Raw genomic sequence first — 114,909 nt, 5'->3', positions numbered from 1 at the left:
CGCCGGCGCGCGCCATCCGCATATGCTTGCAATATTAATCGTTTGAATGTGTCATAGCATAAGTTTGATGCAATAGCTATCGTGTTAATATCTGTGCTGTGCACGTACAATAAAATGTATTGTCTTTCGTGTAATATATTTGTTTTAAGTTCGAATAAAGCCTGCGGATTTGTGTATCTAAATCTATATACAAATTATGTTTCCAAAATAGAGTTTAATGTATTATTGGAAAATTGAACACCTCCATCTAGATTTACTAACTGAGAAGTAAAAATCTACGATTATCAATATCTACGTCTCCTTTATAACGCTGCCGAAAGATATCGAGCTTGGCAAAAAATTGAACGGCACAAGACGGTCATAACATTCTGAGTACATTGGCACTCGAAATAAAGTAGAAAGTCCCCTCACAATTGGGAGCACCACATTCTGAATGCGAGACCCAGTCATGTCGATTCGGAAGTGGAATAGGGAACATGTGCCGAGATGAACCGGTAGCCAGGGGAGATAGAAAAAACGCAGTCGAACCCTGCCCCGAAAAATACCTCGAACATCGTTGAAGACATTAATTATCAGATGGGAAAAACTGTGAGGCAATCAAAATCAAGTGGCCCCATTTTCCTTATTATCTGATGGCACCAATCAAGGAATCATGATTTACATTATAATATATCCTGCCGCCCTCGCCGCTAAACGTTTAGTCCCGCGGTTTGATGGATCGGATTGATCGTGAACCTTTGCGGCTCGGTTGTCCAGATTTTGCAGATGAATTCGTATGGCGTGAGGCCTCGAAGGGTCTTCAGTCGCCGGCCGAAGTTGTAGGCAGCGATAAAGTCCTTGAGATGATGACGTAGCTGATCGTGGTTGTCGTAGTGGAAGCGTTTCACTGTCGCATCCTTGATAGTTCGGTTCATCCGCTCGACTTGGCCGTTGGTCCATGGATGTCGAGGTTTGGTCAGCCGATGTTCTATATCGAGATCAGCACAGGCCAATTCAAACGAATGGCAGCGAAATGGCAGATTGTCCCGGCGCATGGCATTGATATCTTCAGGCGTCCAGCCATCACCAGTTAGGTCGGTGAAATGGGTGCCATTGTCGGTTAGAACGATGTGGATTTTGTATGGCGCTGCCTTCGCCAGAGCCCGCAGGAAGTTCCCTGCGACACGGCGGGTTGTCTTCTCAACCAATTGTACAAACGCGAATTTGGACGTCCGATCAATGGCGACAAAGAGATAGAGGCGACGTTCTGCCGTGTGGACCTCGGCAATATCGATATGAAAATAGCCGATCCCCGGTAGGCACGATGGGCGTCCACCACGACATGCAAGACGCAAGCACGGACAACGGTTTAGTCCAAATGTCGACATATTGCCGCGGCCGGATGCAGTTGCCGAGCGCAAACAATTTGGCCATTGGGAATGCGATCTGATCCAGTGCCGGAAGAAGTTTTGGGAAGGCAACCGTGACATCGCTCGTAGAAAGGGTCAGCCGCTTCTCAATCTTTTTACGCAACAACGACCGGCAATCCCGGCCAGTCATGGATGGCCTCGTTCGTGCACTCCAAGCCCTGCCCCTTCTCGCCCGCCGATCAATCACATTCAACCGGGGAACAGACTTTACTGGCTGGCTTTTTCTTCAGGCGAGCGTCGGTACGCAAACTTGATTCTGTGGTGATCCACAATCACCATGGCAAAAGGGCAACGTCGAGAACACCAACCGACGGGTCCGAAGTGGCTTTCGAAAGATGTCGATCCCCTGCCGGTCACCTACGCGAACTTGATAGAAATTTGCAGCCAGCTCAACGCAACACCGCGCAAGTGCCCCGGCTATCGAACGCCTGCAGAAGTTTTTCGCAAGAAAGTTCTCGCGCAGATGCGGCATGCAAATTGGTTTTGGATGCTCATAAGTCGCGATTCAGCAGGAACTCACATCCGGAATGCGAAGACCGAACCCGCACGCAAGCTTCTGGCGAAGTGAAGATCGCGCCAGCGCTGTCAGGCCATCGATCCCGTTGCGGATGTCCGTCACACCGCAAGCAAGATAAACGGTATCCCTCCGGCGTGGACCGCCTTGCGAGTTTTTGGCGATAACGTGATTTTGCGCTCTTGAGAGTGGACTTAAGAGCGCAATGAGGAACTATGGCACAGGCCATTTTGCTGACGGGTCAAGAACGGCGTCGTCGTTGGTCACCGGACCAACGGCTGGAAATTCTGGAGGCAGCATTTGCTCCTGGGGCAAATGTCTCGGAGGTAGCGCGTCGCTTTGATGTTTCGACGGGGCTGCTCTACACGTGGCGGCGCCAAGCGCTGACTGTGAAAGATGGGCCTGCTTTTGTGCCGGCAACAGTTCTGGATGTTTCTAGCGGCGGCGATGGTGGTGCGGCAACCATCGTTGTGGACTTTGCGAACTGTATCAAGGTGAGGATTGCCTCCGGCGTGCCTTGTGATCTTGCCGCTGCAGTGATGCGAGCGCTCAAATGATCCCGATCAGTTCGAGCGTGCGGGTTTGGATTGCGAGCGGCCATTGCGATATGCGCAAGGGAATGCAGGGTCTTGCTCTGATCGTGCAGGAAGGTCTTGGTCGTGATCCGTTCAAGGGGGACGTTTTTGTTTTCCGCGGTAAAAGCGGCCGGCTGATCAAGGCTCTTTGGCATGACGGAATTGGGCTTTCGCTGTACGCAAAGCGGCTCGAGCGTGGCCGTTTTATTTGGCCGGTGACTGAGGGCGGAGCGATTGCGCTGACGGCTGGCCAGATGTCCTACTTGCTTGAGGGAATTGACTGGCGAAACCCGCAGCAGACATGGCGTCCGACGAGCGCTGGATAGCGAATTTTGGCGAGGATTTGCCGCCATTGCCATCAAGAAAAGCTGTGCAAATCAGGGGTTTTGTGATTCACTTCGAGCATGGAACCGGGCTTCGAAAATCACCGCGATCATGCTGCTGCTCTTGAAGCAGAATTGGCGACAGCGCGGGCGGAGCGTGCTGCTGCTTTGGCCGAATTGGCTGTTGCCAAGGCCAAGGAGGCCGACGATCAGGCCATCATTCTTCGCCAGAAAGTCTATATCGAAAAGCTGCAACGGGAGCTTCGCGGTCAGAAGTCGGAACGGACGGCGCGGCTGATTGCGCAGATGGAGCTGATGCTGGAGGACGCCGAAGCGACGGCGACCGAAGATGAGCTTGCCGCCGAAATGGCCGTTGCTGCAGCATCTGCGATTGCGGTCACCGGCTTTACGCGCAAGCGGCCGGTCAAGAAGCCATTCCCGGAACATCTGCCGCGTGAGCGTGTTGTGGTGCCAGGGCCGGTTGCCTGCAGTTGCTGTGGCGGTGAACGGCTTCGCAAGCTCGGCGAAGACATCACCGAAACGATGGAGAGCGTACCGCGGAGCTGGAAGGTCATTCAGACGGTGCGGGAAAAGTTCACCTGCCGTGACTGCGAGAAGATCAGCCAGGCACCTGCACCCTTCCATGTCATCCCGAGAGGATGGGCGGGGCCAAGCCTTTTGGCGATGATGCTCTGCGACAAGTTCGGCCAGCATATTCCCCTCAATCGCCAGGTCGAACGTTTTGCCTTGGAGGGTGTGCCGATCAGCCTGTCGACTGCAGCAGACGCGATTGGTGCGTGCTGCCAGGTCCTTGACCCGCTGGTGCGACGGATTGAAAGCCATACGTTCGCGTCTGAACGGATCCACGGTGATGACACGACCGTGCCGGTTCTAGCTCTCGGCAAGACCGCAACCGGCCGGATATGGAGCTATGTCAGGGACGATGCTCCGTTCGGCGGAACGGCTCCACCGTCGGTGATGTTCTATTATTCCCGGGACCGGGCCGGCGAACATCCACAGGCACATCTGGCCAATTATAGCGGTATCCTTCAGGCGGACGCCTATACCGGCTATGGCCAGCTCTATCTTCCTGATCGAAGTCCGGGCCCGATTTATGAAGCGGCGTGTTGGGCGCATGCCAGGCGGCCATTCTTTGCGCAAGCCGATCTGGAGGCCAATGCGCGCCGAAAAGGGCAGGGTAAAAGTGCCGCTGTTGTCTCACCAATCGCCTTGAACATGGTGCAGCGGATCGACGCGCTGTTCGAGATCGAACGCCAGATCAATGGCCGCACTGCCGATGAGAGAAAAGCGATCCGCCAGCAATTATCAAAGCCGTTGATCGACGAGATGGAAATATGGATACGCGACCACCGCGCCAGGTTGCCGCGTGACAACGACCTGGCAAAGGCATTTGACTATATGCTGAACCGCTGGGAATCCTTCACCCGCTTCCTCGACGACGGCCGGATTTGCCTGTCGAACAATTGCGCGGAGCGATCTCTGCGTGGTGTGGCCCTTGGACGAAAAGCCTGGCTATTTGCCGGTTCCGACCGCGGAGGGAAAAGGGCGGCAGCCATGTACAGCCTGATCGTCACCGCGAAAATGAACCGCATTGATCCACAGACCTGGCTTGCAGATGTTCTCGCCCGCATCGCCGATCATCCTGCCAGCCTGATCGATGAACTTCTTCCCTGGAATTGGCGGAACCCCGCAACAAAATCTCTGCAGCAGGCGGCCTGATGGCAGGTCCTCTCGTTCGCTTGAAGATCACGCTCGATGACGTTGATCCCTTGGTGATGCGGCGCGTTGTCGTGCCGTTCCGCATTCGGCTCGACCGGCTTCATGATGTTCTCCAGCAGGCTTTCGGCTGGACCAACAGTCATCTCTATGAGTTCAGGATCCGTGACATCGGATTCGGCGTGCCTGATGGCGGCTTTGATGACCCCATTGATGCTCGCAAGGAAACGCTTCTTGCCGCCATCGAAGATATCGGCGCGAAGTCATTCAAGTATCTCTATGACTTCGGTGACGGCTGGACGCACACAGTGAAAATCGAAAAGACCTTTCCGGCTACCCCCGGCTTTGATGATCCTTTCCTTCTCGAGGCTGTCGGAAGGTGCCCGCCAGAGGATGTTGGCGGCCCTTGGGGCTATGAAGAGTTCCGTGAGGCTATTGCCGACGTCAACCATGAGCGACATCAAGAACTGCTCGAATGGTGGGGAAGTTCAGACTACGACCCCAGCCAGGTCGATGCAAGAAATCTCGGCAAAAACGTCGAGGCTCTGGCTGCGAAATGGAAGCGCAGATCGCGCAAAAAAACCTGACACTGCGGTCCTCGGCGAATGCTTACGATAAACGCGCACATTTGCGCATGGTGCAATCATGCGTCTTCAATCGAGCGGATCAGTGCTTTTAGAATGTCAGGCGCGATATTGGCCTCGACCTTCAAGACGCGGCCGCCCTTGCTACCGATCTCGATCCGCATGGGATGTGCCGACCGCTTTGCCGCAAGTTTGTCGACTGGGACTGGTCGCTCGCCTCAGTGGCAATCAATTCGACCGGCACAAAGGAATTAGTGACGTAACTTGAGGTGTTCGCAGGAAATATCGAAGACGGCCTCACCGGACGCTTACTCCGCGTCACGCTTTGAAAAGCCATGAAGGGCTTCGATGTTCACTCCAAGTCTCACCTCACCGCGCTGGCGATACCGCGAAAACCGTTCGAGTTAGGGAGATATATCGTCGCGTCAAATAATTTACGAGATGCATTGTAGATGAGTTTAATCACGTTGTAGATCCAGACGAGCCAAAAGAGCTCTTTAGAGTGGCACTTTTCACAACTTTCATCATGTTGTTGTCGCGACGACAGAGCTTTCATAGACGGTACCCAAGAGATTCCTTGCAGAACAAAAACAGTCAGTTGAAAAATGATTCCTTAAGCGGAATCAACGCCGCCCCTATAACGGCCGGATCGCCCTGGATCTCACTTAAGAGGATTTGCGGGTATTCAGCTGGTGTGTTCATTCGAACTATCCGCGGGCTTGGTGGCACCTTCATCAGCAGTTCACCAAGCCGCCTTGGAAGCTCCCCTCCAAGTACTACCGCGGCCGGATCTATAACTGCCCACATCGCATCGATAGCTTGATTTAAATAAGGCGAAACTTCGTCCACCCACTCTCGTACGCCAGGCCACTCAGGATCGAAATTATTGCGAAGATCTCTTATACCCTCAACAGTGATACCCCTTTCCTTCAACCGGGATAATAATTCTCCGAGCGCCGGACGGTGCGCAACTTCCTCGGTCGTGTAGATACGGCTGATTTCGCCAGCGTTTCGGAATGAGCCAAATACAGGCTTCCCATCAATGACTACTCCTCCACCAAAGCCAAAGTTGAAGGAGAGATAACCAAAGGTGGGATATTTCAGGCCAGCGCCGAGACTGGCTTCACCTATCGCACCGGTTGTACAGTTGTTTTCTGTCCATACGGGAACCTCGAAGAGCGCTGTCAACTCGCTGTTGAGATCGACCAAGCACCAGTCTGCGAGCGGCTCCGGCGCATTGAAGTAATTATGTGCGCCCACAAAAAAACCAGCCATGGCAAAGCCAGCCCCGACAATCTTGGCGCGCGGTATCTGATTTGCCCTCATCGTCTGCCAGACACGTTCTTTTAGAAGGACCAGCGTCCGCGAACGGTCAGTCGGAGCGATGTCTAGTACCTCCTCGTGAAGGACATCGCAACGCAGATTGCACAGACAAAACGATGCGCTGTCAGTATTCACAGAAATGCCAATTGAGTACGCCGCATTCGGGTTGAGCTGGAGTTCTTTGCTCGGCTTGCCGCGTCCTTCAATCACAGCGTCCCCAAAAATCAGGACATTACTCTCGAGCAGGCCATCGACGATCCTGTGGACTGAAGGCTGGGTGAGATTTGTCATCGCGGTAATCGCTGACCGCTTTATCCCGCCATTTCGGCGGACAATTTCAAGAACCATTCTCTCATTTTGCGAAAGCGGCTTCGCAGACGCTGATGGAGAAATGCCTGACACAGATAAGGTTGAATCATCTGCCACCGCGCCTGCCTCCCTACGTAACGCCAATTTAATAAACAGAGTATGAGAAACGAGGAATGGTTTCAACTCCTGAGATACCACGACACCCTTAAAATGATTTTATCAACAGAATTAGTGGCTTGTGTATCACCTCCTTCTGTCATCGAAAATTCATTTACTTTCGCGAATTTGACAATTATTATACGTTACGCATTAAAAAGAATTCGCATTTGGGGAGGTCCGATGAGCGTACTTGATGTGGCCAATGCAAAGATCCGATTTGGATCTTTTGAGGCATTGAAGGGAGTATCGTTTTCCGCGCAGCAAGGTCAGCTTGTAACGCTGCTCGGCCCCTCCGGTTGTGGCAAAACCACACTTCTGCGTGCCATCGCTGGTTTCATTGAACTGGACGGCGGACAGATCGCTATCGATGGACAGGACATGAGCGGGGTTATGCCTGAGCGGAGAAACACGGCCATGTGTTTCCAGTCTTATGCTTTGTTCCCGCATCTGACTGTGTTTGAAAATATCGCTTTCGGGCTGAGACAAAAGCGGACGCCGCAGGCCGAACTAGAAAAGCGCGTAGCCGAGTCCGCATCGCAGGTTTCACTGGAAACACAACTCAGCAAGTTGCCCGGCCAGCTTTCAGGAGGACAACAGCAACGTGTCGCTCTTGCACGTGCTCTGGCGGTACGCCCGGGGGTTATTCTGTTTGATGAACCACTGTCAAATCTCGATGCCCGACTTCGCGACCAGGTTCGCTTCGAAATCAGGCAACTTCAAAAAGCCCATGCTTTTACGGCGGTCTACGTAACGCACGACCAATCGGAGGCTCTCGCCATGTCCGATCTGGTGGTGGTGATGAACGCGGGAAGGATCGAGCAAAGCGGGACGCCGAACGAGGTCTACTACAACCCGGTCAACCGCTTTGTCGCCGACTTCGTTGGCACAGCGAATATAATGCCCGTCCAGATCAATGGACGAGATGAATCGACTGGGCATTATCGCGTGACCTCCCCGTTGGGTGAGACCCTGATCGCATCAGAAGCATCACCCGTGGCAAATAACGTTTACGCCTGTTGGCGACCGGAAGACGTCATCAGCCGTGCTGACGACCACGCTGGTCTGAACGTCTATTCCTTCGAGGTTCAGGCGAAGAGCTTCCTGGGCAACCTCACGGACCTCGCGGTCATCGTTTCGGGGAAGAGCAAAAGCTCTTTCCGGATCCAGGTGCTCGGCAAATCCGCAATCGAAGAGGCTTCAACTTGCCGCTTCGAAATCGCGCCGGAGAAAATCCGCTTCCTGAAGGAGCCGGTAGAATGACTCTCAGAAACAATCTGCAGGCCTATCTTCTCCTTCTTCCCGGCCTTGGCGTCATCCTGATCTTTACCAGTATCCTTATCGGCATGGCGGTTTCGCAATCGTTTGGTTTTCTGAACTTCGCCGGCTCAAGCGAATTTTCGCTTCGGTTCTGGAATACCATGCTTGCCGATGAACAGGTCTGGAGAGCGTTGTGGTATTCAGCGCGAATTGCGATCATCAGCTCGTTGCTTGCGGTGATGGTCGCCTACCCGCTCGCATTGTGGCTCCGCAAGCCCTTTGCCGGATCGGGGTTGATAAGTGCGGTATTGAAGGCACCTTTGCTTGTTCACGGACTGGTAGCCGCATTCCTGTTTATCAACTTTATATCGTTTCAAGGCTTTTTTAACCTCGCGCTGGTGAAGCTCGGCTTCATCGCTCGCCCGATGCGCCTGCAAAACGACAGCTACGGAATTGGGGTGATATTTCTTCAGGTCTGGAAGCAGATGCCCTTTGCCCTGCTTCTCCTGACCGGTGCTGTGCAGTCGATAGGCGACGATATTCTCAACGCTGCCCGAGACCTCGGTGCAGGTGCGGTAGACCGGTTCCGCAAAGTCATCGTTCCGTTGACAATCCGGTCTCTGCAGGCAGCCCTGGTCCTGATCTTTATCGGAGCGGCCGGCGATTTCTCGTTTCAGGTCGTAGCAGGTCCCACCAGTATCAATTCCTTGGCGCAACTGATGCTCCGGACCCAAGAAGCAAGTGCGGACGGGTGGAACTTGGCTGCCGTCGTTGCCATGCTTCTGATGGCGCTATCTCTTTTCGGTGCAGTCCTCGTGGCCGGCATCGCTCAACTTCTCTCCCGTTTGGGGAGGGTATGACGATGGCGAGCATGTACCTCAAGAACTTCCGCTGGCTAAACCGTCTTCTCGTCGCATTGGTCGTTACGGTCGGCGCCATATGGCTTCTGCTCCCCTTTATGCTGGCGGCACTCTGGTCGCTCGTCGATATCAACCACCCCTGGGCATACCCTGACATACTGCCCCCGGTACTTTCCTTTTCTCGCTGGATAGAGGTTTGGAACACGACGGGTCTGCCGCAAGCCTTGAGAAACAGCTACACGCTTGCGCCCTGTGTTGCGGCCATCACAATCATCCTTGCTTTGCCGACGTCCTATGCATTCGGCAGGTTGGAATTCGCGGGAAAGCCTGTGCTGCAGGTGCTGACCTTGTTGCCTCTCGCCCTGCCCGGTTTTGTGGTTGCCATATTCTTCTCCTCGCTCCTTCTGAATATGGGAATCTACTCAAGATTTCTGGGCATCCTCGTCGGTCACACCGTTGTACTGCTGCCTTATGCTATTCGCATCCTGACGGTGTCTTTTTCACTCATCAGGCAAGACCTGATCGACGCGGCACGCGATATGGGCGCATCGCCCATTTCTGTATTCCGAACTGCTTACTTCCCGATCCTGAAGCCTGGCGTCATTGCCGCCTTCATTATCGTTTTCATTCTGTCCATCGAAGAGTTTGGTATCGCCTATATCGTCGGTGCGCCGGATTTCACGACAGTTCCAACGATCCTCTATTCGTATCTCGGATACAACTTCATTCGACCCAATGCCGCGGTCGTTTCCCTGATCCTCGTTGTTCCCAACGTCTTTCTGATGCTGCTCGTTGAACGCTTCCTCGCAAGCAACAACCCCGCGGCCATCACCGGAAAGGGATGACGGCGATGTTCTCCACGCAAGTCCAATCCAAACGGGAGGTAAAGTGCAATGTTTAAGAAACTCGCCGCGATCAGCATAGCGGTTTTAACTATCGGTATGCCCGCGCATGCCGACGACCTGAAGTCGATGTCATGGGATCAAATCGTCGCCCAGGCAAAGAAGGAAGGCGAAGTCAGATGGTTCAACTGGTTTAACCAGGCCCGCTTCCGTGAGGAGGTCAAAGCGTTCGAAACCGAGTACGGGATCAGGGTGACAATACCTGACGGCGATTCAAAAGCGAACATAAACAAATTCCTCGCCGAAAAGGATCGGCCACAAGGCGACATCGATGTATTTTCGACATCCGGCTCCGAGTTGAAGAAGCTTTCACCGGAGACAACTTATTATGGGCCTCTCGATAAGTTGCTGCCCGAGGGAAAGAAACTCCGTTACGACCTTGAAGGCTTTAAAAACGGCGGGTTTGCGGCAGCTTTCTGGGGAAACCAGTCGGGTATCGCTTATGATTCCTCCAGGATCACAGATGCCGATCTGCCCCGGACCGTCGAGCAATTCTCGACTTTCATAGAAAATCATCCGGGGGAACTAGGTTTCAATGTCGAAAATGGCGGCGCAGGTCCGGCTTTCATTCAGGGCATTGCCCGTCAGTTCGCTCCTGATGTCGATTATGCTTCCGGAACGACTGATGCAGCGGTAGAGAAAAAATTTGGCCCCGCCTGGGACTGGTTCTCCAAACGAAAGGATCAGTTTGTAATCACCGCATCCAACAACGACAGCGTTACCCGCCTGACTTCTGGTGAATTCACGATCGTCGCGGCATGGGAAGACGTTATCGCAGCTCTCAAGAAGAGGGGCGAAATTCCAGCAACCGTCAAGATCTATGTTCCAGACTTCGGCATGCCGGGTGGCGGAAATGTCGTGGGTATCCCTGCAAACGCCAAAAATAAGGCCGCCGCGCTGGTCTTCATCCATTGGCTGACGAGCGCCAAGACCCAGACGCGTTTCGCTTCGGAATTTGGCTCCGTCCCTCAGAATCCAGACGCAGATGCGACAGTTGCTCTCGTCAAGGTTCAGGAGCGGAGGTCCAGTTTCAACTGGGCCGCCCAGCCGCTGAACGACGATATCAAAAACCAGTTCATCAAGAACGTTACTCTCCGGTGATCCCGGTGGGCGGTGGGCATGAAATGCCCTCCGCCTCTACTTTTTCGAACAGGATACATCCATGTCTCAAAGCTCGGTGCTTAAGCGCCCAATCGCAAATGCACGCCACATCGTTGTTCCCGATCAGATCATCGCACACCGCGGTGCGCCGCGCCTCGCGCCAGAAAACACGCTCGCAGCGATGAGAAGCGCCGTCCAAAAAGGCGCAAAGTGGGTCGAGGTCGACGTTAAACTCACGCGGGATCAAAAGCCGGTCATCATCCACGATGACACCGTCGATCGCACAACAAATGGCAAAGGCTTTGTTGCGGGTTTGACTCTGGAAGAGATCCGCAGCCTCGAGGCGCGCGCATCTTTTGGCGAAGAGTTCGCCGGCATCAAGGTTCCAACCCTGGAAGAACTAATCGAGACAGTTCTTGATCTCGATGTGGGTTTACAGCTCGAATTGAAGCCCACGCCTGGCGACGACATCGAAACAGCCGAGGTCGCTCTCGACGTCCTGAAAACCCTTTGGCCGAAAGACCGCGAACGCTTGTTCTTTGGAAGCTTTTCGATCCGGTCGATTCACGCCGCAGCACGCATCTGGCCTGATGTTCCGCGCGCCTATTTCGTAAGTATTCCCCCCAAGGATCCCGTTGCACTTCTGAACGAAACGAAGTGCCAGCTCCTTCACGTTACGAAAGACATCCTGGACAACGATGCGATGAAGGTTCTTGCCGATAGCGGCATCGAATTCGCGGTGTCCGTCGTCAATGATCCGGCCGCGGCCAGACGTTTTCTCGAACTCGGCGCCCAGACCATTTCGACTGACATTCCTGACCTCCTCGACACCCACTGAGGCCAAAGAATGGATTATACGAACCGCCTGGAAGCAGCGAACACAATCATGGCGGAGGCTGTAGACTTGGCTCTTCGGCTTTTTCACGAGCGTGATCGCTTCGTCGCTGAAGAGAAATCGGCGAGCGAGTTTGTTTCCGAAGCAGATCGTCGGGTAGAAACACTTATTCGGGAGAGGCTGTCGTTACACTTCCCGGATGACCATGTCATGGGCGAAGAGATGGGCGGTGGAGGATCGGACGCGTTCTGGTCCATTGACCCGATTGACGGCACGGTCAATTTCCTGCGCGGATCCCCACTCTGGGGGGTATCCATCGGCTTGGTGGAGGGTGGCGTATCTCGCGTCGGCGTTATCGCGTACCCCTGCCTCAATCTGCGGCTTGGTGCTGCGCAAGGAGCCGGCGTTTTCAAGAATGGTGAGCGCTATCAAAGGCGAGTCGATTTCCCCTCGGTTCGGCTCGCCTCAGTCGGCGAAAGTGCCCGTTGGCCGGCGAAAGAGGTTGCCAAGGTGGAACTTGCGCTCCGAAAGGCGGGCTGGGGCGTGACCGAATATCGATGTGGAACTGTTGGTCTGGGATTCGCCGCACTCGGAATGACCGACGGTTATGTCGAAAAAAATACGAGTATCTGGGACATCGCCGCAGGATCGGTCATCTGCGAAGAGGCAGGCCTACTTGTGACTACTGGTGGATCATATGAAGCGGCTGGCCAGAACATCGTGGCAGCAACGGAAGATGTTCACGGTGTCATCGCGCCGTACTTCTAGCGAGCCGACCTGGTTGGCGCTCGCAGGCTAAAAGCCGAACATGATTGATGTTTCGGCCATCCTGTCCGCGAGGTGGCGCGGGCAGGATGCCGGTGGGCAGCTATCCTCCCGGCTTGCTCACCGGCTCCTTCCTTCGGTGTTCGAGGCTGGACACTGCAATGTCTGGTGAGCGAGGTAGTCCTCAGTCAGGAGTAAGTGATTGGAATCATTGATTGTTGTGATCAATTTGTTCGGGGCGGTGGCATTGCTCCTGTTCGGTCTTGCTCAGGTTAAGGATGGCGCGTCGCGCGCGCTCGGATCAAAGCTGCGGACCGGCCTTGCAACCGGGACAAGAAGCAGCCTTCGATCCTTTCTGTCCGGCTTTGTTGCAACCGTGGCTCTGCAAAGCTCCACCGCGACGGCTCTCATGATCTCGTCCTTCGTCGAACGAGAATTGATCAAACCTCGTATGGCTCAGGTCGTGCTGCTGGGAGCCAATGTCGGCACCGCGGTAACGGCCTGGATCGTCGCAACCGGAATCGAATGGGTTTCGCCGGTCCTGCTTGGTCTGGGGATCATCCTTTATCGAGGCGGGACAACGTCGCGTCAGGGCGTCGGAGCCGCTCTGATCGGCATTGCACTGATGTTGCTTTCGCTTCATCTTCTCAGTGGGGCAACCGAGCCGTTGCGCCATTCACCGGCACTTGCAGCGTTCATCGGGCTCCTCGACAACGCCTGGCCCGTCGCTATGATTTTCTCGGCGGCGATTGCATTTGCATCGTCCTCTAGCCTCGCGGCGGTTGTTCTTATCCTGTCGATGGCGTCCACCGGAATTCTGTCTGGCGGCCTTGTCGTCGCATTGGTTCTCGGCGCCAATCTGGGGGGTGCGGTCCCCCCGCTGATTGCAGCCTTGTCGGGATCGGCAGCAGCAAGGCGTGTGACGCTCGGTAACTTGCTCGTACGCGCTATCGGTTGCGTCCTTACCCTTCCCGGTGCAGGGATTCTCGCCGATTGGCTGTCCATGCTACCCCTGCCCCACTCCAAGCTTCCGGTCGATGCGCACTTGGCCTTTAACATCGCCCTCGCTCTGCTCGCATGGCCCTTCTCGCGGCTCATCGCGCGCTGGATGACCATTCTGATCCCTGATCAGGCCCACGCAGAGAACGGCCCAAAATTTCTCGACGCCGACGAGCTCTCGACACCGATCGTGGCCCTCACCAGCGCTTCCCGCGAGGTGCTTGGAGTCGGAGACCTGATCGAGAGAATGCTTTTGAAAGTCTCCGACGCATTTGAGCAGAACAACACGTCGAGGCTGAAGGATATCTCCAAGTTAGAACGTCAGGTCGACCGGCTGCAACAGGAGGTCAAGGTCTACCTTTCCAAACTTGGCCAAACCGGATTGTCAGAAGACGAAGGGCGCCGTTCGATCGTCATCATCGACTATGCCATAAACCTCGAACATATCGGTGACATCATCGAGAAAGGCCTCTTGCAGGCGGTGACCAAGAAGATCGGCCACGGCCTCAAGTTCTCCGATGACGGTTTTGCCGAGCTTCAGCAGCTTTTCCAGTTGACCATCGACAATCTCAGGATCGCACAAACGATCCTGATCACCCGTGACATTAGCCTTGCCCGCCAACTCATGGAGCGCAAGATCGAGGTGCGTCAGATGGAGAAGCGATCCTCCGAGCGCCACCTTGAACGTTTGCGTCACGGACGCGCCGACAGCCTGCAAACCAGCTCGCTTCATCTCGACATCCTGCGCGATCTCAAACGGATCAACGCCCACATCGTATCTGTCGCCCATCCGATCATGAACGAACAGGGACTGCTCGGCGAAAGCCGCCTTCTGAGCAGAAGCCCGGGTGGCTGAGAAATGCTGATGAAGACAATCGATGAGCGCGGCAGGTCAATTGGGGAGATGAACGTGCCCACCACGGATCTTAGACGCAGTCAGACAATCGTTTCGGCCCAAACGACATGTGGGATCGAGGTGATCGAAGTAACAAGCTATCGATATCGCGCCCGGATCGCTCTGCAGGGCGCAACACTCCTCGATTGGCATCCAAGAGATACGAATGGTCAGGAAGGTGAAAACGTCGTTGACGGTTATCGTGATGTGCATGAGCTGACGTCCCAAAACGGCGTACGCAACGGGATCCTTGCTCCATTTACCAATCGTCTCGTAAGGGGTCGTTTCGATTTCGACGGTCGCACATATCGATTGCTTCCGATCGCAGAAGGCGAAAATGAGGTTTATCACGGTTTCTTGCGTGTGAGGCAGTTCGAGCTTCGAGGCACCGCGTTTGCTGGTGAAAATGTCCGATTAGAGTTCGTCCACAAGACGGTCAGCGCAAAAGCCCCGAGCTATTCTTATGATCTCGAAGTTTCTGTCGCGTACGTTTTTTCGGTTAGCGGAGTTGAACTTGAGATCGCCACTACAAACAGCGGCGGAGAGACAGTTCCCTACGTTGCAGGATGGCATCCGTATTTCAGGCTGCCTGGAAGCTCCGCCATTGATGACCTTACGCTCCAGGTCCCATCGACGTTTGTCGTGGATACGATTGATCTTATTCCTCAGGTCACATCAGATGGAGAGATAAAACTCCAAAATAGCCCTACTTTCCATCGACCGACCAGAATTGGCGATCACGTCCTTGATTGCTGCTTTACACAGCTCATTCAGGATGAAGACGGAATCTCCCGCACGATCCTGACTGATCCGACTTCTGGCACGGAATTGTCCGTCTGGCAGGAACGGGGGCATATGCATGTTTACACTGGTGACACACTTGCGAGAGATCGACGCAGATCAATAGCTCTTGAGCCTGTGGAAGATTTGACGAACGCCTTCAATCTCCCTAGCCGTATCAAACAAGTCCGTCTGGAACCGGGTGATACTCGAACCTTTAAATGCGGCTTCGAATATGAGCGCGGGGAACGCCGTGAGACCGAAAAGGGCTCTCTTGCTGGAAGTTGAACCTGACACTCGAAAGCCAACGCATGACTAAGGAACGCGGATTTCGTCAACCCAACGTGAAGTTTTTCGACTTCTTGCCGATCGCGGGCTGTCGGACGAAGCGTGACGACAAGGATACAGACAACCATTACGGAGATAAGGAATGCAGCACTGGCTGGATAAATTGACCGATCTTGCCGCGATTGAAGGCGATGAGTGCATCCTGAAGACGGGGCTGGCGGACATAGCCAATCATTTCGGCTTTACCGGTTACGCCTACCTTCACATCCAGAATCGGCACATTACCGCCGTGACCAATTATCATCGCGAGTGGCAGTCGGTCTATTTCAATAAGAAATTTGACGCTCTCGATCCGGTCGTCAAACGCGCAAGGTCCAGGAAGCACATCTTCACCTGGTCGGGCGAGCAAGAGCGCTCGACGCTGTCGAAGGGCGAGCGCGCCTTCTATGCCCATGCAGCCGACTTCAGCATCCGCTCCGGCATTACCATTCCGATCAAGACCGCCAACGGGTCGATGTCGATGTTCACGCTGGCATCGGAGAAGCCGGTGATCGATCTCGATCGGGAGATCGACGCAATTGCAGCTGCGGCAACCATTGGGCAGATCCATTCCCGCATCTCATTCCTTCGCACTACACCCACGGCGGAAAATGCCGTGTGGCTCGATCCTAAAGAAGCGACCTATCTTAAATGGATCGCGGTCGGCATGACGATGGAGGAGATCGCCGACATCGAGGGGGTCAAGTATAACAGCGTCCGGGTGAAGCTTCGTGAGGTGATGAAGCGCTTCGACGTCCGCTCCAAGGCGCAGCTGACCGCGCTCGCAATCCGGCGGAAACTTATTTGAACGGGTGCAACATTCCCGTTGTGAAGTTGCGGTTGAGGAGGACTGTTATGTCGAAAGGGCTGCCTTGAACGCTCTATAGTTACTTACCCGCATCCGCTTTGCACACGCCAGACTAGACTGACGACGGAAATCGAAACCACTTCTACGAAAGCTTTGACGCTGTCCGTCAGGCAGTTCATCAACTGAGGAGCGATGTAGCCAAGGATCCCGAATACCGTTGGAAATCAATGCATCTCGTGAAAATCTAGATCAGAGCGATCTCGACGGATACAGTGTTTCCTTGCTGAATGAAGGCATATCGAGACTCGTCAAAAACTATGAAATCCTCGAGACGATCGACGACAAAGACTAAAGCGTCACCTCAAACCGCGACGGACACGACGCCAGCAGCCCTCAATCAGCGGGAGTGTTCTTGCCCCGATACAATTTTAGTGTCGGTCAGTTTACGACAACCTTGGGAATGAAGCCAAGAATGCTGATCAGTGTGCTTACGGCGCTCATCTGCGCATGCATCTCGATGCTCGCTTCAATGTATCGGACATGCTGCGGGCCGCCGGCTTCTTTTCCTGTTTTGTAGGTCTCAGGCAGAGCCTGAAATAGCTTGTCGGCTTTCTCCACGAGTTGCCGGTGCGTCCTGATGGCGTCGATCGTGATGGTTTCCAGGTCCGCCGGCGGTAATCCGTGCGTCAGCCCGATCAATGGGCGGAGCTCTACCTTCTTCGTCACTGTGGCATCTTCCAGTTCCATTCCTGACCTAACCCTGGTTGGTCCGCGGTGCGCCTCCGCTGACGTTGAACCCCGTGAACCCTTGCCGGGGGTTAGAATCCGAGATGAATCGGCCCTGCGACCTTTAGCCGGAGCCTGGACATACGCCGCAGGCCCCCGGACACAAAGTCAGAGGGTTCCTGGCGCCATTCCGGTCAGCGCCAACCGTTCATCTGCGGATTCTAAGCCGCAACGCAGCGCGTACTGCGTCAACTCCCTTATAAGTGTCATTCCAGGGAGAAGCCAGTCTGGATTAAGATCGCGCACGTGCAATTTTTCACAAAACCGCGGTCAAAAATGATTTTAAGCTGCTGGCGGTTTAGTTTTGAGCTAAATTTTCGCTTTCACGTTGCTGGCGGTGCTGCTTGCGTCTTGCCTGGACGATCAGGAAAGATTGCCGAGCGTTGAGCCGAGCGTCATCACTGACGGGCTCGCAGGGTTGACCAACAATATCATGGCGTAAGGCATCAGGCTGCGCGGTCGCATAAAGCTACGCGGCACTGTGCGTGCACCGGCGTAACGCTTCTCGCAGATCCGACAGTGCTGCATCCAGTCTCAGTCTCGTCTCTATGTCAGTATTGATCCCGATCCGGAATGGTAGCACTGTCTCCCCTTCGGCCGAAGGAAGCACCGCGATTGGCCCGTTCAACAAGGCGTTTACCGACTTGGCTGCTTCAAGCGAGTATCGATCGACCTTGATCGGACCGCGGGACGCTTTCCATGGGCTGAGGGCTTCGTGTTGCTATCGTTCATTTGTCCTGCCTGAAACGCGTTAGAATTAATTGAAATTGGCTGGATCGTCGAAGAAGGCTTCGCATTTGGCCTTGTTGAGCCGCACGTCCGAGCTCCCGAAATAGAAGTATTTGAAGCTCTTGATGAAGTGCTTGTATCCGAGCTTGTCGTAGTCGCGCGTCTGGCGGACATATGCAAAATCGAGCGCCGTCGAACGGGACGTTCTGCTGGAGCCGACATGAGGTGCACGATCGGCCTCGACGATGTCGAAGTGTGCAAACTTGCCGTCGGGTGTGAGAAAATACTCAACACGCCAGTTCGCGGGATCCGGCTTGGGAATCTTGATGTGGCGGACTTTCCGAAGAATGTCGGCTGCCTGCTTCGCAAGGCCGCCCTTAAAAAAGTCGTCCTGCTCCATCGCCCAGAAGAAATAGTCTGGATCCGTCAGCAACAGCTGCGGTAGCGTTTTGCCCTTATACTTGCCGATTGGCATCTCTGACCACATGACCCCTCCGCGTGCGCCGTGCTGAAGATATGGTGGGACTTCAGGTTCGCTTCAATGATGCTGCCGCGCTTCAACCTGCAGGCAGCGGAAAGCCTGCAGGGCATCTAGGGAGCGCCATTCCGATTTCACCGAACTCCGGCGGTAGGACCTACCGCTCGCGAGCTCCTATCCCAGACAGGTCGATCCTGATACCAGCCTTGTTCGGGTCAGACGCGATCGCCTCAGATGGCGGATCTTCAACTCCTGCATTTTCGCGAGAGCCGGATTTTGTTTCGGCTTCGTCACTCTGGATCTCAGCCGGTTGGGAAATTTTCCCCTCGCCAGGATGCTCCGCCCGAAACACCGCAGTCCCCTCGAAGTATCCCGTCTGCCAGGCGATGATCGCATCATCCATCACTTGCGGCAGCACGTCAGCAGCAGTCGGATTGCCATACCATTTCATGACGATGCGCCAGACCTTGCCGAATAGCGCGGTTCCCATGCGAATGTTCTCGCAAACATCCACGAGATCCGGCTTCAACTGGCCTGCCTCGACGATACCGAGGCCTGCAGGATACTGGGTGATGCCAACACGCACGGTGTTACGACCAAGATTGTCGCGGATCAGCGCCAGCGCCTCCTCCGGCGTCGTGGGTTTGGGCACCAGCACCACGCGGCTTCCAGACCGGACGGTGATCGCCAACGGGTCCTGCGATCCAGCACGAGCGATGAACTGCTCGATAATTGCGGGCTTCAGGGCCGGATCGGCGCATTGCTTGGTAAGGGCGGCATCGACCATCCCGGATCTCCTTCAAGTATTGAATGCCATGACGACAGGCAGACCGAACAATCTGGCCCAGGCGGTTACACTCGCCTTCTGGATGGCGACGATCGACGTGCCCCCGGTCCACCAGCCATTCCCAACGGCAACGATCACCTCGGGCGAGTGCAGCATCGATTGCAGGACCGGCCAGAGAATGAGCTGTTCGTAGCAAATCAGCGGCGCGATCCTGGTTCCATCAACCTTAACCACCGGATTGCCGAAGAAGTCCGCACGCGCTCCGCCGCCCTGCCCGGTCCATTGCAGCCATGGTTGCCACATCGAGACCGGAACCGGCATTCGCTCGCGATAGACAATCTTCGCCTCGTCCGCCGATATCGCTACCATGACGTTGTCGTAGCTGTGGGTATCGATGACGGCAGCGCCGGCAATCACGGTGAGGCTGGTTCCGCCCAGTTTGTCCCGCCAAAGATGCTCGACCGTCGGCGTCCAGAAGCCGAGCGCACTTTCCGGCATCACTACCACGCGCGTTTTCGGATCGGCGGCGGCAGCGCGCTTCATCTTTGCGATTAGCTCACGCTGATGCTGAAGCGATTCATCCCGACCGAGCTTTTGTCCCTGCGCGAGGTCGACGCCCGTCCACCCATGCTGTAGGTTCGGTTCTGTCCAAAACGCGGCGGACCAGAGCCAGAACGCTGATAGCGTAATGGCAGCCGCTGGCCAAAGCCTTGTCGTCATGACGGTGAGGCCGGCCGCAGTTAATAGGAGGCCCCACCAGCCCCAACCGGGAAACAGCACACCCGCAATTGTCAGCGGGTGCGCCCATCCGGTGATGCCGAAGGGCGGCAACCCGGTCAGCACCAAAACCACCAGATAGCGCACCGCCATTGCCGCATCCGGCCACATCTTTCCGGAAGCCTTTTGTCCGGCACGCTTCGTCCAGAGCACGGCGTTTACAGCGACGAAGGAGATGGAAGCCGCTACCCACAATAGTAACCCTGGCCACAGATTGGCGGCATAGAAGTTGGCCACGCCCTGCGGGAGACCTCGCGACGCTGCGAGGAAATACCCAGCCGAGACCGCCGCCGCGACTAAGCGGGACGGTGCCATCGCCCAGAGCACCGGAATGATCATGGCGAAGGGCAAAAGAAGCACCACGCCGCTCCATCCGATTCGCCCACAGGCGATAGAAGCTGCGATCAGCAGAACAGCTTTCAAACGATCGGCTTTCCGGCCATCGTCATCGCGATCACGGATCAAAGGTAATAACCGGCTGCGCCAGGCCGAGAAGACCGGAATCCGGAACCGGGCCGAAATATCGGGAGTCATAGGAGCTCGCAAAAGTCGAGTGAAGGAACAAATGATGCGGGGGCACGACACCGCCCAGATCAGGGGTGAGCGGTCTGCCCTCACCGTCCCGATCGCGCACAGTGGATGCGGGTAGAGAGCGGCCATCGATCACAATATGGTCGGTGATGTCGACATGCTGACCGGGCAGCGCTGCGACTGTCTTGATAAGCGGCGCGACACCGCCGGCACACAATCCGCGGCGTACATATCCGCGCCGTCGCGCCTCGTCGAAGACGGCTGCCGTTGGCGGGCAGAGAAACACCAGATCGCCGATCGAGACCGGACGCTGTAACGCCTTGATGCGCCAGAGCCCGAGTGGTTCGCTCGGCGTCAGATTCAGCCGGTACCCGCCCATGAACGCTATCGACACCAGTCCTGACATGACGAGGCTGGCGCCCGTCAGAAACAGAAGGACCGCCCGCCGCCTCATTGTTTCAGCACCGGCGTCTGGCGCTGGGTGAGACGTTGCTCCTCGGCTAGTTTCAGCGACTGGACGGTGCGCTCGTGGGCGGCGAGCTGCTGCGCCGTCCGCATCACCGGCCAGGCTTGTTTGAGCTGTTCCTTCTGCTCGGGCTTCATCCCCTCGGCAAGCTTTCCATAAAGCTTCCCGGAGGGATCACGCGCGGCGTTGCTCAGGAGGGTCCGCTCGCCAATCCGCTCGGTGACAGCTTGGTTAAAGCCGTCGATCTCAAGCTTGGTCTCGCGGTTGCTGAGCGCATAGGCCATCGCCGCCGGCAGATCGTTCCGGTCGATGGCGTCCCTCACCCGCTCCAGCACGACACGCGCCGCCGGTGACAGTGCGGGAATGTCGATCGAGACGCGCTGGCGCAGCGCCTGCTCATCTGCCTGCAGTCGCTGCGCCGCGTTCTCGCGCATCCTGAGATACTGATCGAGGTCACGTTTCAGGGCCGGGACATTAAGCTCGGCGATCCGGCGCGCTTCACGATCCGACTTGCTGGCAAGCATGCCGGTCTTACCGTTAAGCGGACCGATCGAAACCACATTGCTCTCGATCTTCTGCAATGCCTGTTTCGCCATCTCCTTGTCGGCGATAACCGCATCGAAGTTCATTGCCCGGAATGCGGCTTCAGGATCGGCGAAGACATAACGGAAGCGAGTGGATACCTCCTCCCATTGTTTCTTCAGCGCCGGATCGGTGTCGAGTTTCCGGTCGACGCTGTCGGCGACAGAGCCGGAGAATTGCGTGATGCCTGCGACCATGGGCCGGGCCTCCTTCATCGTTTGGGTCTTTGGGGTTTGGTGGAGGCCAAAGTGCTCACCAAACGCGCCAAGCCTGCGGGCGAGATCAGCCAGCTTCGTCTTCTGGCGCAGCGTCCAGTCGAGCCGGTCGCGGAGGAGTGTGCGCGCCACCTGCATGATGTGTAGGCCACGGTTTTCCGCAAAGCGCAGCGCCTCTCGATACAATTGACCGCGCTCGTAATCGAGTGTCGTTTCCTTGGCATTTTTCCGAGAAAGAACTTTTGCCAAACCGCCATTGAAGGCGAAGGATCGCTTACCGTAGTAGAGTTGCAGATCCTCACGATGACGGGTCATCGCCACATAGGTGAGATGGCGATCCAGCGACAGCGATGCCAGCACTTTCACGCGATCGACGGTGGCGCCCTGCGATTTATGGATAGTCGTCGCATAACCGTGATCAAGCTGATTGTAGAAGCGCTGCTCGACCGTCACCAGCCGGCGCTGATCGCCCTCGCCGATCACGGCGACAACGCGGTTTGAAGCCGCTTCGACGACATGGCCGATCATGCCGTTCTTGACACCCAGCGATCCCTCGTTCTTCAGGAAGACGATCTGGTCGCCCGTGTCGAACTGGCGGATACCGTCAGCCGTCTTGAAGACATGGCCATCACCCACAATGCCGCGCTCGACCAGTTTTTCGCGGGCCATGACGTTCAGCATGCGCACGTCGCGGCGCAGATGCGCGAGGATCAACGTCGTCTTAGTCTGATCGTAATCGTGGTTCCAGTCGGCGATCAGGCTCGCGACCGCTTCCGCCTTCAGACGCTCGCCTGTGACTCTGGCATTCGAATTGTAGGAGGCCAGCGCCCTCTCGACGTTCCCCCGCGCCAGATCGAGCGACGCCCTGCGCATCCAGTCCTCGCGCTGGCGATAGATCGTTTCGAGTTCGGCATAACCGATGCGGTCGACGATGGCGCGGAAGGCAGCGCCCGCCTCGATCGGCTGTAGCTGTTCGGGATCGCCGACCAGCACGATTTTGGCACCTACCCTGACGACAGCATCGACAAAGCCCGCCATCTGCTTGGAGGCGACCATGCCCGCCTCATCCATGACGAAGATCGTCTTTGCGTCCAGAACGTCGCGGCCGCGGTTCCAGCGCAGCTCCCACGACGCAAGCGTCCGGCTCTCAATGCCGGCTTCCTTCTCCAAACCCTCAGCCGCCTTGCCGGCCAGCGCACCACCGACGACACGGTATCCGGCCAGCTCCCACGCCTCGCGCGCCGCTTTCATCATCGTGGTCTTGCCAGCACCTGCGCGTCCGACCACGGCGGCAATACGGGCAGGTCCTGCAATGCGCTCGATTGCCGCTTTCTGCTCGTCGGACAGCCGTTCATGCCGCCGGAACGTCGCATCCAAGGCAGCCTCGGAAACGGCATGCGTCTCTTTGCCCGACAGCCACATTGCCTGCCGTGCCATCGTCGCTTCCAGCCGGATCATCGCCCGTGTCGAATAGCGCGCCGGCAGCTTGTCACCGGTCGCAAAATCGATCGTGTCGCGCTGGAGCCGGAGCACGTCGGGGTTCAAAATGATACGCAACATCAGCTGCTGGAAGGCAGCGGGATCGTCGACGTAGCGGTGCAGCACTTTCGCGACATCGCGTTCATCGAAGACGCTCTTTTCCCGTGTGATCACGTCGAGCACGATGGCTGGATTTCTCACAATGCGGCGGGTGTTTTCCTGACGGCGCTCTTTGTTCAGCTGGATGCGTTCGAGTTCCGGCCGCACACCCTGCACTTGCGCCTTGCGCTCGATCGCCTTGGCGCCGACGCCAAGATGGATGGTAGGCTCAAGTTCGATGCCCTGCTTTTCATAAGAGCGGCCATCAATGCGAAGATCGATGCCACCCAGCGCTAGGTGATGGTTCAGCCGCTCGAACCAACCATCGCGTAAGGAATTGAAGTCGTCGGTCGAACCCGCCCAGAGCTCATAGAGGATTTTGCCGGACTTCGTGCGGACCAGCTGGCCGTTATCGCCGATCACCGCCACCTTCTTTCCACCAAACCCGTCTTCCGTCAGGGGCCGCAAGGTGGTCATCAGATGGATATGCGGATTACCGGGATTGTCATGATAGACCCAGTCGGCGACCATTCCCTTGGCGAGGATGTGTTTCTCCACGAAATCCCGCACCAGGGCGATGTTCTGCTCCGCCGACAGTTCAAGCGGCAAGGCAATCGTCAGGTCACGAGCGAGCTGCGCGTCGGCACGTTTCTCGAAAGTCTCGACCCGGTTCCAGAAGGCTTCCGACGCACCTGACACAGAGCGGTCGGCGATCATCGAGCGAACCCAGTTCGGGGCATCTGCCGGAAGAAGAAACTCTTCGTACAGGAGCCCATGCTTCCGTGTGTAGTCGATGGTGCGAGCCTCACGCTCATAGTCCATCTTCGCGCAGTGCCGGTAGGCCGCGGACAGCACGGCACTGCGGCCGGAGCCGCGGCTGACGATGCTGGCTGAGAAGTGGGCAATGGCCACGGCGCAAGAAACTCCCGGTTCGAACCTCGTTCGTCCAGAGCGGCAAGACCAAATCGGCCTGTGTGGAGGCATCTGAGCGACACGTCGCATCGCGACGTATAATTGCGCCCTTGGAACCGCTCCTTCGGAACGGCGGGATGATGCTCCAAAGCATCGGCGTTGCCGATGTGCAGATCTGCACATTCCTTTTCATGGCATCCGGAGGGATTCTGGCATCGCGAATGCAATGCCAGAACCTCAAGGAGACCCAATCGGAATGAAAAAACCGTCATCGAAGATCAGGGAAGAAATCGCCAAATTGCAAGACCAACTGAGACAGGCCGAGACACGCGAAGCCGAGCGCATCGGTCGGATCGCGCTAAAGGCTGGGCTTGGGGACATCGAGATTGACGAGGCCGAGCTTCAGGCGGCCTTCGAGGAGATCGACAAACGGTTTCGCGGAGGCAAGGTTGTCGCAACCGGAAAGAAAAATGCCGGCGAGACCAGGACCGGCGGCGAACCGTCCGCGACGCAGCCGGCTGGCGCGGATGCGGGCGGGGCTGGCGAGGTTTGAGCGCATGTCGAAGGCGATGACATCAGATGCCCGCAGACAAGACACGCGCGAAAAGATCGAACTCGGAGGCCTGATCGTCAAGGCGGGATTGCGATACGAGAAGCGGGCGCTGCTGCTCGGCTTGCTGATCGACGCTGGTAAGCGGATCAAGGGCGACGAGACGGAAAAATCCCGCCTCACGGCAATCGGGGCGGAGGTCTTCGGCAATGATGGGGAATAGGCCACTGCTCTTGATCCTGCCGGCGGCAATCATGATCGCCATGATGGTCCTGACTTCCGGCATGGAGCATCGCATGGCTACACTCGGCACAGTTGAGCAGGCCAAGCTGATGCTGGGACGGGCTGGTCTCGCCCTGCCCTATATCGCAGCGGCCGCTATCGGCGTGACCGCATTGTTTGCAACGAACGGATCGTCGAACATCAAGGCGGCTGGCCTGAGTGTGCTTGCAGGAAGTGCTGCGGTCATCATTATCGCCATCGCACGCGAGACAATCCGCCTGAACGGCATCTCCGGCCACGTGCCAGCAGGACAATTTGTTCTGGCCTACGTGGATCCGGCGACGATGACCGGCGTAGGCATCGCCTTCATCAGCGGTGTGTTCGCTCTGCGCGTTGCGATCAAAGGCAATGCAGCCTTCTCGACCGGCGGGCCACGCCGGATCGGCGGCAAGCGCGCCGTGCATGGCGAGGCCGATTGGATGAAATTGCAGGACGCGACAAAGCTCTTCCCTGAACAGGGCGGCATCGTCATCGGCGAGCGGTATCGTGTCGATCGCGACAGTGTTGCCGCCAAGCCGTTTCGTGCGGATGATAGACCAAGCTGGGGTGAAGGCGGCAAGTCGCCACTACTATGCTTCGACGGCTCATTTGGCTCGTCGCATGGCATCGTCTTTGCGGGCTCCGGCGGTTTCAAGACAACCTCGGTGACGATCCCGACCGCGCTGAAATGGGGTGGCGGACTTGTGGTTCTGGACCCGTCAAGCGAGGTCGCGCCGATGGGCTCGGAGCATCGGCGTCAGGCCGGCCGCAAGGTCATCGTTCTAGATCCGACGGCCGGTGGTGTCGGCTTCAATGCGCTCGACTGGATCGGCCGTCACGGCAATACCAAGGAAGAGGATATCGTCGCCGTTGCGACCTGGATCATGACCGACAATCCTCGATCGGCGTCGGCTCGCGACGACTTCTTCCGGGCGTCGGCCATGCAGCTCCTGACGGCGCTGATCGCCGACGTTTGTCTGTCTGGGCATACGAACGAGAAAGACCAGACATTGCGACAGGTCCGCGCCAATCTTTCCGAACCCGAGCCGCAGTTGCGTGCGCGCCTGACGGAGATCTACGAGGGGTCCGTATCCGACTTCGTCAAAGAAAATGTCGCGGTGTTCGTCAACATGACGCCGGAGACATTTTCTGGTGTTTACGCCAATGCGGTGAAGGAAACCCACTGGCTGTCCTACCCGAATTATGCGGGTCTCGTCTCCGGCGATAGCTTCTCGACCGACGATCTTGCCGATGGCGGAACCGACATCTTCATCGCGCTCGATCTGAAGGTGCTGGAAGCCCATCCAGGACTGGCCCGCGTTGTCATTGGCTCGCTGCTCAACGCGATCTATAACCGCAATGGCAATGTGAAGGGACGCACCCTCTTCCTGCTCGACGAGGTGGCGCGTCTCGGATACCTGCGCATCCTCGAAACCGCCCGCGACGCCGGTCGCAAATATGGCATCACGCTGACCATGATCTTTCAGTCACTCGGCCAGATGCGCGAGGCCTATGGCGGTCGTGATGCGACCAGCAAATGGTTCGAGAGCGCCTCATGGATTTCGTTTTCGGCAATCAACGACCCCGATACAGCCGACTACATTTCCAAGCGTTGCGGCGATACGACGGTAGAGGTCGACCAGACAAACCGTTCAACCGGAATGAAAGGATCCTCGCGGTCGCGATCGAAGCAGCTCAGCCGCCGCCCGCTGATCCTGCCGCATGAGGTACTGCGCATGCGCGCCGACGAGCAGATCGTCTTCACATCCGGTAATGCACCACTCCGCTGCGGGCGCGCCATCTGGTTCCGGCGTGACGATATGAAATCCTGCGTTGGTGAGAACAGGTTTCATCCAGTGAAGAACGCATGACCCCGTCGCGCGTGCTTCTCATCATCTCGGCCACAGCACTTGTCGGAGTTCTGCTACTTGGTGGCATGCAATCGAGGCCGGATACATCGAAGGACTTTTCTACCCAGAAAGCTCCATCGTTTGAGGTACCCATAGAAGATAGGCTGGAAGCCCGGTTCGTCCTCTGCGACGGGCGGGTCCGCGTCAATTGTGTTGTCGATGGAGATACGATCTGGGTTCGAAGTGAAAAGATCAGAATAGCCGACATCGATGCGCCGGAAATCTTCTCCCCTCGCTGCGGCGAGGAAAGGTCTATTGGCAAAGTCTCCCGTGACAGACTGCTAGAACTGTTGAATGGGGGAAGCTTCACGCTCGTTTCCGGTTGGCGCGATACGGATCGCTTTGGTCGGAAACTCAGGACGGTGACACGGCATGGAAAATCGCTAGGCGAAATGCTGGTGCGGGAGGGATTAGCACGTCGCTGGAATTGGCCAAGGCGCGACTGGTGCGCGCGTGATGGATCGTGATGCCTAAGATGCCGGTGGAACCGGCCGCGAGAAGATCGCAACCGGATGGCCGAAACCGCTTCACGGGTTCGGTGCGCCTGCGCATAGAGCCGTGCGGCAAAGCCGCCTCGCCCAGTCTTCGTCTGAAACCATCACGAGGATGAATCAGTGACACCGGATCGATTCATATAACTCGTTGGACACAACCTGAGGGGACAGCGACAATGGGAACATGGAAGACAAGGAGACATGCCAGGTTCATCTTCACCGTGTCGATGCGGCGCAAAACATGCGGCGCTTCTACGGCATTACGATCCAGCCGACGCTGTTCGGCGGGTCTTCAGTGATCCGAAACTGGGGCCGGATCGGATCGGGCGGCCAGATGATGATAGAGACCTTCGATCATCCGGACGATGCGGAGACAGCACTCTTCCTTATCGAACGAACGAAGAGACGACGTGGCTATCGGGACGCGGGGAGCGCCGAATAGCCGGTGTTAATTGACCGAACTCCTTAATTTCCTGTGGTTTTTGCGTTAAGGCGGGATTTCTTGCCTTTCTGCACCTTTCTTCGCCACATCTTCATTGTCAAAACTGAAGGACCGAAAACCGAAAGAGGCTCTTCCAATATGACCACAACCAATGAAATCGCCGACAAGATCGCAACCGAACAGAACCTGACCAAGGCGCAGGCCAAGACGATTGTCGAGAGCGTGTTCAAGCAGATCACAGACGCGGCGCTTGCTGGCGCAGAGACGTCGATCCCCTCGTTCGGAAAGTTCAAGCCGAAGGACACGCCGGAACGTGAAGGCCGTAACCCGGCAACAGGCGCAACGATCAAGATCGCCGCTTCGAAAAAGCTGACGTTCACGCCTGGCAAGGCGGTCAAGGACGCACTGAACGGCTGAGGCAATTCAGCCGCACAGGGGACGCAGAAACAGAGCCTCCTAGAAAGGAGGCTCCGCGCTGATGCGCCCGTCCTGCTCGGCCTCGATGACTGCAAGTTCGGCCTGAGCCAGTTCCAGCTCCGTCAAGATCCACTTGCGCTCATCGTCATAAACGGCATTCCGCAACTCGGCCCGCAATTCCTGGATGTGTTGTTCTATCAGCATTGTCATCTCCTGTTGTTTGAAAAAGATGACGCCGCCAACCGGTGAGACGGGGAAGGGTCAAGGAGCGCGGAACGCGACCGCCGGAGGGGGCGAGTGGGGGAGCCGAAATGCGCCAGTATTTTGGGGGAACCGCGCGTCCTTGAGGCTGCCCCGGCTCGCCGGTACCATTGGCAGATCTGCGCAGATCCCACGCTCCCGTATGCCACCAGAAAAGCCGAAGGCGGGCTCGATGCCCGTCTTCGGCTTCATCATTGCGGGGAGAAAAAGAGCCCCGCCTTGCGGCGAAGCTCTTCGGGTGATCAGGCCTCCCGCTTCGGGCGGTTCCAGATGAGAGCGTATTCGCCGTCCTTTTCGCCAGGCCAAAGGGCTGCGGTGATCGGGGCGTTGAAGCTCGGGTCATCCAGCTTGACCGAGATGTATTCCTCGCCGTCGTTGGAGACCGCCTTCCAGCCGGCGCCGACCTCGACACCGTTGCCTGCGGTGATGCGGAAATCCGGAGCGTCGCGCGAGACGCGTTCGATCGGGTTCAGGCGGGCCTTCATGCTGACGGTGAGGGTGCGCACGTTGCCGATGATGGAGTTGTTGCCGTTGGTGGTGAATTCGCCGATGACTGCCATTGTCGTGTACCTTTTCCGGTTTTTTCGGGCCGCGCCCACCGCGGCCTCGATGGCGGTGTTAAGACCGGGGGCGATCGACGCCGCACCCCAACGGGGCCGGAACAAAGTGGAGGATGGCCGGGAGCGGCTTTCTTGATCCGCGAGGAATGCAAACCTGTTTGCAGGGGAAGAAAGTTGCGTATGGCCGTTGCGGCCAAGGCGGTCGAGACGAAGGCGTCATTCGGTCACACCAGATCCATCGAGGTCTGCGTGGGTGTGGCCAGCCCGAACCGGATTGAGCAGGACATGCCGAGAGACCAATCGGTGAGTCCACCACCAGCGCACTGCTGGCACGATCGTTATCGGCACCATTCTCACGCCACGTCGCGGCTGAGGTCCCTCCATTCCGTTCGGACCCTCGCAGATAGGTGGGTCTGCACTACCGCCCGTTCGATAGCCTGGCCCATCGTCGACTGGATTGCGCTTCATTCTTCCGGCAAGGGTCGCGGTCAGGATGCAATCACCCTTGCCCTCAGCGCCACACCGCACTGGCTGGCAGGCACGGAAGAGGATCCCTTGGCTCCAGGATCTGGCTGAACGGCTTGCTTTCGCAGTAGAGTTTCGGACAGAGGCGGCACGTTTTCCGCTCGAAATGGGAGGTCCTCCGTTGCGACGTCGCCAGAATACTACTCTTAATGCTATTTCGGCGGCAATGGCTGCTCGTTCGCGCATGCACCGGGGGGTTGCGCCTAGAACTCCTTATGACCCAGGCATACTGATGTAGGAGCTATCTGCGTGCTCTATGCCACCCGACAGCTCCCTTGTCCCCAGTAGGCACTTTATCGATCTGAGTGGAAATGCATCACGCCGAAGCAGCATCAGGCATCGCTGTCGAATGCTTTTCGAGCAATTTCAATGTCCTTGCTATGCTTCTCTCCCCATTCCAGCAAGGTGGCCAAGGGTTCGGTGAGTGATCGACCGAGCGGTGTAAGCTCATATTCGACCTTTGGCGGGATGGTGGCATAGGCCGTCCTGCGGACCATGCCGTCGCGCTCCAGCCCACGTAGTGTGAGCGTGAGCATGCGATGCGACACGCCGTCGATACGCCGCATGATGGCGTTGAAACGCATTGGACCGTCGGATAGCGCACCGACCGCCATGATCGTCCATTTGTCGCCGACGCGGTCAAGGATCTGGCCAAGCACTCTGCACTTGGCGTGCTGCTGATCCTCAAGCGTATCGCGTTCTTTCGTCATCGCCGGCATGTAGATCCTTCCACGAACATGAAGGTGCGTAACGCACCATTTTGTACATTCTTACGCTCCGCTTTGCGAACATATACAACGTTAGGAACAGATAGTGCGTTAAATCGAACAAGGAGGCCAATCATGAAAATCGGCATCAGCGGTGCGAGCGGGCATCTCGGCAAGACAGTGATCGCGAAATTGCTCCAACGGGGCGGCGAACACGAGGTCGTCGCGATCTCGCGAACGCCGGAAGGAGCGCCTGACGGTGTCCAGTCCCGATATGGCAATTACGATGAGCCAGACGGGCTTAGGGAAGCCTATGCGGGGCTGGACCGGTTGCTGCTGATCCCTTCGGCCGACCTGGAGCCGGGCAAGCGCGCTGTGCAACTGGTCGCCGCCATCGATGCTGCGAGGCGGTCAGGCGTGCCCCACATCGTCCTCATGTCGGCTGCGGGAACGAAGCGGGCCAGCGACGCGGAACTTGGCTCCGGGTACTGGAAGGGCGAACAGCACCTGATCGTCTCAGCGCATGATTGGACGATCCTGCGCATGAGTTATTACGCGGAGGCGCTGGCCGACGAAGCGCGGGCGTCGCTTGCCGGTGGCGTACTCACCGGCCTAGCCGAGAACAGGGTTTCCTTCGTCTCGCGCGACGATGTCGCTGCGGCGGCTGCGGGCATTCTCGTGAGCGATGGCCACGACGGCGCGATCTACCATGCGACAGGTGAGCAGCCCGTCTCGGGTGCTGAGCGCGCGGCGCTCATCGCCGAGATCACAGGCCGGCCCATCAACTTCCTCGTTCTGCCAGAGGAAAAACTGCATGCGGGCCTGTCGCAGGCCGGACTGCCCGAGCCGGTGGTAAATGCCGTCATCGACATCCAGAAGAGTTTCATCCGCGGCGCCTTCGATATCGTCACCGGAGATGTCGAACGGCTCTCCGGTCGTCCACCCAAGGGCCTTCGGGATATCCTTGCCACCCAACTTTTCTCGTGAACAGGAAATCATTAATGAAGCTGAACTTGCTTTACTGGGCCTCCACGGGCCTCTTGTCTCTCATCTATCTGGCCGGCGGCGCCTATTTTCTTTCCGACCTTGCCGGCGTGCAGCGCATCTTCCCGACACTCGGGTATCCAGCTTATCTCGTGCCGATCCTGGCTGTACTGAAGCCGCTCGCCGCAGTGACGATCCTTTGGCGATTCAATGTCGCCCTGTCGGACCTTGCCTATGCGGGAATGTTCTATCACCTGCTGCTGGCGATTTCTGCACATCTCAATGCCGGCGACTGCGGCTTCGCGCCGGCTTTGGTCGGCTTGATCGCCCTGCTTGTCTCGTTCGCCACACAGAATGCCGCGCGAAGCAAGCCGTCGCCCTATGGACAGATCTTCAAGATCAAAGCCGAACCCGCGTGAGACTAAGACCGTCCGGCCTAAAACCGGACGGCTCCATTAATCCTTTGCCTTACGGCCTCTCGGCTTTGGCTTCGGTGAGGACTGCCTGCCGTATTCATTCCACCAGGCGGTGAGCGCTTCCATGGTGGGACCGAGCGCCCGCGCTTTGTCGGTCATTGCATACTCGACGCGCGGCGGCACCTCGGCGAACACCGTTCGGGCCACTAGTCCATCGGCCTCGAGCTCACGAAGCTGAGCCGTCAGCATATGCTGCGTGATGCCGGGGATGCCCTTGCGCAATTCGCCGAAGCGATGGGTACGCTGATGCAGCAGCCACATGATCTCCAGCTTCCATTTGCCCGACAGCATATCGAAGGCGCGGCGCATCTCGTCCTGCATCGTGAAGTCGTCACATTTTCCCATTGGTCTTATTTTCCATACTTACTGTCGAAAATTCATACTACTTGCGCTTTTCCGTTCAATATCCAAATTGTGGTACAGGTTCTCGGCTGCGATGCCAATGAGGACATGAAGGAAAACAGCGAAATCGGCCGACGTCTCATCGGAGGCGCGACGCCCACGGGAATAGTCATGACAGCAACCGTCATCTACTGGGTCAGCACAGCACTGCTTTCGCTGCTCTATCTAAGTTCCGCGTTTCTCTATTTGACTAAAGGAGCCTGGGTTCGGCAAACCCTTGCCGAGCTGAACTATCCGGCTCCCTATCTCCTGCCTCTCATGATCGGGGTGAAGGTTCTCGGGCCACTCGCAATCCTGTCGCGGGTCAGCGTGCCGCTGAGCGATCTGGCTTATGCAGGCACCTTCTTCCATCTGATCCTATCGGGATCGGCGCATCTGGGCGTTCGCAAGCCTGCTGGTGCGCTGCCTGCCGTGATCGGCCTCGCATTGCTCGCCGCTTCCTTTGCCACGCAGAATGCCGCTCGCGATGTGCCGTCGCCTTACGGTCTGGTCGCGGCAACCCAACAGACAAGTCTCAACTGAGGAGAAAACACCATGGCAAGACTTGAAGGAAAAATCGCACTCGTCACCGGCGCCAGTCGGGGCATCGGCCGCGCGACCGCGAAGCTGTTTGCAGCCGAAGGCGCAAAGGTCGGCGTACTGTCGCGCACCCTGGCCAACGTTGAAGCCGTCGTAGCCGAAATCAAGGCCGCCGGCGGCACGGCGCTCGCGGTTCCAGCCGATCTCGGCAATGCCGATGACATCAACGCAGTGGTAAAAAAGGTGGTCGACGCCTATGGTGGTCTCGACATTCTCGTGAACAACGCCTTCGATCCTACCGTTGCCTACGCGTCCGTGCTCGACCTCCCGGTGGAACAGTTCCAGCGCAATCTCGACATCGGCCCGATCGCTTATCTGCGCGCCATGCAGGCGGCCTATCCGCATCTGAAAGTGAGCGGGGATGGTCGTGTCATTAACTTCGGCTCCCTGGCCGGCGTGTCGGGACTGGCAGGCATGGCTCCCTACAACATGGCCAAGGAGGCGGTGCGGGCGCTCACGAGAACGGCCGCCCGCGAATGGGGGGGGACAAGATCACCGTCAACAATGTCCTGCCGGTGGCTGAGACTTGGGACCCGAAGTCGATGTCCCGCCGCCGACCAATCCACTCGGCCGTTACGGATCGCCGGAGGAAGACATCGCGCCCGTGGTGCTGTTCCTGGCGAGCAAGGACGCCCAGTTCCTGACCGGCTACTCGCTCACGCCCGATGGTGGGTCGATCATCGACAGTGCCCGCTGAGCTACCCGAGTGGTCCTCGCAAGTGAGCGCATGCGAGGGCGGGGGCCGCTCCCTGTCCGAAGAAACAAGGAAACAGACCATGAAAATACACGCTGTCACCATCGACACTGCGAATCCGCAGAAACTGGCCGCCTGGTGGTCGCAAGCTCTCGGTATCGCGGTCGCCAACGATTTTGGCATGATCGTTCAACTGGGCTCGTCCCCTGATCTCCCGCCCTTCCAGTTCCAGAAGGTCGAAGACGTGCCGACACAGCGCAACCGCGTCCATGTCGATCTCAGGACATCCGATCTCGACGGCGAAACCGAGCGGCTGGTGCGGCTTGGCGCGACAGTCGTGCAGAAATTCGAGTTGCCGCAGATCCGCTACACGACGCTGACCGATCCGGACGGCAACACATTCGATCTCGTGCAGGAATAATCTCACAGTGCGGGGGCGGCGAACCCGCCGCACCCGCTTCAGGAAGGACGCGAAACATGAAAGTCACCCTCTTCGGCGCGACCGGCAAAACCGGTCCCTATCTGATCGATGAAGCGTTGAAGCGCGGCTTCGAGGTGACGGTGTTTGCCCGCTCTTCGTCACCTTTCAAGGACGACAGGGTTCGTGTGGTGCGGGGCGATCTCTCGGATAGTGCGGTCCTGCGCGAGGCCGTTCGCGGCGCCGATGCGGTGCTGTCGGCGCTCGGGCCGTCGAAAACCCCGCACCCGAAAGATCGTCCAATCACGCGGGCGACGCAGGCCGTCATTTCGGCGATGAGCCAAGAGAATGTCACACGCCTCATCGCCATCTCAACCGGTACGGCCGTCGATCCGGCCGATGGGTCCGACTGGAAGGCGTGGCTCCCAGCTGCAGTCATCAAGCGGCTGGTTCCCGGCGTCTATCAGGATATCGTGGGGCTTGCCGCTGCAATCCGCTCCTCCGGTCTCGACTGGACGATGGTGCGCGCGGCGTTCCTCAAGAACAGGCCTGCCTCCAAATCCCTGAACGTGGGCTTGTACGGCCGCACCCGCCACTCCCTCACGGTGTCTCGCGAGGACATTGCGATCTTCATGTTTGACCAGATCAATAGTCGTGAATTTGTTGGCAAGGCTCCGGCCGTCAGCACGCGCAGACGCTGATAGGATGACGGTTCTTCTAATCACGTTCATAGGTACTTTTTCATGCGACGGACATGGCGCATGGCTGGAATGTCCTCTTCGCCGAACAAGCCGGACGGAGTTCGATCATCTCCTTGGGCATTCCGCCAAGATCGACCTGTCCCATGAACCGGACGATGCGGGGCGCCGTGCGGCGATAAAGAATTTGGACGCCACTTCCTGTCGGCTGCCGACCAGGAGCGCAACGCCCGGTGCGGCGGACTTGTCCGTTGTTGCGTCGATGAATGTGTCAGGGCTCGCGAGTGAGGCCGGCGATCATGATGTCGATGACCCGCGCAACGCCTGTCTCCCATTGCGGCGCGTGCCCCAGATTTGCGCCACCGGCGATTGCCATCAGCAGGTCGAGAGGTTCCACGTCGCGGCGGATGTCTCCACTCGCTGTCGCGTTATCGAGAAGATAGCCGCAGGCTGCGATAAGCCTTTCGGCCGAGGCCGCGCAGATATCATCGGCATTGGGACCCAGCAGGCTCAGGACATCGGCCATGATCCGCTTGGTCGCAAGATAGTCGGCGAACAGCAACAACCATTGCCGCAAGGCCTCGATGGGCGGCTCGCCTTGCGAGAGATTGTCGGCTGCTTCCGCGAGCTGATCGCCCTCGTTTTCGTAGAGCTGACCGATCAACGCTTCACGGGTGGCAAAGTGTCGATAGAGCGTGCCGATACCCACTCCGGCCGCGCGGGCTATCTCGTCCAGGCTCGCAGACGTGCCCTTATCCGCAAACACCTGTTTCGCCACAGCCATCAGCCTTAGCCGATTGCGCTCGGCGTCAGCGCGCGGTTTGCGCGGTGTTTGTTTTTCAGCGGTCATCACATTTTTCCAACTTGATAAACGGAGGAATTCTCCGTATATGAAACGGAGGATTCCTCCTTTTATTACCACCGCGTTGCGGAAACGCAAGATATGGTCGTCCACGAAGCAAAGGGCGATGGTTTTGCAAACCTCATGACACCGCCGGAACGCCGAAACAAATTACTAACCTCCACTCGGAAAGTGCACTATGAAAACATACGGATACGCTGCGACCGCCCCTGGTTCTCCCTTGAAACCGCACTCGTTCGATTGCCGCGAAGTTCGCGATAATGACGTGACGATTGAGGTGCTCTATTGTGGCGTCTGCCACACGGATCTGCACCAGTCGCGTAATGACTGGGGATGGACGACCTATCCGGTAGTCCCCGGACACGAGATCGTGGGCCGTGTCACGAATGTCGGCCCTGACGTGATGCGCTATAAGGTGGGCGACCTTGTTGCGGTTGGATGTATCGTCGACAGCTGCCAGAGTTGCGACCAGTGCCGGTCGGGCGAAGAGCAGATGTGCCGCCAGGGCGTCACGTCGACGTATGGCGCTCCTGACCGGATCACCGGGCAATTGACGACTGGCGGCTATGCCGCGACCCTCGTCGTTCGAGAGGAGTTCGTGTTGCGCCTGCCCGAGGGACTGGACCCAGCCAAGGCGGCCCCGCTTCTTTGCGCCGGCATCACCACCTATTCGCCGCTCCGCACATGGAATGTCGGGCCGGGGAGCCGCGTTGGGGTTGTCGGGCTGGGCGGTCTTGGACACATGGCGGTGAAGCTGGCTGTCGCGATGGGAGCGCACGTCACCGTTGTGAGCAGATCGAACAACAAGCAGGCCGATGCCCTCGCACTGGGCGCCGAGCGCCTGCTCGTCTCGTCCGACGCTGAGGCCATGGCATCCGCGCATTCAAGCTTCGATCTGATCATCGATACGGTTCCCGTCCGGCACGATCTCGATCCCTATCTGCCGTTGCTCGATGTCGACGCCACGCTTGTCCTGGTCGGCCAGCTCGGCCCGATGAACGAGATGAACACGCTTCCCTTGATGACAGGGCGGCGCAGGATTGCCGGGTCACCGATTGGCGGTATCGCCGAAACTCAGGAGTTACTCGACTTCTGCGCCCGTGCCAAAATCCTGCCTGATGTCGAATTCATTCGCATGGATGAAATCAATGAAGCGTTCGAAAGACTTGAGCGCGCAGATGTGCGCTATCGCTTCGTGATCGACATGGCGACCTTGCAGCCATCGTCTTGAATGATGCCGGCATGAGAACGATCGTGTGGCGCGCGTCAGCGCCGCGCGACCCGCCGCGAAAAGATCTGCTTTCGCGCTGCCAACGACACTGGCCCGCCGTCAGGTCGCCTTTGGCATTGCGGGTTGATGTCACCGACCTTGACGAATATCAATGACAGCACGCACGCGCGGCGATTGGGCGGGCAGTAACGATCAACTCCGAACGCTCTCGGAAAATCCTCAATCCGCCGATGCAAGCTTCACTTCGGCTGCCAGCATCGCAACGAACGCAGTCACCTTCGGGGGCCGAAACCGCGCAGCGGGATAAACCGCGTGCATGCCGCCCGATGGCAACGACCAGTCTGGCAACATCTGGACGAGAGCGCCGCTCTCCAGCAGCCCGCTTACCAGAAAGTCCGGCAGTACCGAGAGACCTCCACCGGCCAGCGTCGCGGCGAGCACGGCTGGGGTCGCGTTGATGGTCATCGCTGGTCGCATGCGGATGATGCGGCGGTCGGAGGTGTTACGCGAGAAATGCCAGGCAAGCGGCTCACGCAACGCGCCATTGGCGATGAATGGCTGGTGGGCGAGATCATCTGGGGTACTAGCGGTGATCGTGTGCGCGAAGTCCGGCGCGGCGACAAGCAATTGCCGGAACGTGCCGATACGCCGCGCCTGCTGGCTGGAGTCATCCAGCCAGCCGACCCGGATCGAAACGTCGATGTGATCGGTGATCAGGTCGATCCTGGCGTCCGACAAGACGAGGTCGACCGTGCAGGCGGGATAGGTCCGGCAGAATTTCGCCGCCAGTGGGGCAATGGTCGATGTGCCGAAGTCGTTCGGGGCGGCGATCCGCAATGTCCCGACCGGACTGGCCGTGACTTCGGCGACTTCGCCGAACGCATCCTCGGCGTCGCGCAGGATGATGACCGCCCGCGCATGTAGCAGGCGGCCCGCTTCTGTCGGCTCGACGCGGCAGGTCGTCCGCAAGAGAAGGCTCGTCCTGAGGTCTGCTTCCAGCCGGGCCACCTGCTGGCTGACGACGGTCTTGGTGATGCCAAGCCGCTCCGCGGCACGCGTGAACGAGCCTGCGTCTACCACGGCAACGAAATAAGCGAGCCGATTGAGATTGATCGCCTCCATGTGACGCTCCCGCATTGTAAGCCAATGACGCACAGTCTGGGCGACTTCATGCCAATTATCAATTCAATCCCGCTCGCATATCTTCGGTGCCAGACAATACGGAAAACGGATATGCAGATCACCTATCTCTTCGATCCTCTTTGCGGCTGGTGCTACGGCGCCGGTCCGGCGCTGGAGAAGCTGTCGCGGCTCGACAGTGTGACGCTCGATATGGCGCCGACCGGCCTGTTTGCCGGAGAGGGTTCGCGGCCAATGAACAAGCAATTTGCGGACTATGCCTGGCAGAACGACCAGCGCATCGCCCGCCTGACCGGGCAGCCCTTCTCCGACGCCTATCGCGAGCAGGTGCTCGGTGCGGTGGGCGGCCTGTTCGATTCCGCGCCGGCCACCCTCGGGCTGGTCGCCGTCGGCCTCAGCGAGCCGGCGCGCGAGGTTGAAGCGCTGAAGGTCCGTCAGCGCGCCCGCTATCAGGAGGGCCGCAACAATTCCGATCTCGGCATCGTTGCCGAAACGCTCACATCGGCCGGCTTCGTCGAGACGGCTCAGCGGGTTCAGGCTCCGGACGAGGCGCTTCTCGCCGCCTATCGGAGCAGGATCTCGGCGGCACGGGCCGACATGGCGCGTTTCGGCATTCAGGGCGTACCCGCCATTCTCTTAAGGCACGGGGATCAGTGCCGAAAGATCGATAGCCGTCTTCTTTATGGTGAATTCGATCTGCTCGTCGCCGAACTTCAAGTGGGCTGATCGAAGCGCGCCCAATCAACATTTCCAACATCGCTGTGCGTGCGCGTATCGGCAACTGATAAGACAGGAGACAACCATGTATTCAAGGAGAGACCTCATGAAAACGACGCTTGCAGCAGGTGCCGCCATCGCCTTCGCCCCGGCAGGTCTTGGGCATGCAGCCGGATCGACATTGACGTGGAAACATTTTCCCGCCGGCCAGAACGGCTTCTTCCGCGCGCCGGTGCTGCTTACCGGGCCGACCGAAGCGCTGCTGATCGACGGCGGCTTCACCTATCCGGATGGCCGCGCGCTGGCCGAGGCGATCAAGGCCACGGGCAAGACGCTGACCACCATCTATGTCAGCCAGTCCGACCCGGACTATTATTTCAGTCTGAAGCAGGTGCGCGAGGCGTTCCCGAATGCCAAGGTCATCGCCGCTTCCGACACGATCGCCGCCATCAACGCCAACGTTGAGAAGAAACTGGCCGTCTGGGGGCCCCAGTTGAAGGAGAACGGGCCGCAGACGCTCGCCGATATCGTGCTGCCCGAAGCATTCGACGGTTCGACGTTGACCGTTGATGGCGAGACGGTCGAGATCGTCGCCGCCGAGGGGCTGGCCAGCCGGCGCTATCTGCGTGTTCCCTCGCTCAACGCGGTGTTCGGTGGTGTGCTGATTTTTTCGGGCGTCCATGTCTGGACTGCCGACACACCGACCAAGGAGGTCCGGGCGGCATGGGTTGCCAATCTCGACAAGGTCGCTGCTCTGAACCCGGCCGTCGTCGTGCCCGGTCACCTCGATCCGCAGGCCGCGACCGATCTTAGCGCCGTCGCTTTCACCAAGGCCTATCTCCTCGCCTTCGAAGAGGAACTGGGCAAGGCCGATGACGCTGTCGCGCTGAAGTCAGCGATGGAGACCCGCTTCCCCGGACTTGGTATGGGCATTGCACTGGAGATCGGCTCCAAGGTCGCCAAGGGCGAAATGAAGTGGGGTTGAGATGAGCAGCAATCGCGACATCATCCGGAGGACCTATGAAGGGTCCTCCGAGGAGAACGGCAAGAATCTTCTTGCCGTTCAGTCTCCCGACATCGAGTGGACAGAGGCAGCGGGATTTCCCTATGTGGGCACTTATGTAGGAGTGGATGCCCTGATGAGGGGCGTCTTTCATCGTCTCGCGACGGAATGGGGTGGCTATAGGGCCGAAGTTCACACCTATCTTGCCGATGGCGAACGCGTTGCCGCCTTCGGCATTTATTCCGGGACCTACAAGGCAACGGGCAAGTCCATGACCGCCCACTTCGCGCATCTCTACGAACTTCGGGACGGCAGGATTCTGCGCATGCAGCAATATGGCGATACCGCGATGGTACAGGACGCGCTCCGTTAGCAAAGAGCACGCAGCCGGATCCGAGAGGATGCGCCCTCTCCTGCAAAGCTCGGATCATGAAGCATCAGGCAGCCTCCTGCCCGGCCGTGGCTTCCGGCTGAAGGTCATGCAGATAGGCGACAGCGCGCTGCGCATGCGCCGCCGCATTGAAGATCGCGCGCTTGTCGGAGCCGAGGATTTCCGTCCAGCTCTGGATATAGGCGGCATGGTCCGGGCGCGGCTCCAGCTCCGGCACGATGCCCAGATCGGCGCACAGCATCGCTGACCCCAATTCCACAAGCATTTCTTCGAATGCCCTTTCGCGGCGGTCCTTGTGGTAGCGGCTGAGATCCCTGTTCAGCCGGGCGGGACCGCCTGCCCAATGCAGCGTCTCGTGCGCACGAATTGCGATGAACGAAGCAATGTCCCGGAACTGTTCGGGTCGTGGTAGCTGGATATGGTCGGTCGAGGGGGAATAATAGGCCTTGTCCCCGCCGTATCGTACGACAGCACCGGTATTGTCGAAAAAGCGATCGGCGTGCTCGATACGCTCAAGCGGTTTCGCGACCGGCTCAGGGCAACGATAATAGTGATCCGCGAGACCATCGACCTGATCGCAATTAAAAACGGTGTAAGCTTTCAAAAACGGAATATCGCGTTCGACCTCACCGCCGCCCGCATCCGTCTCGGTTTTGGTGAAGCGGCTTGCATAGACGACGGTCGCGCCGCTCTCACCCTTGCGTACGTTAGCACCAAGTTCGTTTGCCTGGCGCAGCGTCATCCAAGTCGACGACCTGAAACCGCTGGCGACGCTCTCCGACCAGAGAAGGAGAACGTTGAGGCCGGTATAGGGTTGTCCGTTGTGGCGAAGCGGCCGGCTTACCCGGCCGGATAGATTGGCCGCACTCCACGGCTGCACCCATGGGCGCACGCCCTTTTCCAGGTCAGCGACAATCCTGTCCGTGATGCTCGCGTAGATGTCGGTGCGCGTGTTTTCTGATTTCCTTGTCATGTCCAAACCTCCTTGTCAGGAGGCCGCGCCCATCGCGGCCCCGTCGCGGAGGGCCGAAAGCAGGAGCGATCGGCGGAAAACGCACCGGAACGGCCGCAACGTATGTGGAGGACGGCGTAGCCGTTGCGGTTTGCCGCCGGCTCCTGCAGGTCCGACGAACGGGAGGGGGCCGCAATACCGCGCTCCGTTCTCTCTTCATTTTCCTTTTCTATCCCCGTCGAGCTTCGCTCCGGCAGCGAGACAAAAATGGCCGCCTCGGGTGAGGCGGCCTCGTCACGAAAAAGGCGGAGCCAGATGCTCCGCCGGATAAATCTCAGCCGAGAGCGTCCATCTGTGCCTCGGCCGCTTTGCGGTCGAGTGTCTGGCCAGGATTGTCGACCGGGCGGTCGAATGGTTTCCACGCTTCGCCGACAATCTGTTCGTAAGCCGCGAAGGCGCCTTCAGCGGCCAGGCGCAGCGCGTGGGCCTGAATGCCCATATCGGCTGCGAATTCACGCTTGCGCTGGGCGGCGCTGTCGTATCCGACCGGACCGTCGAGATCCTCGTCGCGAGCGTCCGATGCACTCTTGGCGGTGGTATCGCGCGCTTCGGTAACGGCCTTGCTGTAGAACTGGCCGGCGCCATGCGCCGATCCGACATAGGCGCCGACGATGCGCTGGAGATGGATTTGCATTGCCCGTTCGCCAAGGCCATCGGAAAGGCGGGTCGCGGTCTCGACGATCAGGCGCTCGTGCATGTCGCGGATGCCGTCGCTGTCGAGAATGGCTGTTCCGAAGCTCTCGGCGATGCGCAGCGCCTGCGCTTCATCGGGGCATGTCAGGCGAACCATTTCGATGGTGGCACCCTTGCGGAGTTGCACCACTCGGGCGGCGGGACGAGAGGCTTGGCGGGAAGAGGTTGCTGGCTTGGCCATGATGGTTTCCTTTTCGGTTTGTCCGAAGCGTTCGGCCCCTTGGCCGTTCTGTCCTTCGATGCGGTCGACAAGAACCGGCGCAAGCCGGGCGGTTCAGGGTCCGGGCGGGCCAGATCGAGCGAAGCAGTCATGCGGACAAGCGGGTCTCCCAGACCTGCGAAGTCCGTATGGCTGTTTTGCCGAGAGCGGCACGACCGGCCGCCCCGCGGCGCAAAGCGGCCTTGAACCGGACGGGCGCTGGTTCAGACCGCCACGAAACCGAAGGACAGAACGGCCAAGGGGCTGATCCGGATGCCGAAGCCAGAAAGGAACGAGTGGAAAGCACCCGGATCTCGTCGATCCGCCCGCCCCTACCCCACGTTCAGGATCTCCGATCGATTCCGCCCACCGTCAGTTCGGCTCGATGAGAGCCGCAGGGCAGAGGCGCGTGGCCGTGCAATGCTGCGATTGCCGCCTCCTGACGCGCGAGTTTGCGTGATAGGGCATCGATCTCCGGCTGACGCTCTGCAGTGATCGCGGCAAAATTCGAACGGTAGCGGGCCAGGAAGGCCTTCGACTCGCGCGGCCTGCCACCACGGTAGAAGGATCTGCGCTGCAAAAGTCTCGGGATAAGGGCGGTCATTCTGGCGGTAATCTGGCGCTCGATTATCGCGAGCTGATGCCGCGTTTGCCGCAGCGCGTCTTCCATTCGGCGCAATTCCATCTGTCGATTGGGGGGAGAATTCACGCCTCGGCCCTCCCTTCCACGACATCGGCGGCGATTTCATCGGCTGTGACATCCTCAAGCGCGGCGGACGGATAGCCATGGCTGGTCAGCCATCGTTCCGCCGCCTGCCTGCTCGCGGCGAGATGGACGAGCTCGGCATGGTCACCGGGCCGGTCTAAGACACGGCAACTGCCGAGCGCCGGACGTTCGACGACGGTGAACACCAGGTTCGTCTCCAGCGAGAACGTGCGATGGACGCGGATGGCGATCACACCGCCGCCGCGATAGTCGCCTTCATGCAACGTGAAGCTCGGTGGCAGGATGGTGTTACCGGCGCCACGCTCATCGTGTTTGCAGATCAACCGGCCGCTGCTGTTGTTGGCCTGCCATGCAGAGAGCTTCCTGCGATGGCGCTCCGGTGGGCGTGGCTGATCGTCAGACCAGGAAAGGATGGAGCCGATCGGGGCAACAAATGCGATATGGGCACTCATACGAAGTCTCCTTCAATTTTGAGGGATGCGGAAGCGAAACCGCTGCCGGTGGAGACCACTGGCGGCGGATGTTCATCCGGAAGGACGGTGAGGATTGCGGCTACTCGGCGGCGATCCCGTACGCGTCCTGCTCTTCATCAGCGTCGACGACCTCGGGCGCCTGATCTGAAGTGTTCGAAAGGGCGGCCTTGTCTTCCAGGGCGGCGAGATCTTCATCTCCACCGAGCGTCGGCTCATCAAATGCCGTGTCGCCGACGCCAGCCTCCTCACCGCCGGCACGATCGGAATCGCCGGCAGTGTCGTCATCGCTCAAGACCTCGCCGCTTTCGATCAGATCCACGATGTCCTGTGGATCAGGTGCGAAAAGCGCCGATTCATGCACGAAGCGTTCCTGTCTGAAGTGGTCGACGAGAGCAGCGCGGGTTTCTCGCACCTTCTGTCGCGGCAGAACGTTGGCATCCTTTGCCGCGCCTTCCATCGCCTGGCGAGACAAGCACAGCAGGAAGTCTTCCGAGCCCATGTTGGCCAGGAAGCCGTCCGCTCCGATCGCGTCACCCGCGATCCGCGAAACAACCCCGCTGTTCGACATGCCCCGCCGGCACGACAGCACGTCGATGAGCATCGAGCGTGCGGCCACGCGCAGCGTTTCCTGATTGAACGCAAGCTTGCCGTCTTCGCCGATGAGGCGGGCGGCATGGCGCTTGAAGCCCTTCGACCCGAACACGCTGTCGTTAGCGCCGGAGTCGACGCGGACATTCAGGCCGGCGAAGGCGAAGACGAGCAACGCCAACAGCGTGTCGTCCTCGATCGGTGCACGGCCGAGCGCCTCGTGCAGGGCGTCGGTACGGAAGTCGCCGATCATGTCCTGGCCCTTCTGGGTGACGTCCGGACGGCACTTCGGTGCGTCGACGATTGCACCGGCATCGGTGTCCTCGGCTCCGCCCGTCATGGACGCGCCACCTTTCACATTCTTCTTATCCTCGGGCATCCGGTAGGCGACCGACTGAACCTTGCCATCACGGTCGAGATACATGCCGACATGGTCGGACTTCGACGGCTTGCCGTAAACGCGCTCTGCCTTCTTCGGCAGCTCCGGCTGGCCCCAATTGTTGACCTCGATAATGGCACCCTTCTTCGGAAGGTTGCTCGTCATCCATTCCTGCTGTGCGCCCAGAAACGCTTCGACATTGGTCGTGTAGCGGCTGTCCTGGTCAGCTGGCGCAAACAGGTCCTCGACCCATTCGATGCCATAGGCGCTCGCGAGATCATTACCGAAGCTCGCATCCTTGGCGAACATGCGGGTCTTGGAGAGTGCGCGAGAGATAGTGTACCAGTCGGCACGCTCGGACTTCTTCGGCTTGTGCGCCTTCCAGACTTCTTTCTGCTCGTCGAGCGAGGCGGCGGCGATCGTCCGGAGCTGCTGCTCGTTCGGCATGTCGCCCAGTACCATGTGGTCGAGTATGGCCGGCAGCACATTGGCCAGAAGCCGCAGCTTCCTGATCTGGCGCACCGGCAGTGCCAGCGCCACGCCGATCGCTTCCTCGGTCCAGCCGAGAGCGACGAGGCGTTCGATGCCGCGCCATTGGTCGACGGGGTTGAGTGGTTCACGCGCGATATTCTCCACCATCGAACGCATGGCGCCATTGTCGTTCGCCGCTTCGACGACGAGGACGGTGATTTCCTCCAGTCCCGCGGCGATTGCCTGCTTCACACGGCGGTGGCCGGCCTGGATGATGTAGCCGTTACCGCCATCGACTTCCGGGGAGATCACCGGTGGCTGGATGATTCCGACCGCCTTCACCGTCGCAAGCAGCAGCGCGTCGGATTGCGGAGACGACTTCGAGCGACGGGTGTCGTCAGGATTGTCCTTCAGCGCGCGCGGGTCGAGTTTGAGGATCTGCATGAGATTGGCTCCTTCCGGGATTACCGAGCCAGCCCTATGCCAGCTCTTATCCGTCTTCAGTTCCTTCCAAAGACACTTCGCGGAGCGCGGAGCGGACGGGCCGGTGCAACTGCGCCCGAGCGGCCTTGACCGTCAGGGCGAGCGGGGCAGAGCCCTGCGAGAACGACGGGCAGGGTTGAGGAGGGGGCGGTTGAGCGAAAGCGGCGCTGGCAGGGCAGATCTGCGAGCGGGTTTCCCTTTCTTGTCCCTCCTCTCTCTTTTCTCGTGAGCGGGGTTTAGGGATGACAGCGTGGCATCTCGAAGACAGGAAGGACACACCGAGCTCTGCGAATTCGACGGGTGGAGTTATCGCGGGGATACGCAAACGCAATTTGACCGTTTTGAAACGGATCGCCTATCAACAAGTTGAAACTGCACCCGTAATTTGTACTATACCTTTCGGGGAAGCGCTAACGGAGGGGATCATCGTGAAACTGTGCCTGACGATCGGGGTGTCGCGTTCGACCCCACTCACCCCGTTGCCTGGCGCGATCACCGTAGCTCATGAATTTGCCAACTGGGCTCAACAATCCGGTTTTACGACCGAACTGATCACCGACGAGGCAAACAAGCCGGTCACAATATCTCGTGTCCGCAAAACTCTGCTGGCAATGTTGCCTCAAAACGATGAGGTGGAACTCTTGATCCTGCATTTTGCGGGACACGGGTTTCGTACCGGAGCCGAACAAAACGTTTGGCTGCCGAGCGATTGGTATCAGGAAATGCGGGGCATTTCGGTTGAGAGGCTGAGACGCCAACTTTACCGCCACGGCATCAAGAGCCTCTCGATATTCAGCGACGCCTGCAGATCGCTCCCTCCAGACATTGAGACGGCAGATATAGCGGAAGACCCTGTCCTTCCGCGTGGACCTTATGATGCCGTTCCGCCCGTACTCGATCGCTTCAGTGCAGTCATGGATGGCGAGAAGGCGTTTATGCTAAAGGGTGACCAGAGATCGCCTGCCCGCTGCATTTTCTCAACCGTCATACTCGAAGGTCTGTGCGGTCACCGCGACGAAGCGTTCGACAAGTACCTTCCTGATTGCGTCATTCCCGAATCCCTTGGCCTCTTCTCACAGGCACGCATGCGGGAAATCGGCGAGCGATATCGCCTGAAATGCTCGCCCGATGTATTGACCGGCATTCCCCGCGAACATGCGGTCTATTTCCAGCGCGGCAAGTCGCCCAATGGCAATATACCTCCCCCGCAATGGCCGGCGCCGCCCGAGGATCCAGCTCAGGATAAGCTCATCGCAGAATGGAAGACGAAGCTACCCGAAGATTTCGATCCCTCCGCCACATCGGAAAATTGGGAATCAGCAAAAAAACAAAGGTACGTTCGCAACAGGTTCTCGGTTGGAAGGGCCTTCCTAGACGATGGCACAAATCTGGTCGTGCTGGGTCAGACACCGAAGCGCATTTGGGCGACGGCGACTGCTCGGCGCAATGGCGGTTCCGGGCGTCCAAGCGAGTATCGCGTCAACGTGGAAGACGCAGCGGTTCAGGTTCTCGTTGAGTTTCGCGATGGGGTGGTCGCCTCAGCCGTGGTCTACCGCGAGCTGATCACTGTATTGAGCCGTGACAAGCGTGGTCTGATCGGCTGGACCTGCGTCAACCGATGGATCGAAGTCCAACCCCAAATCGAAGACTCGATTGATGTCATCGCCAATTTGCAACTCGGCAAATTGGCGGCCGATCAGGTCGATCAGTTGGCGGCAGGCCTGCGCGAAATGAAGCACGTCAACCCGGTCGTCGGTGCGATTTCGAGCTACCTCTACGACTATGGGGGCGATATCGACAGCATACGCCGCATGGCCTACTTCTACTGCCACTACGATCAGGCCATCCCGTTCGACATTGCGTTTATGGGACTTTTGCCGATCCAGCGAACCAGATCAGGATATAGGGCAGACGTGCCGGCTGTGGTCGCGCGCCGACATTCCGCCCACAATGACGGTCTTCCAAATTGGGTCACGCGCGCGACACCCGCACGAAGCGGCGACATCGCTGGTTTCTGGCCGTGGTTACGTCAGGGGTGGCAGTTCGTCGATGATCCGGAAGCTGAGGAGGAGGCGGCAGCCGACAGCCTGCGCGACGTCATCCCGTTCCTGCTGCCATCGCAGTTCTCGTCGTTCCAGAAGGAAGGCGCAGAGATCCTGATCCGAAAATTCCACATGGAGGGGAATATATGAACGTCCTGATGATCCACGGCATCGGCCAGGAAGGGTCGACGCAGCAAGAACTTATTGACAAATGGACAGATAGCCTTCACGGCGTCGCGCCCGGCCTGCTCAAGGGCTCGACTGTCAATATGGCCTATTATGGCACCACTCTTGCCGACTGGACGACCGGCAAGACGAAAGCCGCTGTCGGGATGGGCGCCGATGACACTGAGGTCGATATCGGTGACGATGAGGAAATGAGGTTCCTGGCCTCAGCGTTGGAGGAGGCTCTCGTTGAAAGTGGCGGCGGGGAAGCAGAGATAGAAGCGGCACTCGAGGAAGCGGGCAACGACGCCGTTCCCATGGATACTTTTTTTGGCCGGCGCATTGTCGGTCTGGTCCGTGCGCTTGAAAAGATATCTCCGGCGAAAGGATCGATCCTGCTACGGGTGGTCAAACAAGGCCACACCTATCTGTCCGCGCCGGGAGCGGGAGCGGCGGTCGACGCCATTGTGCGTCCATACCTGCAAAAAAATCCGCAAGTTCTGATCACCCATTCGCTCGGGACAGTTATCGCATTCAAACTCTTGAGAGAGATGGAAGCACAGGGCAAAAGTGTCGAGATCCCATTGCTAATCACCATGGGATCGCCGCTCGGACTGGACGCATTCAAGAAGAAGCTCGGCCCACCGCGCCGCAAGCCATCTTTCGTCAAACGCTGGGTCAATTTCTACGATCCATCCGATCTCGTGGCGCTTGGAAAAGATCTGGATGAGAACACGTTTGCAGCAGGGATCGAAAATGATGGGACCGTGGATAATCAGACGAGCAATGCTCACAGTATTATCGGCTATCTCCCTCATAAGGGCGTTGTTACTGCCCTGAAAAAGGTCCTGTAGCCAGCTCCGGGCAAGATGGCCCCTGCAAGAGATTGCTGGCTAGCGGCCAGTTTCTTTTAGTGCACGAACACCGAGACGCCGAGGCTCTGACGTGCAGGTCGAACCAATACGGCCCCCGATAACCGGCCGTATTGGTTCAGTGGAACTCTTCAAGCAGGAGCGATCTCAGCACCTTGAAGCGCTGATTTTGCAGGCGTTTTCTCAACCTCACGCAATTGCCGGCGCTTGTCCGCCAATTCGTTGGCGAAGGCATATTCGCCTGCCTGGCGTGACTGATAGGATGCAAGCCTGCGGCGGTATTCGTCAAGCCTCTGACGATAACGCTCCCTCTCGGCCTCAAACCCGTCGAGCGCATGTTCGAGGCGAGAGACGGCGCCGAGCGAGGTGACCGTTACGGCAAGCTCGATCTCTTGGGTCGCGCCGATGCGCTGCAGCAGCGTCTGGTAATGGTTATTGTCGCCGCGTCCGAACTTCTCGCCCTCATAGATGAGGTCGAAGCCGCCGATGCTGGCAATATGAACCTCGCCCTCCTGCTGCAGCTGGACGAGGGTGAGGATTTCCCTCATCAGCGCGCGTCCGGCATCCTTGCGCTCCTGATATGGCGTGCCCGTCACGCTCATGATGAAGGCATCGCCAGTGGTCGGAACTAGCCGCTCGATATCCTGGCCGATCTCAGCTATACGCCGGGTCGCCGTTTCGATCTCGCGCTCCGCGTCCCGAACCTGCCGACGAACGGCGAAAAGATCATCTTCATGGGCGGCCCGCAGCCGTTCCAACGGGGCGATATCGGCTTCGAGACCTGCTTTTTGCATCAGCCGCTCGTCACCACTGGCAATCGCTTTGGCCATGGCGAACTGATTGGCCTGGCCTTCGGTGAGGTCTTCCAGCCGACGGATCGAGGTATCGCCAGAGAGCGCGGCGGCGATGAACCGCGCCTTGCGCTCGTTCTGCTGCCACATGGTGGCGTCGAGCGAACCTTGTGTGGCATAGGCGAAAATATCGACCTCATCATGCTGGTTGCCCTGACGGACGATCCGTCCCTCCCGCTGCTCGATCTGCGAGGGAAGCCATGGCACGTCGAGATGATGCAGGGCTTTGAGGCGTAGCTGCGCGTTGACGCCGGTGCCCATCGTCTCGGAACTGCCGATCAAAAAACGGACCTTGCCGGCACGGACGTCACCGAACAATCGTTGCTTGGCCTCGGTCTTTTTGAAATCCTGCATGAAGGCAATTTCCGAAGCGGGAACGCCCATGCGGATCAGTTCGTCGCGGATCCAGCGATAGGCCGAGAAGCCGCGTGTCTTCTCGACGCTCAGTGTGCCGAGATCGGAGAAGATCATTTGCGCGGCGCCGGGTAGTTCGAACGGCTTGCCGTCGGGGCGGAGATAGCTGTTCTCCGACGTTTCCTTCCAGATCCTGTGCGCGTTGCGGGCGAGCAGATTGAGCTTGTTGTCCGGCTCGTCGTCCAAGGCCGGCATGACCAGCCGCAGATCGATCGCCGCATGTCGGCCGTCGGTGATGACCGAGAGAAGAATGTCGTCACCAGGCTGCGCCGGTCCCTCGCGCTGCTCGATCGCCTTGATGCGGGTTTCGAGGATGCGCTGATAGGTCTTGAACGCAGTCGTGGGAGCCGCAGTCAGGATCTGCCGCTTGCCGGTGGCGATCTCCGGCACCTTCACAAATTGCCGCAGGTCCTGCGGCATCACCACGTCGGCGAAGGCGCGGAACATGGCGATCAGTTCGGGCACGTTCACGAAACTCGCGAACCGGCTGACGGGCTTGTATTTGCCGGACGGCTGCAGCTCCAGCTCCGTCTTCTCGTCTCCAAAGTTCGAGGCCCAGGCGTCGAACGCGTGCAGACCGCGCTCGTGAAGTGCCTCGTGGCCGAGCAGGCGCTGGATGGAGAACATCTCGCCGAGCGTGTTCGTGATTGGAGTCCCCGATGCCAGTACCAGAGAGCGCCCCGGATTCTTCGTCTCGATATAGCGGCTCTTCACATAGAGATCCCAAGCCTTCTGCGAGCCGTTCGTGTCGATGCCCTTCAGCGTTGACATGTTGGTGGCGAACGAGAGTTTTCTGAACTCTTGGGCTTCATCGACGACAATCTGGTCGACGCCGATCTCGGAAATGGTCAGGAGATCATCCTTGCGGGTGGACAGCGCCTCAAGCCGTTCCTGCAATCCCTCCTTCAATCGCTCCAGCCGTTTGCGGGATACCCGGTCCTCATCATCGGCCTTGACCAGCAGATCCTCATAGAGTTGCAACTCGTCCTGGATCATCTGTTGCTCGAAAGCCGAGGGCACGCCGATGAACCTGAAGGCGGAGTGGGTGACGATAATCGCATCCCAGACGGCGGTTGCCGCGCGGCTGAGGAAACGGGCGCGCTTGTCTTTGGTAAAATTGGACTCGTCGGCGACGAGGATGTTGGCCGAGGGATAAAGCGCCAGAAACTCTCGTGCCGCCTGCGCCAGGCAATGGCCGGGAACCACCAGCATGGCCTTGGCAATCAATCCCAGCCGCTTCTGTTCCATGATCGCGGCGGCCATGGTCATCGTCTTGCCGGCGCCAACGGCATGGGCGAGATAGGTCGAGCCAGAGGAGATGATCCTCCAGATGCCGCGTTTCTGGTGGCCATACAAGGTAAAGGCGCCTGAGGCGCCCGGAAGTTGGAGATGGCTGCCGTCGAATTTGCGCGGCGCGATATTGTTGAAACGATCATTATAGACCCGCGCAAGACGGTCCGTACGATCCGGGTCGGTCCATATCCAGGTCTGAAAGGCCGTCCTGATTTTCTGAAGAATGTCGCGGGCCGCTTCGGTGTCGACCACGTTCAACACCCGGCGCTCGCCGTCGGTATCCTTGAAGGTGTCGTAGATCTGCGGCACGCGCGAGTTCAAAGCGTCAGCAAGTAACTCGCCAGCGTGGCGTCGATCCGTTCCCCATTCCGACGTGCCGGCGGCGATATAGCCGAGCTGGCGGGCTTCCACGGTCCACGATCCGATTTCCGCCATGTGGTGGATTTTGATCTCGGCGCTCATCGTCTCCTTGACGAAGGCGACCACATCCGAGGCCGGGATCCATGGCGCACCGAGGCGGGCAGTGATATCGGACGGCCGAAGATCAGCGGGCTGCACCTGTTGCAACGCGCTGACATTGCGCTTGAACGCCGGATCGAGGTCGGCGGCTGCGATGGCCGCGGTAAGCTTCGTGCGCACCGGTCCGGAGAGATAGGCGTCCGACGTCTGCCAGGCGCCATCGGCCGGGTTCCGGAAAATCGCATCGCCCAGATCGGCAATCACTGCATCCGGATCCCGATGCAGCAGTTCGGCAATGTGGTCGACATCGACGTGGCCGCGCTCGTTGAGAACAACGGCCAGCGCATCGGCCGGACTGGCGATAACAGGCGGTGCGGGTGGCGCAATCACCCGTTCGGAGAAGATCGGACCAGGACGAGCAGTATCTGCTTCGAGATCGTAATCCTCGATCGAGGCAACCAGCCAGCAATCGGGGTCGTCAAGAAAGGGCTGAAGGTTCGGCCGGCGATGCGTCTCCCTGACCTCCCCAGTCTCAGCGTCTTCCGAAATCGAGACGGTCGTATGGTTGATCGGACCGAAGTCGCGAACGAACGACGACCAGGCGATGCGCAGCCGCACCTGCAGATCACGCCACGGCCGATCCTGCTCCTGAGCCTTCAGCACCTCCCGCACCGCATCGCGGATTGGAATTAGCTTGGTAACAATCCGGATATGTTTTTCCGACACACCGTCGGCTGAGCGGCCCCTCCGCACGGTGATCGCCACGGGGGCACCGTCTATCATCTGCATCAGTCCGCGGACTTTATCGATGAAGAAGCTGCCTTCGCGAACCTTCGACCCTGTCGAACGCAGGTCAACGATATCGCCGAGTTCGTCCTCCAGATCGATGTCTATTACGGTCGATTCACCGTCATAAAGATCTTCCGGAAGAAGGGAGATCGCGCCGTTCAATGCGATTTCGAGATCGACGCCGGGACGCGGCCGGCATGTATAGGTCTCGCCGAAGGGACCGGAAATCAGGGCATGATCGCCGAGCACGAGATCCGGATGACGGACGAACCAGCGATTGATACGGAGCGCGCCCTCATCCTCAGTGACCGGACGGACCTCGTCCACGTCGAGCCAGGTCTGGTCGCCCTCCGACTCGCCCGCCTTGCGCTTGCGGAAGAACAGGATATCGACCACGACATCCGTGCCGGCATCCTGGCGGAAACTGCCCTCAGGCAGACGGATTGCCGCAATCAGGTCGGCGGATTTGGCGATGTGCTCGCGGGCGGTGATATCGGCCTTATCCATCGTGCCGGAACTGGTCACGAAGGCCGCGAACGCACCGGGCTTCAGCAGGTCGATCGACCGGGCAATGAAATAGTCATGCAGCCGCAGACCAAGCGCGCGGTATTGCCGGTCGGAGGGACAGTACGATCGGAAAAGGGCGGGTTCCCGATGGCAAGGTCATAGATATGCGAAAGGTCGGTGCGGGCAAAATCGCCCTCGATGATCCGGGCCTTCGGCTGGAGAAGCCGGACAATCCGTGTCATGACAGGATCAAGCTCGATACCGGTGACATAGGAGGAGCCACGATATTCTTCAGGCATCAATGCCGGAAACAGGCCCGTGCCGATGCCCGGTTCCAGCACCCGGCCACCGCGCAACCCATGCGCTGCAATCCTGCCCAGATCGCCCGGATAATGATCGGCGCTGGCGAGCTCGCCAACGGCATCTTCCGCCGTCCGGGCGAGGCGGATTTCCGAGATGGCTGGGACGACCTCGGTTCATCGCTCGAGACCGCCGTATCCGAGAGTGACTATTCCAGCCTGTCGCGCTGCACCCAGTATGCCCACTTCACGACCCGGTAAAGCGGATCAATCGCCTCTGCTGTTCGCGTGTCGCGGAAATGGAGAGCTTTTCGAGTTCGTTTGCCGACAGGATCGCGGCGACATTCAATCGTGCCCGCTCTTTCCACGACGCGGCCAGACCGCGATCTTCTCCCTCCTCGAAATAGAAGTTCGACCGGTCGCATTGTTCACGACGACCAGCTGCCGGGATGCTGGCAAGCCGCATCGACGGAGCCGGAGTTGGCGGTGTTGGATCGGGATCGTCGTCGTTGGCAGCCTCGGGTGCGAAACCCCCGAAGGCTGTTACACCGAGGCCAAGGCCGGAGGAAAGAGCGGTGTTGCCGAACATATCGACCGTGAAGGGATCGTTGCTCATGATGAAATCTCCTTGTGAAAGCATGCCTCATCGGCCCACCACAGGGGATGGGCGACAAAACCTCCATTGATGTTGGGATCCCGCTGCGGCGGGACGTTATGACCACTCGATGATGAAGAGTTCCATCGAGTCTGCCTGAAAGCTGATGCCAAGATGCCGGGCGTTTGGGCAGGCAGAGATCATGGCCTCCAGCTGCGTCGCGTCGATGAATTCGACGCCGTCATCTCCGACGAACGTCCTCCGCTTGACCTCGAACCAGTCGTCGTTCGTGCGGGGATCGCATTCGAGGGCATAGGCGATGAACGGCGTTTCGCCGTCCGGCAATTTGCCGTTCGAGCACAGGTAGACACCGTGATCACCCACGAGCCAGACACCCGGCTGTTCATCCCGACCGGGAGAAAGACCGTAATGAGGGCTGCGGAAACCGCCGTTAGCTTCTGCGTCGGTGCGACCGCGGGCCACGACCGCTCGTACGGATTCGATCGGAAAGGAAAGCATGACCCACCTCCCTTATGCAGCAACCGCGTCGGGCAGATATCGCAGATGGACTGGCAGCTTCGCTGAAATCTCCGCGTCGGTCAGATCCTCCAGGAGCTTGACGTTGACCGTAGCGGTTCCAAACATGCGGATCTTTCGCCTGCCACGCTTGGAGCCAAAAAACTGGAAATCAGCATAACCGCGATAGTCATCAGCGGTGCTCGACCAGATGTGCTCCAGCCTTTCCTCACGGGTCATTGCCCGGACGGGGCGTGTTTCCCGCTCGATAATCGTGGTGCGCATCTGCTGGAGCGACGACGTATCAGCAAGGTCGCAATAGCCATGAAAATAGCGGATTTGACCGTCAATCCTCAGGGTGAAGAAGACGGAAGTGACCGAGCCCGTCAAAAATTCCCGCATGGCAAACATATCGCCACGCATCCAAAGTGGGGGCAGGATCTCGAACATGTAATCGTGCTCGCGCTCACCGAGCTCGAACCACTCTCCGGTGTAGAGGGCACCATCGTCGCCCTCCCAACGGTTCGGGCGCTGCGCGTGTCGATCGAACATGCGGAACATCTGCCGGCGATCGGCGACACCCTGATAAACTTTGCGGATAGGAGAGAAGGTCATGAGCGGGCTCCTTCAGCCTCGTCCGGGCGGGAGTGCGGCGGATCCTCATGGTCGCCATCTTCTCTTCAGCCCTTCCTGACCCCTCCCCTCAAGCCGCCTCTCCGTCCGGGCGGGTCAAGGGCCGGCGTGGCCGGGCGAAGCTTTACCCTTGACGCGGCCGGCGGGCATGCGGCAGCCCTCGATCTCTTTCCATTCTTCTTCCGCTCCTTCCTTGCTCGCGAGCGCGTAGCGCATCATTCCAGTCCTCGGCCGGCGGCTTCAGCCGTAACCAGTCGCAGCCCGTCTCATCGGCAATGTCGCGAAGGCGGCCGGCAAAACTTTCACCCTGGCTGTTGGCGTCGGTGGCCGCGACCAGAACAGCACCGGGACGCGCGGCCAGCTTGCGCAGGGCCACCTCCGTCGTCGGCGACCAGCCTCCGCCGGTACTGAGATAGAGGCTTCCGTCGCGCAGCCCTTCGAAAGCGACCAGGCTCATGGCGTCGATCGCTGCTTCGGTGACGCATAAGCGCAGCGCGTCTTTGGCACCGAGCCGGAACAGCACTTTCGATCCGCCAGTCGAAAATCCCCGCCAGTCCGGGCCGCGCTCTTCCCAGCCGGTCACGGCACCAGCGTCATCGACATGGGCCGCCCACATGCTGCCGTAAGGCCCTTCCCGCAGGACGTTGGTCTCAACAGCGGCCCGGATGATCCTGTTCGGTAGGTATCGATCGGTTGAAAGGTAGCGCCATGTCATTGACCCGCGCCATGGCTTTCGCCGACCGTCCCATCGCTCCAAGATGGATGCTACAGGAGCCGCATCGCGCACCGAGCGTCGCCACTCTGGCTCCTGCAAGTCGACCCCAACCAGCGACGCGACACGATTGAGAGCATCAACAAAGGAAAAGCCCTCCATATGCTGAACGAGGCTGAAGACATCGCCCTTGGCCTCGGAGAGCGGGTCGAACCATCCCCTGCCGCCGTGTATGACGATGACAATCTCCCGGCCGCGCCGGTATTTGATTGCCCGCCGTGTGCATTCCTTCAGATCGACCGCGAACCTTGCCTGCTCCAGCACGACGGCGCAAGGCACACGATCCCGTAGGTCTTCCAGTTTCTGTTTTTCCATCCCTTTGCCGGCGCTCTTGGCGCCGCCCTTCTTGTCCGATTCATTTCTCCCAAAATTTGCGGGACCGTTTCCGACGGTCCGCGAAGAGCAAAGGAGGCAAGGGCGCGGCTGGCAACCTGCAGATCTGCACCATGGCAACCGAGGGGCCGCACCAGCCGCGGCGAAGCTTCCCTTGCCGCCTGCAGCTCGCAAGCGGCAAGGAATGCCGGCTCAATGAGCCGGCCCGTACGCGAAGGGATCGAACTCAGCGATGGTCTCGACCTCGCCGTCATCGAGTTCGTCGCTCGGAAGGACGCCGAACTCGTCGCCAGAGCGGAAAAGCGTGACGGGGACCATAAGGGTGCGGGAAAGCTGGAAGGCGTGGTTCTGTGCGACGGTGAGATCTGTGTTCATCGAAGGGCTCCATCTTGGAGCGGGCCGTTCCCGCTCGATGGCTCCCGTCAGTGTCCGGAACCGGTCGCGATCACCGCGAAGGCAAAGCCGAGTGGCCGCACGCTTGCGTAGCGGACCCCGCAGCGGGTTGATCGACGGAGATCCGGGGCTGGACCAGGAAGCCATACATTAAGAGCGGGAATGGAACGCCTCCATGAGCCCGGCCTCGAGTTTCAAAGATCTTGCTGGTCCGGGACACGTCACCGCACACCACACTCTAGTCGTCCGTCCACACCGGTCTGGGAGTAGCTCGCCGCCAATGCTGGCGTACGGTTGAGAAGGAGCGGCACGCGGCAAGCAACCGCAAATTCGGGGGTGTTAGGTAGACCGTCCCCTTTTGCATAGGTGCGTTGCACAATTCTTGTTTGCGCACCGCATAATATGTAGGCAGTATGCCTATAGCTGATGCACGCGATGGCGTCCTCCCAGGTCCATCGTATCAGCTGTTCCCCTCTGGAGGTTTTTGACCTTCACAATTAAAGGGCCTCGGTATTCCGGTGGCCCTATTTTTTTGTGTAGAGGTGACGGAATGACGAGACGCGATGAGCGATCCATTGTGAGGCGCGCACCAGTGCGGAGCCGCCCTCTTGAAAAGCGAACACCTAACAGATATATGTTGGTCATAGTCGAGAGCACTGATCCGTCGGTGCGTTGAACGATTGTTTCACTCGGCTTACCGAATTCGAGCGGACCGCATGCGGTCCGCTTTTTCGTTTCAGGGGGATTTGTTGCATCTACTGTATCTTGACGAGTCCGGTCACTCACATGATCCAAGCTCCGACTTCTTTGTCCTCGCCGGGTTCAGCATATTCGAGCGCCAGACGCATTGGCTGGAAAGCCAGATAGATCCAGTCGCAGCGCGCTTCAGCCCAGCCAATCCTCGTGACATTGAGTTTCATGGAAACCCGATGCGGTCGGGCAGCGGACCTTGGAAAGGCGTGGCTCCAAATGACAGGGTTCAAGCCGTCGTCGATATCTTGTCTCTACTAGCCGACAAGCAGCTGCAGCTGAAAGTCTACGCCTGCGTCATCGAGAAGAAGCTCCTCAGCCCTAACGATATTCTTGCTCGTAGTTTCGAAGAAGTGGCTTCGTGTTTCGATGGATATCTGAAAACGCTATACAAGAAGAAGAACCCGCAACGCGGCTTGGTCATCCTCGATAAGAGCAACTACGAGGAAAAAATCCAGACGCTGTCTCATGTGTTCAAGCACGTTGGGCATGCAACCGGGCAACTTCGGAACTTTGCTGAAGTCCCGCTTTTTCTGGATTCCAAAGCATCTCGCCTGATTCAAATGGCGGACCTGATCGCCTACTGGATCTTCCGTCACTATCAGACGGGTGATCAACGTGGGTACGACCTTATAAAACCATATTTCGCACGCTATGGCATTGGGCCGGTTTCTGGTCTTTGTCGTCACGTCACGCCTGAGACGGAGTTGCGCCTCGCATCGCTGCTACCACCAACCCATCCGTTTCCTCAACCCACTAAGAACGTCGTTGCCAGCGGGCAAAGCATATGATGGAGACTCACGGGAAATAGGTTATGCACGTTTATCCTCAAAAGCACCCTGAACCTGCGAGCTTTCAGACGTGCGCTAGGTTAGGCCTGCCCTCGTCCGACCCAAACCCGCCTACCAATCGACCGCCACGGACTCAGCAAGAGCGTGGATGCGGTCCGGGTGGCGGTCCCAAGTGGGTTCGATCGGTAAAGAGTCGAACATTGCCTGTGTAGATATTCCAAGCTCCGCCTCAAATGCACCATTGGAACCCGTAAGGTCACAGCTTGCCTGCAAACTCGCTACGAAACGGTTATGGTAATTAGCCAGCAAACGAATTTTCTGCGCACTTTGGCATCGTCATTTCGTAGACCTTCAACGATCAATTCGCGATGCCGACCTAGGAAAGCAAACTGCCCCACCACAACCGCGTAAAACTCGCCCGGCCCGGGTGCGCTGGGGTAGTCGAGGAAGTACGATACAGCGATGGACGACCTCGTCAGCCTTGCCTCGCCTCCGTCGAAACCGGCTTTCTGCCAAAGACTGTCGTCTTCCGTGTATGTATTGCAGATGCTCGCGAGTTATCGAAGCCATTCACGATCAATGGCTTGCGCGCGGTAATAGCCGATGCGGCTTTTGTAAGCCCTGCGGCTTAGAGGATTGAGGGGATGAACCGGGAACCCAGTCCGGGACGAAGCAGAACCCTATCATTTCAAAACAGACCAAGAGCTTCGTCATTGCTTCAGTGCCATGGAGAAGTGTCGGTCCATCCAACCAATCTCGATCTTTGGGACAGCATTAACGAGCCGCTCCGTATAGGTGTCAAATGGCGGCGACAGCACGTCTTCCGTCTCGCCACGGCGCACGATCTTGCCGAGATGCAGGATGCTGACATGCGCGGCGATCGCGCGGACGATGTTGAGATCGTGCGTGATGAACAGATATGCGATTCCGCTTTCGCGCTGAAGGCGAAGAAGCAAGGCCAGGACGTCCTTGGCGACTAGCGGATCCAAGGCCGAAGTTGGTTCGTCGCAGATGATCAGCTGTGGGCGAGCGGCAAGGGCCCGGGCGATGCAAACCCGCTGCTTTTGGCCTCCCGACAGCGAACGCGGGTTCCGACTGGCCAGCGACGGATCAAGCTCCACCTGGGTAAGCAACTCCCTGACGCGCTCCCGCCGGGCTGCGCCCCGCAATCCCTCATAGAGAGTGACCGGCCGCCCGACGATTTCTTCTACTGTATGACGAGGATTGAGGGCGGTATCCGGCATCTGGTGGATCGTTTGCAGCAACCGGCGCTGCTCGAACGATCGCTTGGAAGTCTGTGCGTCAAGATGTTCGCCGCTGAAATGAACGGTACCCTTCAACGGCTGTAATAGACCGTTGATCACGCGCCCGAGGGTCGATTTTCCCGAACCGGATTCGCCGACTAGGGCGGCAGTTTCTCCGGCCCGGATTTCAAGCGACACATCCGACAAAACCGGCGATCCATCAGTATAAGCCGCCGATATGCCGGAAACCGTGAGCACGCAGGTTTCGCGGACCGGCTGAGACTGCCGCTCCAGTTGGCTGGCCGTGACAAGCATGCGGGTGTAAGTATGCACCGGCTGTTCGACAATGCGAGCGACCGGCCCGTATTCGACAGTCTTGCCGTGCCGCAGCACCATGACGTCGTCTGCAATCTGCGTGACAACCGCCAGATCATGACTGATATAGAGGGCGGCAGCCCCGGCGTAGTCGATGGCATCGCGAATGGCTTTGAGAACTTCGATCTGGGTCGTCACGTCAAGTGCGGTTGTCGGCTCGTCGAAGATGACAAGATCGGGGTTCGAACACAGGGCCATGGCTGTCATTGCGCGTTGTAGCTGGCCACCGGAGACCTGATGGGGAAACTTGTCACCGAAGCGTACCGGATCCGGCAGGCCGAGAAGGCGAAGCAGATCATTGGCACGGGCATTCGCGCGAACACGGCTGACGAGCCCGGACCGGATTGACGATTCGGTGATCTGATCCCGCAGGCGATGGGCGGGATTGAACGCCGCGCCCGCCGATTGGGCAACATAGGCGATGCGGTTCCCGCGCAACTGCCTGCGCGCGTCCTCACTGATCGAAACGAGATCCACGCCATCGAACAGAATTGCTCCCGATTCGAACGCCAGACCGGGCCGGACAAAGCCAAGGGCAGCGAGCCCGATCGTCGATTTCCCGGCGCCGGACTCACCGATGAGGCCGAGTACCCTGCCCTTTTGCAGCGAGAACGAGATATCATCGACAATTGTCGACGTTTCCGAGCGGTTCGCTCGTCCGATATGAAGGTTCTGAATGTCCAGAAGTGGAGTCGTCATGGGATCAATGCTGCTCCAGCCGCGCGTCGGCATCAAGTATCCAATCGACGACCATGTTCACCGAGATGGCGAGCAGCGCGATCGCTGCTCCGGGTATCAGCGCAGCCCCTACCCCGAACAGAAGGCCGTCCTTGTTCTCCTTGATCAGGCTACCCCAGTCGGTGATGGGCGGCTGTATTCCAAGGCCGAGAAACGAGAGCGTCGATAGGAACAGCACAGCGAAGATGAAGCGCAGGCCTGTTTCCGCAATCAGCGGTGCGAGGGCGTTGGGAAGGATTTCGCGGTAGACGATCCATAGCCGCGTCTCCCCCCGCAGGATCGCCGTCTCGATATAATCGCGCGCCGCGATATCGGCGGCGACGGAACGGGCAAGCCGGAAAAAGCGGGTGCTCTCCAGAAGCGCCATGATGGCGACGATAACGACGATCGATCGCGGCAGGATCGTCAGCAACACGAGCGCGAAAATAAGCGTCGGGATCGCCATCAGCAGATCGACGATACGCGACAGGATAGTATCCAGCCAGTCGTTGCGCAGCCCCGCCAGCAGGCCAAGGCTTGTTCCCACGGCATAGGCTATGCCGGTGGCAGCGGCCGCCGTAAAAATCGTGACTCGCGCGCCCCAGATGAAGCGCGACAAGAGGTCCCGTCCGATCATGTCGGTGCCGAGTGGTGCGGTCAACGACGGATAATCCCAGCTTGCGCCGACAATATCGTTGACGCCGTGAGGCGCGATGAACGGCGCAAACAATGCAACAAGCAGAAACGCCGCGACGAAAACGAGGCCGATGCAGGCCGAAAAGGTGAGGTGTCTGAACATTTATTTTGGATATCTCAGCCGCGGATTGGCCAGTGTCGAGACCACATCCGCAAGCAGGTTAAGACCGATATAGACGGCGGCAAACAGCAGGCAGCACGCTTGGACCACCGGAATATCGCGGTTGACCACGCTATCCACCATGAACTGCCCCATGCCGGGGTAGACAAAAATGACCTCGACGACCACGACCCCTGCAACGAGATAGGCGAGGTTGAGAATGACCACGTTCACGATGGCAGCCAGCGCATTTGGCAAGGCGTGGCGCCAGATGATGCACGAGTGCGATGCACCCTTTAGGACGGCCATTTCGATATAGGGCGAGGCGAGAACGTTGAGGAGCGCGGCCCGGGTCATGGTGGTGATGTGACCGGTGACGGCGAGGGTGAGAGTCAGGCAGGGCAGGATCATCGCCAGAAGCCTGTCACTGAAGCTCATCGTCTCGAACACTGTGGCGCTGCTTGCAAGCCATCCGAGCGTAATCGAGAAGACGAAGATCAATAGGTAACCGACGAAGAACTCCGGCAAGGCAACGATGCCGCGGGTCAGGGCCGAGACAGAGCGATCAAGAAGGGTGCCGCGATAGCGAACAGACAGGATACCGAGAAACACGGAGAGCGGCACGGACACCACCGCAGCCGCCGCCGCAAGAACAAGTGTGTTGCCCAGGCGAAGACCGAGGCTGGTGGTAACGCTGCGGCCATTGATGAGGCTGACGCCGAAATCACCTTGCAGCGCGTTCACGAGCCACAGCAGATATCGCTCGACAAGCGGCCGATCGAGACCCAGTTGAAGGCGCAATTCCGCGAGGGCCGCCGGCGTCGCTGAACGTCCAAGAAGCGCCGTTGCTGCGTCTCCCGGCAGAATTTCCGTGCCGATGAAGATCAGCGTCGAAATCACGAACAGTAAAAGCAGGCCGATCAGCAGCCGCCGGGCGGTCAGGCGAGCGATGTGGTGATCCCGATATCGGGGCCGCACGCTCAGTTCGATCGTTTCTACAACAGCCATAGCGACCTCATAAGACCATATGTCACGACCCGGCAGTGCCCGCCGGATCGTGACTGTTGCGATCCTAGCTTTCCAGCCAGACTTTTTCGGCTGTCCTCGGTCCGTTTTGGCCGGGGATGGCTTTGTAGCCTTTGAGCTTGCTGCTCGACGCGCTGATCTGTGCCGAGTAGGCCGGAATAACCGAGCTGTTTTCCTCGATGATCAGCACCTGCGCATCATGATACAGTTGCTTGCGTTTCGTCTCATCGAGTTCTCCGCGAGCGGCCAACACGAGTTCGTCGAATTTCTTGTTTCTCCAGCCGGACTCGTTCCACGGCGCTTCCGACAGGTAGATCAGGGAAAGCATGGCATCGGCCGTCGGGCGTGCGCCCCAGCCAGACGCGACGAAAGGATGCTTCAGCCACACATCGCTCCAGTATCCGTCGGCCGGCACGCGGTTGACCTCGAAGGGGATGCCCGCCGCCGTTGCCGACTGCTGGTAGAGCTGTGCCGCATCGAGCGCGCCGGAGAAACTGGCGCCATCCGATGCCGACAGCACGATATTGCCGTCGTAGCCGGACTTCTTCCAGTGGAACGCTGCCTTGTCCGGATCGTGGGCACGCGTCGGCACATCGGAGGCAAAATACCGGTTCGACGGAAAGATCGGATTGTCGTTCGACACCGTGCCGGCGCCGCTGAGAATGGAGGTGACGATCTGCTCCCGGTCGATCGCATATTTGAGAGCAAGGCGCACATCGAGATTGTCGAATGGCGCACGATCGGCGCGACCGGCAAACAGCACGATCGAGCTATCGTCTTCGCGATGAAGCGCAAGCGCCTGATTGGCCGTAAGTCTCTGCGCAACACGCGGCTCGACATTATTGATGAAATGCACGGAATTGCTGATCAGTGCGGCGACACGCGCGGATTTGTCGTTGTAGGCAACGGTTTCGACCGAATCCACATGGCCGCGCTCGGGGTCCCAATAGTTCGGATTGCGCTTGGCCAGGGTTCGAACGCCCGGCTGGAAATCCTCAAGGATGAAGGCTCCGGTGCCGATACCGTCATCGAAGTTGACGCCATCCGGCGTGATGCCGAAATGCACGTCACCGAGAAGATACGGGAAGTCGGCGTTTGGTCCGGAAAGATTGAACGTGACCTCGTGATCGGCGGACTTCACAATGTCGGTCACGCTGAGAAGATAACCCTTGCCCGCCGATTCCGACTTTTCGCCGCGATGGTGGTTGAGGGAATAGATGACGTCTTCCGGGGTCAATTCCTTGCCGTTGTGAAACTGCACGCCCTTGCGCAGCTTGAAAATCCACTTGCTGCCACCGGCGGCAGGTTCCCAGGATTCAGCCAAGCCGGCGCGCAGGCTGCCGTCGTCGTTAAGGTCCGTCAGCGTGTTAAAAAGCTGCAAACCGATATTGTAGGCGTAAGCCTCGAAGTAAAAAGCCGGATCGAGGCGATCGGTGCTGGACGCATTGTCGATACCCAGAATGAGATGACCGCCTTTTTGCGGCTGCTGGGCGCGGGCGAAGCCGGGCAGGATGAGCGAGCCGGCCGCCAACGCGCTGGCTGCCTTCAGCAGCGTACGGCGATCGATCCCGCCGACGTTTTTATTGTTTTGAAATGTCATGGTCTTGATCCGAGGTTGCGTGCTGGTTCAGGCAGCGACAGGTTCCGGTTTGAATGTTGTCTTGATTTCGAAAATATGCTCCGGGCCGATGCCGCAGCAGCCGCCGACGATTGTCGCGCCTGCATCCACCCATCGGCTTGCAAAGGTCAGATAACCCGGCGGATCGAGATCCTCGCGAAGATCACCGAGTCCTGAATTGGCCTTGATTTCTTCCTGGCTTTCCGGCCGGGGGACGAAAGCATTGGCATAGACGCCAATAGCGGCGTGAAGGGAGCTGTCCTGCAGGGACTGCCGCGCCGCTTTGATCGCAGCCTCCATGATTTCAGCCTGGCTGCAGTTGAAAAGCAGCGCGGACGCACCAAGCTCGACCGCCTTGGCCGCAGCCTCGGCAACCGTCTCCCCTGAGCGCAGGCGCGGTGGCCATTTTCCTGCGATCACGTCCCTGACGCCGTTTCTGTCGTCAAGGGTAAAGGACAGCCAGAGTGGCCTCGGATCGTCACCCAAAGCACGGCGGATAGCCTCGACCTCGGTCAAGGAGCCCTGCGTCTCTGCCAGCCAGAAATCGACATAAGGAGACAGGCCCTGAACCAGAACGGATAGAATTTCCGGCGCCCGTTCTGCATCGAAGAGATCGGGCCGATAGGAGCCAAAAACCGGCGGCAGCGAACCTGCAACCCGAACCCTTCCACCGGTTTTTTGTGCTGCGGAACGCGCCAGCTTGCCGGACAGATCAACCAGCTCTAACCCAAGATCTGCAAAGCGCTCTTCCCCGATGTGGAACGGAACCACCGCATAGCTGTTTGTGGTGATAACATCAGCACCGGCGGTTATGAACGCGTCGTGCGCTTTCTCGACATATTCGGGTGCTTCGATCAGCGCGAGGGCGGACCATTCGGGTTGCTTGAACGGGGCGCCGCTTTTCAGAAGTTCACGACCCATGCCGCCGTCCAGCACCGTGATTTTCTCGGACATGCGTCCTCCTGCGAAATTACTGTATATTTTCAGACGCTTGTTTCGACGCATGGCCGGAGCAGCGGGTGACGAGATATAGGGCGTCCTCCGGATTTTCCTCAAGAACATAAAAACTATATATTTAATAGACAAAAGAAATTTATGCCCGGTGCAACCTGCGCAAAACCGTTATCTAATCGCCCGAAGTGGATGTGGCCCGAATGAAGAGCCCCATCGGCAGCACAGCGAAACAGCGGGTCGTATGACGAAGAAAATTCACATCTACGCGTTCGACATGAACTGTGTCAGCCACATCAATCATGGACTGTGGACCCACCCACGGGATCAGTCGACGTCCTATACCAGCCTGGAATACTGGGCGAACCTCGCGCGCACCGCCGAGCGGGGCAAGCTCGACGGTATCTTCCTCGCCGACATCGTCGGCGTCTACGACGTCTACAAGGGCGGGCCGGCGACGGCCATCTCCACCGGCGCGCAAACTCCGGTCAACGACCCACTGCTCGTCGTTCCTGTCATGGCGTATGTCATACACCGCGACATGGAAGGTGGGCCGCAACACAAAACGTTGATTAGTGCCCTACTTGATCGAAGTGCACAGGGTTTCTCAAATTGGTGAGAATATGGTCCAAAGCTGCCTTTCAGGAGGTAGCGTCGGCGCGAGGCGATTTGAGCGAAGAGGAATGGCATATCATCGAGCCATTCTTACCAAAAGAACGCGGGCGTAAGTCGCGCCCTGCTCACGATAATCGGTGTTTTCTAAAGGGGATGCTGCATGTCCTACGCGTCGGATGCCCCCGGTGCGATATGCATGAGCGTTGTGCTAAGTGAAACTCGATTTATGTCCGGTTCCGTCGATGGCCGAACAAAGTGTCTGGGACGTTCTTCTCGAACCGGTTCTTGAGTTGCGTTGACCGATGACCGATGACCGGTAGCACGTGATCGACACCACCGTTCGGGGCCTTTCGCAGGCTTCGGGCGCAAAAGGGGGACTTATCAGGAGGCGTTTGGTCGATCACTCGGCAGTTTTTGTACTTTGTCAACAGGACCTAGAGCGGCTGTTCTTTCGGGCAGACGATGTCCAGCCATTTCGCTATCCCTGAGGGCACAGCTTGTTCACTGTTTCGGATATCATACAGCGTCTCCCCTTGTCGCCTTACAACACATACGGAAAACGCACGTTTTTCATCTCGGCTATTGTCGACAAGTACCGATGCGTCGGCGACATCGAGAGCGTGTCGAATAGCCACCTGTGTTCTAGGGAATCTCTCTCTGAGCTTTGTCTCGTCTACTGCGTGACCGTGTTCGGCGACGCGGGTGCGGACACGCAGGATGGAGAGATCTGTGTCGGTCAGCCCGACAAAGAACAAAAGAACAAAATAGCCAGCAGCTTGAATGTCACGGATCATATCAACTTTTGATTCAAACGATCCATCTCCTTTGTCTTTCCAATGGGAGAAGACCGTTTCCATTGCAAAAGGAACTTGAGCCCGCATGGCGTGACCGACAAACGCTCGGACCCCTCGTTGAGCCACGAGCATCCAGTTTTGGTCGTTGTCACGAAGATCGAGCGCCCAGTCAGCTAAAGCACCTTCACTGTTAGGCTCAGGCAGGATTGACAGCATCATCCGGTCGGCATTTATAAGCGGGATCTGGAGTTGACCGGCGAGCATCTTTCGCCACATCGTTGATTTTCCGGAACCATTGTGTCCAGCGAGAATGATTGCTAGCGGCTTCTTAGTCTCGCGCTGAGTATCTACGATACTCGTTACAGCGCTGGCGAGATTGTTCATCCGACAGGCTCGAACTCGCCGTTGACCATCCTACCGCGATCGACCTGCCCGTCCAAGACCCTCACAAAGATCGTCGGGTCGTTCTCATCGACAGAAAACCGCGGGATCCCCTTCTTCTTGGACAGGGTTACGCCTGGCTTAGTGAGCTTTTTGCCAACACGCGCGAGCGCATCCGTGCTTCGGTCAACGTGTGCTTTGATGCTTTCGGCGCTCGGCCTATTTCCTGCAATGGTTACGTCACCGAAGGTGACCGTGACATAACTCTTTGACTTCAACTCACGTGGACTTACCGACACGCCAAACTTGCGTTTCGTTGGTGAGTCAGAGGACTTCCGCTTCATTTTCGTTTCCTGTGCCATGGAGCAAATATAGTGGAACTATCGAGGGCAATCCAGCCCGGATCTCTACGGGAACAAAAATCGCGGCAGATCGAATACTGATTTCGAACAACCGAAAGTCAACTTGGCAGGTTAGCGGTCTCTGCCCTGAGGTCACTCGCGACACCGCGTCTCACAGTCTATTTTGCCTCAAGATTGAAAATTACCTGCATTGATACTTTGGCGAAAGTAACCTATTAATTCCTTCGGTGAATCGGGGTATTTCCTATGAGCGAAGTGATATCTGTGATGACTAGCAAGTCCGTCGAGACGATTTTATCTGATGGCGGGACCCAATCTTGGGCGTTAGACAGGAACCGAGCTGCCCGATGCGACTATGTCGTCATGTGCCGAAACGCCAAGGCTCGCGAGATGCGAGGCTCGGAGGCACACGGAACCGCATTTATGGTCGGCAAAGTCAAAGATGTTGTCGCCTCGACGGAAACACCCAATCGCTGGCTGATACTGATAAGAGAGTACGCGCTAACCAACGTCCCGGACCAGTGGTCCGGGCGAAATCCTGTTTCCTATTGGAGCGAGCGGGATTTCCCGGATATCGATTTCAGTGGGCTGGCTTATCAAGCCATCGCTGCGTCTAAGCCACTGGGGTTGACGATCGCAGAAGCCAAGGCAGGATTGGCGGTCACATTCAACGTGCCCGAGGCCGCTATTGAGATCACGATCCGCGGCTGACGCGATATTGCGGGGAGGAGGCTCGTTTCATCAATGCAAATTTTGCAAGCAATCGCGACACGAAACTAAGGGAATTTTTTATGATGGACACAGGCAAAAGCAACAGGGCGACCGCCATCACTAAAGCGCTTTCCGCGTTGGAAGAGGCATCAAGGACCGAAGCCGCCGCCCGCAAGCGTGAAATTGACCAATGGATCGCCGCACTTGCTGCGGCTGAAGTAGCGGCTGTGAAGGCAAATACAAAATCTCGCTCGTTTCAGGTCAATTATCGGATCAAGAACTCTACGTCGAAAAAAAGGGGAAAGGCTGAGCAACGCCGGTCAGCGTTGATTGCCCTCTTAGAGTCTCTCAAGCCGGCGGAAAAGCATACATCGACGTCAACGTGGATCATTTCGCTTCACATTGAAAGCGCGGAGAAAATTCTGGACCTGCTCAAAGGACCCGTGGCCCCCTTCGACTATTTAGCAATTGCAGAAGTCGGCCCAAATCGGGCAAAATTTGGGGATGCCGATCTCGAATGAATGCAACCGCCGTGCGTTGTGACGCACGGCTGACATCATGACCGCCCCCAGCCCGAATGGCTACGTGCCGCATTTGTTGATGCGCCTACCGGACCGGAAAGACGTACAATCATAATTGAAGGTTGAGGGCTGGAAACAAGCTTCCGAAAGGATACCGCTGCGGCCTTTTCCAACATGTATGGACTCCGGCCTGAGAGAGCATCCTCGTCTCGTTAGGCTCATTCAAGGTTAGCTCGTCGAGCGTCGATTCGCGCGCGGAGTTGCTTCGACAAAGAACATGCAAATGCCAAATAACACCGCATTGGGCTCATTCAACGACGCTACGCGATTGCATAAAGGGCTGGTACGAATCAACCTTAAAGTTTACTTCGGATCCAGAGTATACGTCGCGCTGAATTGCGATCTAAAGTCATGGCATTTATGGGAAGAGGTAGCAATGAGCAGTCACCGTTATCCGTGCGTCCAGGTCATACAAGACGGTGGCTCCAAAGAGCTTCTGATGTTCTCGGCGTCTGCTATCGAAATAGACGCCTGGGTTGGGATCCCACAGAGACTTGACCTCAAAGGTAGCGAGACGGCTGGTTTCCAGCGCACTGTGTCTCCTCGACGAGAAGCCGCTCTCCGGAAGTTCTTCTCCGAGCCTGCAAATGTCATCCAGAACCCGTTGCTTTGCGCCATTCGTCAAGACCCTGGCGTTGCTGTCAGCTTCGAACCTGAAGGCGACTCAGGACTAGGATATGTGACAATCACCTTTCCGGATTACCAGCAGAAGTCACTGTTGGATCTTTTGAAAGAAGCGCGCGAGTACGTTGAAGAACGAGCACCATTCCTTAAAGATCGACCGGCTCCTGTTGATCTGGTCGATACGCTGCAACAACAGATGCCCGACCTATCTTCATTGTCGGCGACAGAAGAGGAAGTGGAGGACCTGACCGAAGACGCGGCATATGAGGTAGAGCTGTCCACAGAACCTGCAGAGGAAGCGTTGTTCGACGAATCCCAGATTACTGACTTCTGGGACCAACTGCGCGCTCGCGAGGAGATATTGTCAAAGTTTGTTGCCAACGTCCCAAACGACGCGATTCTTGGCTTTTCTAGAGAGGTCTTGGAATCCTATTTGAGACCGGTCATTCTTGTAGATGGCCAACACAGACTACGTGGCGCAGTCCTTGCCGTGCAAGACGAGGTAAATACCAGCGACGAAGCAGAGACGATGATCCTCGAAGGCGAATCGGCCAGGGAGGCGAAACAAAAGCTCATGCGCGAACGGGCAAGAAAATTGCCTATATCACTTTTGATGGATTCTTCACCGGCTGAGCATGTTTTCCAATATGTTTTGGTCAACCAGAAGGCTACGCCGGTACCACGGGCCCTTCTTGGCACTATCATTTCTACAAGCCTTGCCGCCAACGAGCTGAAAACCATCGCTGACCGGCTTGAAGATGCCGACATCCAACTGCAGGGATCGCGGATCATCTCCATCCTGTCTCGCGCGGACGATAGCCCCTTCAAAAATCTGGTTGCGAAAGGGCTCGATCAGGAGGGTATCGACAAACTCCAATGGAGCGTGCTCGGCTCGCTTGCAGATATGTTCCGATACCTCGTTGGAGGTCGCTATTATCATGACAGTGTCGACCATGCCAAAACCTGGCGGTCGCATCATCTGGCGGATTCCCCTATCGTCCAGGATTGGCAGGCACGAGAATTCTCCTCTCCCTATGAATACTGGCAAGACATCAACGGTCCTTGGATGCAGATTTTCAAGGCGTTCTGGGCTAAGACGCGCGACAGCTTGGCTGACACAGAGAATGAAGCTGCTCCAAATTATTGGGGCAGAACGCGCACTTCGAACATATTTAACAAGCCTAGTCTCCACATCTTGTCTGCCGATTTCTTCGCCTATCTAAAAGAGCGACGCTATAAAATCGAGTCCGCCGATCAGATCGGTCTAATCGTTGATGAGTGGCTGGCTTATGTTAAAAAGAACTACTTTGCTCGAAACTGGAAGCTTGAGGGCGTGAAGAAGGACGCGGTCGGCACTCGCAAGCAATGGTCAAAACTGTGGGTTAATCATCGCCAGAATGGCGAGAAATTGCCAGCGCCAGAAGAGTTTTCCAAGCCGTTCAAAAGCGTGTGAGGAAATCGCACTGTGGCAGTCGACATCCTGGCGTCTTTCATCGGTAGGGTTTCTTACGATCCAGCAAGTGCCTGGGACGAGAAGACAATCCTCGAACTTGCGACTTCGCCTTTCCCGTCCGAGATGCTCGGTGACAAGGAGTCGCTGCTGCGCGGTGATCAGCACCGTCTGTGGCTTCGATGGTATCTCGAAGGTCTCATCAGTCCCCAACGGATAGCCGGCCTCAATCCACCATTGGACCGTCTTGACGTTTATCAGCTGATCGCGGACCGAATAAAATTGCTGCATGCGGATACCGATCCGCACAGCCTGAAGCCGCTCGTCGATAACATCACCGAACATCTGTGGAGTGAGGTGGAACGGCTGAGGCTGACGAAAGTCCGCGACACCGCGAGCATCGCGACAAAAAAAGCGCTGCTGGCGTCGACCTCGCTACCGAGATGCTACATCTGTGGCTATGAGTTCTCGAACGAGGCGATCGACGCTCTTTTGAGGGTAAAGGGACGTTCTTCCGTCAAACTCCCCGCAATGGTAGACGTGCTCCAACCGAGGGGACTTATCGGCAGGGATGTAGGCATCGAAATCGAACATGTTGTCCCGGTGGCGTCTGGCGGGCACGGACAAGCCAATCTCCGTCTCTCCTGCGGGTGGTGCAACCGGTACAAAAGCTCGCGCCTGTCACTTTATGAGGCGACTTTTGTCCCTCCGCAGGTCAGCCGCTTCTCGGTGGGCGTCCATCATCTTCACGAGCTACCCCATCCGTTCTGGACCATCAGACTTCTTGCGTTCAAGAAGCGATGCCAGCACAAGGATGGATGTACCCACACGGCCCAGACGTCCGAAATGGTGATAGCGCTGAAGGATTGGAAGGGTTCCCCTAATCCTACTAATCTCGCCGTTTTTTGCAAACTCCATGATCCGATCCGACTTGACCGACATCAACCAATAGCCGAGGTCAAGAAGATATGGGAAGAGCGAAGGTGATCCGACACGGTGAGCCGTCGGATCATCCGATATCAGTCGATGATCATCCCCTCAGATCGGGCCAGCCTCGCATATTCCAGCAAAGAGCGCTTCGCACGGAAGCTCTTATCCTTTTCCACGCGTAGCCCGTTCGGGCTTCGTATCGCATCGATTTCAGACAGTGAAACCTGACCTATTTCTGGCGAGCCTAGACCCAAGTCGCATAACCCGTAGGCGAGATCGCCGTCTTCATCACTGATTTCCGTAAGCAGCCACGTCGCTGCTCCATCTGGCAGAAAGAGTTTGACAACCGGCATGAAATCATCGTCGCCGGTAAGGTAGGACTTCCGTCCATTTTCGATCAACTCTTCTCTTTCCGTTTTGCTTATCAACTCTGTCATTTTCGTCTCCATCGTCGGTTTGGCTGGCGTGGAGAGCCTGAGGCGGAAGCCACGTGTCATCCGCAACGCGGCCGGTGCGGGCAGCGGATTGACGCGCGGGCTGCCTCTGGCAGACATGCACGTCAAACCGACGACGGAGATGAATTCCATTATTTTGGATTGACCTTTTTTTAATTCCATTTTAATTCTTTTGTAAACCAAGTGGAGAGCGGTGATGGCGCGGCTAAGCGTTCAAATGGAAGAGGTGCAGTCAGTCGTGTTCCCGTTGGCCGCGCTCTATCTGGCAACAGGAAGCGTAGCGAGCCTCTGCCGGACGCTGAATGAAGGATTGGCGCGCACTGGGGAATCGCGAGAGCTGCACCCCAACCGCCTTCATTCGCTTCTGTCCGACGACGTGGGCCGCGGCGTCAACGAAAGCACGCTGGAGCTTACTCGTAGCGGGCTTGAAGGTGTCGATCAGGCTGTACGCGTTCGTGGAGACGCTATGCTCGCGGACGTTCGCAAACGCGCGGTCGCAATGCGAGAACGCGGTGGGGAAATTGAGGAAATCGCAGCGACACTTTCACTTCCCCGAGCTGTGATCCGGACCGCATTGTTTGCATCCGGCTCGTTCGGACTGCGGCCTACACCTGTAAAAATCCAAAATGGCGGTCTTCCAGACTGGTCGTATCAAGACACGGCAGTGCGGCGCGCGCTCGACGCCTTCGCAAGACGTCCGAATGGTCGTATCGGGTTGGTCCTTCCGACCGGAGCGGGAAAAACGAGGGTGGCGTTGCGGGTCGCCCTCGAGAGGCTCAGCGAATTCCCTGCGCCGGCTAAGATCATCTGGGTGACGCATCGAAAGACCCTACGTCGTCAAGCAGAAAAGCAGCTTCGCAAGCTATTGCAAGCGCCGAGTGGATTGCCTCGCAATGCCGCAGAACTTGCGAATCGCATAACATTTATGATGTTGAGCCAGGCAGAGGCTTACCTGGCCAATAACGGCAAGCCGTGCCTGGTTATTCTCGATGAGGGTCACCACGCGGCGGCGCCCTCTTATGGGACACTCTTACGCCCGGAGGTGAGCGCACCATTCTTGATCCTCACCGCAACACCGAACCGTCCCGATAACCTGCCGATTGGTATCGATGAGATAGCTTACACGATAACATATAGGGAACTGGCCGATCGTCATTGCATCATTATTCCCGAATTCATTCCTTTTGCTTGCAAGGACCTCGACTGGACGAACGAGGGAAAGCTCAATGACTTTGTAGATAACATCATCGACGAAACATCGGGCCGGTTCCGCAAGGTCTTGATCTTGGTGACGCAAGTCAGCGAAATCGAGTTGCTCTACGACAGGCTGACATCACGTCTGCTTGGAGAAGTTGATCATCCACTTAGAAGTGATGATGTAGGCTACATTCATGGGTCGGCCAACTCGCTGGACATCGAGGACGAAGATTTCCTTGAGCGCTTTTCGGAGAAGCGGCGCGCAATCCTTATTTCGGCGCAGGTTCTGCTAGAAGGCTACGACGACCCGTCGATCGACACCGTCATACTGACCTACCAAACCTCGAGCATCATTCGTCTGATGCAGGCGGCTGGTCGTTGTGTCAGATATGATGGAGAGAAAACTAACGCCTTTGTCGTGCAGGTGGACGATCCCGGCGTTGCTTATCGTTTCGACCACCGATGGCTACATCAAGAGATCAGTGATTTTCTCTTGCCCCGTTTGATCGATCGGTCGTTCTCGGCGCCGGCTGACCGAGTTACGGCAGTGACCGAGCTCCTTGCCCAACACCGGATTTCCGATGCTAGGAAGAAGGAAGTCCTGGACATGGTCACACAGCTTGATCTGGTTGAGCCCCTGAAATTGTTATTTTATGGTCAGCCCTATTTTGGCGCGACTGAAGATTTCGACACTCGCGCCGAATGGGATGTTTTTCTTGAGACGCCGGATAACCGCCCGCTCTTCATGGCCTGCTTCAACGGTTATTGTGAGAGTGGCGCACTGCAGTCAGACCCCTCGGAATTTCTAGAACAGGTCGGCCACTCTTTCGGCCTGCGCCGCGATATGACGAGAGGAAGCACGTGGCGGCGGCTCATAGATCTTTTGGGATCCGCACACTGCGCCCGACAGGAAATCGTTCCAAACCGCTCCTTTGCGATACAAGGGAACCGACCTCCGCGTAAGAAAGGTGATCCAACAACCTGGCTAACATATGCAACGGTTGGCTTCGAACCGACGATCCCTGCGGCTTTGCAGGCGTTCCTCGCATCTTGCCACAACGATCGCGCCATAGAAGCAGACTACCTACTTGACCCGGAGCGCTTCGGCGGAGCTCTCAAACTGCCGATACCCGGCGCGGAGTTCGACGAGGCTTTGCTTCTAGAAAAGCATGATTTCCAGCTTATTGAAGCATATCTGAGGGGCCTTGCGTCGAATCTAGCGGGCGTCCCGCTAGAGAGCCGCTTCGCAGAGTTTGCGAAGCTGACCGCGACGAGCGCACCGTTGCCGATCCCCTTTCATTTCATCAATCGCCTTGATGCGTTTCTCGATAACGCGGGCCGACAGCGACTTCTCGCTCTTTAGGAGATACGATCATGACTATGACCATCCCGCATCTTAGCCTGCCGGAAACTGTGCCTTTCGAGAGGCTCTACTTGGACCCTAACAATCCCCGCATCGCTCCAGATCCGGCCCCAGGTTATGACGATGCGACCAAGCTTTTTGATCCAGTCGTCCAGCGTGATCTTCCTCAGAAGGTTTTTGAAGCTTATCAGGCCGAAGATCTAGAGCAGGCGATCACGCGGCTGGGATGGACCCCGATTGACCCGATCATCGTTTGGAAACACCCCGACCGCGAAGATGCTTATGTCGTTGTTGAGGGAAACACCCGGACGGCAATTCTGAGGCGGGCGCGCCTTCGACTGGCGGCCGCCCAAGCCCGTCTTGGGAAGGCGCGATCTGGTGGTCGTATCATTCAAGACGTCGCACGCGACCAGCAGCGGGATCTTCGCCAGCTACAGGCATTGGTGGATGCGACGGCACAAATTCAGGTGCAGTTTGTCCAAGCAAGAGATGCAAATGAACTAGATGCGACGTTGCCAAAACTGCTCGGTGTCCGACACGTCACAGGCACCAAGAACTGGGGACCCTATGCCACGAACCGCTACATCACCCTCCTTTATGAAGATCTGTTTCGCAAGCGTTACATCGATGGACGCGAGCTAAAGCTGGAAAAGGATCTTGTCTCCGAAGTTGCAGAGATATTTTCGATGACGGCTAAGGATGCGCGATTGAGAATTCAGACCGCCAGCGCTTTCGATCACTTTAAAGCAGAGTTTGCGGAGCGCGTCGAAGCAGCGGGTAACGAGTTCAAGGATCGAGACAATTACTATTTTGATCAGATCCTCAGGAACCCTTACCCCCGCGAAAAGCTGAAATTCGGTGCTGACGATCTGCAGCTTTCCGAGGAAGCGTCAGAAGCACTGTTCCAGTGGGTCTTTTCCAAACCTCGAGCCGGCGATGAGGACGACGACGATAACCTGAACCCCAACGTCATGCGAAAAGCCGAGGACATGCGAGAATGGAATGCGCTTTCACGTTATGACAACAAGAATTCGACAAATTTCGCAATCGAACTAGATGTTTTGAATCCTGCGAATTCACCGACGTTGAAGGAGATCAAACTCCAAAAGGACCAGCACAAGGCACGTTTCAGCCCTGTTCAAAATCTTAACGCCCTTCTGCAGGCTTTAAAAGACATGAAAGCGGATGCGCTACATCAGCAATCGACGATGCTAAAGCCGGTCTTGGACGAAATTCGAGTCACCTCTGAAACCTATCTGCGCATGATCGAATCAGATCGTTAACAGACGGAAAATGGAGCCGAAGCGATTTGCTTTGGCTCAGGAAGCCAAAGCCAACATGGAGGCGATGTCGCGCATGTCTCGATCATTGGCGAGATATGCAATGCCGCGGTGGAGGTGAAGTCTAAACTGCATTGCGAGCGTCTCGTCATCGATGCCCAGCCCATCGCGCAGGCACCGCTCCTTTAGAAGCGCCATGTAAAGTTCTGAGTGACGGCCGCCAAACACCTTCCATGACATTTCGACGTTGCTATCGGCCGGAATTTTAGAGGCCGGCGGCACTGTCTCCTCGGCGAGAGAACGGCAAAACGCCCAGCGGCAGAGGACATTCCAATGTTCAATCCCAGTATGTCGCTTCAGGCGTATGAGTTGCTCGCGGGCCTGCATCGATAGTCGGATATGTTCTATTGCCACTGCTGGCCCTCCTCACCCTCGAAATAGCCATCCTCGACAATGGTGCGCGACTGTCCTTGGTCGTAATGGAGTCGGTATGAGCGACCAATCATTGGTTTGAGCGCATCATAGTAACCGCGGGTGATCTCTTCATCGGTCGACAGCAGCAAGACTTGATGGCTTGCGAACGGAAAGTAGCGCTTTACAAGGCGGGTTCGATGTTCTGAGTCGAGCCTTCCAAGTGGCGTGTCAATTACTGTCGGCAATGGCCGACCTGAGGTTTTTGCAAGTCCCCAAAGAAGAGCAATCGCAAGCAGCTGACGCTCACCAGCGGACAGTCTGTCAGATGTCAGTTTCTGACCCGACGACCCGGATAGCTCGATCGTAAAGTCGTGAGGATCAATTTTCAGGCCGGAAACCAATGTGGGCTTGCGAATAAGGTGTTGGAAGCTCTCTAGAACAAAGCCTTCTATACGTGAGACGTGTCTTTTGACCACCGCTTCGCGGAAAAGTTCGAGTGTGTCGCGGACACGCGAGGAATGGATCAGAACTCGCCTTACATCATCCTGCTCGAATTGCTCTCGCGCGGAGGACTCCAGGAGTTTGGTTTCCCTCTCGCGCTTGGCAGCGATATCTCGATCGAAACGCCCGATGTCAGTTTCGCGCCGCGACTGCTCGTACTCGGCGATCTTGAGGCTGTCGCGGGCTGCTTCTCTTTGAACCTGAAGTTCGGCGATCGCAGATTGATTCGGCACCGCAGCAAGCAGACTTTTGCAGGCTCTTATCTGCTCTTTGATCAGGGCCTCTTCTTTTAAGAGGTCACCGCTGGCTGACCCGATATCGACGAGTTCAGTTCTAATCAAGTCAGAAATTGCCGTTGACGCCCCGGCCTCGAGATTAAGCAGGATGGGCTCGGACGCCGCAGCACGTAGGACTGACAAACGCTCGGAGGCATGCGCTTTCAAATCTGTGAGGACATCTTTCGAAAGTTCCCTGAGCGCGGGATGGCCAAGGAGCGCATCATGCTCTTCGGCAACGACTTCAGCTGTCTGCAAGCTGCGACGAGCACGGTCTTCGACAATCGCGCGCTGATGCACTCCCTCCAAGAGATTCGAAACAAGTCGTAGGGGTGCTGCGCCCGAGGCCAGTTCGCGCATTGAGCGTTCCATCGCGTCGAGGCCGCGCTCTGCAACGGCGAGCTCTGCTTCAAGCCGACCCCGGTCCTCAAAAATGCTACCGCCCTCTTTATCGTATTGGGCATCGAGGTCTTCAAAACGTCTGCGCAAGCGATCAATTTCGACTGTAGCGGCTGCTCGTTCCACCACAAGCCGGCCTCGTTCGGTGGCAAGCTTTTGGATTTCATCCCGCAACCTCCCAAGCGCTTCCGTTTCTTCTGGCGTTTTCAAATCCGCCTTTTTTCGCCGCTCAATAGAATTGAGGTCGGACCCAAGTCGCTCGACAACGTCAAGCCCTAGCAGATTTTGGACTGCGCTCTTGATCAACCCAGGGGCCTGATCGAGATCCGCATATCCTTCGACCTTTTCTCCGTCGAACAGAAAGAGATCAGCAATTCTGGCTGGAATAAAGTCTTCGACTTGAACGCCCCAATGGTCGCTCGCGGCTTTGTCTACAACACCATTGCGTGTGACCGAGAAGCGCTCGCGCACTGTCTCACCGACTGACCATGACCTCGTCAGGCGAAGATTTTGCATTTCGCCGTCCACTTTGTGTCTGAAAGCTAGCTCAACCGCCGCTTCCGGCGCGATTGCCTGGTTATGGATCGACCTGCGTAGATACTCGTCATAATTCAACTGGCCGCGACCCGCGCATTTTGCCATGTTGCCAAACAGGCAGAGCTGCAATGCATCGAGGAGTGTGGTCTTGCCGCCGCCGTTCAATCCACCGAAGAGGATAATCGGTTGCGTCTTGCTGACAGGCGCGAGATTGATGCTCTGATGACCACCGTAAACGCCGAAGTCATGAAGGACAATTTCGTCGAGTATCATGGGGCGGGAGCTCCAAGCGGTTGGTATTCGAAAAGACTGAGCTCCTCCTCATCCCGCAGATCGTCGATAATGTCCTGTCGGGAAATAGCCGTCTCCTCGGCCTCGGCCGCACTCCCGTAAGCTCCGCGGCGGAGCGAATTTTCAAGCGCCTTGAAAAGACCAGCCCGGCGCGCCATGGAGCGATGCTGACGCTCGACGTCGAGCAGCTCCCGTGTCAGCTGGAAATGGAGGACATCCTCACCGCAAATTTCCCTGAGAATATCGATTTCATCGCGTCCAAACGGGGTCGTCTCGTCGAGTTGTCCGTCTGGAAACGCATTACCAGTCACCTCCTGGTAGATCTCCGGTAAGCTGTCTTCGATTTCGTGCTTCTCGGTTACCCATATGCGCCTTATCTCGCGAAGCTCTGCGAGCGAAATAAGTTCAATTTCGCGGACATCGTCGGGACCGTTGGCACGCAGATGCTCCTGAGCTTCCAAGACTTTTCGAAGCCAAGTCTCTCTTGCACTCTGAACGTAAGGTCCGGGAACAACTCGCCCATTGTGCAATTGCATCGATCCGTTCATCCTACGAAAATCTCGCAGGTGCCGATCGTCCCTCTTGCCCTGCTCATTGCGAACGTCAAGCTCATTGCGAAGGGTAAGAAGCGGCAGCATCCACTCCTTATCAACGTCGTTGCGGATCATCGCCGTCATCGACTTGTCTTGGTCTACCATCGTGCAGACCCAGCAACCAAACCGGCTATCCCCGCAGCTTGGCGTCGACGCATCGATGACGAGAGGGCACTCGCCGTCAGCCGAAGCCCCTTGGTACATGGTGAGAAGATCGCGGTTATCGAACCCCCAGGGGTTCTTCACCTGCATCAGGAAGGTCCAGACATCATCGTTAGACCAATCTTCGATTGGCGAATAAACGAATGAATTTGGAAGCTTGCCGTTTGGGCTCAACTTGTCACGTACTCGCTTTCCTTCGAACCGCTCCATGGATCGCGCGCGGGCCCGGCTTTCAGCCTTTCGCGTGCCCAAGACAACGATAGCTTCGCCACTCGCCTTGACGACGCGCGAAATGAAGCGATTGGAAGGATTGATCTTCAAACGGTCGGTACACCACCGAAACTTTGGACGAGGTGCGGGATAGCCGCGACCGATAAGCGAGGTCCAAAAACTTTCAGTCGGATCGGGGGTGAGACGATGTGACGTTAAGGGCAGACCGTTGTTTGCGGCAGCTTCCCCCATCTTATCGAGTGACTTCCCAACCCAAAGGGCAACAATGGGGTTCTCCACCAGCGTATCCGTACTGATGACATAGACCGGTTTTAGTCGCTCAGCCGCCTCGATCCGTGAAAGTGCCATCCATACGAGCTGCAAGGTTGCGGTCGAGTCTTTTCCGCCAGAATAACCCACGACCCATGGTGTGCGGTCTGCTTTGTACAGCGCAACGATCTCTTCAAGCAGAGCCGTGATGGTCTTTTTGAACCCTTCTTGAAAAGCGGACACCCGCCCAGAATTTCTGCTGCTAGGGTCAGGCGACATGATCTTGCCTCATAAAATTGTCTTCCAGGATCCGTTCCTCAGCACTGAGCGGAAGTTTCAGGGCCATTTTAATCTGGTTGCCGGTTAGGATCACGGCTTGGTGGGATTTTGACATCCTTCCAGCTACGACGGCCCGGCCCTTCCAAAGATGAGATGACCGGCGCCAATCGATCTGGCCAAGGGCTGGAAGAGCTCCGCTCAAGTCCATTCCTGCTTTCAGAAGAGTGTTTCCCACGCGTCCAAGCGCATGTAGCGTAACCCCATGGGAATGAATATATTCGTCCCGTAACGCACCCGACGACGTTTGACCTGAGCGCACTTCGCCCCAATGCGGCATAACCGCGCTGACCTGTCGCCAGAAATCAAGGGCGATCTCCCCACGAGCGTCTTGATTGGGAAAATCGTGGCCAACAAACAGTGCCGCGGTCGCTGTGTAGAGCGCGCTGAGCGTGAACAGCTGCTTGGCTCTCGCCGATAGACTTGACCTTTCCAGCTCGACGAGATCGGCGAAATCTGGAATTCCTTTTAGAATGTGTTTAGCCACCAGTGCTCGATCGTCACGATGGTCATAAAGAACATTGAGCGACCGTGGTGGGCGAACTGCGTAGCGATTCAGATCAGAGAACATCTGCTGGCAGCGGGCCAATCCGCGATCGTGAAACAGGACGACGGCGATCGTTTCGTCAGCAAGCTCCGGCGACTGTAGCAGCGCTTGGGCGATGGCTGCCTGGCGATGTTGCCCATCGTTCAAAATGATCTTTGACGACATGGGGACTTCGAGGGTGCCGTGACGCCCCGACACGTCTTGATCAAAGGGGCGAAATACCGCTTCACCATCGATCGACGCCGTTATGGCCGAAAACACATAGCTGGAGGGATTACTAACAAGGTATCGTGCGATCTCGGGAACCCGGCTTCGATTTAGATGACGCTGAACGCGCATCTCCGGCGTAAGCGCCTTCTCGTTCTTTTCATTAAAGATGAAAATCTTGTGGACGAACCCCAAAGGGCACATTGAAACGTAGTATTCTCTCCCTGCTTGAATACCACGGACGGCAGGAAATTCGAGGGTTCCTCTCATTCGAATCTACCCTGTTTCATCGTTCGTTGAGACATGGTATTCAATAACAAATATTAACGGACAACGTCAATGAACAAGACGCAGTTTGTTTCTTTGGAAACGTACAAAACACCCGTTTACCTTGACGCCGCTGCCACTACACCGACGGACAAGCGAGTGGCCGCGCTTGTTTTAAAAATGATGGTGGAAGAATACGGCAATGCCGGCAGCCGCACCCATGTCTATGGGGCTACGGCATCCAATGCTGTTTTACGCGCCCGGCGCCAGGTTGCCGCAACCCTCGACGCTTCTGAGGAAGAAGTATTTTTCACGTCAGGGGCAACCGAGTCGAACAACATAGCGATACTTGGACTTGCGCCGTACGGGGAAAGAACCGGTCGCCGGCACATAGTTACGACTGCGATAGAGCATAAGGCGGTTCTGGAACCCGTCGAGCATCTTCGGGAAAACGGGTTCGAAATCACTCTGGTCAAGCCTGACATTAACGGGCACATTGACGCCGCCGAAGTGGTCGCTGCCTTGCGCCCGGACACCTTGCTATGTTCTGTGATGCACGCCAACAACGAGACTGGCGCTCTCCAACCCATCACCGATATCGCTTCTCGTTTACGAGGGAGTGAAATTCTTTTCCATGTGGACGCTGCTCAGTCATTTGGCAAGGAGACCGAAGAGCTTCGTAACTCTCGCATCGACTTGATATCGGTGAGCGGGCACAAAATCATGGGTCCCAAAGGTATTGGCGCCTTGGTTGCGCGCCGTCGCGATGATCGTCGCCCTCCCCTTTCGCCGCTGATGTTCGGTGGCGGACAAGAGCGGGGGTTGCGGCCTGGCACCTTGGCGACTCCGTTGATTGCAGGCTTCGGCCTCGCATGCGAACTCGCCGAGAAAGAAAGAGACGCGCGTCGCCAGGCCTGCGAAAGGATCCGGCGCGAAGCGATTTCGGCTTTCGCTGTGATGGACGGCTTTACAGTACACGGTGGGATCGAGAAAGGGGTGGTCTCGAACATCTTGAGCTTTGCAATTCCGGGGATCGACTCGGAGGCTGTTATGGTTGCGGCCAAAGATATTGTCGCAATCTCCAACGGCTCAGCATGTACCTCAGCGCGCTATGAGCCGAGCCATGTCCTGGAGGCAATGAGCCTACCGGAGGACATTATCGCAGGAACCGTTCGAATTTCTTGGACGCATGATGCCGATCCGATTGATTGGCATCTGCTCGCCGCACGTCTTGAGGATCTACGCTTTTGAAAGCATTCGTAGCACTCAGCTACCACTTACCTGAGGACGATTTTATGCAGGACTGGTATTTAAAATTCAATGTATAAGTAATGTGTTGAACAGACGCGGAAATAGCTGCCAAGCGTTACGGTCCGCATCTTCGGTATGGTAGAATTTTCCGGTTTCGCTGAATTTTCTACGCGACCGAAGATAGGATGGTGGTTTGATAGACGCTCGATGTTTGAGGGAGCTATTGCGGCGCAAATCTGGAGTGACAATCGACGTTCCAAGTGTGGCGCTCGCTTTCCATCCAATGAACAAAATCGGCATATTCCTGTTCGGGATGGCCATATGAGCTGCCAACGAACTGCTCCAAAGCTTTCCTATCCCGGATGAATATCTCGCCTCGCGTTGAACGAATGTAGCCGTTTCCCTCCAACACGTGCAACGCCGTCGTAACGCTTGGACGGCGAACGGCGAGCATAAGTGCAAGATACTCATGGGTAAGTGCGATTTTGTTCCCCCAAATCCTATCATGGCACATCAATAACCAACGAGCTAAACGGACCTCGACCCTGTCGAGAGCGTTGGAATGGGCCGTACAAGCTGCCTGGATCAAGAAAATATGAGCGTAACGAAGAGCCATCTGCGCAACGACTGGATCGCATGACGCGATTTCTTGAAACGCGTCCGCCTTCATCCGGAACCCATCGCCTTCGCATTGGACAATAATGTCGAACGGGCTCCGATCAATTCCAAAGCTCAACGCCAAGGGAGCAAAACCATCGTTCCCAATGATGCCGGTTTCCGAAATGCGCCCCTTGCTTGACGAGGCGATGACTGATCCAACCCCGGAATTCATGAAGTAGACGTATTTGATGATCTCGCCTTTAGACGCAATGCGGTAGTTTTGCACCAGCGGCACGAGCTCAAGCTTCGAAAAAAGCTGTCGCCGTGATGGGGCGGGCAACATCGTGAGTAGCTGGTTCTGCGAATGGGAATAAGGGGTCCTGGTCATAGCTCTCTCCCATTGGGGCAAGAGCAAATAGACTCTCAGCCGTCAGCGCCCTTCTTAATCTGCAGACGATGAAGAACGCTAACATGCATGGCTGCCGCTGTCGAATCACAGATCGTGTCTGGAAATCGACAACGTCAGTGTTACGCGAAGTTGAATGTCCTTATTGGCTTAAAACTGCCGTAGCCACGCCTTGAAGCGATTCGAACCTTTGACAACCACATTTCTTTCGGCGAGCTGTTAATTAGAAATAGCTTATGAGAAATCGGGGCGTGCGGTAGGGGCGGCACCTATCGCGAATCAATCATCTTCCGCTCAATGGCGGACTTTCGATTCGGTCTGTGCAGTGGAACAGGCTCAGTTTGCAGAGCAGTGCTGCATCAATGCTAGCGAAAAGGGAAGTAGGCCGGGCCAGAGCAGAAGCTGCCAGTCCGTTTATTATCAGCTCCATGCGTGCAGGGGCGGTTTCTCGCCATTCAGAAAATATTTGCCCAAGATGGCGTATTTCCAGCGAACCGGGTCGTGCAACGTGTGTGTTCGGGCGTTGCGCCAATGACGGTCTAGGCCGTGTTCGGCGAGGGTCGATCGCGTACCGGCCAGTTCGAACAGTTTGTTGGTGGCAAGAATGGCGATTTCCGTCGAGAGTATCTTAGACTCTGCCGTAACGATCTGCGCTTCAGCGACAGTTTCCGCATTCGGATCGGCTATTGCCCGGTCGATGGCGTACCCGGCCTTTTCCAGCAAGGCTTGCGCCGCGTGCAGGCGCAAAGTGAGATCGCCGACCGCCTGGATCGTGTAGGGGTCGTCCCAGGCATTGTCGACGCCTGAATCCACCCAGGCGCGGCTTTTGGTCCGCACAAAATTCACCGTTTCATCGATAGCCGCTTGCGCAATGCCGGTATCGACTGCAACCTGGATGATCTGGAAGATCGCACCATCGGCTGTCGGAACCTCATAGCCCTTATAGCCAGGCACGAGATGCGTCTTTGGAACTTTGACGTTGTTAAGCAATACGGTTCCAGAAAGTGTCGTGCGCTGCCCAAACGACGACCAGTCGTCGATTACCGTCAGTCCCTCGGCGCCGCGATCGGCGATCGCGTACCACGCCCTGCCCTCGTCATCCAGCGCAACGATCGGCACCAGATGTGCCAGCAGCGCGCCTGAAGAATAGAACTTCTTTCCGTTGACGATGACATGATCTCCGGCATCGACGAATTTCGTTTCGAAATCCACTGCCCGCTTGGAGCCGAACTCCGAGAAGGCGTTACCGAAGCGCGTGCCTTTCAGCACTTCTGAGAACAGCAGCTTTTGCTGGTGCTCATCCGAAACGGTACGAATAGCAGCAACGACGCCGAGATGGTTTTGCGCAACCTGTCCGATCGAGCTATCGGCCGCCGAAATGATCTCGATGACTTTGGCAAGGGTCGCGTAGGAGACTTGCGGTCCGCCGAACGCCTTCGGCACATTGATCGACCACAGTCCGCTCTGCGAGAAGGCGTCGAGTTCCTCGACCGGCCAGATCCGATCGCGGTCTCTTATCGCCGAGCCCTTGATAAACTCGGCTGCAAGTGTCTTTGCGACGGCGATCGCCTCGGTATCGGTCTTGATGACATGGGCGGGCTCGGCGGAACGAGGCACCGGCGGCACTGCCTTCGCGGCATTCTCTGTATTGACGTTTGATAGGGTCATAGACTTCTCCTCTTGGATTGGGGTTAGCTGGCGAGCGCCGGAACGTTTGGGGCGGCGGCCGTCTTGCCGAGATAAAAGGACTTGATGTCGTCACGTTTGCGCAGATCGCTAGCTTTGCCGGAAAGCACGGCAACGCCGTTTTCCAGGATCGTGGCGCGATCGGCATAGTTCAGCGCGACGGCGGAGTTCTGCTCTGCAACCAGAATGGACAGCCCTTCCTCCCGGTTGAGCCGGCGCAATGTGCGGAAAATGTCCTGGACGACGATCGGCGCCAGCCCCATGGATGGCTCATCGAGTACGAGGAGACGTGGGCGCGACATGAGCGCCCTGGCAATCGCCGTCATTTGCTGCTCGCCGCCGGATGTCAGGCCGGACAGGGCCCGCCGCTTTTCCTTCAACCTGGGGAAGTGTGTGTAGACCTTCTCCAGATCGTCGGTGATCTCGGCACGGCTACTGCTGCGGCCAAGCCCTCCGGACACAAGATTTTCCTCGACCGTCAGGCTGCGGAAACAATGGCGGCCCTCAAGAACCTGAATAAGCCCTGCGCGCACCAGATTGGCGGGGCTTGTCGTGATAACGTCAAGCCCGTCGAATCGGATGCTGCCGGAAACGATCTGCCCGCGTTCGGCAGGCAGGAGATTGGAGACTGCTTTGAGCGCCGTCGTCTTGCCGGCACCATTGGCCCCCAGCAAGGCCAACATCTCGCCGCGCGCCAGGCTGAAGCTGACGCGGTGGAGTGCGGTGATCGCGTGGTTGTAGGTCGCCCTCACATCGGCAACTGTCAGTAGGATGTGCTCTTGAGCCATGATCATCTTCCTGTCTGCGTGCAAAAGGCCGCATGAAGAGGGGCGCGCGCGGCCCGGAGGGATCAGTTGGTCGCTGTCGCGGCATCTTCCGCCGTGCGCAGCTTGATGCCCTTTTCGGCGGCATAAGCCTCGGACGACTTTTCGATGATCGGCCGCAGCAAGGCCCAGTCGGGCGCGATCCAGTCGGAGACGACGTTCCATTTGGCGCCGTCCCACTTCTGGAAGGTCACATAGCCACTGCCTTCGTGGTTGTCCCAGGTGACGTTGATCGAGTGGAACAGATCCTTGGCGCCAAGCGCTTCGACGCGGGCCGGATCAAGCTGCAGGTGCTCGAAGCCCCAACGGACTTCATCGCCGGTCAGCGTGCGCTTGCCGAATTTTTCCTGCGCTATACGGATCGCCTCGACATTGAGTATGCCGTTGACGATGCCGAGATTGTGGTAGACAGAACCGATACGTTTCTTGTCTTCCAGATTGCCCTTGCCGGCGTCGTAGAGCGTCTTGACGATTTCCTGAACCACCGGATATTCGGCACCCGATGCCTGCGTGGTGATCGCGGTATAACCCTTGGCGGCTTCTCCGGCAGGAATGGCGTCCTCTTCCGAGTTCGACCAGACATTGCCGATGATGTGATCGACCGGGAAGCCGGTCTTGGCTGCCGTCTTCAGGGCGACAGGGTTCATGACACCCCAGCCGCGCAAGACAACGTAGTCCGGCTTGGCGCGGCGGATTGTAAGCCATTGCGACTGCTGCTCGTTGCCCGGATGCGGAACTTCGATCTGCTGCAGTTCGAAACCGTATTTCTTCGCCAGCAGTTCGTAGATCGGAATGGTTTCCTTGCCATAGGGCGAGCCATGATAAAGCACGACGATCTTCTTGCCCTTGAGGCTTTCAAGCCCGCCCTCCTTCGAGGCGATATAGTTCACGATGCCGGAGGTCTCGCTGTAGGGGTTGAGCAGCAGCGGGAAGACGTAAGGGAAGACGCGGCCATCGGTCGAATCCGTGCGACCATGGTTGATGGTGATCAGCGGAACCTTGTCCTGCGTGATCCGGTCGATCATGGCATAGGCGATGCCGACAGAGAGCGGGTTCCAGGCAGCGACATCAGGATTGCTCTTCAACCGCTCATAGGCCTCGACGCCACGCTCGACTTCATATTGGGTTTCGGCCTCTGACCAGGTCAGCTTGACACCGTTGACGCCGCCGTCGCGGGTGTTGATCAGGTTCAGATAGTCGATGAAGCCTCCGAAGAAGCCCGTGCCGCCGGCGGAATAGGGACCGACGCGGTAGCTCTGGAGCGGGAAGTATTGCTCGTCGGCGTAGGCAGCTGGCAGGGCTATGGTGAAGGCAACACCTGCGGCAAGCGACGCGATCTTGAATTTGCTGAGGAACGTCATTTGGACACACTCCGGGTATCGACCGGGCAAGGCACCGGTTCTGGGTTAATCGATAAAGGATGACTGCGGGATGAAGAGCGACGAGGCTCTGGTGGGCTCAGGTCCGCCTGACAGCGGAACCGATGCGTCTTAGGACCCGGTCCCATAAGGCGACAAGGCCATCCGGTTCGAGGATCAGAAACAGGATGATCAGCACGCCGAGCATGATGCGCTGGCTCATCTCGAGCACACCGGAATCGAAGACATTACCGAGCAGGAAGGACCCGAGCCGCGAGAGCAGCAACGGAAACACCACGATCAGGGCGGCACCAAAGAACGCGCCGCGGATCGAGGCGAGCCCGCCGATAATGACGATGAACAGAATCTGGAAGGAACGATCGAGATTGAAACCGGCCGGTTCCACCGTGCGAAGGTAAGCGAAAGCCCACAGAACACCGGCGACGCCGATGATGAAGGAAGAAACGGCGAACGCTAGCAGTTTGGTCTTGAGCACTGGCACCCCGATGATCCGGGCAGCCGTCTCGTTGTCGCGCACGGCGATGAAGTTGCGTCCCGTCGGGGAATTGACCAGCCGGTAGGCGAGCACAGTCAGCACCACGACGACGCTCAACGCAAAATAGTAACGTCCGACGGGGCTTTCGAAGACGAAGCCGCCGACCGAGAGCGCCGGAGCATCGATGACGCCGGAGGCGGAGTCATTGGAAAACCAGCTGAACTTGGTCAGCGCCCATTGCACGAAAAACTGCGCCGCAAGGGTTGATACCGCGAGATAAAAACCCTTGAGGCGGAGGCTTGGGAGGCCAAACACCAGGCCGATGGCGGCGGCCGCAAATCCCGCCAGCACGATGCTGCCAATCAGCGGCAATCCATCGACCCTGAAATTGACATTATAGGCGGCAAAGGCCCCGACCGCCATGAAGGCGGCGCTTCCCAGCGACACCTGGCCGGCATAGCCGGTGAGGATGTTAAGCCCGACGCCGGCAAGGCTGAGCGCCAGGAAAGGCAGAAGGATAGCCTCGAACAGATAGCTGGAGGCAACAAGCGGAACACCGGCATAGGCGGCTGCCAGCAAGGCCAGCGGTACGGCCCAGCGTGCGGAGAAATGCTCATGCGGCAGACCAGACGCGATTACGCACATGTCTCAGACCCTTTCCACGAGCTTCTGACCGAACAGTCCGGCGGGACGCACCAGCAAGAAAGCGAGCGCGATCACATAGGCAAACCAGCCTTCTATTCCGCCACCGAAATATTCGCCGATATAGACCTCGGCGAGCTTCTCGGATGCCCCAATCACCAATCCGCCGACAATCGCGCCGAGGATCGAATCGAACCCGCCGAGAACGAGAACCGGCAGCGCCTTGAGGACGATCAGCGACAGAGAAAACTGCACGCCGACCCGCGCTCCCCAAAGGAGACCTGCGACCAGAGCCACAAGGCCGGCGGCGGCCCAGACCGCAGCCCAGATCCACGACAACCTGAGTCCAACGGCAAGTGCGGCGAACTGATCGTCCGCCACGGCCCTGAAGCCGAGACCGATGCGGGTGTAACGGAAGAAGACAGAAAGCAGGACCACCATGCCAGCTGCAACGACAGCTGCAAAAATATCGAACTGGCTGATATAGATGCCGCCGACATCGAAAGGCACATCCTCGATGCCTAGATCCAGCCCGTGCACCTGCGTTCCCCAGATCAGCTGCGCCGCCCCTTCGATGATGTAGGAGAGACCGAGAGTCGCCATGAACAGCGTAATAGGTGGTTTGTTGGTCAGCGGTCGCAGCACTGTGCGCTCGATGGCCACGCCGATGACCACCATGATCGCGAAGGTGATGGCAAAGGCGAGCGGGAAGGAAATGCCCCGCTCTGTAAGGCTGACGAAGGTCAGCGCGGCAAACAGCAGCATGGCACCTTGGGCGAAATTGAGCACGCCGGAGGTTTTGTAGATCAGCACGAAGCCGATTGCGACCAGCGAATACATGACGCCAGAGAGAAGACCGCCAACGAGAACTTCAGTGAAGAACAGCCAGTCGAAATCGGCCATCAGATATCCTCCCCGTCCTCATTCTCGGGCGCCACGCCTAGATAGGCGTCGACCACCCGCCGGTCGACCTGCACCTCGTCGGGCGTGCCATCGGCAATTTTGCGCCCGTAATCAAGGACGACGACCCGGTCGGACAGTCCCATGACGACGCCGATATCGTGCTCGATCAGGACAACCGTCGTTCCAAGCGTGTCCCGCGCAGCACGCACGAAACCGACCATTTCGTTCTTCTCCGTCGCCGTCATGCCCGCCATCGGCTCGTCCAGAAGCAGGATATTTGGCTCGGCAACCAGCGCACGCGCAAGCTCAACCCGCTTCTGCAGACCATAGGGCAGCGTGCCGGCCAGCCTGTCGCCGACATGCGAGAGATGCAGGAAGTCGAGTACATCCTTGGCGCGGCGGCGCGCGTCCAACTGTTCGGTCCTTGCCCGGCCGATGCCGACGATCTGCTCGACGAAGCTGGAGCGGGTCTCGTAGGCGCGGCCCGACAGGATGTTGTCAAGGGCACTCAGCCCGTTGAACAAGGCCAGGTTCTGGAAAGTGCGCGCAACGCCGTGGCGGGCGAGTGCCTGCGTCGGAACTTGGGCATAGTCGCGCCCGGCCAATTTGATGCGGCCGCGATCCGGCCTGTAGACACCGCTAATCACATTGAGGATGGAACTTTTGCCCGCGCCATTCGGTCCGATGATCGCGAGGATTTCGCCGCGTCCGACGGACAAATCGATGTCCTTCAAGGCGACGACACCGCCGAAGGACAGGCTGACACCGGACAGTTGGAGAACGTTCCTGTCCATTCCCGCGGCATCCTGAGATGCCCTGACCTCGGGCCCTTCGAGCGCTGCCAGATGTTCCTGAACGTCGGACGGAAACGGCGCTGATCCCAGACCTCTATAGGCAAATGTCATTACGCGCATGCCCCTGTTCTCCGTCGCGTACCACCAGGCCTTCCGGTCTGATGGGCGCACACTTTCCTCGCCACGAACCGCGGACCGGATCGCGTTCTGTTATTACCAGCGGCCGGATCTACCGACCGACAATGCTCATGGGCAATTACTCGGCTGCGACAGCCGTTTCTCTTACCGCCTCAAGCTCCCGGATCAGCGGGATGACGTGCTTGCCGAAATATTCCACCTCTTCCTGAAAGTGCAGGAAGCCGAGAAGAATGAGATCGGCACCAGCGCGCTTCAGGTCGACGACGCGCTCGGCCACCTGAAGCGGCGTACCGATCAGGTTGGAACGGAAGCCGTCATTGTACTGGACCAGATCCTCGAACGACGATTTTGCCCAATTCCCCTCGCCTTCCGGCGATGATTTTCCGGCATTTTTCACTTCATGACCGAAGGCGTTGACCGCTTCTGGATTGGCCTTGTCAATGATCTCGGCAAGAACGGCGCGCGCTTCCTCTTCGGTTTCACGCACTATTGCGAAGGCATTGACGCCGACCTTGACGGAATGGCCATTAGCCTTTGCCTTACCTTGTATATCGTCCACCTGCTTCCGGATTTCTTCCGGCGTATTGCCGTTGGTGAAGTACCAGTCAGAGACTCTCGAAGCCATGTCGCGGGCCGCGCGCGAGGAGCCGCCCTGGAAGATTTCCGGCTGCGGATCCAGCGGCTTGGGCTTTAGTGAATAGTTGTTGAAGCGATAGAAGTCGCCATGGAAGGTGAAGTTGTCTTCCGTCCAGATGCCCCGCAACGCGCGGATGAATTCTTCCGAGCGACGATATCGCTCGTCGTGATCCAGCCAGTGCTCGCCGATCGCATGAAACTCGCCGCGGAACCAGCCACTGACGACATTAACGGCTACGCGTCCATTGGTCAGGTGATTGATCGTGGCGATTTGCTTTGCGGCCAGGGTTGGATTCCACGGACCAGGGAGAATAGCGGCGATGACCTTGAGCGTCGTCGTCGATTCCAGCAACGTATGGCTGAAGGATACGGATTCATGCTGGTACTCTGCGCCATAGCCTGCCGTGAAGCGAATCTGGCTCAGGGCATAATCAAATCCGCTAGCTTCAGCGATCTGCGCCAGCTTCCTGTTGTATTCTATCGTCCAGCTTGTGCGCTGTTCGATGTTCGAAATGACCAGCCCGCCTGAGACATTGGGAACCCAGTAGGCAAATTTGACCGGCTCTCTGCTCGCATGAGACATGATATTCTCCCTCTTCGAAATTCTCAGGCCGAGGCCACGACGAGCGCTGGGCGATGGCCTACGGAAGCGACCTGACGGGCGGCGGGCAGAATCTGCACCAGCTCAGATACCGCGCGTTCAATGCGTCCGTGCACTGCAGAGTTGCTGATGTTGTAGGCGGTAAAGTCGGCCTCTGTAGCGTATATCGCGGTGGGCAAAGTGAGTGCGTTGAAAAAGCCGAAAAGCGGCCGAAGTTGATGCTCGGTCATCAAACCATGCAGCGGTGTTCCGCCTGTCGCCACGAGGATGATGCGCTTTCCGGTTAGCGCCCGGTAATCGACAAGGTCGAAGAGATGCTTCAGCGCGCCGGTGTAAGACGCGCGGTAAACGGGCGATCCGACAACGAGAACGTCGGCCGCCTCGACGGCCTCAATGATCGCACGGCCCTCTGCATCGAGCTGGTCGGTGCGCAACGCTTTGAAAAGGATAGGAGCAGCGTCGACCAACTCTATCAGCCGAGCGTTCCCGCTCAAACGCTTCGCAGCCAAAGAGACGACAGCATCAACGAGCGAGGCGGTACGTGACGGGCGTTTGACGTTCCCCGATAGGCCGAGGATGGTTGGTCCAGTCATCTGAAACTCCTTATTCTCCATATTATTTATAGACTAAATTCAATTTGAATTTTGGACAGGAATAGATTTTCAAATGATATGGAGGATTTGGAAAAGGACGCTTAGTTCAAACGACAGGGCGAAAGCAGAAGTTCGCGTAAGACGGCCCCTGCAAACGGCACATCCGATATCCTCGACGTCCAGCTTGACGGTGAGACCACATTTGGCCTGGCAGCCGTTCTTGAGGAAAGGAGTGTTCCCTTTTTCTTCTTCTCCGGCCATTCGACCGCCGACGTCCCAGAGATGAAGGCCGTAACATCGTCTCGCAACTAGCAGAATGGCGAAGCGTTTTCGACATGCTGCAAATAGTGCTTGCGACTGCTACTTGAAGGTATCGATCGCAATGCGGCGACCAGTCCCTGGCTGATGAGTACTGCGCCATACTCATCTCAACAGGTGCGAGATTTCCATGTCCGCTCGCGAACGCCTTAATGTTCGGAGTGTGCGGAGATGAGTAGCTGCACGGCGCTGACCACCGCCGCTCGGTTATTAAGGGGCCGCTGCGTCTTGCTGCGAGTCAGATCTCGGGCACCAACTTTTGGACCGCCCCACGCCGAAAGGGGTCAAACTCCGGCTCTACTCCCAGCCTGATGTTCTAACGAGGGACGTTTGCTTCGTCCGCACCCGTTGAAAAGGTAGGAACCAATTGCCCGAGAGGGGGTTGGGCAAGCACAGGTTGATCACTCAAGCCGACCGAACAGCAATCACGCGGACCGAGGCCTTGATCAACGTTACCCCTCTGGGACGATCGCGCTGACTGCAATGCCTCCGAAAACGGCTCATTCAGCTCCAACGGAGGCAACCATAATGAGTGAAACCAAGCAATTCCCGAGCAGCGCCAACGCCAATCAATAGTCATTGTACCGCAGATGAGAGACTGTTGTCATAAGCACGAGCAACGAGACATCGGGTAAGCATAAAACCAGGACGCCTTTCACTCTGTTCCTGGAACGAAGCGTCGGTAAACCAGAGCATGCCGCTCCTTCAGGTTCTTGGACAATCGCACTTTAGCCAGATGCGACAGACACCCATCGCACAAGACCGCGATGGAATATTTGCGGCTGGGTGGTCGTCGTCGTGCGAAGGTTGACGATGATACAATCAGTGCGTGGGCCAGGAAGACGCCTCGGCCGGGGCCGAGGCATTTTGGAAAACGCACGTCGAACCAATGGATCACGCAAAGCGGCAAGTAGTGGCCCTTCACTAGCCATCCATTACTGAGCGACGAACTCAACAGGAGGTATTCAATGACGTATGATAGAAAAGATCAGGGAAGCGATGCGTCGAGGAGCGACCCGGATAATGCCGACCGTGCTCGCGAAGATCTAAAAACACATGCTGAAAAGGGTATCGAAAATGCGATGAGAGGCGATCGATCAAAGCGTTCGAACCGCCGTCCGGACCAAGACCCAGCTGAGGGATCTCCAGGTCTTATAGAGCGGGATTTAGCGCGAGCGGCTGTTCCTGGCAGTTCCGAAGGCGGTGAAAAAGCAAGGCGTAAGCCTTCACGATCAACCGCTGGCGCTGAAGCAGTCGAACCATCTCCAGGCGATGGAGATCGATAAAGGCGGGGATACGGAACGGTGCTGAGAGGTCGCCAATAAAGAGGGTGCGACTGGACCTGCAGCAACTGGCCCCGACCCGCCACAAGCGCCCGTATCACGGCCACGACACGATGCGTTCAGCGGCCCAAATAAAAAAGAACGTCTGCGTTTGAGGCCTCGGCGTCGGCAAGCCGCACTGTTGAGGTAACAACGATAGTGGTCGAATTGGTCCCGCACCAATTGGGCAAGCTTCGGTCGTGCATTATTTCGGGCGTATGAGTTTCGATGACCAAGCCCCATTGCAGGATTTCCTCGATGATCCTTATGACGCTGGCAGCGCAATCGGCCTGAAAGACCCTAAAACCGAATCGAAGCTCATCAGCTGTACCGAGCAGGGCACAATCGAAGTTTCAAACCGCAGCAGATCCATACGAACATTCTCATATACAGATGAACTAAAGCCGTGTAGTAATCGGCCTTAGATTTGAGTCTGTCTCAGGTCTTCGGACAGAGGACTGAAATGACGATGACTATTGGCGAATAATCTGTTCGAGCAACTTCGTTGTGTTTCGGCATGGAATATTGACCCCTCTGGCGGGGTGATCGGCGTCCAATTTTGACCCCCCTCCTGTTTCATCTGTCCGTTCGTCTCTTGAAGGCGAATGGAGGGGGAGTTGAAGCGAGTGGATACGATTGCACGTGTTCGTCGAGCCTTTCATGTTCAAGGCTGGTCGGTAAAGAGGATAGTCCGGGAACTGCATGTCTCCCGCAATACGGTTCGCAAGATATTACGGACCGATGAGACGGACTTTTCTTACGAAAGAGAGCGACAACCGTTACCGAAGACGGGTCGGTGGAAGGCCGAGATCGAGCGTTTCCTCGCTTCGAATGAAGGCAAGCCCTCTCGTGAACGCCTTACGCTGATCCGGATTTACGAGGAGCTTCGGGCGCTGGGTTATGACGGCAGCTACGATGCTATCCGACGCTACGCGAAAGGATGGTCGAAGGATCGAGGTGCCGTGACGGCCGAAGCTTATGTGCCGCTCTACTACGCGCCCGGTGAAGCCTATCAGTTTGACTGGAGCCATGAGATCGTTCTGATCAACGGTGTGACGACCACGGTGAAGGTCGCTCATGTCCGCCTCTGCCACAGCCGGATGATGTTTGCCCGAGCCTATATGCGTGAGAGCCAGGAGATGGTCTTCGACGCCCACGACAAGGCCTTCGACTTCTTCCGTGGCACCTGCACGCGCGGCATCTACGACAATATGAAGACGGCGGTCGAGGCGGTCTTTATCGGCAAGGAGCGGCTGTACAATCGCCGCTTCCTGCAAATGTGCAGCCATTATCTCGTTCAACCGGTCGCCTGCACCCCTGCATCGGGATGGGAGAAGGGTCAGGTCGAGAACCAGGTCGGCCTTGTGCGCGAGCGCTTCTTCACGCCGCGTCTCAGAGTCAAAAGCCTGGAGGAATTGAATGCTTGGCTCCTCGATAAATGCGTTGGCTATGCCAAGGCCCATAGTCATCCCGAACAGACGGTGCAGACGATCTGGCAGATGTTCGAGGCCGAGCGTGGCAGCCTTGTGCGCTACGTCGGTCCATTCGACGGGTTCCACAGCGTCCCAGCCTCGGTGTCGAAGACCTGTACCGTCCGCTTCGACAACAACAAATATTCCGTCCTGTCGACAGCTGTCGGCCGCCCTGTCGAGGTTCACGCTTACGCTGATCGGGTCGTCATAAAGCAGGATGGAGTGACGGTCGCTGAACACCAGCGCAGCTTTGGTCGTGGCGACACCATCTACGACCCTTGGCACTATGTTCCTGTTCTTGCTCGCAAACCCGGTGCTTTGCGTAACGGCGCTCCGTTCCGCGAATGGGTCTTGCCAACCGCGATGGAGAAGGTCCGCAAGCGATTGAAGAGCGCCGATGACGGTGATCGACAGATGGTCACCATACTCGGATGCGTTCCTGCTGATGGTCTTACCGCCGTCGAAGCTGCCTGCCAGGAAGCGCTTGATCACGGCGTCTGCTCGGCCTCGGTGATCATCAACATTCTGGCGCGAAGCCGCGATCCGGCTCCGTCGGCAACACTTCAAATCCCGGATGCGCTTCGGCTTGCCCATGAGCCGGTCGCCGACTGCGCCCGTTACGACAGGCTCAGGAGGGCTAGTTGATGGAACGCACACAGGTTCTTGAACTGATGAGCACATTGAAGCTTTATGGAATGCGCAGCGCTTATGATGAGGTCATGGGCAACGGTATCAAGCGGCAGTACGAACCACCACGCATTGTCGGTGACCTCCTGCAGTCGGAAATCGCTGAGAAGCAGGCACGCTCCATTCGTTACCAGCTCACTATCGCCAAGCTGCCGCTGGCGAAAGACATCGATGACTTTGATTTTGCAGATACGCCCATCAATGAATCCCTGGTGCGGGAGCTGGCCACCGGCACCTTTGTCGCCGACCAGCGCAATGTCGTCCTTGTCGGCGGTACAGGAACGGGCAAGAGCCATCTCGCCATTGCAATTGCCCGCGCGCTCATCCGTAACGGCACACGTGGACGCTTCTACAATGTCGTTGACCTGGTTAACCGGCTAGAAACAGAGACACGCAACGGCAAGCAAGGTCGGATGGCCGATTACCTTACGCGCCTCGACTTCATCATCCTCGATGAACTCGGCTATCTGCCGTTCGCGCAGGCCGGAGGTCAGCTCCTGTTCCACCTGATCAGCAGGCTCTACGAGCGCACCTCTATCATCGTCACGACAAACCTGGCTTTCGGTGAATGGCCGTCGGTGTTTGGTGATGCGAAGATGACAACCGCACTCCTCGACCGTCTCACCCATCACTGCGAAATCGTGGAAACCGGAAACGAATCTTGGCGCTTCAAAAACCGCTCTCAAAGCTCACATGAGGATTTCGCCGTCAAGTTCAATCATAGTTTCATAGCTTGCCCCTTCGATTTTGTATCGAACCCATGGTCTGAGCCACCTTGCATGACGCGGCACGTTGCCGTTACCGGTTCAAACTCACATACGGTCGCCGTTTTGCCCGGCAGCACCATTATCCCGCTTGCGTAGCGGCAAGGCTCAGGAGAACGGGACCAATCTAAAGCGCGGCATTTAAAGCCCGACTTTGAGGCGGTTCGCTCACCTGGATCCGCCAGGAGTGATCAGTCCTGGAAGATTTGTGTATTCGGCAATCTTTTGGGGTCGTCAGGCGGTCTTCATGACAGCCCCCTCGATGACAACACCCGCAGTGACAAACTTCCACAGCGCGATAAGGAGTTTGCGCGCCAGGGCCACTATCGCGGCTTTCTTTAAGCGTCCACCATTCGACTGAACCCGATCCACAAACCAACGGCTAAGCGCTGATGCTGGCTGATTGCGTAGCCACAACCAAGACAGTTGGATCATCGTGGTGCGCAGCCGAGGGTTTCCTGCCTTTGAGACACCCTGTTCGTGGTCGATGGTCCCGCTCATCCATGGGGTTGGTGTCAAACCTGCATAGGCGGCAATCTGCCGCCGATTATCAAAATGCCGGGACAGGGCTTCGGTCCAAAGAACGGCGGCAAATTCAGCGCCAACGCCCTTCAAGGACAGCAGCATCGCTGCGGGCGAGGTTGCCTCAACCGCTGGCTGCTCGTCCATCGATAGGAGAGCATTACGCTCGCTCTCCACTGCAGCGATCTGCTCTAGCAGCAACTCGAGACGGTCGAGTTCGCGATTGATTTGAGCCTTCAGGTGTTTCGGTAACTCGCGCCCATCTCCGGTCTGGAGTTCCTCTAGCCGCTGACGGCGATCCTTACGGAGCGGTTGATAGCCGCTGACGCCTTGAGCGAAGAGTAGCCCCTTCACGCGATTGACATGCCTGACCCGCTCAGCAATCAAAACTTTACGTTCCCTGCAAATCCGACGCCGATCTTCGTCCCTCGGATCTGGCGCTCTGACCATCGCACAGACGCGAGGCTCGCCGCGCTTGAACGCAAGCAATGTGCGCGTCAGAGCCTCTCCATCGATCTTGTCGGTCTTGGCACGCCGACGTCGACGGGAAGTCGCGATCGAAGCTGCGTCGACGACGTAACTCTCGATGCCGTAACTCTCCAGCACGCGGTGTATCCAGAAGCCGTCCAATCCTGCCTCTTGGATCGTCACGATGGGAAATAACTTCCCTGTTCTCAACCGCGCCTTTTGTTGTAGCTGCTCAAATCGATCCAGTAGCTCGGCTATATTGCCACCGGCCACTACGTGCTTCGACATCTTCTCGCCACTGCCCGGCGACAACGAAGTGATCAACCAGGTCGATCGGCTCAGTTCCAATGATACAAAAATTGCGCCAAGATCAATGCGGACAGCGGTCGGATGAATGGATACAGGTTCCATAAACTGCTCCTCCTGAGCGAGTGTTTTGATGCAACCTCACTCTGCCAGAGCGGCGGCCGCTGTTCACTCCTCATGGGATCTAAAGCCGAAGATACCCATCACCCGCACTTGGCCTACCCTCTGCAACCCCGGCCAGCGCCGGGCAGGCCAAGCGCTGATCGCATACAGGGGGGTCAAAATTGGATAAGTAAAAGGGGTGAATGTTCGGTGCTGATTGACAGAGCAGAGCGACGATCGCCAGCGAGAGGGCAAAGAGGATATGCAACATGCGATCAGCCTACCATGCCTTGGCGGCGAAAGCTCCCAAGCAGGACGAACAGGGCAGGGCCAGCAGGCCGAGGCCGACGATCCCTGCTAGGGACAACGAGAACCCCAGCCCTTCCATTGCCAATACCGTGACGAAGGGGGCTGAAGCCGAAACGATCAGTCGAGCGGCCATCACCTTCCCCTGCAGCTTGCCGCAACCTTCGCTGCCAAACAGCGCCAGCGGCAGGGTGCCGCTGACAATGCTCAGCGGGACGTTGCCCAAGCCGAACATCAAAGCGAAAATCATGGCTCCGGGTATAGAGGGCGCGGTCAGTCCCGCTTCCCTCAAGTCCGCCATTCGCCTCGCCGTGCGGGCCGTCCTGAGACAGCGTCGTCGCAAGAGCGCGAAAGCGGTGACCGGCGACGTGCTAGCCAAGCTGCTGGCAGCCTACGCGACGTCAGTGACCGGGCGATCCTGAAGGGCGCCTTTCCCCCCGGCAGCGGCCGGCGCAGCGAGATCGCAGGCCTCCGCCTGGAACAACTGACCGTGGAAGCTCCGATTGAGACCGAAGACATCCCTCCCCTCCCCTCTTTGGCCACTCATCTCGGCCGCACCAAAAAACGACCGGCGAGCAGGACGACATCGTCTATCTGACCGGTCGGCCCGTCGAGGCGCTCAACGCCTGGGTGGCGGCCGTTAAGATCGACAAGGGCAGTGTGTTTCAGGGAATCGGGCGTTGGGGGACGGTGTCGCGGCGGGCGCTCGATCGGCAGTATCAATGCAATCCAGAAGCAGAGGGCAGAGATTGCTGGGCTGCCAGTGGGGAGTTTTCGGCGCATATGCGGTCAGGCTATCTAACCGAAGCGGCCAACCGAGGCATCCCTCTCCCTGAGGCGATGGAGCAATCACGCCACCGATCCGTCCAGCAAGCATCCAGCTATTATAACAGTGTTACACGCAGAAGCGGGCGAGCGGCTCCGATTGTTGTAGGACAGGTTCTCACTATCAGAATTTCCAGGGCGAGATCAATTCGAGCCCTGTTGTCTCGAAATCTTTGAGGTTTCGGGTTGCCAACCGGCCACCATTAATCCGCGCTATCGCCGCAATCATGCCGTCCGGAGCCGACATTCCTTTCCCCTGCCGCGCAGCCTCTCCCATGATATCGCCGTAGGCCAACGCTGCTTCTTCCGTGAAGGCGAACATCTTGTCGGAGAACCGGCGGCGCCAGCTCACAAGTCCCTCTTCCAGGCGATCTGCGCGCTGATCCGGCCTGATCTTTTGAATGCCAAAAGCGATCTCAGCAACTGCAACCGTCGGCAATGCTAATTCGGCGTCGTGACGAACCAGCCATGCTATAACCGCAGAATCGGGAGCTTTCTTCAAGGTCTCCGACATCACATTCGTGTCGAGAAAAATCAAAGCTCGACGCCTTTGTGAGCGCGTCTGTTTTCATCGATGATACTACCGAAATCGATATCCGTACCCGACTGCGATGACAGACGGCTATAGAATTTCGCAGCCGGTTCACGTCCCGCCTCACGAGCCTCGTAGGTTTCGAGCGCGCGCTCGACGATATCAGCGATCGTGCGATTTTCTCGTCGAGCAAGCTTGTGGGCAAGATCGCGTGCTTTGGAACTGCGAACAGATAGTTGCGGGGTTACCATTGAATGCTCCTTCGTCCGAATCCAATCTAATGGAAATAGGGAGAGCCATCAAGATGGCATACGCCATCTTGATGGCCGTCAAACGTATTGGATAATTGGCTTAGCATTTCTACCATCACACGTGTTCGTTACGTCGAAAGATCAACTTGAACGCCACATTCAAAGCAATGTCGTCCAGTGACGCCCAGCAAAAAGAATTCCATGCAGGCTCCAGCCTGGCGACTATGTACTAGGATCATGAGGAGTGGGCGAGCCGCTCGAATGTCCTAAAAGGCATAGCATACCCAAGGTGACTGAAGCCCACGATGCGATTGCAGCCGATCTGTCATCGATATTTTCAATTTTTGTACGAATCTCGCTTAAGAGATCGATGCACCTACCGCCGATAATTCTTGCAGACAGAGCGAAGGCGGACAACATATTGCAGAAGAGACCAGAGATTGCCGATGCACCCGATAGAGATACCGCCGGTCCTCGATCCACAACAGTTGATCAGGATCGAAGCGTTACACCGCGGATTCCTTTACCAACATCTTTACGCCGCCAACTGTCTACTATTGGCGGCGGCGGCTGCCGTAGAACTGATCTGCGTTGAACGTGACGAAGATATCGAGGTCGTGATCGGTGCACGCCGACTATATATCCAGGTCAAGACACGAAAAGGCCTTCTGACCTTCGCCGATATCAAGTCTGCCCTTGGCAGGTTTGACGACCTGCGCGCTGCGCATGCCCGCGGGGATAGGACAGGGTCAGCCGCCTTCGTGGTGGCGGCGAACACCGCGCCAGACAAGGCCTTGCTGGCACGCCTTAGGGCACCAAACTGGCCGGCCGATGTCGAGCTGCACTGGCCGGAAATGCAGGGCTCGGTTGACGCCGCACTCCCCAGGCCGGCTGAAGACATATCTGGCGCCATCCAGCAGTGTGCGACACTTGCCGGCGATCTGCCCTTTGGTCAGTTGACGCCTGAAATTCTCGTCTGGAAACTCGCAGGCGCTGTTGCGCTAGCCTCAGCAGGATACCCGCCTCGCGCGGACCACATCTTCAGGCGCACCGAGTTACCGCAGCTTTTCGACCAGCTCGCTGTTCAACTTCAGGACTTCCCTGCCCCGCCGCGCACCTATTGGGCACAGGAAAACGAACCACCTCTCTCAAGCACTGCGCAGGTTCGGATCGTCATCGGGTATTCTGGTGCGGGAAAAACTGCATGGGTTGCTCAGGCCGCCCTTCATTCGACAAGTCCGGCAGTCTATTATGATGTTAGCGACACACCCGGCCAGTCCCTTGCATCCTCTCTGGCGCGGGAACTCGCGGCGACTCTGTTTGGCAATCAACGAGGTGGGTTAGGCGATGTTCTGATGCCAGGTGCGTCTGGCATCGAAATTCTCCGTCGTATTAGCGAACGCCTCGCAAGGGACGGGATGGATATCACGCTCGTGCTCGATAATGCACACCGGCTCGAACCATCGGATATCCACGCCGTCGTAAAGCCCTTGACGGCGATCAAATTCGTTCTTCTCAGCCATCCGGGGCCACAGGTTGCCGAACTGGAAGCCCTCGTGGGGGGCGCTGCCGAGCCGTTGCGAGGCTGGGGCATCGACACAGTCGCCGCCGCATCGAATGCTGGTGGATGCGTTGCCGATGTCGCAGCGTGCCAAAGGCTTCTGAGATTAACGGGCGGTTTCCCCCTTTACGTCTTGAACGCCGTCTCCATCGCGGCACAGGAATATGCTGGCTCGATTAGGGAGCTTTGTGACAGTCTTGAATCACAGACGCATCTGGTCGAGACCGCTCAGGAATTGATCCTCAAGCGAGTATTGCTGGCGCTTTCTGCAAAAAACAGAGAGGTGTTGTCAGTTCTTAGCTTATCCGACATTCCTCTAACGCGATTGGAGGTTACAAGCTTGCTTGCGAGCGCAACGGGAATAGATGCCGTAGGTGCCACACAGGCATTGCGGCAGCTTCGCACATCGGGGTCGCTCGAGATCTATGCGGGCGATCGTCTCAAAGTCCATGATGCCCTGCGTCTTGTCGGCCTGTCGTATCTCACCGACACTGGCGAGGACAAGCTCCTGTCGGCACGAACAGCCCTGAAAGACGTCCTGTTCGACACGATCAACGACCAGTTTGACTTGCAGCGTTTCGGGCTCTATCTGCGAACTCTTGCCGCCGTTGGTGATATCAAGCCACTAGTCGAGCTAGCGACAGATGAGCTTTTCCATGAGATTGGCGTTTGGTCTGACGTCCATCCGTTCCTGGTTCATGCTGCATCATCAGAAGAGACGGCTCCTGAAGACCGCTTCTGGGCGTTTGATGGGCTGGTCTTCGGTGCAATGAAACGCAGTGACTACGCTTCGGCAAGGCGTTACGTCGATGGAATGAGCCAACTTATTGATGTTTATACTTTTGGCGAGGAGGAGCGTCTGGCCGAGGCGATGAAGCGGATGAACATCGCTGCTGCCGAAAGGGATTCAGCCGCCGTTATTAAGCTTATCGCGTCAATCGACGATTCATTACCCGACAGTTCAGCTCATCGGCGTATTTTCCGATACAATGCCGCGAATGCACTATATTTCCTGCAGGCTTACGATGCCACGATCTCCGAGACTGAGGAGCTTGCCAGCGAATATTTCGGACTTCTGGGGATCCGAGCTACCGACCTCGATTTCCGCAATCGTGATAAAATCTGGCCTTTGTTGGTGAAGTCCGAAACGCTTGTCGACGACCTTAAACACCTGGCCGATACTCTCGACCTCCATGCAAAGGCCATAAATGCGATTGGCCGTGATGCCGGCAGAGCGCGGTTGAATGCAATGAAGCTCTACGAACTCGCGCAAGCCCCCGATTCCCTGATCCGGCTCGGCCAAGACTTTGTTGATGAGTGTATCAAACGACATGAGTATGATACGGCCCGCTCGTTGATCGAAACCAGCCTGCTACCAAACGTCATTCATTTGAAGATGGCGTCTAAACTCGTGCCCGTGCGTGCGCAATATGCCGAAGTGCTGGCGTTATGTGGGGACTTATTCGCAGCTGATCGTGAGATGGCGAAGCTCGCGCCGTACGAGGCTGGTCTGGAAGCAGACGTTCTACGCGATGTCGAGTATCACCGGCGCCGCATTTCTGAGATGCGAGTTCGCGCATCATCGCGCCAGCGATTACGTCCTGAGCCCAGTTTATCCTTGCCGAAGAAGGTGGGCCGAAATGACCCCTGCCCCTGCGGTTCGGGCAAAAAATACAAAAAGTGTCACGGCGCTGCGTAGTTCGCGTTAGTCTCCTAGTGACAATGGTGGCGGCTTTTAAACCACAGCGAGCGTTAGCGCCGGATTCACCTTAAAAGGCAGTAGGTCTTTAATTCCTCCCTGCTATTGCGATGTTCCGAGACAGGACAAGGCAATGAGGGAAAGCAGATGGGTGGCGAACGGGTAGAGATCGGCGATTTCGAGGCAGCATCAGGTCTGCGTCCGAACGAGGTAATGGACGGCCATGACGCCGCGTTGACACTGCTTCAGAATAAGGAATTCCAAGCGGCGCTGAGGCTGGTGGAAGTTGAGACACCAGGCTCAACGGATTCCTTCTACAACGCGCTCATTGCTCGCTCCTTTGATGGAAGCTTTGGCAATACCGGTAAAGCCCTGTTCAGGTTGCGGGTTTCGGTAATTCGCGGACAGGGATTCCATTAAATCCCGGACAGCATTTCCGCTAATTCCCGGACAGCGATTCCGGTGAATCCCGGACAGTCTTTCGGCATAAAGATCGACTTTCGCACGCGCCGTTTTGCCATTCTGGACCTCGATTTGAACGAGGGGCTGATGAATGGCGAGACGGAAGCAGGTGAGACTTACTGACGTGAAGGACATTCGATCGATATTGCGACTGACGCACGAACAGGGGCTTTCGGTTCGTGCGATATCGGAACGGCTGAAGATCAGCAAAACGACCATTTCGACCTACCTGCTGCGGGCGCGTGAGGCCGGGCTGACGGGCTGGCCGTTACCGCCTGGGCTGGACGATGATGGCATTCTGCAGCGCCGCCTGTTCCATCGTCGCGGCCGTCCGCCCCAGGACATGCACGAACCCGACTGGGGCAAGATCGCCAGTGAATTGAAGCGGAAGGGCGTGACACTGACGCTGTTGTGGCAGGAATATCGCGAACGGCACCCCAACGGTTAGGGATACACGTGGTTCTGCGAGCGGTTTGCCGCTTTCGAGCAGCGCGCCAGCGCCACCTTCCGCAATCGCCACACTGCCGGCGCGGCGATGCAGACCGACTACGCCGGCCAAACCGTCCCGGTGATCGATCCGGTGACGGGCGAAATCCGGCTGGCGCAGATTTTCGTCGCGGTTCTGCCAGCCTCCTTGTACACCTTCGCCTATGCAAGCTTCACTCAACGGTTGCCCGACTGGATCGAGGGTCAGCAGCTGGCGCTGGGTTTCTTCGGTGGCGTGACGAAAGCCATCGTCTGCGACAACCTCAAGGCCGGCGTTGCCAAGCCCTTGTGGTTCGAGCCGACCATCAACGCCACTTTTGCGGCATTCGCCGAGCATTACGACACGACGATCCTGCCGACCCGTCCGAAACGGCCGAAGGACAAGGCCAAGGTCGAAGGCAGCGTTCTCATCGTCGAGCGCTGGATCCTGGCGCGGCTGAGAAACGACCGTTTCTTCAGCCTTGTCGATCTCAACGTGCGGATCAGCCAGCTTCTCGACGATCTCAATAGCCGGCCGATGCGCCGGGTTGGCAAATCCCGCCGGCAGCTCTTCGAGGAGATCGAGCAAGACGCGCTTGCGCCCTTGCCGGCAACGCCATTCGAATATTCCGAATGGAAGTCGGCAAAGGTTCATCCCGACTACCATGTCGAGGTCGACAAGGCCTTCTATTCCGTGCCGCACCGCCTGATCGGCCGCCAGGTCGATGTCCGGCTTACAAGCCGGATCGTCGAGATCCTCCATGATCACCAACGTGTCGCCAGCCACCGCCGGACGTCGCAGCGGGGCGGTCATGTCACCGTCAACGAGCATATGCCGAAGACACATCAGCATTATGCCAACACGACGCCTGCGAGCCTCATCAAGCAAGCTGCAAAGATTGGCCGCAACGCTGCAATCCTGATCGAGCGGCTGATGCGCGATAGACCTCATCCTCAGCAGGGATACCGCGCCGCTCAAGGCGTTCTATCGCTCGCGCGCCGGTACGGCCCCGAGCGTCTGGAAGCGGCGTGCGATCGGGCACTGACGATCAATGCGCTCAGCTATTCCTCCGTCAGCACCATCCTCAAATCCGGTCTCGATCAGGCCCCGCCTGGTGCTGAGCCAGTCAAGCCCACCCCGGTGCATGGCAACATCCGCGGCAGCTCCTATTACCAGTGAAGAAAGGAAGATACTCACATGCTCACACATCCAACCCTCGACCAGATGCATGCGCTCGGCCTATCCGGCATGGCGGCAGCATATCGCGACCTGGCCAATCAACCTGAGGGCAGCGATCTCAACCGCGATGAATGGCTCGGCCTGATGCTTGATCGGGAGATGGCCGTGCGCGGCGACAAGCGACTGACCAACCGGCTTGCAATCGCCAAACTGCGTTTCCCCGATGCTTGCATCGAGAACATCGACTTCGCCGCCCCTCGCGGCCTCGACCGCCGACAGCTCCTCTCGCTTGCCCAAGGCGAATGGCTCAAGGCCCATGAGCACTTGATCCTGACCGGACAAACGGGAACGGGCAAAACATGGCTCGCCTGCGCCATCGGACGGCAAGCGGCCCGCCTCGATTATTCCGTTCTCTATGTCCGCATGCCCCGTCTCTTCGAGGATTTGGCGCTAGCGCGCCTCGACGGGCGGTTTCCCCGATTGGTCGACAAGCTCGCGCGTGTTCAATTACTCATCCTTGATGACTGGGGAACCCACGCGCTCAGCGATCAGCAGCGGCTCGATCTCCTGGAAATCTTCGAAGAGCGCTACCGCCGGAAATCCACTCTGATCACCGCCCAGCTTCCCGTCGCGCAGTGGCACGAGATGATCGGCGAACCAACGATCGCTGACGCCATCCTCGATCGTATCGTCCATAACGCCCATCGAATTGCGCTCGAGGGAGACAGCATGAGGAAGCAAAAACCAAGACCGCTCTTGACCGAAGCGTAAAACGCCGAAATCAATAACCAATGACATCAACCAGGCGAACGAAAGTCAATCCCGCGGGACTGTCCGCGATTTAGTGAAACGACTGTCCGGGATTTACCGGAATCGATGTCCCGTTAATCTGAAATCCGCATTCAGGTTGACGGAGCAAGGAAAAGCGCCGTCGGGGAAGCGTTGGATGACACTTCTTCAGGAAGTCATGGCCGTTCCGCCAACGCACGCCGATATCGCCGATTGGTGGCTGTTGTTTGGCGCGTTGAACGCATCTTTCGAGTTCCAAACAAGCCAATCAGCACCGCCGAAAACCGAGATGCGTCTTTCCGGAGAGTTTACGACGGAATTGAAGCATGCTGGTCGACATTGGGCTGGTCTGCTCGCTCCCTTGCTGAAGCGGCGCGGCGCGTCGTTCGCATTTCATCAGATCGACTTGGAACGATTGGGCGGAGAGCAAGCGACCGGCGGCGATTTCGCGCTCATCCTTGATTTTGACGGGAGGACGTTCCAACCGGAAACGTGCCGCAGCGAACCCCGAATCGTACCGATTATTTTTCAAGGCAAGCGATATGTGAGACCATTGGCCAACGTCTCGCAGACCCACAAGGTTCGCGGCTCCCAGAAGAAGAAATTGGGCCAAAACGATTGCGCTTCAGCCTACATTTTCTACGAGAATGGTGACGTGGCGATCGCAGCCCCGCTTCCGGTTCTTGTAAAACCCATCGAGAATGTTGGAGACGAACGCCAGACAAATGTTTTTCAAGGAACGATCGACTTCGCGTCTTATCTTTATCGGGCCTCCACGGATGACACGTTTGCTGCGCGAGCGACGTCGATAGAGGAAGCGTTGTCGATGATATATTCAAAGGCGCATCCAGGTCAACTCTCGAAGCTTATCGTCGCTACAGGGGACTCTAAGGCGGATTTCAAATATGAGGCCGCAGTTAAGCATTTCTTTGCATCCTACGGACCCGACATCGACGAACCTGCAACCGATGACAATGAAGACAAACCAGGTGAGCCGAGCGGCCCCTGAGGGCGAGTGCTTCCGGGCATCGCCTCGTTGAAGGCTGCCAGGCGGCCTAACCGGCTATTTTCGGGGTGTCCCCCAAAAGAGACGGGTGCTGGAGCTCGAAACTTCATACGTGGTCGGCTGGAAAAACGTGTCATAGCGTGGGCAGTGGCGGCTCCTCATTTATGGTCGCGACGCAATTTGGGTTGGTAACGTTTCCCAATGCGTCGCGCGCCTTTCCGGTCCGCTGGGGTCGGCCAATCAAGAAACCTTCATTCCAACAAGGCCCAGGACTTTTGTAATCGTGTTGAGGATGGATGCGGCCGTCGCCATATTCGTTGCCAACCTCTCGCGGTCTTTGGCGATCGTTTTAAGTCGACCGGCGGCTTGCGAAATCCCGCCGGTGATCTCGCGATAGCTAGCGGATGGGGATCGTCCCCTTATGGCATCGTATTCTTCCTTCAAACGATTTGCCGCATATTTTAAGCGTGCCTTATCAGTAGCCGAAGCCGATACATAAGCGTTCAAGAGCTTTGTAATCGCGTCGTTTATTGTGTCGCCGGCATCGGTGTTTGAGACACTCAAGATCTTACTCCTTACTCTCGATCGCCTTTTTCAGTTCGGCGATATCATCCAGGAACGTGTTGATGTCCTCGACGGAGCTGGATAGGTCAGGCGAGCCATCGGCGAGTTTCCGATGCGCCTCCTGCACCTTGTTGATCGCAGCGACGCTCTTGGTGACAATTTGACGGCGCGTCAGGAAATCGCGCTTTGCTTTGTCAATGGAGATGTATTGCTCATAGGCCCCTCCCCGCTTCCTAGCCTGGTCCAGACTACACCGCGCCCCACTCTCCCAAGCTTTCAGCCTGTCGTCGATTAGCTGGAGGTCGTCTGTATCTTCGTTGAGGATCAGGAACGTTGCGTCCAAAAGGAGCGGCTGTACAGCCACCGCAATTTCGCGGATCTCCCGCATGCGGTCTCGTTCCGAAAGATATACGGCACCGTGGATTGTGAATTTAACGACTGGGCCGATTACCGCTGAACCCGGAGATCCTGCAGATGCTGCTGTCGATAGTTTCGCAGCGCTGCCTGCTAATGTGGTCGCTGCAGCTTTTAGCTTCGAAATTGCTTCAGGATCAGTTGCTTTGGCGAGTGCTTGCGCGTAGTCACTAAGAGCATCGAGGAAGGCTGCTCGATCTTCAAGACGCTCGACAGGATTTTGCGAACGAGGTGCCGCAAGCCGGTATGGATAAGCTCACGTATCGACAGAGATTGGTCTCAGTGGAATAGGCAATAGCCAAATCGCTCTCCAGTTGGCCCGGCTCCCTGATCACAGCCACCGCGTTCATTGTGGCCGTTCCGAATTGCGCGACGTCATCGGTTTTTGGCCGGCTGGCGCAACTTGCTAGCAACAGAATGGGCAAGAAAGAAACACGAAAGAGGTTGCTTGGAAACTTCATGTTACTCGAAGCAAAACTGATCATCAGCAAGGTCCGTTAAACGTGAATAGATTTGAGCTCCGCTCCGAAAAGCACAGCACGATCTGTAAATTTAGCTATTGGACAACGATATAATAAATTAAGCAGCAAAGCTGCTTTCCCCCTACAGTATTGAACAGCTAATCACGAAAATGACCGCACTACAATACGGTTGTGTTGACCCTTTAACATATTTTTGCGTGCAACTTCTTATAACAGAGCTCTTCTAATTCTTCGATGCAACGTCTTTCTGCGAACTGCCGAAACCTCTTCGAGCGGAGAAAGAGAGCGGACGGTTTTGAACCCTCTTGAGAGAGGCGAGGTCGCCAATGGCCGGTATGGCTAGGGATAGCCATACCGGTGGAGGGTTGGCCAGCGGTGCCGGGCTATTCATGAGTGACGGCCGTTGACCATAGGGAAGTATTAAGCCCAGCACAGCGATGTACGGATGGATCCGTGCCTGTAATCTTGTGCATTCAACGAACTTCGTTCGTTTATTCCCCTTACCTCTACCGCAGACCGTCTCGGACTAAATGGACAACCCTAGCAGGACGATCCGGTTTAGACCCTCAAGCTGCGATCAATACCCGGAGAGGAGAGTAGCTAGGTCCGGCTAGTTCAGTGGCAGAGCAAACGACGTGCGGGTTTCCACGCTCAACCACGCAGGTCTCTGTTGGAGCTGCTGCCATGGAGCAGTCCCGCCGTGGTTCGCAGGTGCCAATAGAGCTGGTATATCGGCGCAACAAAAATTTAGCCCTGCGCACTCAGGAGCCTTGTTCCAAGAGACAATGCGAAACTTGGAGGCGGATTTCATCAACCGAACTTCGCTTTTCCCACAAATGACAATATCCCGGCAACATCATTGCCAGGACACAAGATGTATCTCTTGAAACCAACGGCTTCAGACGATTGTTTCTTTGATCCTGCACATTCGCTTATCCAATCATGCGTTATCAGTTGGACTAACATGGCCCTTCTCGGCGCTGTCGTCAAGGCCCGCCAGCGTGCGAGACATTACCAGTATGTAACCCTGCTCGGGAAGCAGAACGGGTACTGAGTCTAACGACCTGCTAGAGCCAAAGGATATCACATCCCACTTGTGGCTACCAGAAAATTCCGGATCAGGTGAAAACAACTTAGCACCACCCACGTCGTGGAAAACCACCCGAAGACCGGGCGCACTATTTTGGATTTCGAGCTTGCAGCCTTGAACAACGTAGGGCGAAGTTTGCTCGAAAACCGGATCCGAATCGAGGAACCAGCAGGTTTCTTTAACAGCCTTGATTTTAAACGGCCCGGGATCTTTCACATCAATACCATATGTTGATGTCATAAGCTGTTTCTCGTAGTTGACGGAAACCTCGGCCTCAAGCATCCGTCCTGATAACCAGACGTCATCTCGCCGGATTTCATAATCGCAGGTAGAAAGCTCACCCGTCGCGTAGCGCTCGGTTTTCCAGGTGATGTCCTCATAGTTAAAAGGAACGAATTCAAAAACTGAGTGGTCACTCACCTTGATTCTTGTTCGAGCTTCATCATCCCATTCGATTTTTATCTTTCGGGAAAGTTCGCGAACAAACACGTTTTTCTCATATTTGAAGTGACTTTTGATAGCATCTTCAAGGGCATGCGCCAGAACATTGATTTGAGCATTCTCTGAGATGAGATGATCAGTCAGGAACGGCATGTAGAAGAGCCTAAGGCTCTTCTTAAGTGAGTCTCCAAGGCGCCGTTTCAAAGCATCTTCGGCCAACGGGATCAGCGTAGCGCTTCTCGCTTTTGCCTTCTCGGCGAACATTTTTAGTTCAGCCGCCTCGGGGAAGTTGGGGAATGTCAACGCAGCGCGCTCCAGCCACTCCACAATCGGTACTATCGTTCGGTTACTGTCGTCCAATAAATACAACGGTCGAAGCAGCAGATCGATATCTGCGATCAGCTGGGCATCATCGTCGGGCAGGTTGTGTAGCGATTGCGCGTATGCTTCTGGGAGGCAAGAGATCAACACGAACCTCTTCGTCGGAAATCGCAGTTTGCGCGCGATTGCCAGGATTTTCTTTCGCTCCTCTGGATCGAAGTAGCCATCGAAATCGTCCATCGCTCGCTTCCTACCCCGTCGTGATTTCGCCTAGAGTGATAGGATCATTAGAGCTCAGATGCTGCAGCACCGCGTACATCAGTGAGCCGTAGTTGATATAGTTAGTCACTCTGCCGTGAAGTTTGGCGTTTGTGACGGACCTTGAGCCACGATGGAGCGCTTGAACCCTCCATTCATCATCACAGACAGGTGAACCCGATGAACCTGGCATCGTGTCAGTAAAATACCGTAGCTGGGTGTCAGTAACAGACTCAACAAGGTTGTTCCGAATGGCGTAGTGCTTATGATTACCCCTCGGATGCTGTATGATATTTACGGGCGATCCTGGACGAAGGTTGCGAACATCCGAACTGACCACAAGACCTGGGCGCCCGGTCTCCTCCAAGCGAAGTACGGCGTAGTCAAGATGCTTGTCCGAGATCACCAGTTTAACGGTCTTGACCACGCTAGCGAGGTTGATCGAATCTGTGTTGAAGTCAAACTCGGCCTCGACTGACATCGCTTGCGCGTTCAAGTCCGTCGCGTTAGGCGGAGTTTCACCTGAATTGCGGGCAGCGATAACATGATAGTTGGTCATAAGTAACGTCGGCGAAAGCAGCCATCCTGTACCAACGTAACGCATTAAAACGCCTGCGCTAGAAAAAGCGGGCCTTCCGTCCTCCACTCTTGTCACTGTCAGCTTGGCAACAGCATTTGATGCCGCAAGGCCCTTCGACATGAATTCCATAGGAACCATGTCATTCTGGAAAAGAATCTTCTCATCGAATGATGTGAACCGATCCTCTGCGGGGTAGACAAAGCCTGCAGTACGGCTGGTTACATTTGCGAGCCCATCTCGGATCGGGGACGCTCGTGAATCCAGACCGGAGAGAAATGCCGCATTCTCGAGAAACCGCTGGATCGGGACCGTTCCGTCAATCAGACGCGGCGTCTTGTTCATCCGATCAAGAATATAGATCAACGTCGCCATGTGCGATCCCATCGCCGTCGGGGTGATGGAAGAAACGTATTGATCGTCCAGGTTGGCCATCAAAGATCTCTGTACCAGATCGTTATACCCCAACACTGAGATAATAGCCGTCACAATATCGCGAATTTCCTGACTGCTGAGGTAAGGCGTCTCATTCAAATATCTTCTCCCAAACCAATATTGAATTTGATGCTATTCCAGCCTCGTGTAACGCTTGGCCCATAAAATGTATGGGGATATTTAGCCTCTGCGTTCACAATGGAGCAATACCTTAAACGACAGAAATTTCACATCGGCTTCGCTCAGACCACCGCGAAGATAACGAACGGCGGAAGTTGGACTGCTGAACCTCAGCCTTTCAAATGCGAGGTTCGAAATTGCTTCTACAGTCGGTGCCAGCTTGATGTCGCAACTGTTTCAAAACTGCGCGGCAGAGTCAGCAAAGTCGGCAAGGGCTCAACGGCGCGAAATCGATGTCGGCGATGAACTGAGCGTGGAGAACCAATTCAGGTCAATTATCGATATGTCAGAATAGCTCTCTTGTTCGTGTCTTTACTCCGCACGTCAGCCGTTCAATCTTAGACCCTCTCTCCTTTGAATTAGGCGATAGCTACGTCCGCCCCTTCCAACCCGCCAAAGAGTACAGAAATCCGATTGTTAGTTTGTAGTCAGCTGACGACATCAACCTCTCTGCCGACCTTCCGCCAACCTGACGATCTGCTTCAGGTCACGCCCAGTTCCGACCCCCGGAGTTTGCCTTCAAAAGCGCCATCAGCATCGGTCCGAGCGAAAACTCTCCGCGCCGTGTCCTTGACGTAAGATCGCGGAGGTATCCCCCAGCCGAATTAATGTGTCCCGCTCGCTCGAGTATTGCTGCCATGGCAACCGCGGCGTTCTCGGCCCCCATCGCCTCGCATGCATCCTGATAGGCCGACGCGCTCACGCCCAAAGTCGAGCGGACGACCACCGCGGCCGACATGAGGTCCCGCCAACTACGAACCTCACCTCCGGGGCCGTAGGAAGCTATCTCCGGGCATGCACGCATAACTAGCCCAATTGGAAAAGCTTTTAGCGTCTCGGGTTTCCGACTGAGATTTTGCGCCGCCATATCGCCCCGCTCCGTTTCAGAGCAAGGTTCAAGTTCATTTTTATAATCGGTATTTGAATTCTGTTTGTGCTGACGGATGACGTTATCATTGCCGTCGGATTTTGTAGAAAAAAGCTGGTCTTTCAATGTATTGACCACGTGCTCGCGCAAAATCATTACCTCATCGAGGATGCCCTCGAAATCAGTAATCGATTTCGCGTGTCGGAGCTTCGCCACAGCGGCTACGTACATCGCCTCCATCTTTAACCAATCACCAGGAGTGTCGTCTTCGATGGCGGCTGTGATGAGCTTGCGGACGTCCCTGCGAGCGATCGTCATCCGTTCCTTGAGCACCTTAAGTCGCCTAGCATCCTCGGTGACCTGTTGTGCCATGTGAGCGAGCTCGGCTGATTTCGCAAGCAAAGGAGCAAGATCAAAGCCATATGCGGTTTCCACGGCGCCATCTTTGGTGCGCCTTACGTACCGCTTGCCGTTGGGGCTGTCGTTGCGGTTGATGAGCCCCGCCTCCACCAACACAGCCAGGTTTTCTCGCAGGGTTGTTCCTGCAATTCCGTTTGCACGGGCAATCAGTTGAGCGTTTGACGGAAAGACAATAAGGTTCTTATCTTCGCTGAGTTCAGTCTCTGGATAAAACGACAGAAGCGCATTTAGAACGGCAAGTGCACGATCACGTAACCCAAGAAGCGAACGCGCGTCACACGCATCACGGTAAACCTTCCATTTGTCGACAGCTTTTCCTTTATGGATGTCTGCGACCTCGAGTTGGGCCTTGACCAACGCAAGCGTCATTGGCCGCCGCCCAAATGGCGTCGTTACACTTCCACTTTGCATTTTTCTCTCACCTTTCGATCGGCAAAAGAAATCCGCTCACCAAAAACGGTGCCAAAGACTCTTGACTAGAATTCGTGGAAATGCGATTCTCAGGTTGCTGAGACCAATGAGAGAGGCTTCCACGACAGCGTCGTTTGGGGGCCTTTTTCTTTTGCTGTTACGTCCTTTTCTAGTTTTCTATTTCGGTGTTCCGGAAGTTCGCGTAAAGACTAGGAATCTGGTCCATCACGAATTTGGCAAATGCCTCGTCACGATCTCTGTTAATCTGAATTTTGCAGACCTTTCCAGAGATCGCCATCTTGGCAATCTCGGCACCATCAACGGACTTCGCGACCAGTGTATCTGCTGTCGCCTGGGCCGGCCTATCGAAGGACTTGATGGCTCTGACGATTGCAAGGAATCTGTCATCTGACGACTTGTGACCAAATGACTTATCATCGCACGTCTTGCGCGCTATGCTTTCCGAGCCCTCATTTTTTAACAGGTCGGCAAGTTCCTGCCACCGCGGCCGGCCGATTTTCGGCGCGCGACCGATGACACCAACCAGCCAGCTGGGTATCGCACGCGCTACGATGATGAGCTTTGAGGCTTCTTGCCGATCGACACTGAGAGCGGTTTGAATAAGCGACCGTTGAAAGCCACCCTCTTCAAGCTTAAGGGAGAACACCGCGCGTTCGATGAACGTGAGATCTTCTCGCGCAGAATTTTCAATACCCTGTGCAACGACCAGGCGATCGTCGCTGAGATCTCGCACATAGGCCTTCACCGGGATGGCAAGCTCTTTCGCAGCTCTTAATCGGCGGTGCCCGTAAGCGATTTGGTATCGACCTGCCTCGGATGGATGTACGCGCACCAGGATCGGGATCTCCTGGCCGTGCTCCAGGAAAGAGGTCTTTAATGCCTCAACAGCCGACATATCCTGATCGGCGAAACGATCAGCAAAAGGGGAGGGGTCTACGAGTGTGGGATCGAGGTCTAGCGGTAGAGCCCCGTCGGCAACTCTTTGTTTGAGTTCTTCGTAGTCTCGTTCGACCTCCGAAAAGGTGTCCTTAAGTGACCGTACCGCACCCGAGGCAACGCGCTGCATTGGTTGGCGCGTCTCTGCAGTCAGAGCTACATCCGGGCCCGCAGCGAAAAGATTTCGCACGGATTGCGTTCGCTTGCTCATCTAACATCTCCCCAATAATAACAATCGTTATCTCGAAAGTGTGCCGACACGTCGTCAGTTGACAACAAGCTAAACGATTGATTCCTTAAAGAATGAAGCATGATCATCTGCCCCACACTTCATTGATTAAGCCGACTGCTTCATGGTTCACGGCGTTGATGGATTCCATGGCACGATCGTATGTTGTTCTGCCAACCGCTCCTCGCGACAACTCGTAGAGCGATTGCTTCGTCAATCCAGCGTTCGCGATCGCTGTTGATTTCCAAGCCGCCGCTGCCATGACATCGGTGCCAAAGACATCGCGCAGCAAGCCAACGATCTCCTGTTCGGGAACATCTCGTGGATCGTGGCGGGTGACGAGAAATCTCAGGAAGTCATAATCGAGCTGCCCGCCTGCTTCCTCGATGACAGAAACAAGATCCGACGTCATGAGGAGAAACTGGCTCATCGACGCCACGTCCACCATCTGCGGGTGGACTGTGACGATCATCCCTGTCGCGGCGTTCAGAGCGCCCATTGTCAGGAAGCCCAACTGAGGCGGGCAGTCGACGACGACGATGTCGTACTCGCTTTCGACCTGCTGAATTGCGCTTGCAACACGCCTGAAAAAAAGATCTTCTGGACGACCACGGTTCTGTAGCATAAAGCGTGGCGTCTGATGTTCGAATTCCATTAGCTCGAGATTGCCGGGAACGATGCTGATACCCGTGAAGTAGGTAGGGCGGATTACCTCGCTCATCGACACGCGCTGTTCATCGTATCTAATAGCGCCGTAGATGGTGGTATTCTCGGCAACGTCAAATTCTGGCTGATAGCCAAACATTGCAGACAACGAGGCCTGTGGATCGAGATCGATCGCTAGAACCTTATATCCATGAAGCGCCAATCCTTGCGCGAGATACAGAGCTGTAGTCGTTTTGGCCGAGCCTCCCTTGAAGTTGGCAACAGTAATGATTTGCAGTTTGTCGCCCTTTTTGCGACGGGGCCAGAAACGCGCTGCTTCTTTAGGGCGCGCTTCAGCCAGGTACTGTCGCAACCCATTGATCTGCTCAAGGGTATAGGATCGCCTCCCACCAGTCCCAATATCGGGTGCAGGGCCAAGGCCGTCCAATGATAGCTGACGGAGGTAACCGTCTGACACACCAACAATCTCGGCGACCTCGCCTGAAGTGAATGAGCGAAGCGACTTCTGCGCGATTGGCGGAAATGCTCGCTCACCGACGGCACGAAGTCGCGCAGAAAGCGCTTCCGCGCGCTGCGTGATATGTGCAGATGTAGCGGCTCTGTTGAGGTGCCTATCGATCAAGTTCAC

The 114,909-nt window shown here is 57.2% G+C and carries 100 protein-coding genes and 9 pseudogenes; 51 read left to right on the top strand and 58 right to left on the bottom strand.

From position 1 onward, the window contains the following. Positions 1-689 precede the first annotated feature (689 nt). Positions 690-1,289: pseudogene (locus CFBP5473_RS23490) on the bottom strand (DDE-type integrase/transposase/recombinase); the annotation flags it as partial. Between the two features lie 19 nt (positions 1,290-1,308). On the opposite strand from CFBP5473_RS23490, the pseudogene CFBP5473_RS25485 reads away from it, so the two are divergent. The 5 genes and pseudogenes from CFBP5473_RS25485 to CFBP5473_RS23465 form a co-directional block, all read left to right on the top strand. Then, a pseudogene (locus CFBP5473_RS25485) lies at positions 1,309-1,878 on the top strand (IS30 family transposase); the annotation flags it as partial. A gap of 260 nt (positions 1,879-2,138) precedes the next feature. Next, positions 2,139-2,480 carry an IS66-like element accessory protein TnpA gene (gene tnpA, locus CFBP5473_RS23480; protein WP_027676258.1) on the top strand — a complete coding sequence of 114 codons (342 nt, stop codon included), beginning with the start codon at positions 2,139-2,141 and terminating at the stop codon, positions 2,478-2,480. After that, the gene (gene tnpB / locus CFBP5473_RS23475; protein ID WP_012478004.1) at positions 2,477-2,824 is read left to right on the top strand and encodes an IS66 family insertion sequence element accessory protein TnpB; all 348 of its coding nucleotides are present in this window, start codon (positions 2,477-2,479) and stop codon (positions 2,822-2,824) included. Before tnpA ends, tnpB begins: the two co-directional genes overlap by 4 nt. 78 nt (positions 2,825-2,902) lie before the next feature. Beyond that, positions 2,903-4,561: an IS66 family transposase gene (tnpC, locus tag CFBP5473_RS23470; RefSeq protein ID WP_136954442.1), complete on the top strand. Its 1,659-nt coding sequence runs from the start codon at positions 2,903-2,905 to the stop codon at positions 4,559-4,561. Continuing rightward, a complete protein-coding gene (locus CFBP5473_RS23465) occupies positions 4,561-5,145 on the top strand; it encodes a plasmid pRiA4b ORF-3 family protein (RefSeq protein ID WP_136954441.1) in 585 nt (194 codons plus the stop codon). Before tnpC ends, CFBP5473_RS23465 begins: the two co-directional genes overlap by 1 nt. 591 nt (positions 5,146-5,736) lie before the next feature. Here CFBP5473_RS23465 and CFBP5473_RS23460 read toward each other — a convergent pair. After that, a complete protein-coding gene (locus tag CFBP5473_RS23460) occupies positions 5,737-6,813 on the bottom strand; it encodes an ROK family protein (RefSeq protein WP_051441422.1) in 1,077 nt (358 codons plus the stop codon). 300 nt (positions 6,814-7,113) lie between these two features. On the opposite strand from CFBP5473_RS23460, the gene CFBP5473_RS23455 reads away from it, so the two are divergent. The 9 genes from CFBP5473_RS23455 (at position 7,114) to traR (ending at position 16,462) form a co-directional block, all read left to right on the top strand. Beyond that, on the top strand, positions 7,114-8,193 hold the full coding sequence (locus tag CFBP5473_RS23455) for an ABC transporter ATP-binding protein (RefSeq protein ID WP_027677081.1): 1,080 nt from the start codon (positions 7,114-7,116) through the stop codon (positions 8,191-8,193). Then, a complete protein-coding gene (locus CFBP5473_RS23450; protein WP_027677082.1) occupies positions 8,190-9,050 on the top strand; it encodes an ABC transporter permease in 861 nt (286 codons plus the stop codon). Before CFBP5473_RS23455 ends, CFBP5473_RS23450 begins: the two co-directional genes overlap by 4 nt. Further along, positions 9,047-9,895: an ABC transporter permease gene (locus CFBP5473_RS23445; RefSeq protein WP_051441423.1), complete on the top strand. Its 849-nt coding sequence runs from the start codon at positions 9,047-9,049 to the stop codon at positions 9,893-9,895. The genes CFBP5473_RS23450 and CFBP5473_RS23445 overlap by 4 nt, the downstream gene beginning before the upstream one ends. A gap of 48 nt (positions 9,896-9,943) precedes the next feature. Continuing rightward, positions 9,944-11,053, top strand: coding sequence for an extracellular solute-binding protein (locus CFBP5473_RS23440; RefSeq protein ID WP_027677084.1), 1,110 nt, complete (start codon positions 9,944-9,946; stop codon positions 11,051-11,053). Between the two features lie 61 nt (positions 11,054-11,114). Beyond that, positions 11,115-11,891 carry a glycerophosphodiester phosphodiesterase family protein gene (locus CFBP5473_RS23435; RefSeq protein WP_051441424.1) on the top strand — a complete coding sequence of 259 codons (777 nt, stop codon included), beginning with the start codon at positions 11,115-11,117 and terminating at the stop codon, positions 11,889-11,891. A gap of 9 nt (positions 11,892-11,900) precedes the next feature. After that, a complete protein-coding gene (locus CFBP5473_RS23430) occupies positions 11,901-12,656 on the top strand; it encodes an inositol monophosphatase family protein (RefSeq protein WP_027677086.1) in 756 nt (251 codons plus the stop codon). A gap of 199 nt (positions 12,657-12,855) precedes the next feature. Further along, positions 12,856-14,508: a Na/Pi cotransporter family protein gene (locus tag CFBP5473_RS23425; protein WP_027677087.1), complete on the top strand. Its 1,653-nt coding sequence runs from the start codon at positions 12,856-12,858 to the stop codon at positions 14,506-14,508. 9 nt (positions 14,509-14,517) lie between these two features. Further along, on the top strand, positions 14,518-15,615 hold the full coding sequence (locus tag CFBP5473_RS23420; protein WP_051441425.1) for an aldose 1-epimerase: 1,098 nt from the start codon (positions 14,518-14,520) through the stop codon (positions 15,613-15,615). 142 nt (positions 15,616-15,757) lie between these two features. Beyond that, the gene (gene traR, locus CFBP5473_RS23415; protein WP_027677088.1) at positions 15,758-16,462 is read left to right on the top strand and encodes an autoinducer-binding transcriptional regulator TraR; all 705 of its coding nucleotides are present in this window, start codon (positions 15,758-15,760) and stop codon (positions 16,460-16,462) included. Between the two features lie 438 nt (positions 16,463-16,900). On the opposite strand, the gene CFBP5473_RS23410 is transcribed toward traR, so the two are convergent. The 7 genes from CFBP5473_RS23410 to traA form a co-directional block, all read right to left on the bottom strand. After that, positions 16,901-17,209: a transcriptional repressor TraM gene (locus CFBP5473_RS23410; RefSeq protein WP_027677089.1), complete on the bottom strand. Its 309-nt coding sequence runs from the start codon at positions 17,207-17,209 to the stop codon at positions 16,901-16,903. Positions 17,210-17,546: 337 nt separating this feature from the next. Further along, positions 17,547-17,678, bottom strand: a complete 132-nt coding sequence (locus tag CFBP5473_RS25785) for a hypothetical protein (protein ID WP_106389474.1) — start codon at positions 17,676-17,678, stop codon at positions 17,547-17,549. Between the two features lie 327 nt (positions 17,679-18,005). Further along, the gene (locus tag CFBP5473_RS23395; protein WP_027677090.1) at positions 18,006-18,464 is read right to left on the bottom strand and encodes a hypothetical protein; all 459 of its coding nucleotides are present in this window, start codon (positions 18,462-18,464) and stop codon (positions 18,006-18,008) included. Between the two features lie 148 nt (positions 18,465-18,612). Continuing rightward, positions 18,613-19,242: a TraH family protein gene (locus CFBP5473_RS23390; RefSeq protein ID WP_027677091.1), complete on the bottom strand. Its 630-nt coding sequence runs from the start codon at positions 19,240-19,242 to the stop codon at positions 18,613-18,615. A gap of 12 nt (positions 19,243-19,254) precedes the next feature. Beyond that, positions 19,255-20,553: a conjugal transfer protein TraB gene (locus tag CFBP5473_RS23385; protein WP_084631834.1), complete on the bottom strand. Its 1,299-nt coding sequence runs from the start codon at positions 20,551-20,553 to the stop codon at positions 19,255-19,257. Continuing rightward, a complete protein-coding gene (gene traF / locus CFBP5473_RS23380) occupies positions 20,474-21,004 on the bottom strand; it encodes a conjugative transfer signal peptidase TraF (RefSeq protein ID WP_027677093.1) in 531 nt (176 codons plus the stop codon). The genes CFBP5473_RS23385 and traF overlap by 80 nt, the downstream gene beginning before the upstream one ends. Next, on the bottom strand, positions 21,001-24,303 hold the full coding sequence (gene traA / locus CFBP5473_RS23375) for a Ti-type conjugative transfer relaxase TraA (protein ID WP_027677094.1): 3,303 nt from the start codon (positions 24,301-24,303) through the stop codon (positions 21,001-21,003). Before traA ends, traF begins: the two co-directional genes overlap by 4 nt. A gap of 256 nt (positions 24,304-24,559) precedes the next feature. Here traA and traC point away from each other — a divergent pair, with 256 nt between their 5' ends. From traC to CFBP5473_RS23345, 6 genes are all read left to right on the top strand, one after another. After that, the gene (traC, locus tag CFBP5473_RS23370) at positions 24,560-24,856 is read left to right on the top strand and encodes a conjugal transfer protein TraC (RefSeq protein ID WP_027677095.1); all 297 of its coding nucleotides are present in this window, start codon (positions 24,560-24,562) and stop codon (positions 24,854-24,856) included. A 4-nt stretch (positions 24,857-24,860) separates the two neighbouring features. Further along, positions 24,861-25,076 carry a type IV conjugative transfer system coupling protein TraD gene (gene traD, locus CFBP5473_RS23365; protein WP_027677096.1) on the top strand — a complete coding sequence of 72 codons (216 nt, stop codon included), beginning with the start codon at positions 24,861-24,863 and terminating at the stop codon, positions 25,074-25,076. Next, entirely contained in the window at positions 25,063-26,985 is a 1,923-nt protein-coding gene (gene traG, locus CFBP5473_RS23360) for a Ti-type conjugative transfer system protein TraG (RefSeq protein ID WP_027677097.1), read from the top strand. Before traD ends, traG begins: the two co-directional genes overlap by 14 nt. Next, positions 26,982-27,491: a thermonuclease family protein gene (locus CFBP5473_RS23355; RefSeq protein WP_051441427.1), complete on the top strand. Its 510-nt coding sequence runs from the start codon at positions 26,982-26,984 to the stop codon at positions 27,489-27,491. Before traG ends, CFBP5473_RS23355 begins: the two co-directional genes overlap by 4 nt. A 211-nt stretch (positions 27,492-27,702) precedes the next feature. Further along, the gene (locus CFBP5473_RS23350; RefSeq protein ID WP_027677099.1) at positions 27,703-27,960 is read left to right on the top strand and encodes a WGR domain-containing protein; all 258 of its coding nucleotides are present in this window, start codon (positions 27,703-27,705) and stop codon (positions 27,958-27,960) included. A gap of 138 nt (positions 27,961-28,098) precedes the next feature. Beyond that, entirely contained in the window at positions 28,099-28,377 is a 279-nt protein-coding gene (locus CFBP5473_RS23345) for an HU family DNA-binding protein (RefSeq protein WP_027677100.1), read from the top strand. A 39-nt stretch (positions 28,378-28,416) separates the two neighbouring features. Here CFBP5473_RS23345 and CFBP5473_RS25180 read toward each other — a convergent pair whose 3' ends face one another. From CFBP5473_RS25180 to CFBP5473_RS23335, 3 genes are all read right to left on the bottom strand, one after another. Beyond that, entirely contained in the window at positions 28,417-28,581 is a 165-nt protein-coding gene (locus CFBP5473_RS25180; protein ID WP_169696920.1) for a hypothetical protein, read from the bottom strand. 299 nt (positions 28,582-28,880) lie between these two features. Continuing rightward, positions 28,881-29,198: a DUF736 domain-containing protein gene (locus CFBP5473_RS23340; RefSeq protein ID WP_027677101.1), complete on the bottom strand. Its 318-nt coding sequence runs from the start codon at positions 29,196-29,198 to the stop codon at positions 28,881-28,883. 857 nt (positions 29,199-30,055) lie between these two features. Continuing rightward, positions 30,056-30,433, bottom strand: coding sequence for a winged helix-turn-helix transcriptional regulator (locus tag CFBP5473_RS23335; protein WP_037171815.1), 378 nt, complete (start codon positions 30,431-30,433; stop codon positions 30,056-30,058). A 132-nt stretch (positions 30,434-30,565) separates the two neighbouring features. Here CFBP5473_RS23335 and CFBP5473_RS23330 point away from each other — a divergent pair, with 132 nt between their 5' ends. After that, positions 30,566-31,417 carry an SDR family oxidoreductase gene (locus CFBP5473_RS23330; RefSeq protein ID WP_027677104.1) on the top strand — a complete coding sequence of 284 codons (852 nt, stop codon included), beginning with the start codon at positions 30,566-30,568 and terminating at the stop codon, positions 31,415-31,417. Positions 31,418-31,431: 14 nt separating this feature from the next. Next, the gene (locus tag CFBP5473_RS23325; protein ID WP_037171808.1) at positions 31,432-31,833 is read left to right on the top strand and encodes a DoxX family protein; all 402 of its coding nucleotides are present in this window, start codon (positions 31,432-31,434) and stop codon (positions 31,831-31,833) included. Positions 31,834-31,869: 36 nt separating this feature from the next. On the opposite strand, the gene CFBP5473_RS23320 is transcribed toward CFBP5473_RS23325, so the two are convergent. Beyond that, on the bottom strand, positions 31,870-32,235 hold the full coding sequence (locus tag CFBP5473_RS23320) for a winged helix-turn-helix transcriptional regulator (RefSeq protein ID WP_027677105.1): 366 nt from the start codon (positions 32,233-32,235) through the stop codon (positions 31,870-31,872). Positions 32,236-32,403: 168 nt separating this feature from the next. On the opposite strand from CFBP5473_RS23320, the gene CFBP5473_RS23315 reads away from it, so the two are divergent. The 4 genes and pseudogenes from CFBP5473_RS23315 to CFBP5473_RS23300 all read left to right on the top strand — a co-directional run bounded on the left by CFBP5473_RS23315 (position 32,404) and on the right by CFBP5473_RS23300 (position 34,684). Next, on the top strand, positions 32,404-32,814 hold the full coding sequence (locus tag CFBP5473_RS23315) for a DoxX family protein (RefSeq protein WP_027677299.1): 411 nt from the start codon (positions 32,404-32,406) through the stop codon (positions 32,812-32,814). Between the two features lie 12 nt (positions 32,815-32,826). Next, a pseudogene (locus tag CFBP5473_RS25480) lies at positions 32,827-33,568 on the top strand (SDR family NAD(P)-dependent oxidoreductase). Between the two features lie 79 nt (positions 33,569-33,647). Beyond that, positions 33,648-33,986 (top strand): VOC family protein, encoded by a 339-nt coding sequence (locus CFBP5473_RS23305; RefSeq protein WP_136954440.1) that lies wholly within the window; start codon positions 33,648-33,650, stop codon positions 33,984-33,986. 56 nt (positions 33,987-34,042) lie between these two features. Then, positions 34,043-34,684, top strand: a complete 642-nt coding sequence (locus CFBP5473_RS23300) for an NAD(P)-dependent oxidoreductase (RefSeq protein ID WP_027677301.1) — start codon at positions 34,043-34,045, stop codon at positions 34,682-34,684. A 268-nt stretch (positions 34,685-34,952) separates the two neighbouring features. Here CFBP5473_RS23300 and CFBP5473_RS23295 read toward each other — a convergent pair whose 3' ends face one another. Beyond that, complete coding sequence (locus CFBP5473_RS23295; RefSeq protein WP_027677302.1) at positions 34,953-35,531, bottom strand: TetR/AcrR family transcriptional regulator; 579 nt, start codon at positions 35,529-35,531, stop codon at positions 34,953-34,955. Between the two features lie 190 nt (positions 35,532-35,721). Here CFBP5473_RS23295 and CFBP5473_RS23290 point away from each other — a divergent pair, with 190 nt between their 5' ends. After that, positions 35,722-36,774: an NAD(P)-dependent alcohol dehydrogenase gene (locus tag CFBP5473_RS23290; protein WP_027677303.1), complete on the top strand. Its 1,053-nt coding sequence runs from the start codon at positions 35,722-35,724 to the stop codon at positions 36,772-36,774. A 219-nt stretch (positions 36,775-36,993) separates the two neighbouring features. On the opposite strand, the gene CFBP5473_RS23285 is transcribed toward CFBP5473_RS23290, so the two are convergent. Continuing rightward, complete coding sequence (locus tag CFBP5473_RS23285) at positions 36,994-37,896, bottom strand: LysR family transcriptional regulator (protein WP_027677304.1); 903 nt, start codon at positions 37,894-37,896, stop codon at positions 36,994-36,996. A gap of 111 nt (positions 37,897-38,007) precedes the next feature. On the opposite strand from CFBP5473_RS23285, the gene CFBP5473_RS23280 reads away from it, so the two are divergent. The 3 genes from CFBP5473_RS23280 (at position 38,008) to CFBP5473_RS23270 (ending at position 40,007) form a co-directional block, all read left to right on the top strand. Further along, a complete protein-coding gene (locus CFBP5473_RS23280) occupies positions 38,008-38,640 on the top strand; it encodes a DsbA family protein (RefSeq protein WP_084631869.1) in 633 nt (210 codons plus the stop codon). Positions 38,641-38,716: 76 nt separating this feature from the next. Next, a complete protein-coding gene (locus tag CFBP5473_RS23275; RefSeq protein WP_027676425.1) occupies positions 38,717-39,616 on the top strand; it encodes an MBL fold metallo-hydrolase in 900 nt (299 codons plus the stop codon). A gap of 1 nt (position 39,617) precedes the next feature. Then, positions 39,618-40,007 (top strand): nuclear transport factor 2 family protein, encoded by a 390-nt coding sequence (locus CFBP5473_RS23270; RefSeq protein ID WP_027676424.1) that lies wholly within the window; start codon positions 39,618-39,620, stop codon positions 40,005-40,007. Between the two features lie 64 nt (positions 40,008-40,071). Here CFBP5473_RS23270 and CFBP5473_RS23265 read toward each other — a convergent pair whose 3' ends face one another. The 5 genes from CFBP5473_RS23265 to CFBP5473_RS23245 all read right to left on the bottom strand — a co-directional run bounded on the left by CFBP5473_RS23265 (position 40,072) and on the right by CFBP5473_RS23245 (position 45,011). Further along, positions 40,072-40,998 (bottom strand): ArdC family protein, encoded by a 927-nt coding sequence (locus tag CFBP5473_RS23265; RefSeq protein ID WP_027676423.1) that lies wholly within the window; start codon positions 40,996-40,998, stop codon positions 40,072-40,074. A gap of 313 nt (positions 40,999-41,311) precedes the next feature. After that, positions 41,312-41,911: a hypothetical protein gene (locus CFBP5473_RS23260; RefSeq protein ID WP_027676422.1), complete on the bottom strand. Its 600-nt coding sequence runs from the start codon at positions 41,909-41,911 to the stop codon at positions 41,312-41,314. Positions 41,912-42,272: 361 nt separating this feature from the next. After that, the gene (locus CFBP5473_RS23255) at positions 42,273-42,599 is read right to left on the bottom strand and encodes a hypothetical protein (protein ID WP_234881931.1); all 327 of its coding nucleotides are present in this window, start codon (positions 42,597-42,599) and stop codon (positions 42,273-42,275) included. 35 nt (positions 42,600-42,634) lie between these two features. Continuing rightward, complete coding sequence (locus CFBP5473_RS23250) at positions 42,635-43,108, bottom strand: hypothetical protein (RefSeq protein WP_027676421.1); 474 nt, start codon at positions 43,106-43,108, stop codon at positions 42,635-42,637. Between the two features lie 100 nt (positions 43,109-43,208). Then, positions 43,209-45,011 (bottom strand): ParB N-terminal domain-containing protein, encoded by a 1,803-nt coding sequence (locus CFBP5473_RS23245; RefSeq protein ID WP_027676420.1) that lies wholly within the window; start codon positions 45,009-45,011, stop codon positions 43,209-43,211. Between the two features lie 281 nt (positions 45,012-45,292). Here CFBP5473_RS23245 and CFBP5473_RS23240 point away from each other — a divergent pair, with 281 nt between their 5' ends. Both CFBP5473_RS23240 and CFBP5473_RS23235 read left to right on the top strand, forming a co-directional pair. After that, positions 45,293-47,242: a caspase family protein gene (locus tag CFBP5473_RS23240; protein WP_234881930.1), complete on the top strand. Its 1,950-nt coding sequence runs from the start codon at positions 45,293-45,295 to the stop codon at positions 47,240-47,242. Beyond that, complete coding sequence (locus CFBP5473_RS23235; RefSeq protein ID WP_027676417.1) at positions 47,239-48,111, top strand: hypothetical protein; 873 nt, start codon at positions 47,239-47,241, stop codon at positions 48,109-48,111. The genes CFBP5473_RS23240 and CFBP5473_RS23235 overlap by 4 nt, the downstream gene beginning before the upstream one ends. Positions 48,112-48,260: 149 nt before the next feature. Here the strand turns inward: CFBP5473_RS23235 and CFBP5473_RS23230 are convergent. The 6 genes and pseudogenes from CFBP5473_RS23230 to CFBP5473_RS25475 form a co-directional block, all read right to left on the bottom strand. Beyond that, positions 48,261-52,839: pseudogene (locus tag CFBP5473_RS23230) on the bottom strand (DEAD/DEAH box helicase family protein); the annotation flags it as partial. A gap of 152 nt (positions 52,840-52,991) precedes the next feature. Beyond that, positions 52,992-53,357: pseudogene (locus CFBP5473_RS23225) on the bottom strand (hypothetical protein); the annotation flags it as partial. 96 nt (positions 53,358-53,453) lie between these two features. After that, entirely contained in the window at positions 53,454-53,855 is a 402-nt protein-coding gene (locus CFBP5473_RS23220; RefSeq protein ID WP_027676416.1) for a DUF3085 domain-containing protein, read from the bottom strand. A gap of 12 nt (positions 53,856-53,867) precedes the next feature. Next, on the bottom strand, positions 53,868-54,467 hold the full coding sequence (locus CFBP5473_RS23215; RefSeq protein ID WP_027676415.1) for a DUF1419 domain-containing protein: 600 nt from the start codon (positions 54,465-54,467) through the stop codon (positions 53,868-53,870). Positions 54,468-54,609: 142 nt separating this feature from the next. After that, positions 54,610-55,572 carry a DUF3991 and toprim domain-containing protein gene (locus CFBP5473_RS23210; RefSeq protein WP_027676414.1) on the bottom strand — a complete coding sequence of 321 codons (963 nt, stop codon included), beginning with the start codon at positions 55,570-55,572 and terminating at the stop codon, positions 54,610-54,612. A gap of 210 nt (positions 55,573-55,782) precedes the next feature. After that, on the bottom strand, positions 55,783-55,965 hold the full coding sequence (locus tag CFBP5473_RS25475) for a hypothetical protein (RefSeq protein ID WP_027676413.1): 183 nt from the start codon (positions 55,963-55,965) through the stop codon (positions 55,783-55,785). Positions 55,966-56,699: 734 nt separating this feature from the next. Between CFBP5473_RS25475 and CFBP5473_RS23200 the strand changes: the two genes are divergently transcribed. Then, positions 56,700-57,524: a DUF3800 domain-containing protein gene (locus CFBP5473_RS23200; RefSeq protein ID WP_084631744.1), complete on the top strand. Its 825-nt coding sequence runs from the start codon at positions 56,700-56,702 to the stop codon at positions 57,522-57,524. Between the two features lie 710 nt (positions 57,525-58,234). Here the strand turns inward: CFBP5473_RS23200 and CFBP5473_RS23195 are convergent. From CFBP5473_RS23195 to CFBP5473_RS23175, 5 genes are all read right to left on the bottom strand, one after another. Continuing rightward, positions 58,235-59,875, bottom strand: a complete 1,641-nt coding sequence (locus CFBP5473_RS23195) for an ABC transporter ATP-binding protein (protein ID WP_234881929.1) — start codon at positions 59,873-59,875, stop codon at positions 58,235-58,237. Then, positions 59,847-60,659, bottom strand: coding sequence for an ABC transporter permease (locus CFBP5473_RS23190; RefSeq protein ID WP_027676410.1), 813 nt, complete (start codon positions 60,657-60,659; stop codon positions 59,847-59,849). Before CFBP5473_RS23190 ends, CFBP5473_RS23195 begins: the two co-directional genes overlap by 29 nt. After that, positions 60,660-61,664: an ABC transporter permease gene (locus CFBP5473_RS23185; RefSeq protein ID WP_051441350.1), complete on the bottom strand. Its 1,005-nt coding sequence runs from the start codon at positions 61,662-61,664 to the stop codon at positions 60,660-60,662. It lies immediately after the preceding gene. 64 nt (positions 61,665-61,728) lie between these two features. After that, positions 61,729-63,282, bottom strand: coding sequence for an ABC transporter substrate-binding protein (locus CFBP5473_RS23180; protein ID WP_037171400.1), 1,554 nt, complete (start codon positions 63,280-63,282; stop codon positions 61,729-61,731). 27 nt (positions 63,283-63,309) lie between these two features. Then, complete coding sequence (locus CFBP5473_RS23175; protein WP_027676407.1) at positions 63,310-64,254, bottom strand: homocysteine S-methyltransferase family protein; 945 nt, start codon at positions 64,252-64,254, stop codon at positions 63,310-63,312. Positions 64,255-64,495: 241 nt separating this feature from the next. On the opposite strand from CFBP5473_RS23175, the pseudogene CFBP5473_RS23170 reads away from it, so the two are divergent. Continuing rightward, positions 64,496-64,780, top strand: a pseudogene (locus tag CFBP5473_RS23170) (N5,N10-methylene tetrahydromethanopterin reductase); the annotation flags it as partial. Between the two features lie 92 nt (positions 64,781-64,872). Beyond that, positions 64,873-65,281 (top strand): annotated as a pseudogene (locus CFBP5473_RS25760) (transposase); the annotation flags it as partial. A 19-nt stretch (positions 65,282-65,300) separates the two neighbouring features. Here the strand turns inward: CFBP5473_RS25760 and CFBP5473_RS23160 are convergent. After that, the gene (locus CFBP5473_RS23160) at positions 65,301-66,044 is read right to left on the bottom strand and encodes an ATPase (protein ID WP_027676405.1); all 744 of its coding nucleotides are present in this window, start codon (positions 66,042-66,044) and stop codon (positions 65,301-65,303) included. Next, positions 66,041-66,385 carry a hypothetical protein gene (locus CFBP5473_RS23155; protein ID WP_051441349.1) on the bottom strand — a complete coding sequence of 115 codons (345 nt, stop codon included), beginning with the start codon at positions 66,383-66,385 and terminating at the stop codon, positions 66,041-66,043. The genes CFBP5473_RS23160 and CFBP5473_RS23155 overlap by 4 nt, the downstream gene beginning before the upstream one ends. A gap of 441 nt (positions 66,386-66,826) precedes the next feature. Between CFBP5473_RS23155 and CFBP5473_RS23150 the strand changes: the two genes are divergently transcribed. From CFBP5473_RS23150 to CFBP5473_RS23135, 4 genes are all read left to right on the top strand, one after another. After that, entirely contained in the window at positions 66,827-67,114 is a 288-nt protein-coding gene (locus CFBP5473_RS23150; RefSeq protein WP_136954439.1) for a hypothetical protein, read from the top strand. Positions 67,115-67,194: 80 nt separating this feature from the next. Beyond that, on the top strand, positions 67,195-67,635 hold the full coding sequence (locus CFBP5473_RS23145; protein ID WP_027676402.1) for a hypothetical protein: 441 nt from the start codon (positions 67,195-67,197) through the stop codon (positions 67,633-67,635). 436 nt (positions 67,636-68,071) lie between these two features. Then, positions 68,072-69,772, top strand: a complete 1,701-nt coding sequence (locus CFBP5473_RS23140) for a ParB N-terminal domain-containing protein (RefSeq protein WP_027676401.1) — start codon at positions 68,072-68,074, stop codon at positions 69,770-69,772. Positions 69,773-69,784: 12 nt separating this feature from the next. Continuing rightward, positions 69,785-70,756, top strand: a complete 972-nt coding sequence (locus tag CFBP5473_RS23135; protein ID WP_027676400.1) for an HNH endonuclease — start codon at positions 69,785-69,787, stop codon at positions 70,754-70,756. A 32-nt stretch (positions 70,757-70,788) separates the two neighbouring features. Here CFBP5473_RS23135 and CFBP5473_RS23130 read toward each other — a convergent pair whose 3' ends face one another. Then, entirely contained in the window at positions 70,789-71,136 is a 348-nt protein-coding gene (locus CFBP5473_RS23130) for a DUF2958 domain-containing protein (protein WP_027676399.1), read from the bottom strand. Between the two features lie 214 nt (positions 71,137-71,350). On the opposite strand from CFBP5473_RS23130, the gene CFBP5473_RS23125 reads away from it, so the two are divergent. Both CFBP5473_RS23125 and CFBP5473_RS23120 read left to right on the top strand, forming a co-directional pair. Next, positions 71,351-73,714, top strand: a complete 2,364-nt coding sequence (locus CFBP5473_RS23125; RefSeq protein ID WP_027676398.1) for a DEAD/DEAH box helicase — start codon at positions 71,351-71,353, stop codon at positions 73,712-73,714. Between the two features lie 11 nt (positions 73,715-73,725). Beyond that, on the top strand, positions 73,726-74,997 hold the full coding sequence (locus CFBP5473_RS23120; RefSeq protein WP_027676397.1) for a hypothetical protein: 1,272 nt from the start codon (positions 73,726-73,728) through the stop codon (positions 74,995-74,997). Between the two features lie 36 nt (positions 74,998-75,033). Here the strand turns inward: CFBP5473_RS23120 and dndE are convergent, their stop codons facing one another. The 4 genes from dndE to dndB are packed head-to-tail and all read right to left on the bottom strand — an operon-like array spanning position 75,034 to position 80,006. Next, the gene (dndE, locus tag CFBP5473_RS23115; RefSeq protein ID WP_037171396.1) at positions 75,034-75,381 is read right to left on the bottom strand and encodes a DNA sulfur modification protein DndE; all 348 of its coding nucleotides are present in this window, start codon (positions 75,379-75,381) and stop codon (positions 75,034-75,036) included. Between the two features lie 17 nt (positions 75,382-75,398). Then, positions 75,399-77,393 (bottom strand): DNA sulfur modification protein DndD, encoded by a 1,995-nt coding sequence (gene dndD, locus CFBP5473_RS23110; RefSeq protein ID WP_027676395.1) that lies wholly within the window; start codon positions 77,391-77,393, stop codon positions 75,399-75,401. Then, positions 77,390-78,925 (bottom strand): DNA phosphorothioation system sulfurtransferase DndC, encoded by a 1,536-nt coding sequence (gene dndC / locus CFBP5473_RS23105; RefSeq protein WP_037171394.1) that lies wholly within the window; start codon positions 78,923-78,925, stop codon positions 77,390-77,392. The genes dndD and dndC overlap by 4 nt, the downstream gene beginning before the upstream one ends. Continuing rightward, positions 78,915-80,006: a DNA sulfur modification protein DndB gene (gene dndB, locus CFBP5473_RS23100; protein ID WP_084631742.1), complete on the bottom strand. Its 1,092-nt coding sequence runs from the start codon at positions 80,004-80,006 to the stop codon at positions 78,915-78,917. Before dndB ends, dndC begins: the two co-directional genes overlap by 11 nt. Positions 80,007-80,075: 69 nt before the next feature. Between dndB and dndA the strand changes: the two genes are divergently transcribed. After that, complete coding sequence (dndA, locus tag CFBP5473_RS23095; protein ID WP_027676393.1) at positions 80,076-81,254, top strand: cysteine desulfurase DndA; 1,179 nt, start codon at positions 80,076-80,078, stop codon at positions 81,252-81,254. A 220-nt stretch (positions 81,255-81,474) separates the two neighbouring features. Here dndA and CFBP5473_RS23090 read toward each other — a convergent pair whose 3' ends face one another. The 9 genes from CFBP5473_RS23090 to msuE form a co-directional block, all read right to left on the bottom strand. Beyond that, positions 81,475-82,242 (bottom strand): Crp/Fnr family transcriptional regulator, encoded by a 768-nt coding sequence (locus tag CFBP5473_RS23090; protein ID WP_084631740.1) that lies wholly within the window; start codon positions 82,240-82,242, stop codon positions 81,475-81,477. Between the two features lie 438 nt (positions 82,243-82,680). After that, positions 82,681-83,928, bottom strand: a complete 1,248-nt coding sequence (locus CFBP5473_RS23085; protein WP_027676392.1) for an SfnB family sulfur acquisition oxidoreductase — start codon at positions 83,926-83,928, stop codon at positions 82,681-82,683. A gap of 23 nt (positions 83,929-83,951) precedes the next feature. Beyond that, positions 83,952-84,734 carry an ABC transporter ATP-binding protein gene (locus tag CFBP5473_RS23080; protein ID WP_027676391.1) on the bottom strand — a complete coding sequence of 261 codons (783 nt, stop codon included), beginning with the start codon at positions 84,732-84,734 and terminating at the stop codon, positions 83,952-83,954. 62 nt (positions 84,735-84,796) lie between these two features. Next, entirely contained in the window at positions 84,797-86,131 is a 1,335-nt protein-coding gene (locus CFBP5473_RS23075; protein WP_027676390.1) for an ABC transporter substrate-binding protein, read from the bottom strand. A 97-nt stretch (positions 86,132-86,228) separates the two neighbouring features. After that, positions 86,229-87,269: a branched-chain amino acid ABC transporter permease gene (locus CFBP5473_RS23070; protein ID WP_027676389.1), complete on the bottom strand. Its 1,041-nt coding sequence runs from the start codon at positions 87,267-87,269 to the stop codon at positions 86,229-86,231. 3 nt (positions 87,270-87,272) lie between these two features. Then, positions 87,273-88,169 carry a branched-chain amino acid ABC transporter permease gene (locus tag CFBP5473_RS23065; RefSeq protein WP_027676388.1) on the bottom strand — a complete coding sequence of 299 codons (897 nt, stop codon included), beginning with the start codon at positions 88,167-88,169 and terminating at the stop codon, positions 87,273-87,275. Next, positions 88,169-89,083 carry an ABC transporter ATP-binding protein gene (locus CFBP5473_RS23060; RefSeq protein ID WP_027676387.1) on the bottom strand — a complete coding sequence of 305 codons (915 nt, stop codon included), beginning with the start codon at positions 89,081-89,083 and terminating at the stop codon, positions 88,169-88,171. Before CFBP5473_RS23060 ends, CFBP5473_RS23065 begins: the two co-directional genes overlap by 1 nt. A 136-nt stretch (positions 89,084-89,219) precedes the next feature. Beyond that, a complete protein-coding gene (gene sfnG, locus CFBP5473_RS23055; protein WP_027676386.1) occupies positions 89,220-90,320 on the bottom strand; it encodes a dimethylsulfone monooxygenase SfnG in 1,101 nt (366 codons plus the stop codon). Positions 90,321-90,343: 23 nt separating this feature from the next. Then, positions 90,344-90,931 (bottom strand): FMN reductase, encoded by a 588-nt coding sequence (msuE, locus tag CFBP5473_RS23050; RefSeq protein WP_027676385.1) that lies wholly within the window; start codon positions 90,929-90,931, stop codon positions 90,344-90,346. Positions 90,932-93,188: 2,257 nt separating this feature from the next. Between msuE and istA (CFBP5473_RS23045) the strand changes: the two genes are divergently transcribed. After that, complete coding sequence (istA, locus tag CFBP5473_RS23045) at positions 93,189-94,688, top strand: IS21 family transposase (protein ID WP_027676383.1); 1,500 nt, start codon at positions 93,189-93,191, stop codon at positions 94,686-94,688. Then, entirely contained in the window at positions 94,688-95,593 is a 906-nt protein-coding gene (istB, locus tag CFBP5473_RS23040; RefSeq protein ID WP_234881928.1) for an IS21-like element helper ATPase IstB, read from the top strand. Before istA (CFBP5473_RS23045) ends, istB (CFBP5473_RS23040) begins: the two co-directional genes overlap by 1 nt. Positions 95,594-95,728: 135 nt before the next feature. On the opposite strand, the gene CFBP5473_RS23035 is transcribed toward istB (CFBP5473_RS23040), so the two are convergent. Both CFBP5473_RS23035 and CFBP5473_RS23030 read right to left on the bottom strand, forming a co-directional pair. Further along, positions 95,729-96,895 (bottom strand): IS110-like element ISRel9 family transposase, encoded by a 1,167-nt coding sequence (locus CFBP5473_RS23035; protein ID WP_027676382.1) that lies wholly within the window; start codon positions 96,893-96,895, stop codon positions 95,729-95,731. A gap of 277 nt (positions 96,896-97,172) precedes the next feature. Continuing rightward, entirely contained in the window at positions 97,173-97,448 is a 276-nt protein-coding gene (locus tag CFBP5473_RS23030; RefSeq protein WP_027676381.1) for a hypothetical protein, read from the bottom strand. Between the two features lie 34 nt (positions 97,449-97,482). On the opposite strand from CFBP5473_RS23030, the pseudogene CFBP5473_RS23025 reads away from it, so the two are divergent. After that, a pseudogene (locus CFBP5473_RS23025) lies at positions 97,483-98,128 on the top strand (site-specific integrase); the annotation flags it as partial. A 19-nt stretch (positions 98,129-98,147) separates the two neighbouring features. Here the strand turns inward: CFBP5473_RS23025 and CFBP5473_RS23020 are convergent. Continuing rightward, positions 98,148-98,561, bottom strand: a complete 414-nt coding sequence (locus tag CFBP5473_RS23020; protein WP_027676380.1) for a type II toxin-antitoxin system VapC family toxin — start codon at positions 98,559-98,561, stop codon at positions 98,148-98,150. Continuing rightward, the gene (locus CFBP5473_RS23015) at positions 98,558-98,806 is read right to left on the bottom strand and encodes a type II toxin-antitoxin system VapB family antitoxin (RefSeq protein ID WP_027676379.1); all 249 of its coding nucleotides are present in this window, start codon (positions 98,804-98,806) and stop codon (positions 98,558-98,560) included. The genes CFBP5473_RS23020 and CFBP5473_RS23015 overlap by 4 nt, the downstream gene beginning before the upstream one ends. A gap of 446 nt (positions 98,807-99,252) precedes the next feature. On the opposite strand from CFBP5473_RS23015, the gene CFBP5473_RS23010 reads away from it, so the two are divergent. The 6 genes and pseudogenes from CFBP5473_RS23010 to CFBP5473_RS22990 all read left to right on the top strand — a co-directional run bounded on the left by CFBP5473_RS23010 (position 99,253) and on the right by CFBP5473_RS22990 (position 105,971). Continuing rightward, complete coding sequence (locus CFBP5473_RS23010) at positions 99,253-102,066, top strand: SEC-C metal-binding domain-containing protein (RefSeq protein ID WP_027676378.1); 2,814 nt, start codon at positions 99,253-99,255, stop codon at positions 102,064-102,066. Between the two features lie 147 nt (positions 102,067-102,213). Beyond that, positions 102,214-102,486 carry a hypothetical protein gene (locus CFBP5473_RS23005; RefSeq protein WP_027676377.1) on the top strand — a complete coding sequence of 91 codons (273 nt, stop codon included), beginning with the start codon at positions 102,214-102,216 and terminating at the stop codon, positions 102,484-102,486. 42 nt (positions 102,487-102,528) lie between these two features. Further along, complete coding sequence (locus tag CFBP5473_RS25620; RefSeq protein ID WP_272949278.1) at positions 102,529-102,651, top strand: hypothetical protein; 123 nt, start codon at positions 102,529-102,531, stop codon at positions 102,649-102,651. Beyond that, positions 102,620-104,173, top strand: a pseudogene (istA, locus tag CFBP5473_RS23000) (IS21 family transposase). Before CFBP5473_RS25620 ends, istA (CFBP5473_RS23000) begins: the two are co-directional and overlap by 32 nt. Positions 104,174-104,191: 18 nt before the next feature. Beyond that, positions 104,192-104,944 (top strand): IS21-like element helper ATPase IstB, encoded by a 753-nt coding sequence (istB, locus tag CFBP5473_RS22995; protein WP_027677343.1) that lies wholly within the window; start codon positions 104,192-104,194, stop codon positions 104,942-104,944. Between the two features lie 175 nt (positions 104,945-105,119). Continuing rightward, a complete protein-coding gene (locus CFBP5473_RS22990) occupies positions 105,120-105,971 on the top strand; it encodes a hypothetical protein (protein WP_027676485.1) in 852 nt (283 codons plus the stop codon). A gap of 237 nt (positions 105,972-106,208) precedes the next feature. On the opposite strand, the gene CFBP5473_RS22985 is transcribed toward CFBP5473_RS22990, so the two are convergent. From CFBP5473_RS22985 to repA, 7 genes are all read right to left on the bottom strand, one after another. Then, positions 106,209-106,532, bottom strand: a complete 324-nt coding sequence (locus CFBP5473_RS22985; RefSeq protein ID WP_027676484.1) for a hypothetical protein — start codon at positions 106,530-106,532, stop codon at positions 106,209-106,211. Positions 106,533-106,536: 4 nt separating this feature from the next. Next, a complete protein-coding gene (locus CFBP5473_RS22980; RefSeq protein WP_027676483.1) occupies positions 106,537-106,920 on the bottom strand; it encodes a hypothetical protein in 384 nt (127 codons plus the stop codon). 1,448 nt (positions 106,921-108,368) lie between these two features. Further along, positions 108,369-109,520, bottom strand: a complete 1,152-nt coding sequence (locus CFBP5473_RS22975) for a hypothetical protein (RefSeq protein ID WP_027676482.1) — start codon at positions 109,518-109,520, stop codon at positions 108,369-108,371. Between the two features lie 10 nt (positions 109,521-109,530). After that, a complete protein-coding gene (locus tag CFBP5473_RS22970; RefSeq protein WP_051441361.1) occupies positions 109,531-110,649 on the bottom strand; it encodes a trypsin-like peptidase domain-containing protein in 1,119 nt (372 codons plus the stop codon). Positions 110,650-111,217: 568 nt separating this feature from the next. After that, positions 111,218-112,429 (bottom strand): plasmid replication protein RepC, encoded by a 1,212-nt coding sequence (repC, locus tag CFBP5473_RS22965; protein WP_027676481.1) that lies wholly within the window; start codon positions 112,427-112,429, stop codon positions 111,218-111,220. 169 nt (positions 112,430-112,598) lie between these two features. Beyond that, complete coding sequence (gene repB / locus CFBP5473_RS22960) at positions 112,599-113,597, bottom strand: plasmid partitioning protein RepB (RefSeq protein WP_027676480.1); 999 nt, start codon at positions 113,595-113,597, stop codon at positions 112,599-112,601. 103 nt (positions 113,598-113,700) lie between these two features. Next, positions 113,701-114,909, bottom strand: coding sequence for a plasmid partitioning protein RepA (gene repA / locus CFBP5473_RS22955; RefSeq protein ID WP_027676479.1), 1,209 nt, complete (start codon positions 114,907-114,909; stop codon positions 113,701-113,703).

This window comes from Agrobacterium larrymoorei (assembly GCF_005145045.1).
Taxonomy (GTDB): domain Bacteria; phylum Pseudomonadota; class Alphaproteobacteria; order Rhizobiales; family Rhizobiaceae; genus Agrobacterium; species Agrobacterium larrymoorei.
The sequence above is the reverse complement of the archived record's forward strand: the minus strand, read 5'-3'. Positions and strand labels throughout refer to the sequence as shown.

Coding starts and splice junctions, on each gene's coding strand:
- CFBP5473_RS23300 (WP_027677301.1), top strand. CDS start 34,043: ATGAAAGTCACCCTCTTCGGCGCGACCGGCAAAACCGGTCCCTATCTG.
- CFBP5473_RS23035 (WP_027676382.1), bottom strand. CDS start 96,895: ATGGAACCTGTATCCATTCATCCGACCGCTGTCCGCATTGATCTTGGC.
- tnpB (WP_012478004.1), top strand. CDS start 2,477: ATGATCCCGATCAGTTCGAGCGTGCGGGTTTGGATTGCGAGCGGCCAT.
- repC (WP_027676481.1), bottom strand. CDS start 112,429: ATGCAAAGTGGAAGTGTAACGACGCCATTTGGGCGGCGGCCAATGACG.
- CFBP5473_RS23130 (WP_027676399.1), bottom strand. CDS start 71,136: ATGACAGAGTTGATAAGCAAAACGGAAAGAGAAGAGTTGATCGAAAAT.
- CFBP5473_RS22990 (WP_027676485.1), top strand. CDS start 105,120: ATGACACTTCTTCAGGAAGTCATGGCCGTTCCGCCAACGCACGCCGAT.
- CFBP5473_RS23280 (WP_084631869.1), top strand. CDS start 38,008: ATGCAGATCACCTATCTCTTCGATCCTCTTTGCGGCTGGTGCTACGGC.
- CFBP5473_RS23065 (WP_027676388.1), bottom strand. CDS start 88,169: ATGGCCGATTTCGACTGGCTGTTCTTCACTGAAGTTCTCGTTGGCGGT.
- CFBP5473_RS23295 (WP_027677302.1), bottom strand. CDS start 35,531: ATGACCGCTGAAAAACAAACACCGCGCAAACCGCGCGCTGACGCCGAG.
- CFBP5473_RS23070 (WP_027676389.1), bottom strand. CDS start 87,269: ATGTGCGTAATCGCGTCTGGTCTGCCGCATGAGCATTTCTCCGCACGC.
- CFBP5473_RS23305 (WP_136954440.1), top strand. CDS start 33,648: ATGAAAATACACGCTGTCACCATCGACACTGCGAATCCGCAGAAACTG.
- traR (WP_027677088.1), top strand. CDS start 15,758: ATGCAGCACTGGCTGGATAAATTGACCGATCTTGCCGCGATTGAAGGC.
- CFBP5473_RS23270 (WP_027676424.1), top strand. CDS start 39,618: ATGAGCAGCAATCGCGACATCATCCGGAGGACCTATGAAGGGTCCTCC.
- CFBP5473_RS23325 (WP_037171808.1), top strand. CDS start 31,432: ATGAAGCTGAACTTGCTTTACTGGGCCTCCACGGGCCTCTTGTCTCTC.
- CFBP5473_RS23395 (WP_027677090.1), bottom strand. CDS start 18,464: ATGTGGTCAGAGATGCCAATCGGCAAGTATAAGGGCAAAACGCTACCG.
- CFBP5473_RS23435 (WP_051441424.1), top strand. CDS start 11,115: ATGTCTCAAAGCTCGGTGCTTAAGCGCCCAATCGCAAATGCACGCCAC.
- CFBP5473_RS23290 (WP_027677303.1), top strand. CDS start 35,722: ATGAAAACATACGGATACGCTGCGACCGCCCCTGGTTCTCCCTTGAAA.
- CFBP5473_RS23085 (WP_027676392.1), bottom strand. CDS start 83,928: ATGACCCTATCAAACGTCAATACAGAGAATGCCGCGAAGGCAGTGCCG.
- CFBP5473_RS23465 (WP_136954441.1), top strand. CDS start 4,561: ATGGCAGGTCCTCTCGTTCGCTTGAAGATCACGCTCGATGACGTTGAT.
- CFBP5473_RS23125 (WP_027676398.1), top strand. CDS start 71,351: ATGGCGCGGCTAAGCGTTCAAATGGAAGAGGTGCAGTCAGTCGTGTTC.
- traG (WP_027677097.1), top strand. CDS start 25,063: ATGATGGGGAATAGGCCACTGCTCTTGATCCTGCCGGCGGCAATCATG.
- CFBP5473_RS23180 (WP_037171400.1), bottom strand. CDS start 63,282: ATGACATTTCAAAACAATAAAAACGTCGGCGGGATCGATCGCCGTACG.
- tnpC (WP_136954442.1), top strand. CDS start 2,903: ATGGAACCGGGCTTCGAAAATCACCGCGATCATGCTGCTGCTCTTGAA.
- CFBP5473_RS23160 (WP_027676405.1), bottom strand. CDS start 66,044: ATGAACAATCTCGCCAGCGCTGTAACGAGTATCGTAGATACTCAGCGC.
- CFBP5473_RS25180 (WP_169696920.1), bottom strand. CDS start 28,581: ATGCTGATAGAACAACACATCCAGGAATTGCGGGCCGAGTTGCGGAAT.
- traD (WP_027677096.1), top strand. CDS start 24,861: ATGTCGAAGGCGATGACATCAGATGCCCGCAGACAAGACACGCGCGAA.
- CFBP5473_RS23275 (WP_027676425.1), top strand. CDS start 38,717: ATGTATTCAAGGAGAGACCTCATGAAAACGACGCTTGCAGCAGGTGCC.
- CFBP5473_RS23430 (WP_027677086.1), top strand. CDS start 11,901: ATGGATTATACGAACCGCCTGGAAGCAGCGAACACAATCATGGCGGAG.
- CFBP5473_RS23255 (WP_234881931.1), bottom strand. CDS start 42,599: ATGGAAGACGCGCTGCGGCAAACGCGGCATCAGCTCGCGATAATCGAG.
- CFBP5473_RS23455 (WP_027677081.1), top strand. CDS start 7,114: ATGAGCGTACTTGATGTGGCCAATGCAAAGATCCGATTTGGATCTTTT.
- repB (WP_027676480.1), bottom strand. CDS start 113,597: ATGAGCAAGCGAACGCAATCCGTGCGAAATCTTTTCGCTGCGGGCCCG.
- CFBP5473_RS23120 (WP_027676397.1), top strand. CDS start 73,726: ATGACTATGACCATCCCGCATCTTAGCCTGCCGGAAACTGTGCCTTTC.
- CFBP5473_RS23260 (WP_027676422.1), bottom strand. CDS start 41,911: ATGGCCAAGCCAGCAACCTCTTCCCGCCAAGCCTCTCGTCCCGCCGCC.
- CFBP5473_RS23185 (WP_051441350.1), bottom strand. CDS start 61,664: ATGGCTGTTGTAGAAACGATCGAACTGAGCGTGCGGCCCCGATATCGG.
- CFBP5473_RS23075 (WP_027676390.1), bottom strand. CDS start 86,131: ATGACGTTCCTCAGCAAATTCAAGATCGCGTCGCTTGCCGCAGGTGTT.
- CFBP5473_RS23355 (WP_051441427.1), top strand. CDS start 26,982: ATGACCCCGTCGCGCGTGCTTCTCATCATCTCGGCCACAGCACTTGTC.
- CFBP5473_RS23200 (WP_084631744.1), top strand. CDS start 56,700: ATGCGGTCCGCTTTTTCGTTTCAGGGGGATTTGTTGCATCTACTGTAT.
- CFBP5473_RS23410 (WP_027677089.1), bottom strand. CDS start 17,209: ATGGAACTGGAAGATGCCACAGTGACGAAGAAGGTAGAGCTCCGCCCA.
- CFBP5473_RS23150 (WP_136954439.1), top strand. CDS start 66,827: ATGGTCGGCAAAGTCAAAGATGTTGTCGCCTCGACGGAAACACCCAAT.
- tnpA (WP_027676258.1), top strand. CDS start 2,139: ATGGCACAGGCCATTTTGCTGACGGGTCAAGAACGGCGTCGTCGTTGG.
- CFBP5473_RS23340 (WP_027677101.1), bottom strand. CDS start 29,198: ATGGCAGTCATCGGCGAATTCACCACCAACGGCAACAACTCCATCATC.
- CFBP5473_RS23350 (WP_027677099.1), top strand. CDS start 27,703: ATGGAAGACAAGGAGACATGCCAGGTTCATCTTCACCGTGTCGATGCG.
- msuE (WP_027676385.1), bottom strand. CDS start 90,931: ATGACTGGACCAACCATCCTCGGCCTATCGGGGAACGTCAAACGCCCG.
- istB (WP_027677343.1), top strand. CDS start 104,192: ATGCTCACACATCCAACCCTCGACCAGATGCATGCGCTCGGCCTATCC.
- CFBP5473_RS22975 (WP_027676482.1), bottom strand. CDS start 109,520: ATGGACGATTTCGATGGCTACTTCGATCCAGAGGAGCGAAAGAAAATC.
- CFBP5473_RS23450 (WP_027677082.1), top strand. CDS start 8,190: ATGACTCTCAGAAACAATCTGCAGGCCTATCTTCTCCTTCTTCCCGGC.
- CFBP5473_RS23460 (WP_051441422.1), bottom strand. CDS start 6,813: ATGGTTCTTGAAATTGTCCGCCGAAATGGCGGGATAAAGCGGTCAGCG.
- CFBP5473_RS23030 (WP_027676381.1), bottom strand. CDS start 97,448: ATGATTTTCGCTTTGATGTTCGGCTTGGGCAACGTCCCGCTGAGCATT.
- CFBP5473_RS23345 (WP_027677100.1), top strand. CDS start 28,099: ATGACCACAACCAATGAAATCGCCGACAAGATCGCAACCGAACAGAAC.
- dndE (WP_037171396.1), bottom strand. CDS start 75,381: ATGCAGGCCCGCGAGCAACTCATACGCCTGAAGCGACATACTGGGATT.
- CFBP5473_RS25475 (WP_027676413.1), bottom strand. CDS start 55,965: ATGAACACAGATCTCACCGTCGCACAGAACCACGCCTTCCAGCTTTCC.
- CFBP5473_RS23335 (WP_037171815.1), bottom strand. CDS start 30,433: ATGACGAAAGAACGCGATACGCTTGAGGATCAGCAGCACGCCAAGTGC.
- CFBP5473_RS23385 (WP_084631834.1), bottom strand. CDS start 20,553: ATGACTCCCGATATTTCGGCCCGGTTCCGGATTCCGGTCTTCTCGGCC.
- CFBP5473_RS23215 (WP_027676415.1), bottom strand. CDS start 54,467: ATGACCTTCTCTCCTATCCGCAAAGTTTATCAGGGTGTCGCCGATCGC.
- traC (WP_027677095.1), top strand. CDS start 24,560: ATGAAAAAACCGTCATCGAAGATCAGGGAAGAAATCGCCAAATTGCAA.
- CFBP5473_RS23265 (WP_027676423.1), bottom strand. CDS start 40,998: ATGACAAGGAAATCAGAAAACACGCGCACCGACATCTACGCGAGCATC.
- CFBP5473_RS23090 (WP_084631740.1), bottom strand. CDS start 82,242: ATGACCAGGACCCCTTATTCCCATTCGCAGAACCAGCTACTCACGATG.
- CFBP5473_RS23420 (WP_051441425.1), top strand. CDS start 14,518: ATGAAGACAATCGATGAGCGCGGCAGGTCAATTGGGGAGATGAACGTG.
- CFBP5473_RS23010 (WP_027676378.1), top strand. CDS start 99,253: ATGCACCCGATAGAGATACCGCCGGTCCTCGATCCACAACAGTTGATC.
- CFBP5473_RS23240 (WP_234881930.1), top strand. CDS start 45,293: ATGACAGCGTGGCATCTCGAAGACAGGAAGGACACACCGAGCTCTGCG.
- CFBP5473_RS23015 (WP_027676379.1), bottom strand. CDS start 98,806: ATGGTAACCCCGCAACTATCTGTTCGCAGTTCCAAAGCACGCGATCTT.
- dndD (WP_027676395.1), bottom strand. CDS start 77,393: ATGATACTCGACGAAATTGTCCTTCATGACTTCGGCGTTTACGGTGGT.
- CFBP5473_RS23195 (WP_234881929.1), bottom strand. CDS start 59,875: ATGCCGACGCGCGGCTGGAGCAGCATTGATCCCATGACGACTCCACTT.
- CFBP5473_RS23145 (WP_027676402.1), top strand. CDS start 67,195: ATGATGGACACAGGCAAAAGCAACAGGGCGACCGCCATCACTAAAGCG.
- dndA (WP_027676393.1), top strand. CDS start 80,076: ATGAACAAGACGCAGTTTGTTTCTTTGGAAACGTACAAAACACCCGTT.
- CFBP5473_RS23315 (WP_027677299.1), top strand. CDS start 32,404: ATGACAGCAACCGTCATCTACTGGGTCAGCACAGCACTGCTTTCGCTG.
- CFBP5473_RS23220 (WP_027676416.1), bottom strand. CDS start 53,855: ATGCTTTCCTTTCCGATCGAATCCGTACGAGCGGTCGTGGCCCGCGGT.
- CFBP5473_RS23445 (WP_051441423.1), top strand. CDS start 9,047: ATGACGATGGCGAGCATGTACCTCAAGAACTTCCGCTGGCTAAACCGT.
- CFBP5473_RS22980 (WP_027676483.1), bottom strand. CDS start 106,920: ATGCGGGAGATCCGCGAAATTGCGGTGGCTGTACAGCCGCTCCTTTTG.
- CFBP5473_RS23080 (WP_027676391.1), bottom strand. CDS start 84,734: ATGGCTCAAGAGCACATCCTACTGACAGTTGCCGATGTGAGGGCGACC.
- traF (WP_027677093.1), bottom strand. CDS start 21,004: ATGAGGCGGCGGGCGGTCCTTCTGTTTCTGACGGGCGCCAGCCTCGTC.
- CFBP5473_RS23235 (WP_027676417.1), top strand. CDS start 47,239: ATGAACGTCCTGATGATCCACGGCATCGGCCAGGAAGGGTCGACGCAG.
- CFBP5473_RS23440 (WP_027677084.1), top strand. CDS start 9,944: ATGTTTAAGAAACTCGCCGCGATCAGCATAGCGGTTTTAACTATCGGT.
- CFBP5473_RS23320 (WP_027677105.1), bottom strand. CDS start 32,235: ATGGGAAAATGTGACGACTTCACGATGCAGGACGAGATGCGCCGCGCC.
- sfnG (WP_027676386.1), bottom strand. CDS start 90,320: ATGTCTCATGCGAGCAGAGAGCCGGTCAAATTTGCCTACTGGGTTCCC.
- CFBP5473_RS23250 (WP_027676421.1), bottom strand. CDS start 43,108: ATGAGTGCCCATATCGCATTTGTTGCCCCGATCGGCTCCATCCTTTCC.
- CFBP5473_RS23155 (WP_051441349.1), bottom strand. CDS start 66,385: ATGAAGCGGAAGTCCTCTGACTCACCAACGAAACGCAAGTTTGGCGTG.
- CFBP5473_RS23005 (WP_027676377.1), top strand. CDS start 102,214: ATGGGTGGCGAACGGGTAGAGATCGGCGATTTCGAGGCAGCATCAGGT.
- CFBP5473_RS23175 (WP_027676407.1), bottom strand. CDS start 64,254: ATGTCCGAGAAAATCACGGTGCTGGACGGCGGCATGGGTCGTGAACTT.
- dndB (WP_084631742.1), bottom strand. CDS start 80,006: ATGAGAGGAACCCTCGAATTTCCTGCCGTCCGTGGTATTCAAGCAGGG.
- dndC (WP_037171394.1), bottom strand. CDS start 78,925: ATGTCGCCTGACCCTAGCAGCAGAAATTCTGGGCGGGTGTCCGCTTTT.
- CFBP5473_RS23210 (WP_027676414.1), bottom strand. CDS start 55,572: ATGGAAAAACAGAAACTGGAAGACCTACGGGATCGTGTGCCTTGCGCC.
- CFBP5473_RS23285 (WP_027677304.1), bottom strand. CDS start 37,896: ATGGAGGCGATCAATCTCAATCGGCTCGCTTATTTCGTTGCCGTGGTA.
- istB (WP_234881928.1), top strand. CDS start 94,688: ATGGAACGCACACAGGTTCTTGAACTGATGAGCACATTGAAGCTTTAT.
- CFBP5473_RS23060 (WP_027676387.1), bottom strand. CDS start 89,083: ATGCGCGTAATGACATTTGCCTATAGAGGTCTGGGATCAGCGCCGTTT.
- CFBP5473_RS23190 (WP_027676410.1), bottom strand. CDS start 60,659: ATGTTCAGACACCTCACCTTTTCGGCCTGCATCGGCCTCGTTTTCGTC.
- CFBP5473_RS23245 (WP_027676420.1), bottom strand. CDS start 45,011: ATGCAGATCCTCAAACTCGACCCGCGCGCGCTGAAGGACAATCCTGAC.
- CFBP5473_RS23140 (WP_027676401.1), top strand. CDS start 68,072: ATGAGCAGTCACCGTTATCCGTGCGTCCAGGTCATACAAGACGGTGGC.
- CFBP5473_RS23390 (WP_027677091.1), bottom strand. CDS start 19,242: ATGGTCGATGCCGCCCTTACCAAGCAATGCGCCGATCCGGCCCTGAAG.
- CFBP5473_RS23330 (WP_027677104.1), top strand. CDS start 30,566: ATGAAAATCGGCATCAGCGGTGCGAGCGGGCATCTCGGCAAGACAGTG.